Here is a 115,343-nt window from a genome sequence, read left to right as displayed (position 1 = left end):
TATCTCGAGCGCGCGAGCTCGGAATATGCGCTTCCGCAAAACTTGGCGGGGATCGAACGCGCGGTGGGGTCGGTCAGGTCACTCATCCCGCGTTTCATGCCATGCGGCTGAGCCGGAAGGATAGTCTCCCGAAGACGGATCGTCCCCTGCCCGACCGCGAGCGGCCTGAATCGCTTGCCGAGGCATAGACCAAGATTCTGGGCATACGGCCGTTGTCGCGCAGGGTCCTATAGGTGGCCTGAATTGGCGCAAAGCGAAGGCGTGCAGACCTGGCATCCCGCTTAGCTATAGCTTCCGACGGGGGTTCCTTATCGGCCCCGATTTGCGGGCACGCGAGCGTCTGGAGTCTCGGCGACGGCCTAAGTTCATGTCCGCTTGAATCTGCAAAAATGCTTGGCGCAGACCGTGCAACTGGTCGACGAGATGGAGTATGATATCGACGCCATCGTCATTCACACCGAAATCACGCTTGAGATCATGAATGAGGCGTGCGCGGGCCGCGTCCATTTCGGAGAGGAAGATCGTTGTGGAGCGCCGCTCGACAAACAGCCACTCGCGTTCGATCCACTGCTCGAGTGATCGAAACTCGATCCCAGAGCGGGTAAGGAAGTCTTCCAGATCTATCATCGCGATGCCTCCCGAGGGTTGAAGGTCTTTCCTGCTTCCCAGCTCGATACGAAGCGCTCGAGTTCGGCATCACTCCCCTTGGCCAGGGTGATCTTCAGCTTTACAAACTGGTCCCCGCGACCGCCGCCGGTCCGGGGTGCCCCCATGCCTTTCAGACGTAGCGCGCTTCCACTGTTCGAACCGGCCGGCACTGTCATCGACACCGTCCCGGTTGGTGTGGGCACACGGATCTTTCCGCCAAGGACGGCTTCGGTCAGCGAGATGGGAATCTCGATCGTGATATCGTCACCCTCGCGGGTGAACCTCGGGTCGGGACGCACCTCGATCTCGATTAGCGCGTCGCCGGCTCCGCCTTTGCCAGCGCCGGGGGCACCCTTGCCTTTGAGCCGCAGCGTCTGACCATCGATGATGCCAGCCGGAAGAGTTACGTCAAGTGCGCCGCCCGTCGGCAGCGTGACGCGTTGGGCACCGCCAACAATCGCGTCTGCAAAGCTGACGGCAAGCCGATAGTGCAGATCCTGCCCTCGACGATTGGCCCGCGCTTGCGCACTCTGGCGGAACAGTTCGGCGAACGGATCGCTTCCTTCCGCGAAATCGGCAAATCCGGCATCGCTTGAGTAGCGACCAAAGCCCGACCCGGCGTAGTCACGATAATATTGCTGCTGCGGTCGCTCCGCGCCGGTCTCATCGATCTCGCCGGCGTCGTAGCGCTTGCGCTTCTCCGGGTTGCTCAGCAGATCATAGGCACCTGCAACTTCCTTGAACTTCTCCTCAGCGGATTTGTCGCCGGGGTTAAGGTCGGGATGCAGCTTTTTCGCGAGCTTGCGATACGCTTTCTGGATGTCGTCCGCAGAGGCGGATGGCGCGATGCCGAGGACTTCGTACGGATTGCTCACATGTTAAGCCTTCGCGCCGCGCCGCAGTCTGAGCCGGGACATTGCCCAGAATCCATCTCAATCAACCTTCAGCGAGAGCGCGTCGTCACCCTCGTCAATATGGACCATCGCTCCGTCTCTAATCTCGCCCCGGAGAATCAAATCGGCGAGAGGGTCTTGCAGAAAACGCTGCACGGCGCGCTTCAATGGTCGTGCGCCATAGACCGGATCATAGCCGACGCGGCCAAGCCAAGTGCGCGCGGCATCGCTAAGATCGAGTCTGATTTTGCGATCTTTGAGCAGCTTGCCGACGCGGGCAACCTGAATGTCGACGATTGGCGCCATATGGTCAGCGGCGAGCCGGTGAAACAATATGATCTCATCAAGCCGGTTGAGGAACTCCGGCCGGAAATGGCCGCGGACGATCTCCATCACCTGATCCTCGACCTTCTCGACCGGTTCATTGTCGGCAAGGCCGGCGATATACTGGCTGCCCAGATTGCTGGTCAGCACGATGATCGTATTGGTGAAGTCGACCGTTCGGCCCTGGCCGTCGGTCAGTCGTCCGTCGTCGAGCACCTGGAGGAGTATGTTGAACACGTCGCCATGGGCCTTTTCGACCTCATCGAAGAGGACGACCTGATAGGGCCGGCGGCGGACGGCCTCGGTCAGGACGCCCCCTTCCTCATAGCCGACATAGCCTGGAGGCGCGCCGATCAGACGGGCGACCGAATGCTTCTCCATGAACTCGCTCATGTCGATGCGGACCATCGCGTTGTCGTCGTCGAACAGGAAGCCGGCAAGCGCCTTGGTGAGCTCGGTCTTGCCGACGCCCGTGGGGCCAAGAAAGAGAAAGCTGCCCAGCGGCCGATTGGGATCCTGCAAGCCAGCGCGGGCACGGCGCACCGCCGTCGATACGGCGCGGACGGCATCGGCCTGGCCGATGACACGCTTGCCAATCGTCTCTTCCATGCCGAGCAGCTTCTCGCGCTCGCCAGTCATCATCCGTTCGACGGGGATGCCGGTCCAGCGCGCAACGACGCCGGCAATATCCTCACTGGTCACTTCCTCGCGCAGCATCGCGCCCTCGGCCGCTCCCGCGGCATCGGAGAGTTGCTTTTCTAGGACAGGGATTGTGCCGTATTGGAGCTCGCCAGCCTTGGCGAGATCGCCCGAACGCTGGGCCTGTTCGAGTTCGATGCGCGCGGCGTCGAGTTGCTCCTTGATACGGCTTTCGCCCGCGATTTTCTCCTTCTCCGCCTGCCAGCGCGAGGTCAATTCGCTCGACTGCTGCTCGAGATTGGCGAGGTCCTGCTCCAGCGTTGCCAGCCGGTCTCTTGAGGCCTTGTCGGTCTCCTTCTTCAGCGCCTCCCGCTCGATCTTCAACTGGATGATGCGCCGGTCGAGATTCTCGATCTCCTCGGGCTTGGATTCGACCTCCATGCGCAAGCGCGAGGCCGCCTCGTCCATGAGGTCGATCGCCTTGTCGGGTAGGAAGCGGTCGGTGATGTAACGATGGGAGAGCGTCGCGGCTGAAACCAGGGCGCCGTCGGTGATTCTGACCCCGTGGTGCAGTTCGTATTTTTCCTTGAGCCCGCGCAGGATCGAGATAGTGTCTTCGACCGTCGGCTCGCCGACGAAGACGGGCTGGAACCGTCGCTGGAGCGCCGGATCCTTTTCGACATGCTTGCGATATTCGTCGAGCGTGGTCGCGCCGATGCAATGCAGTTCGCCGCGCGCGAGCGCGGGCTTGAGCAGGTTGGAGGCATCCATTGCGCCTTCCGATTTTCCCGCGCCGATGAGCGTGTGCATCTCGTCGATGAACAGCACGATATGACCCTCGGCGGCCTTCACCTCGTCGAGCACGCCTTTCAGCCGTTCTTCGAACTCGCCGCGATACTTCGCGCCGGCAATCAGACTGCCCATGTCGAGTGCCATCAAAGCGCGATCCTTGAGCGTGTCGGGCACGTCGCCATTGGCGATGCGCAGAGCGAGCCCTTCCGCAATTGCTGTCTTGCCGACGCCGGGTTCGCCGATGAGGACGGGGTTGTTTTTGGTGCGCCGAGCCAGGATCTGGATGGTGCGTCGAATTTCCTCGTCGCGGCCAATGACGGGGTCGAGCTTGCCGTCGCGCGCCGCTTCGGTGAGGTCACGCGCAAATTTCTTGAGCGCATCATAGCGGTCCTCCGCCGACGCGGTGTCCGCGGTCTTGCCTTTGCGCAACTCGTTGATTGCCGCATTCAGCGTGTCGGGCTTGAGGCCTGCTGCAGCCAGGGCCTTGCCGGCTGTCGTGGTCGGCGCCAGCGCCAGCGCCAGCAACATGCGCTCGACGGTGACATAGGTATCGCCTGATTTCTGCGCGACCTGTTCGGCCTGGTCGAGAACGCGCACCGCATCATTGTCGAGGCTCGGTGTTGCCTGCGCGCCGCTGCCTGAGACGGCCGGCACCTTGGCGAGCGCAATGTCGGTCTCGCGCGTCGCCACGGCGGGATTCCCGCCGGCCGCGCGGATAAGGCCGCTCGCCATGCCTTGCCCATCCTCGAGCAACGCCTTCAACAGATGTTCCGGACTAATCCGTTGATGGCTCATGCGGATCGCGACAGTCTGTGCGCTCTGCAGGAAGCCCTTGGCGCGATCGGTGAATTTCTCGAGATTCATGGCATTCCTCGTATGTCGTTTAGCCCAGGTTCCGGTTGGTGCTCAGTCCTTTGTCCATGCGCCGTCGGCGCGAGGCACGCGACGAACTGGGTTGTTCGGTTCGTGGCCATTGTGTGCAGGATCGGACGCACCTGCCGCAGAGCCGAGAAGCGAAATGCAAGGATGGAGAGGGCTGCGGATCATGCCTTGTCATCCGCAATCGCGGGCTTCGCCACTATAGGGGTTTGTACGAAGCTTGGCCGCTGCCGCCCATAGACGCGATCACAGGTGGTGCATCGCCTGCGCACTTGATTGATTAAGAGCTCAGATCGGTAGTCAGACGGTCATCTCTGACTTTCTGTCCGGGGGCAGGCCATTCACGCGCGAGACCGGGAGACTACGTATGCCCCTCGGGGGCAGACAGGCACATTGTCGCGCGGCGAAAAGGGCGCCGTTTCGATCTTGGCTCGACTTGGGCATTTCGGTGGCGTTCGGCGGTAATCGTTCGCCCGAGCGAAGAGGGAACAAGCCACGTGATGACCGACAGTTCGCTGACCGATCTTCCGCAATTTCTAGCTAAGCCTACCCGTTTCATGTTCTTCACGGGCAAAGGAGGCGTGGGCAAGACTTCGATTGCCGGCGCGGCCGCCCTTTCGCTCGCGGATCACGGTAAATCGGTCCTTCTCGTCAGCACAGATCCCGCCTCCAATCTCGATGAGATTCTGGACGTTCCGTTGACCAATCAGCCAGTCGCAGTCCCGAACGCTGCCGGGCTGAGTGTCCTTAACATTGATCCGACTGCGCAGCGGACGCCTATCGCATGCGCGTGCTGGATCAGATGGACCCTCGCGCCAGTCCGGGTGAGCGCGATAGGGTGCGTGAACAGCTATCGGGCTCTTGTACGACTGAGATCGCGGCATTCGACGAATTTGTAGGCCGGCTTACGGATGGTGACGAGGTCTATGATCATGTCCTGTTCGATACGGCGCCAACGGGACATACGCTTCGTTTGCTGAGCCTGCCCAAGGCGTGGAGTGGCTTTCTGGCGGAGAATGATCAGGGTGCGTCGTGCCTGGGACCGCATTCGGGCCTGACGTCGCAGGAAGAACGCTTCAGGAAAGCCATGGCAGCCTTGGGCGATCCGAAGGCCACGACCGTCATTCTCGTGACGCGCCCGGAGCAAGCCGCGATAGCCGAGGCGGGTCGAACCTCGACCGAATTGCGAGTGCTCGGTCTTGGCAATCAGCATCTCGTCGTGAATGGCCTGTTCCACGCCAGCGACCCAACCGATGCGACGGCGGCGTCACTGGAAGCGCAGGGACAGCAGGCGCTCGCAGCCATGCCGGCCGCGCTCCGAACGCTTCCGCGCGACGACATTGCGCTGCGACCCTTCGAGATGATGGGCTTGGAGAGGTTGCCGTTTTCCACGCCTTCTCGCACATCGTGGCAGAGGCGCGTAGCGCGTTTGTCGTGCTGGACACGGCGCCCACAGGTCACAGTCTTCTGCTAATGGATGCCACCGGTGCCTATCACCGGCAGATGACACGCCAATCGACCTTGCATGACCTTGCCGGTCGGATCACCACGCCGCTGATGCGGCTCCAGGATCCCGACTATACGCGTGTCCTGCTGGTTACCCTCGCCGAGACCACGCCGGTCTCTCAGGCCAGCACATTACAAGATGATCTACGGCGCGCGCAGATCGAGCCCTATGCCTGGATCATCAACAAGAGTTTGCTGGCGGCAGGCTCGAGCAATTTACTTTTGCGCCAGCGACTCAATGGCGAGCAGAAGCAGATTGATCGCGTACGGGCGCTCATGGCGAAGCGCCTATTTTTCGTGCCGTGGCAAACGACGCCTCCGGTGGGTGTCGTCGCGCTCGAGCGGCTAGCCCGTGACCAGTCGATCTCCCCACCGCCAACTGGTGATGCCAAGGAACGCGCTGTGTTATAGGCTGCACGCTGGTCGGTCGGTACGATGATGATCGTTTCCGTTCGCTGCCTATCTTCTGATCGTCGAAGGCGTAGCCCGAAAACCGGCTGGATAAATGCTGCGTGGCATCAGTTGCGAGGAATCTGCTGGTTCGCCCACGCAATGATGGAACGCTGGTCCATCGCGCCCGCACTCCTTGCGATTTCCCGTCCGCCTGAAAACAGGATGAGTGATGGTATCGATCGGATCGCAAATCGCGCGGCGACCGCCTGTTCCGCTTCAGTATCGACCTTTAGCAACCGGATCTTCGGTTCAAGAGCCTTCGCAGCGGCGGCAAAGGCCGGGGCCATCGCCTTGCACGGTCCACACCAGCTTGCCCAGAAATCGACGAGGACAGGCAGCGATCCGGTTGTCACATGGCGATCGAACGCCTGGCCATTTACGGTGATAGGCGCTCCTTGAAACAACAACTGGCCGCAGCGTCCGCATTTCGGGCCTTCCGAGATGCGAGTGGCTGGAACGCGATTTGCCGTTGCGCAGGAGGGACAGATGATGACGGCGGGATCGGCCAACGCAGCATTCATTCCGGCATTCCTTGTAATTGATGCACCTTGTCGACATCCATGGGCACGCCATAAACGCTTCCCGCCTGGGCGCCGGAAGCCATGTGATGCGTCGTTTCGCTAATCTCATGGTTGCGCCCTCAATTTATCGCTTACATTTGTAATGTAACCATGTGTGGAATAATGCCAAGATGCGCGAGACGGAATTTCCCGAGATGGATGAAATGTCGGCCGATATGGGCAGCGTCCCGCGCTACTCAAACGAAAGGCGGCTTCCTGAAGGTGCGTGTTCTTCTATCAGCTTGGGTTCCGGCCGTCCGGCCTGCCTGTGACGGTCAGTCCCGTCCTGCTGCAGTGAGACTGCTTCAAGCGATCGCCTTTCAGGCATCCGATGATCAGTCCTCGACGCGGGCATAGCGGATTTTCACGCGCAGTCCCCCAGGCGCGCCTTGGCCAAAGAACACCTCCGCGTGGTCACGTTCGGCGAGCGCCCTCACGATCGCCAGCCCGAGGCCGGCGCCGCCAGTTTCGCGACTGCGGGAGGGGTCGAAGCGTTGAAAGGGTATGCCGAGGCTGGCCAGCCCGTCGACCGGAACGCCTGGACCGTCGTCTTCGACGACGATATCGACCGTCTCGCCGGTCGCATGGGCCGAGATTGCCACTGCGTTGCCGTGACGGACGCCGTTCGCGATGAAGTTGTCGAGGATGCGGTGCAGCGAGAGCGGCGTGGCGGCGATCGCGAGATCGTCGGGCACGGGCGCCAACGTCACGGCTTCGTCGAGTTCGCGATGCGCGTCGACGATCTCGGCGAGCGCCTGTGCAACTGTCACGCGCTCCGGATGGCTTGGCGGTGCGGAGTCGCGGTCCGCCAGCAGCGTATCGTTGATGAGAGCAGTCATCTCGTCGATATCGCGCACCGCGCGGGCTTGCTGATCGGGATCGTCGATGAACTCCGCGCGAAGGCGGAGCCGCGCCAGATAGGTCCGCAGGTCATGCGCGATCACCGCAAGGACGCGCGTCCTCTCGCCGATCAGCACGCGGATCTGCGCCTTCTTGTCGTTGAAGGCGGAGGCGAGCTCGCGCACTTCGCGTGAGCCTACACCATCAAAGGCATCGACGGGCGAAATCGTGCTTGTCCCCGAGCGAATGCGGGTCTTCCGCCACCTACATCGCCAGCCAACTCTTCCAGAGCATGTAGAGGGCGACGAGAAATATCAGCACCGCGAACACGCTGCTGAGCAGCCCCTTGCGCGCGGACAGGCGCTTGGAAATTCCAGCACCGATGATCCCGCCCACAATGCCACCACCGATGAACACGCCCGCCAAGCTCCAGTCGACGAGGCCCGAGAGCGCATAGTTGAACGCGGTGGTCAGCCCGAAGGCGGCAACGGCGACGAGCGACGATCCGACCGCATTGATCATCGGCATACCGGTGGAAGCCATGAGCCCCGGCACGATCAGGAACCCGCCGCCGATGCCGAAGAAACCCGAGAAGAGTCCGGTGGCGCTGCCATAGCCGATCACCTTGGGCGCGTTCTCACGGCGGCATTGGACATCGGGATTGCCGGGATTGCTGCGGCTACGCAGCATCAGCGCGCCCACGGCCAGCATCAGGAGCGCGAACAGGAACAAAAGGCGCTGGCCATCGATGGCCTTGCCGAGCGTGGATCCGGCATAAGCGCCGATCACGCCGGCAAGCGCATACATGCCCGCGCAGCGCCATTTGATGATCCCTTGCCGCGCATGGGGGATGAGGTTCGCACCGGCATTGGCCGCGACGGCCAGCGCGCTCGTGCCGATCGCGACATGAGGCGACGTCACCCCGACCAAGTAGACCATCAGCGGCACCGCGAGGATCGAGCCGCCGCCGCCGACCAGGCCGAGGGTGAATCCCACCAGCGAGCCCGATCCGGCACCGAGCAGATATTGCGCAGGTTCCAGCATGACGATGCTACAGGCTGTTCAGGGGGAGCTTGAGATAGCGCGTGCCATTCTCCTCCGGCTCGGGAAGGTTGCCGCCGCGCATGTTGACCTGGATCGAAGGCAGAATGAGGCGCGGCATGCCGAGCGTGGCATCGCGATCCCGTCGCATCGTAACGAACGCGTCTTCCTCGACGCCTTCATGGACATGGACATTCGCGTTCCGCTCGTCGCCCACGGTCGTCTCCCAGACGAACGCATCCCGGCCCGGCGCCTTATAGTCATGGCACAGGAACAGGCGCGTCGCGTCGGGAAGCGTCAGCAACCGGCGGATCGATCGGAAGAGGGTCCGCGCGTCCCCGCCGGGGAAATCCGCTCGCGCCGTTCCGTAATCGGGCATGAAGAGCGTATCGCCGATAAAGGCCGCGTCGCCGATCACATAGGCCATGTCGGCCGGCGTGTGCCCAGGAACGTGCAGGGCGACCGCTTCGATCGCGCCGAGCTGGAAGCGATCGCCATCACCGAAGAGATGATCAAATTGCGATCCATCCCGCGCAAAGCGCGTGCCTTCGTTGAAGATCTTGCCGAACACGGCCTGGACGGTGAGAATGTCCTTGCCGATGGCGAGCTTGCCGTCGAGCCGTTCCTTGAGATAGGGCGCGGCTGAAAGATGGTCGGCATGGGCATGGGTCTCGAGCAGCCATTCCACCTCGAGCCCTTCAGCCTTGACATAGGCGATGACGGCATCGGCCGAGGTGCAGGAGGTTCGTCCCGAAGCCGGATCGAAATCGAGCACGCTGTCGATGATCGCCGCCTTGCGGGTCGCCGGATCGGCGACGACGTGGGTCGCCGTGAACGTGTCCTCGTCGAAGAAGGTTTTCACGGTCGGTCTGGTTGCGTGCGCGCCCTCGATGATCTGGGCCGCCGTGGCGATGTGGGGATCAGTCATGGGACAATCACTTTCAGTTTCTCATGGAGGTTGGTGGCGCCGGATTGAGGGAAGCTCCGGATGCCGACGGCGGGTTATCACCGCCGGCATCCGGTGCGCCTCAGAGCGCCTTCTTGCTGAAGTACCAGTCGGTCGTGTCATAGCCCTCGCCGGCGCGTTCCTTGGCCGCCTTGGCGGTCTGGGGAGGCGGAACGATGACCGCTTCGCCAGGCTGCCAGCCTTCCGGGGTCGCGACCTTGTTCGCGTCCGAGGTCTGCAGTGCCTTCAACAGCCGCAGGAACTCGGCGACCGAGCGACCATTGGACATCGGATAGTAGACCATCGCGCGGATGATGCCTTCCGGGTCGATGATGAAGGTCGCGCGCACCGCAGAGGTATCCGACGCGCCGGGATGGATCATCCCGAAGGCCGTTGCGACCTTCATCGACAGATCCTCGATGATCGGAAAGGGAATTTCGACGCCGAACTTCTCCTCGATCGCCCGCATCCAGGCGATGTGAGCGTAATGCGAGTCGATCGACAGGCCGAGCAACTCGCAGTCGAGTGCCTTGAACTCGTCGGCGGCGCGGGCGAACGCCATGAACTCGGTCGTGCAAACCGGCGTGAAGTCCGCCGGATGGGAGAAGAGCACGAGCCACTTGCCGCGATAGTCGGAAAGCGAGCGCATTCCGTCCGTCGTTTTCGCGGTGAAATCGGGGGCAGGTTCGTTGATCCTAGGCATGGGTACCAGAAGTGTGTTCAGATCGGTCATGACGTTTCCTTGCTTGAGGGACGATGACATTCATATACACGATTATTGGAATTGATTGAATATCATTCTCTGAATGACAGAGATCACTCCTGCAATCCGTGCAGGAGCACCTGAATCGGTTGCAGACTGAGTTATCAATTACGATTAAACCGTAATCGATGCGCGCGCGGACGCCGACTGCCAGCCCCGCCGAAGCCTCCTCAAGAAGGAGCGGAGGCTTTGGCCAGGCCCTGCCGCCGCGCTGCCTTCGAATCCGTCAGCCAGAGATGGGCGGTGTCCGTTCAGCGACCCGATCAGGGCTGGCGAAATTGCTTATGCGATTGCCGTGACCAGCCAGGCCTTGCCCGGGGCAGCGATGCCAGCGGGCGTTTCAAAGGGCTTGTAAAGAGCAATCAGCTCCGCCCGGATCGCACGGAGCGTTTCAGGCGGAACGGACTCCTCGTCGTCCGCGAAGGGGAATGTCGCCAGCAGGAAGTCCACTGCAGTCTCGGCGCTACTCTGCTCGCCACCAACCATCACCGACCCTGCCCATGGCGTGAGCGTGATGTCGCAAAAGCCGGCCTGCTCGAGCAAGGCCGTGAAGCGCTTCGGGTCCGCCAGGGAAAAGGGCCCGGGTGCGAGCGGGTCTGGCGGGGGCATGGAGATATGCTTCGCAACGATTGCGAGCACGCCGCCGACCCAGACATTGTCCTGTGGCGGAGCCCAGACCGCCATATCCGCGGTCCCGCCCTTGGCCATCAGGCCGTGGAGGTTCTGGAATGCGGCGGCTGGATCGCCAAAGAACATGATGCCAAGGCGCGACATCAGGCGGTCGAACGGTGCCCCTTCCGGCTTGAGTGCGGCAGCATCGCCTGCCTCGAACCGCACGTTGCGCACGCCGGCATCGGTGGCGCGCCGCGCCGCTTCCTTCACTAGCGCTGCGGAAATATCGACGCCGCATACGCGCCCGCCGATCCCGACTTGAAGCGCCGCCTCCCGAGAGGTCCAACCGCCGCCGCAACCAACGTCCAGGACATTTTGCCCCGTTTGCAGCTTTGCATGGTCGAGCAGGGCAAGCCCAAGCGGCCGAAGCATCTGTTCGAAGCGGTCGACCTGGGCCAGCCAGCGATCCCCCATCTCTCCAGCCCAGTCTTCACCGCCGGGATTATGTGCGTCCGTCATCTCGTCCTCTCCTCCAGGCCAGGCAACCAGGGTCATTGCCCCGGTGTTTCGCCGCCAGCTTGAGCGGCGAACTGGTCGAACGCTTCCACGGCCTGCGCTGCATACATCAGGCTCGGGCCCGCGCCCATGTAAAGCGCCATGCCCATGGTCTCCAGGATTTCGTCGCGGGTCGCACCCTGCTTGACCGCGGCCTGCGAATGGAAAGCGACGCATCCGTCGCAACGGATCGCAACCGAGATGGCGAGCGCGATCAGTTCCTTCGTCTTGGTATCGAGCACGCCCGCCTGCGTGGCGGCGCGCGCCATCGCCGAGAAGGCCTTCGTCACCTCCGGGCTGCCCAGGCGCACTTCCTTGATCGCCCCGGTCAGTTCGGCCGCCATGGCTGGCCAATCCTTGTGCATTACGCTTGTCCTTCTGGTTTCAGGAACGGCCGAGTAACGCCGCGAGCCGATAGGCAGCCACGATGCGGTCGGTGCCGGCGCGAATGGATCCAGCCTCGGCGGCGATCGCCTCGCGCTCGGCGTCGAGCAGGTCGAGCTGGGGCTTGATGCCGACCCGCACCTCATGACGGACGCTCTCGAGCGCCTGCGCGGCCGAGGCGGCCTGTTCGGTCGCGGCCTGCTCGACGAGCTGCGCCGTCCGCACCTCCTGGAAGGCCGATACGACCTGCTCCTCGACCTGCATGCTGGCGGCGCGCATCCGCGCGTCGGCAGCGCGGACTTCACTGCTCGCTTCGGCAACCTTGCCCGACACGCGACCGCCACTGAACAGCTCCCAGCGAGCCCGGACACCGACGGTCGCGCTGTCCGCGCGATAATCGGGAAAAAACTGGTCGCGCACTGTTCCGGCTTCGGCAAAAGCCCCGACAGTGGGCAATCGTTCGGCGCGCGCGCCACGGGACGCCGCCTGCGCCGCGCGCAGGCGGGTCTGGGCCTGGACGACCAGGGGGTTGCTGCGCATCGCCTCCTCCATCGCCTCGTCGAGCGTCGCGGGCAGCGGCGGATTGGCGGGCAAGGGCTGCAAATCGGTGGGCTCAAGGCCGGTCAGGTTGGTGAAATGCGCGCGAGCCGAGACCTGCATGCCCTGCGCCCGGGCCAGACCCGCGCGCGCTTCGGCCAAGCGCGCACCAGCCTGCGCGACGTCCGTGCTGGGACTTTCACCGGCTCGATAGCGCAGTCGCGCCTGGCGCTCGATCTCGGTCGTCTCGGCGAGCAGCCGCTCATAAAGAGTCACCATGTGCGCCGCTGTCAGGACGTCGCCATAAGCCTGGGTCACCGCCGTGGCGAGTTGCGCGCGCGCACCGCTTTGCCCGGCCTCGGCGCCTGCAATCCCTGCGCGCGCCCGATCGATGCCCGCGCCGACCCGTCCGCCGGTGAAGAGCGGCTGCTCGACCGTCACCTGGGCCGCGCGCGGGGTTACATTGGCGGCGCCCAGCCCGAAAAAGCTCTGGGGATCGAGGCGACCATAACCGATCGTCCCGCTCAGCGTTGCGGTCGGAAGCTGTCCCGACCGCGCCTGATCGAGACGCGCCTTGGCCGCGTCGGTCTCCGCATCCGCGACCACGATCTCGGGCGCATGGCGCATCGCCGCCGCAATCGCTTCATCAAGCGTCGTGGCGTTGGCCGCCGTGTTCGCCAGCAGCGAAGCGGCAAACCACAGCGTCAGGCGAGCGACCCGGCGGGATCGGTTCATTTGAAGGCGGTCCCCGGTCGGACGCCCATCGCCTTGAAGACGGTCGCGGCGGGGCAGAAACCAGTGAAGCCAGCCTGGATCATGTTGAGGCCGGCAAAAGCGGTCAGCGCAATCCACCAGGGATGAACCAGATAGGCCAGAACGACGCCCAGAAGGACGACACATCCGGCGAAGATCATGACGGCGCGATCGAGAGTCATTGTCGCATTCCTTTCCTTGTCGAGAGTGGCCGTCACATCCGCAGCTTGCGGATGCCCATGACGTGGAGCGCCAACTTCTCGTAGAAGGGCTCGCTCTCGCCCTTGCGCACCTTGCGCAGGAAATATTTCTCGAAGCCGATCTTGGCGAGATGGACCCATGTGCCGCTCGCCGCCCAGTTGACGTTGCGTGGCGGGATCTGCGGCTGCGCGACGAAGGCGACACCGCCGTCGCCGAAATCGGCCAGGCAGACGGCGTTCCAGGTCGCTTCGGCGGTCGGCTCCTTGCCGTCCAGGATCATGGTGAGGTTCGCGGCAATCGCGGTCACCATGCTTTCGATCATGAAGCCGGTCTTGGGCACGCCGACCGGCACCGGCGTCGGGCCGGTAGGCGGGATGGCCACGCAAACGCCGAGCGCGAAGATTTCGGGAAAGGCCGGGTTGCGCTGGTGCTTGTCGACCAGGATGAACCCGCGCGGATTGGTGAGCCCGGCAATGTCGCGAACGGCCGGCACGCCCCGGAACGCGGGGAGCATCATCGAGAAACTGAACGGCAGATCGTGGGTTCTGGCGACCGCGCCGACCTCGGCGATCTCCTCGACATGCATCACGCCGGCATCGACCTTGGCGACGCGCGCATTGGTGATCCACTTGATGTGCCGCTCGCGCATCTCGCTTTCGAGCAAGGACTTGGTGTCGCCGACGCCATCGAGGCCGAGATGGCCGATATAGGGCTCGGCGGTGACGAACGTCATCGGCACCTTGTCGCGAATTTTGCGGCGGCGCAGCTCAGTGTCGAGGATCAGGGCAAACTCATAGGCCGGGCCATAGCAGGAGGCGCCCTGGACGGCGCCTACCACGATGGGCCCGGGGTTTTCGACGAAGTGATCGAAGGCTTCTGCCGCAGCGGACGCATGAGCCGTCTGGCAGATCGAAACAGTATGACCGCCGTGCGGCCCCAGCCCTTCAATTTCATCGAACGCTAAATCAGGCCCGGTTGAAATTACAAGATAATCGTAATTGATTGATGTGCCGTCATTAAGCTCCAGCCGCTTTTCCGAAGCATGGAGACGCTTCGCGCCGACCGCCGTGAAGCCGATCTTCTTCTTCGCGAAGATGGGCGGAAGATGCACCTGGATCGCCTCGGGCTCGCGCCAACGCACGGCGACCCAGGGGTTGGATGGCACGAAGGAGTAGGTTTCCGAGTCGGAGACCATCATCACTTCGGCGCGCGCCTTTGCTGCCGCGTTGATTTCATAGGCGGCGATGGTTCCGCCCAGCCCGGCGCCCAGCACCACGATCTTCGGCTTGTCCATGACTTCCTCTCGCATCTCTCAAGAACTGGCTTGACGGAATATAATGATTACACGATATATGCAATAAGCAAATTAAGGGAGACTCTCATGTTTGGTTTGGGAAAGTCAAAATCGCATCGTGAGTTGCAGCCCCTGGAGCTCAAGAGCATGCTCGCGGACGGTTCCGCGCTGCTCATCGACGTGCGCGAGCCGGACGAATTCGCAGCGGGCCACATCGCTGGCGCAGTGAACATCCCTTTGTCGACCTTTTCACCGCGTAATGTTCCGGATGCAGCCGGACGAACGGTCGTGCTTCAATGCGCGGGTGGCAAACGCTCCGGCATGGCGCTGGACCGTTGCGCGCAGGCGCAGACGGCGATCGACACGCATCTGGGCGGCGGCATCGGCGCATGGAAAAACGCCGGTCTGCCGATCGTCAGCGGCAAATAAGAGCGAAAGGGTCGGGGATGCGCAGGATGACAAAATGGGTCTGGCTTACGGGCGCGTCGCTCGCCTTGGCTTCCTGCGGCGGCAAGGAAACGGCCGAACAGCCTTCCGCGACGCTCCCCGCTGGTGAATCGCTGAAGCTCGCGGCGACCGACATCGCCGACATGAAGGCGGTCGCCGCCGAGATCACCACGCGCGACTCCGCCGAAGCGCTTGCCCGGATACCGGGCACGCTTGTCAGCCTTTCGGTCCGCGAAGGCGAGATGGTCGAAAAAGGCCAGCGCATCGGCACGGTCGTCGATGCGCGCCTCGGCTATGAGACCAGCGCCTATGGCGCGCAGGTCGCCGCCGCGCAGGCCGAGGCGGCGCGCGCGCGCGGCGACCTTGCCCGCGTCCAGGATCTCTACAACAACAAGGTCTATGCCAAGGCGCGCCTTGACCAGGCGGTCGCCCTATCGCGCGCCGCTGACGCCCAGGTCGCAGCCGCACGCGCGCAGCAAGGCGCAAGCGCCAGCGTCGCCGGGCAAGGCGCGATCCTTGCGCCGGCCACCGGCCGGGTGCTGCGTGCCGACATCCCGGCCGGATCGGTCGTCGCGCCGGGCATGTCGGTGGCGACGATCACCGCCGGTCCGCCGCTGCTGCGGCTCGAGCTGCCGGAATCGCTTGCCGGGCAGGTGCGCAACGGCGCGCAAATCCTGGTGGCTGAAGGCGATCTGCCCGAGGGGTCGCGTCAGGGCCGAGTGACGCAGGTTTATCCCGCCGTCACCGGGGGCCGGGTACGGGTCGATGCGACCGTGCCCGGCCTTTCGACGCAGCTTGTGGGGCGGCGCGTCGGTGTCTCGATCGAAGTGGGTAGGCGCGGTGCCCTCGTGGTGCCGCGCCGCTTCGTCTCGACGCGCTACGGCATCGACCAGGTCGATGTCGTGACGGCCAACCGCCGGGTGAGCGCCGTGCCCGTGCAGGTTGCGCCCACCGCCGACCCCGACAGGATCGAGATTCTGAGCGGCGTCGCGGCCGGGGACACGCTCTTCCTGGCGGGCGCGCGCAAATGAACCTCGGCATCTCCGGTCGCCTGACCCGCGCCACCATCATGTCGCCGCTGACGCCGCTATTTCTGATGGCGGCGATCGCGGTCGGGCTGCTCGCGCTTTTCTCGATCCCCCGCGAGGAGGAGCCGCAGATCAGCGTGCCGATGGTCGACATCCAGGTGATGGCGCCCGGTCTCGCCGCAGCCGATGCCGTCGAGCTGGTCGGCATTCCGCTCGAGACCATCGTCAAGAGCGTCGATGGCGTGGAGCATGTCTATACCCAGGCCGAAGATGATGGCGTGATGGTGACGGCGCGCTTCCTGGTAGGATCGGACCCAGAGGACGCCGCGACCCGCATCGACGAGAAGCTGCGCGCCAATTGGGATCGGATCCCGGTGGGCATTCCCGACCCCAAGGTCACGGTGCGCGGGATCAACGACGTCCCCGCGATCGTCCTGACCCTCTCGCCCAAGCCCGGCGCGGCCGGTCAATGGAGCGATCAGACGCTCCACGATCTCGCCACCAAACTGCGCACCGAGATCGCCAAGATCGACAATGTCGGCCTGACTTTCCTGACGGGCGGCCGCCCCGACGAAATACGGATCGCGCCGGATCCGGCCAAGCTCAACCAATATGGCGTGCCGCTCGGCAGCGTCATCGAAGCGGCCGGCCAGGCCAATCGCAGTTTTCCGGCCGGCAGCATTCGCGAGGGCGGCAAGGCGGTTTCCGTCACCGCCGGCCGCACTTTGTCCTCCGCGCAGGAAGTGGGTATGCTCACCGTCCGCTCGGCGCGCGGCGCGCCGGTCTATCTGCGCGACGTTGCCGCCGTCACCCAGGGACCACGCGAGGACCAGTCCCGCGCCTGGCGCTGGGCGCGAATGGGCAACCAATGGTCGAGCGCGCCTGCTGTCAGCATCGCCATCGCCAAGCGGTCGGGCGCCAATGCGGTTGTCGTCTCCGACGCCGTGCTGTCCAGGATCGAAAGTCTCAAGGGCAAGCTCATCCCCGCCGGGGTCGATGTCGCGGTCACGCGCAATTATGGCGCGACGGCGGACGAGAAGGCCAATGAGTTGCTGTTCCATCTGGCGCTGGCGACCATCTCGATTGTCGTCCTGATCGGCTTTGCGGTCGGCTGGCGCGAGGCTGGCGTGACCGCTGTCGTCATCCCCACGACGATCCTGCTCACCATGTTCGCCTCGAACCTCATGGGCTACACGATCAACCGGGTCAGCCTGTTCGCGCTAATCTTCTCGATCGGTATCCTGGTCGATGACGCCATCGTCATGATCGAGAATATCGCGCGCCACTGGGCGATGCCGGATGATCGGACCCGGACGCAGGCCGCGATCGAGGCCGTGGCCGAGGTCGGCAACCCGACCGTGGTCGCAACCCTCACCGTGGTCGCCGCGCTGCTGCCGATGCTGTTCGTCTCGGGCCTGATGGGTCCCTACATGGCGCCGATCCCGGTCAACGCCTCCGCAGCCATGGTCTTTTCCTTCTTCGTCGCGGTCGTGATCGCGCCCTGGCTGATGGTCCGCTTCGCGCGCAAGGCGCTGGCGGACGGAACGACGCATGCCGGCCACGCGCATGACGAGAGCGGTGGAAAGCTCGGCCGGCTCTATGCCCGCGTCGCCCACCGTGTGATCGACAGCCGCGCCTCTGCGCGCAATTTCCTGATCGCGGTCGGCATCGCCACGCTGCTTGCCTGCTCGATGTTCTATTTCAAGGCCGTGACCGTGAAGCTGCTGCCCTTCGACAACAAGTCGGAACTCCAGGTGGTGGTCGACATGCCCGAAGGCACCAGCCTGGAGGCGACCGGCCGGACGCTCGAGGATGTGGCGACCGTGGCGCGCAGGCTGCCCGAGGCGACCGCGATGGAAGCCTATGTGGGCACGTCCGCGCCGTTCAACTTCAACGGCCTCGTTCGCCACTATTTTCTGCGCAACAAACCGGAGATGGGCGACGTGATGGTCGCCTTGTTGCCCAAGGGCGAGCGCGACCGGTCAAGCCACCAGATCGCGCTTGTCCTGCGCCAGCAACTCAAGGCGCTGAAACTGCCCGATGGGGCCTCGATCAAGGTCGTCGAGACGCCACCCGGGCCGCCCGTGCTCGCGACGCTGCTGGCCGAGATCTATGGTCCCGATGCGCAGACCCGGCAGCGCACCGCGACCGAACTGGAAAAGATCTTCCGTTCGGTCCCCTATATCGTCGATGTCGATAACAGCTTCGGCCAGCCTCGACCCAGATTGCGCCTGATCCCGCAGCGCGACCGCATCGATTATTATGGGCTCTCGGAACGTCAAGTGGCTGACAGCATCGGCGCGCTGATGGGCAGCCAGACGGTTGGCTATGCGCCGCGTGGACAGGGCCGCACGCCATTGCCGATCACTATTGCCCTGCCGCAATCGGCACGGGGATGGTCGCAGACGCTCGCCAGCACGCCGGTCGCGGCAACGCCGGGCGGCGCGCTGATCGAGCTGGGCGCAATCGTGGATGCGCGCAACGAACAGGGCAGCCTGGCGATCTTTCGGCGCGACGGCCGCTTCGCCGACATGGTCACGGCCGAACTCGCCGGCGACTATGAGGCGCCGATTTATGGCATGCTCGCTGTCGACAAGGCAGTCGATGCCTATGACTGGGCATCCAAGGGCCTCGCCAGGCCGACCATACGCCTCAACGGCCAGCCCGAAGATGAAGCCGTTACCTCGCTGCTATGGGACGGCGAATGGGAAATCACCTGGGTCACCTTCCGCGACATGGGCGCGGCGTTCATGGTCGCGCTGCTCGGCATCTACATCCTGGTCGTGGCGCAGTTCCGCAACTTCAAGCTGCCCCTGGTGATTCTGACGCCCGTTCCGCTGACGCTGGTCGGCATCGTCATCGGGCACATGCTGTTCTCGGCGCCGTTCACGGCGACGTCGATGATCGGCTTCATCGCGCTCGCCGGCATCATCGTGCGCAACTCGATCCTGCTGGTCGATTTCATCCGGCACACCGTGACCCCCGGCAAGCCGCTGCGCGATGTGCTGATCGAGGCCGGCACGATCCGGTTCAAGCCGATCGTACTGACGGCTGCGGCGGCGATGATCGGCGCAGCCGTCATCCTGACTGATCCGATCTTCCAGGGCCTCGCCATTTCGCTCTTGTTCGGCCTCGCCTCCTCGACCTTGCTCACCGTGCTGGTTATCCCGGCCATCTATGTGGTGCTGCGTGATGACGGAATAACGGCAAGCAAATGAAGATGACGGACGATGCGGTGGACATGCTGTGCGAGCGCGCGACCGAGGTCGCCGCGTTCCTCAAGGTCGTCGCCAATGAACAGCGGCTGCGTTTGCTCTGCCGTCTGCGCGATGGCGAGGCTTCGGTCGGCGAGCTGGTCGAGTTGTGCGGCCTGTCGCAGTCGAGCGTGTCGCAGCATCTGGCGCGCATGCGCGAGGGCGGCCTGGTCCAGACCCGGCGCGAGAACACCACAATATTCTATCGAATCTGCGACGCCAATGTGCAGGCGCTGATGACTTTCCTGTGTGATCAGTTCGCCCAATAATCCGAACATGAACGGCAGGCGCGGCGATACGACACGCGGGGCCTCGCCATGGTCGTACCTGTGCGCCACCGCCCATATGATGCGGTCATCTACGTATAGGTGAAAACATGGTCCGTGGGGTTGATGGTGCCAACTATGCAGGAGACGTGTGATGCCCGATCAAAAGGACGCAACTGGATCGACGATGAGCACGGGCGCCCCGGCGCCCTCCGACCGAAACTCGCTGACGGTTGGTCCGGACGGTCCTATTCTCCTCCATGATGTGCATTTTCTGGAGCAGATGGCGCATTTCAATCGAGAGAAAGTCCCGGAGCGTCAACCCCATGCGAAAGGTTCGGGCGCTTTCGGCATATTCGAGACGACCGAGGATGTAACTGCCTACACCAAGGCGGCGCTGTTTCAGAAAGGCGTGTCGACCGACATGCTGGCGCGCTTTTCAACTGTCGCAGGCGAGGCGGGCAGCCCGGACACCTGGCGCGACGTGCGCGGTTTCTCGTTGAAGTTCTACACCAGCGACGGAAATTATGACCTGGTCGGCAACAACACGCCGGTGTTCTTCATCCGTGATACGATGAAATTCCCGCATTTCATTCGCAGCCAGAAGCGGCTGCCGGATTGCGGCCTGCGTGACAATCACATGCAATGGGACTTCTGGACGCTCAATCCCGAGTCCGCGCATCAGGTCACTTATCTCATGGGAGACCGCGGCTTACCGCGCACCTGGCGCAACATGAACGGCTACGGCTCCCATACCTATATGTGGACCAACGCCGTGGGAGAGAAGTTCTGGGTCAAGTACCACTTCCACACCAATCAGGGCCTGGACCAATTCACCAATGCAGAAGCGGCCGCAATGGCCGGCGCCGACGCCGATTTTCATCGCCGCGACCTGTTCGAGGCGATCAAGCGCGGCGAGCATCCGAGCTGGACCATGTTTGTTCAGGTGATGCCGTATGTCGACGCCAAGACCTATCAGATCAACCCTTTCGACCTGACCAAGACCTGGTCGCACAGGGATTATCCGCTGATCAAGGTCGGCACGATGATGCTGAATCGCAATCCGGAGAACTTTTTCGCGCAAATCGAGCAGGCGGCTTTTTCCCCCGGCAACACAGTCCCAGGCATTGGCCTGTCTCCCGACAAGATGTTGCTCGGCCGCGCCTTCGCGTACAATGATGCGCAACGGAACCGCATCGGCGTGAACTTCCATCAATTGCCGGTCAATCAGCCAAAAGTGCCGGTCAACAGCTATATGTTCGACGGGCACATGACCTATCATCATAGCGGCAGCGCACCAGTCTATGCGCCGAACAGCGGCGGCCGGTCCTGGGCGGACCAAACAGGCCCCGTCGCCGATGGCTGGGAGGCGGACGGCGACATGGTGCGCAGTGCCTATACCCTGCGTCCCAACGACGATGATTTCACGCAACCCGGAATCCTTGTGCGTGAGGTCTTTGACGAAGCACAGAGGGACAGACTGGTCGAAACAGTCGCCGGCAGTCTCCTCGGGGGCGTGCGCTCACCAGTTCTTGAACGAGCCTTTGACTACTGGAAGAGCATTGATCCCGAAGTGGGCGCGCGCATCGAAGCCTGCGTTCGCGTCGGCAACGCGCCGGCGCCCGCTCAGGGGATGGGCGAGGGCTCGGAACCGCGCGCCGAACTGACGGCTCCGTAAGGCGCGCGGCGAGATGATGGCTGGAAAGGAGGACTACGGTTCGTCCCTTCCAGCCGCCTGTCAATCTTCCAGCAGGGCACGCAGCATCCACGCCGACTGCTCATGCACGCCGATCCGCTGGGTCAGGAGGTCGGCCGTGGGTTCGTCGCTTGCGGCATCGACGACAGGATAGAGGCCGCGCGCGGTTCGCGCGGTTGCTTCATGGCCCTGCGCCAGGATGGCGACCATCTCGAGCGCCTTGGGGGGCGAAGCCGGAGCGTCGGGAAGCGAGCTCAGCTTGGCATATTGGCTGTAGGATCCGGGGGCGGGATGACCGAGCGACCGAATGCGCTCGGCAATGGGATCCACCGCATTCCACAACTCGGTATATTGGGCCATGAACATCGCGTGGAGGCTGTTGAACATCGGCCCGGTGACGTTCCAGTGGAAATTATGCGTGGTCAGATACAGCGTATAGGTGTCCGCGAGCAGGTGGCTGAGGCCATCGCTGATCGAGGCACGATCCGTATCGCTGATGCCGATGTTGAGGCTCATGGCTGTCTTTCCAATCTTCACTAGGGATGTCTCATTCGTCATTTTCGCCCGCGCATTACAGCGTCATGTCTTCGTCCGGGTCGGAATGAAATTCATGCCAGAGCCCGTTGAGGATGCCGAAGGCGACGGCCAGGCCAAGTCCCAATACCCAAGTAAAATACCACATGGTCGATGTCCTCGAGATCAGTAGAAGTCCGGGTTGGTGCCGACGTCGTTGAGCGTGATGCGTCCGAACAGCACCTTGTAGACCCAGGCGGTGTAAAGCAGCACGATCGGCAGGAAGACCAGCGTGACAAGCAGCATGACGAACAGGGTCAAATGACTGGAGGATGCGTTCCAGACGGTCAGGCTGGAGGCCGGGTCGATCGAACTGGGCAGGATGAAGGGGAACATCGATAGGCCCACCGTGGCGATGATGCCGAGCGTGCCGAGCGACGAGCCGCCGAACGCCAGCGCTTCGCGGCCAGTCCGGATCCCCGCCAGCGCAATCAGTGGGCCTGCAAAACCGAGCACCGGCGCGACCAGCATCCAGGGATAGAGCGCATAATTGCTCATCCACGCACCCGGCGCGGCAATCATCGCCATGAAATGCGGATTGGACGGTCCCATCGGATTGACGACACCCGTCATGCGGAACCCCATACCGCCGCGCGCCACCATCAGGCCGCCGATGGCGAAGAGCAGGATGGAAAGGACCGCCCCAATCTGCCCGAAACGCCGGGCGCGATCATGGACTGCGCCGCGCTCGATCTTGATTGCCAGCCAGCTCGCGCCGTGCAGGACCAGCATCGCGACCGACAGCAGGCCGGCCAGCAGCGAGAAGGGATGGAACAGACCGAGCAGGCTGCCCTCGTAAAAGGAGCGCAGGTCGCCATCCAGGCGGAAGGGAATGCCGGTCAGCACATTGCCGACGGCCACGCCGAAGACCAAAGCCGGTACGAACCCGCCGACGAACAACGCCCAGTCCCAGCCGCTGCGCCAGGCGGGATCGGGCTTTTTGGAGCGGTATTTGAAACCAACGGGGCGCAGGATCAGTGCCGCGAGCACGAGGAACATGGCGAGATAGAAGCCGGAGAAGCTCACCGCATAGACGAAAGGCCAGGCCGCAAAGATCGCGCCGCCGCCCAGGATGAACCAGACCTGGTTTCCTTCCCAGGTGGCGCCGATCGAATTGATCACCATGCGCCGCTCGGCGTCGGTTTTGGCGACGAAGGGCAGCAGGGCAGCGACGCCCAGATCGAACCCGTCGGTCAGCGCGAACCCGATCAGCAATATGCCCATCAGGCCCCACCAGATCAGGCGAAGGGTCTCATAGTCGATGGGAGGCACCATGATCGCTCTCCTTATTCGGCGGGCAGCGGCGTATAGCCGTGCCCCGCTACAACAGCATCTGATGGCTCATCGATATGTTCCAGCGGCCCCTTGCGGATCGCCGCCAGCATGAGCCGCACCTCGATCACCGCCAGCGTGCCATAGAGCAACGTGAATCCGATGATCGTCGTCCAGAGTTGACCGACCGTCAGGCTGGAAGCGCCCAAGAAGGTCGGCAGCACACCCTCGATCGCCCAGGGCTGGCGTCCGATCTCTGCAAGCACCCAGCCGAACTCGGCGGCGAGCCAGGGAAGCGGAATGATCCAGACCGCAGCCCGCATGAACAGGCGGCAGAAGCCGTTGACGCATCCAAAGCGCCGGATCGAGGCCATGTAGAAGGCGGCGCCGAAGAAGGCGATGAAGAAGAAACCAAGGCCGGCCATCACCCGGAACACCCAGAACATGACGGGCACGTTTGGCACCGTGGACCATGCGGCCTGGACGACCTGATCCGGCGTGGCTTTGCGCGGATCGGCGACAAAGCGCTTGAGCAGCATGGCATAGCCCAGATCGAGCTTGTGTCGCTCGAACTGCTCGCGCGCGACCATATCGGTGCGATTGACCTTCAGCTTCTCGACCGCGTCATAGGCCTGGATGCCATTTTCGATCCGACCCTGCGCCTTGGCGACGAGTTCGGTGATGCCCTCAACCTGGCCCGTCAGGCTGCGTGTCGAGATCAGGCCCAGCACATAGGGGATCTTGATCTCATAGCGCGTATCACGCACTTCGAGACTGGGGATGCCGAAGATGGCGATGCCTGCGGGCGCGGGTTCGGTGTGCCACATGGCCTCCAGCGAGGCCAATTTCATTTTCTGATTGTCTGTAAGTGCATAGCCGGATTCATCGCCCAGCACGACGACCGAGAGCGACGACGCAAGACCGAAAGCTGCGGCGACGGTGAAGGAGCGCTTGGCGACCGCCACCCATTTGCCCTTGAGCAGATACCAGGCCGAGACGCCGAGCACGAAGACCGAGGCGGTCACATAGCCGGCGCTGACGGTGTGAACGAACTTCGCCTGCGCGACCGGATTGAACAGCACCGCCATGAAATCGGTGACTTCCATCCGCATCGTATCCGGATTGAAGCGCGACCCCACGGGATGTTGCATCCAGCCATTGGCGACAAGAATCCACAGCGCGGAAAGGTTCGAACCGAGCGCCACCATGAAGGTGGTGAAGAGATGCTGGCGCTTCGAGAGCTTGTCCCAGCCGAAGAACATGAGGCCGACGAAGGTCGCTTCGAGGAAGAAGGCCATCAGCCCTTCGATGGCCAGTGGCGCGCCGAAGATGTCGCCGACATAATGCGAGAAATAGGACCAGTTCGTGCCGAACTCGAATTCCATGGTGAGGCCCGTGGCCACGCCGAGCACGAAGTTGATCGCGAACAGTTTTGCCCAGAAGCGGGTGACCGTCCGCCAGATCGGTCGGCCGGTCATCACATAGATGCTCTCCATGATGACGAGCATGAACGACAGGCCTAGCGTGAGCGGCACGAACAGGAAGTGATAGAGCGCCGTCAACGCAAACTGGAGGCGCGAGAGCTCGATTACAGCCATATCCATCTTGGCAACACCTCCGGACGGCAACTGGCGGCTCGATCGGACGGTCGAGTCGATTTCGTTTAACCAATAGAAGTAATTATGTATATGAGCAAGCAGCCTTTGACCAAATGATGCGCGCGACACCCCCTTCCCTCCTCTGGCTTGCCGATGGCGCCGGGGCCATTGCGATGGCCGCCGCCCTCGCCTGCGCCGCGCATTTTGGCCTCGCTGCGTCCAGCCGCGAGGGATTGCTGACGTCTCTGGCGGGGCTGATCATCGCAGCGGCGTTACGTGCGAGTGTTCAGGTGGCGGCGACAGGGTCGGGCCAGAAGACGGCGGTGGCAGCCAAGCATGGCTGGCGGCTGCGGGCTTTCGGAGCGGTCCTGACGGCCTCTGCTGGTTCGCGGACCATGCTCGGCGAACAGGTCGCCGACGCCACGGATCGGATCGAGGATCTGGATGGCTATCATGCCCGCTTCCTGCCGCTGCGACTTGCCGCGGGGGCGACGCCGCTCCTGATCGCGGCGGCGGCAGCGGCAGCGAGTTGGGTGGCGGCTGCGATCCTGCTTGCGACGCTCGTGCCCTTTGCTTTGGGGATGATCCTGGCGGGCACGGCAGCGAGCCGAGTTGCTGCCCGCCAGCTCGACATACTCGGCCGTCTGTCCGGTCTGTTCATCGATCGGGTCAAGGCGCTGCCGGTCATCATCAGCTTCGAGGCGCAGGAAAGGATCAGCCGGCACCTGGCCGGGGCGACGCAGGAGGTTGCAAAGCGCACATTGGCTGTCCTGCGCGTCGCTTTCCTGTCGAGCGCTGTCCTCGAGTTCTTTGCGGCCCTCTCGGTTGCGCTAGTGGCGGTGTATTGCGGCTTCAACCTGCTCGGACTCCTCCCCTTCCCATCTCCCGAGAAGCTCGACCTTGGCCGGGCATTGTTCGTGCTGGTCCTCGCGCCCGAATTCTACCTGCCCATGCGGCGGCTGGCGGCGGCCTATCACGACAAGCAGATCGGCGAGGCGGCGATGGCGCGGCTCACCGATCTGCCGCCCGCCCCGATACCCGACGATTCCTCGCCCGCGACCTTGCGCCACCCCCCGGTGATCGCGATCGCGGGACTGGTCGTCGACTATGGCGAGCGGCAGGTCGGGCCGTTCACGCTGGACATTCCCGCCGGCTGCATGACCGTGCTGTCCGGACCCAGCGGCAGCGGCAAGTCCAGCTTGCTGAACGCGCTGCTGCGTCTCGCGCCCACATCGGCGGGCGCCATTCGGGTCGACGGCCAGCCGATCGGCGACCTGCAAGGACAGGTGAGCTGGGCCGGCCAGACCACCACGCTGCTACCCGGCACGATCGCCGACAATATCCGGCTTGCGCGCCTCGGCGCACCGGATGCGGACGTCGTGGATGCCGCTCGCCGCGCGGGGCTGCTCACCTTGGTCGCAGGACGCGTTGATGGCCTCGCCACGCGGCTTGATACACGGGGCTCGGGCCTGTCTGGCGGAGAGCGCCGCCGGATCGGCATCGCCCGCGCACTGTTGCGCGATGCCCCGCTGTGGCTGCTCGACGAACCGACGGCCGATCTGGATCGCGAGTCTGCCGATGCGATCATGCACGAAATCCGTGAAGCGGCTGCGGGGCGCACCGTGCTGCTCGTGACCCATGATCCACGCATTGCCGCCCTCGCCGACCAGCATGTGAGCCTTGCATGACTGGGACTGGCCTCCAGGCATTGCTGTCGAGCGCGAGCCGCGCGCAGCGCAGCTCAATGCGCCTCGCTATCCTCTATGCGATCATCGCTGCCGTCAGCGCTGTCGCGCTGCTGGGACTGTCGGGCTGGTTCATCACCGGCGCTGCGCTGGCGGGCCTTGCGGGCATCGCCGCGGTCCAGGCATTCAACTATCTGCTGCCGAGCGCCGCCATCCGCCTGCTCGCGATCGTCCGGACCCTCTCGCGCTATGGCGAGCGCCTTCAAGGCCACAAGACCGCGCTCCAGACGCTCGCCACCGTGCGGGCGGATCTCTTTCAACGCTTCGTCGAAGCGCCTGACCTCGCCCGCGCCTCTGGCGATCTGGCTGCGACGCTGCTGCAGGATGTCGAGGCGCTCGAAGACCGCTTCATCCGCACACCCGGCATGCTGGGGGCACTCGCGGGCGCAGGTGCCGCGCTCCTCCTCTGCGCAGCGGCGGGCTGGGCCGCCGCAGTGGCGCTCCTTGCCATCATGATCGCGGCCCTGGGGTCATCGTGGCTGCTGGCCAGGCGGCTTCTCCCCGTTCCGGCCCACCAGATCCAGGAGGCGATTGCGCGGCTCAAGCATGATGTCGTGGAATATGGGGCCTGCTCGGCGGAGATCGTCGCCTACGCGATGCGCGAGACGGTTGAAGGCGAGTTGCAAAGTCGCGCCGCAGACCTTGATCGGGCGCGGCTCGCATTTGCGCGCGGCGAAGCGCTGCTGGCGGCCGTCGTCACCCTGACGGGCGGTATCGCAATGGCCGCCGTCATCGGTCTGTCCGATGCCTCTCTTCCCATGACGATGCTGGCCGGACTCGCGGCGGCCGGCGCGATCGAAGCAGTGGGCGCGGCAGTGCGCTCCATCGGGCGCGAGGCGACGGTCGCTGCAGGGCTCCAGAGGCTTGCTGGGCTGGTCGCCAAAACGCACGAGCCATCCCTGGAGGCATCAGGCCTGTTGGGGATGCGGATCACGATCGGAACAGATGCCGACGCGATCACGATGCACCCAGGCGACAGGCTGGCGATCACCGGTCCTTCCGGCTGCGGAAAGACCAGCCTCCTGACCTGCCTCGCCGGCCTGCGTGACAGTTGTGGGTTACCGGTCGCGATCGACGACCGACCGCTGGGGGATTGCCCAGCTTCGGGTCGCCGGTCGCTGTTCGCGCTGTCGCCGCAGGACGCGCAGATGATCGCAGGAACCATCGCCGACAATCTCCGGCTCGCGCGTCCCGGCCTCTCCGAGGCAGCGCTCTGGGATGCCCTCGCGACAGCCTGCCTTGCCGACGAGGTTCGTGTCATGCCGCAGGGGATGACGACCTGGATTGGAGATGGCGGGACGCGGCTTTCCGGCGGCCAGCGCAAGCGGCTTTCGCTTGCCCGGGCATTGCTCGCCGGGCGTCCGTGGCTGCTGTTGGACGAACCCAGCGAGGGTCTGGACGTGGCGACCGAGCAGCAGTTGAAGGATAATCTCGACGCCTGGCTGGACAGGACGCAGTCCGGGCTGATCGTCGTCACGCATCGCCTGGCCATGCTCGCGCTCGCTGGCCGGCAGTTGACGATGATCGGCTAAGCGGGCCTCGGCGCTTGTCCTGCCCGTGCTAGAGAATCTTGGCGAACATTGCCGCGGACCCACGCGCAGGGCGAGGAGCCGGACGCTTGGTGCCGGTGCCAGCTTCTCCCGGTGACAGATTGGCCAACCCGCCCAAAAAGCGCGCGACTGTTTCCAGCGCCTCCGCGGCAACACTGTAATAGACCTGTTTGGCGGCGCGCCGTGTCGTGACAAGCTCTGCCTTGCGCAGGATGGCCAGCTGTTGCGAGAGGCCGGGTTGACCGATGCCGGTCAGCGCCTCCAGTTCGCCGACCGATTTCTCGCCTTCCGAATGGATCGTATCGACCAGACGCAGCCGGGTCTCGTGTCCAAGCGCGCGCATTGCCTCTGCGATCGCCTCGATCTGCTCGTAGGACAGACGTTCTGGCATGGGATTAATCCGCCTTTCGATCGGGCTGGGTCCTGTGGAACCAGCGAGGATCATCTATACCCTTGAGGAGCGCAGCCTGATCCTGATGCGGCGGCAAGAGGACGTCATCGCCCGGATGCCAGCCTTCGGGCGTCACGACATTGTCGGCATCCACCCGTTGCAATGCGGCGAGCACCCGTAGCATTTCCTCGACCGAGCGGCCGATGGTGGCGGGATAGCAGATCATCGCCCGGATGATCCCTTCGGGATCGATGAAATAGGTCGAACGCATCGTCGCCGCGTCCGGCGACCGGTCGGAGATCATGCCATAGGCACGCCCGATGATGAGCGACGGATCTTCGACGATCGGGAAGCTGACAGTCACATCGAAGGCGTCGCGGATGGCCTTGATCCAGCCCAGATGGGAATAGAGGCTGTCGACGGACACGGCCAACAACGCGCAATCCAGCGCCTTGAAACGATCAGAGGCCCGTGACAGCGCGACGAACTCGCTGGTGCATACTGGCGTGAAATCCGCAGGATGCGAAAACAGGACAAGCCAGCGCCCGCGAAAGTCCGAAAGGTTGATCACGCCCATCGTGGTGCGTGCCTGGAAATTGGGCGCAGGATCCCCGATCTGGAGCATCTCGTTGCCGGCGGCGGGTGCCGTCATGTCATTCATTGCGATCTTTCTGTCAGCGCGCGGACCCTGGCTGGTTACGCTACACGATTACATAAGAAATGTAATCAACATATTGATGAGAGTAAAGTCCATATTCTGGCACGACGGGCAGGGGACAGGTAGCAGCCTGCCGGTCGGGCAGCGGACGACGCCCCTCTCTCCGCAAGGCTCGGACAGGACTTTAAGCCGGGGGCTTATAAGCCACACCTTCAACGATAGGCAGATAGGCCGCGAGGGGAAACGATGGCTCAATCTGTTGGTTCACCGGATCGAGAATGAAGCCCGCCGCGCGAATGGCTGCGACGGTGTCCCGGTTCAGATTGCAGCCAACCCCGACCACCTGTTGCACCGGGTTCAAACGATCCTGCCATTTCCGTCGGGCCGGATCGTCGCTGGCAACATGCTCAAGGAACCTGAGGGCACCGCCGGGCCGAAGGACGCGCCAGACCTCCTTCAACACCTGAGCTGGATTGGTGACCGTACACAGGGTCAGGCTTGAAACAACGCAATCGAAGCTGTTGTCCTCATAGGGAAGATATTCACCGGCCAATGCATCGAGCCTGACCTTCCATCCTGACTGTTCGATGCGCGCCCTGGCATGCCTGTTCATCCCGGCCGACGGCTCGACGACCGACAATGAGCGCACACGTGTTCGATCGTAAAAGGGAAGCGTCGCGCCCGTTCCAAAGCCGATCTCGAGCACATCGCCTGACGCGTTCCCGACCAATCGCGCTCGCCGTTCATCAATCGCCGGCTTGTCGAGCGCGCGATCGACGAGCCAGGGGAATATGCGTTCGGAATATATCCCCATCAGTTCCCCCACAGAATTCGAATTGCGTTTTACCGGAAACCGAAAGGGAGCGAAAATTCCATGTCGGCCCCCTGCAATTCGGGCGGCGGCACAGGAAATGGCGCGGCGGCTCGCACCGTCCGCAACGCCAAGCGGTCCAGCATTGTATTGCCGCTGGATCGCGCCAGCGACAGGGCTTTCAAGGAACCGTCGGATGTCATTGCGAATGTCACGATCGCAGTTCCCGGAATATGTGTTCCACTTGGCCTGCGCGCCGCGATGTGGCGCCACAGCCGCTGGGCATAAAGCGCCCTGACTTTATCATCTGGAGCCTTTTGAGGGGCGGCCTCGATGACCGCGGGTTCGGCCTCGCCTCTGATGGCAGCTTGCGGGCTTAGGCTCGTGTCCTTGTCCGTTTCAAGCGGCCGTTGGCTTGATGCCGTTCCACCGGAAACTATGTCCAACGGCTTTTCAGTCGCAGGATGTGGGGACTCGACGGCCCGTGCAGGAGACCGCTCGGCCGGATCGTCTGCATCTGCTTTGGAACCGGCGGGCTCTTCCGTCTCGTCGCGAAGATTGAACGACTTAATGGATGATCCGAGGTCGGCGTGGGCCAAGCGACGGACCTCGAACGCCTGGAGCAGGACTCCCAACAGCAGGATATGGAGCAGGCTGGCGGCACCGATCGCCACCAGCCTTTCGGCGCCCGTCTTCAGAAACCCAGGACTGCGCGCGATCTCCACGTCAGAATGTGACGCCCAGGCCCAGATTGACCGATCGGCCCCGACCGGGAACCGGCCGCGCGAAACCCGTTGCCTTCAGGTCACCGAGCGACATGCCTCCAAGCGGCAGGGAATAGCCCTTGTCCAGGAGATTTTCGATATCGAGGCTGACCCGAAACCGGCTCCAGACATAGGCCGTGCGCAGATTCAGCAAGGCATAGCTCCCTGAGCGCGGCTCGTTGCGGATCGTGTCTACCCGATTCTTCTCCGTCACCCATTCCAGATCAATGGCGCTCTCGAGACCCCCCAGACGATGTTCCAGAGCGACCTTCAGATTGAAGGGCATCTGATGATAGAGTGGCCGTCCGTCGGTCAAATTGTCCCCATGCACCCAGCTGGCGGCAGCCGTCAGCTTGCCCCTGCCCGCTCCCGCGCTATCCCAGAGCGGCGCGGCGGCGCTCACGTCGACGCCGTAGAATTCCGCCTTCCGGTTGGCGAACCGCAACTGCGCGAAGCCAGTAGGCATGCCCATCATGTCGGTGAAACTGGCCAGCTTGACGACGTCGATATAGTCATCGACATGCGTGTAATAGGGCGCGATCGTGACGGTCACAGGCTCCGCGCCGGCGCCGGCCCATGTGAACGACGCGCTGACCGTGTCGGCCCGTTCAGGCTTCAGGTCGATATTGCCGACATAGCCGTTGCCATCGCCGAACCAGCCGATCATGCGGCTCGCCATGCTGCCGCGCCCCCAGCTGTACCGCTCATAGAGATTGGGTGAGCGCAACTTGTGCGCATATCCCAGCTCAAGTTTGACGCCTTGTGCCGGTGTGTAGCGCACCAGGGCCGTGCCGCTCCAGTTGCTGTCCGAACGCGCATGGCCGATGGCGTTGAAGGACGCGGCTGCGGCCGCATCCGCCATGTTCATCATGTTGGTCGCGTAGGGCTGCACATCGCCCGTATCCATCCACACCATGTCATGACGCACCCCGGCCAGGGTCGTCACCGCATCGTTCCAACGCCTCTCCCACTCCAGGAAGGTGCCGAGCCGGTCGCGCTTGCCGGCATTGATGTTCACGAATGTGTTGGGGCCCATCATCATGCTGCCGGCAACCGGTGGCCAATAGTCGTCGAGCCACTGATGATGAAACTCATTGCCGACCCGGATCTTGTCCTTGCTCGAGGCGAGGATTTCGGCCTTGATCGCATAGCTCGCGGTATGGACCTTGGTATTCATGGGCATCCCGCCATCGGCGGTGCCGCCCTTGTCTTCCAGGAAGTTCATTGCGTGGTCTGTATCGCGATATTGGGCTCGCACATCGAGGTCGCCCCAGTCGAACGCGGTTTTGTAGTGCGCATTGAGGAACCATGACCGATTGGAAGTCATGTCCATATATTGGTTGGCAAAACCCTCATAAGGCGAGAAATGGTAGCCGCCCTTGAGTTCCAGAAGACCCGCAGCGGTCTGCATCGCCAGAGCAAGTGCGTGGTCGGTCTTCGCATATTCGGTTGAGCGAACAACGCCGAGATCACCGCCGCCCCGGTAATTCCCGGCCTGTGTGTAGGAGCCATTGTAGGTCAGGCTGAACCGATCCGACGCGGCGGTGAGCGTCACAGCGCCGCCAAAGGCATCGTCATTGCTCCTGAAGAAGCTGGATGCCTCCCCCTTGAACAACGTGTTTCCCGAGGTGGAGAAAACGGGCGGGGCCGTTTCAACGGTAATGGCTCCGCCGATGCTGTCGCCGCCCATGCTGACTGGCGTCACCCCGGTGATGACGGTGATCGCGTCGATGGTCTGGGGATCTGTATAGGAAAGCGGTGGATTCATGTCGTTGGGGCATGCCGGGTCGATCACGAATCCATCGACCAGGATATTGAGCCGCTGCTCGTTCAGGCCACGCAACGCAGGCATTGTGGAAAACCCGCCACCGCTGTTGCCGCTCACGCCGGGTAGGCTTTGCAGGATGCGCGCGGTATCGCTGGTGCGAGATTGCCGCACCCTGACCTCTGTTCTCGACAAGATGGTCGCGGAGACCGAAGGCAGCGACGAGCCATCAACGGGTGAATCGACGTCGATCTGCGGAAGCGCCACACTCTCCTGCGCAACGGCGGGCGTGAATGGGGCAAGACAGGTTGCGGAGATCAGCAGCATGCTGCGGCCCGCGAGGGACCGAGGGAAAATCGAATGATGAATCATGGAATCAGCTCTTGATCAGATGACCGACAAAGCGGCCCTGCCGTCCTTGCGGGCGGCCTGAAGATCAAGGCGCCCACGCTGCGGCAAGGCAGGAACCCCGCCCGCCGCATTCAAGGCGCCCGTTAAAATATCAGAGCTGGGATACTGGGGGACCTCGCGAGGGCGGCGGCGGCGCGGCCATGCCGCGTCCGGGCGTCAGACCGAGCGCGGCCGGGGTATGCTTGTCAGTATCGACCCCTGCCGGGGGCCATTCGACAGGATAGGCCTGGGCCAGGGTCGAAGCGGCCGCATGCCCGGAATAGGGGCAAACGGAATCATGTTTTGGTCGGCCATCCTCAGCGGGAAGGTCCTTCACATGGCCGTCGATCGTCAGGATTTTCGTCACCGCGCCATAGCCGGTGCACATCACGATCCGAGTGCCACCCGACGCATCGGTTGTCGCCATGAAGCCCGGCGGAACGATGATCTTGATGGCAAGCGCAAGGAAGGCCAGAGCCGCGAAAAGCAGTCCCCGTCCGTTCCGTGATGATGCGCCCCTGCTTCTCACGGCCGCTGACCTAACCATGCGATCGAAGAGAGGCAATGCGCAAAACCACGACGTTATTTATTGCGCATTCTCGTCGGGCGCCCAGATGCTGTGCGAGTCTATCTGCAGCTTCAGCAAGGCGCGGGCCGCTTCGGAGCGCGCCTCGATTTCCGAGCGTCGGCTGTCCTTGGCCTGCCGGCGGGCATAGAGCATGTCGGCCAGATCAATCTCGCCGAGTTGGTAACCCCGCTCGGTCCTTCCGGCCGCCTGCGCCGCGCTTTGCGCCGATTCCTGTGCGCTTTGCCACGCCTCCAGCCGGGTGCGCGCGTTGGACAAGTCAGCATCGGCGATGGCGGCGACCGCTCGCTGGACATTGGCAAGTTCGAGGCTGGCAGCGCTCGCCTGGGCTGAGGCCTGATCGGCCGCGGCACGTCGATAACCGCCGCCCAACGGGATGGAAGCGACCACACCGGCGCCTTGCTCCATGCCACTGCGCTCGCTGAACAAACGGAACCCAAAGGATGGATCGGCAACCCGGTCCGCCCGAACCCGCCTCGCGACGACAGCGAGCCGCTGCGCCTCGCCGTCGGCGGCCCGGATCTCATGGCTGCGCTCGATCACCAGCCCCCGCATGGCTTCGAGATCCTGCTGCGGCAGTTCCGGCAAGGCCAGCTCGGGCGGCTCGGGCGGGAGCGGTATCTCCGGAAATGTGGCCGCGAGTGTCACGCGCGCCTGCTCGCGGGCCGAGCGCGATGCAGCGGCCTGCGCCCTCGCCTGGGCGAGGGCCGCCGACGCCTGATCGAGATCGAGCGCCGAGGCATCGCGCAGCTGGACGCGGCGTTGCAGCGCGGCCAGCGCCGCCTCGAGCGAGCGCGCCGTATCGAGGTCGTTGCGGTGAAGGCTGCCGGCGGTGAGCCAGTCATGCCAGAGGCCGGAGAACATCAAGGCCGCCTGGTGGCGGGCATCCTCCATCTGGTTCTCCGCCACCTCGACGCCGAGCGCTCCCGACTTGCGGTCGAGCGCCGCCTTGCCGGGCAAGCGAAACGGACGTGAGATGGTTGCGTCGAACTCGTCATAACCGCCCTCGCGGTCAACGCTGCGGCGAATATAGCTGCTGGTGACCAGAACCTCATGGGTGCCCTTGCGCAGCATGTCGCCCTGCGCCCGAGCGGCTGCGACTCTCGCTGCTGCGGCGGCAACAGTCGGATGGTTGTCGAGCGCTTCATTGATCTTCTCGACCGGTGGAAGGTCGGCGCGTTGGGCGTGCAGCGGGCCAGGGGCCAGCGACAGGAGCACGGCCAAGGCAAGGACGGATGGCCTCATGCGATCCTCCCCCGGTGGACCACCGACAGGGCGCGCCATCGCACCGGCTGCTCGTGCCGAGAGTCCGTTACCGCCCGGACCACCTCGTCCAGGGTGGCATCGGCGACTATGAGCTCGATCGCGCTGCGCCGGAGATTGCCCGTCACCTGCTCGGCCGTTCGCGCATCGCTGAAATCCCGCCCGCGCACCGCTTCTTCGCGAATATGGATCGGCGCCTGCGCGATGGAGCGGAGCGCCTCCACGACCGCCTCCACGTCCCGGATCGCGCAATGGAAGGTCAGAAGCAGGTCAGGCATTTTCGGTTTCCCTGGCACTTTCGCCAAAGCGCTCGAACAGGATCGGCAGCAGGACGAGCGTCAGCAGCGTGGAGGTGATGAGCCCACCGATGACGACGATCGCGAGCGGGCGCTGGATCTCCGAACCGGGGCCACTGGCGAACAGCAGGGGCACGAGGCCGAAGGCGGTGATGCTGGCGGTCATCAGCACCGGGCGCAGCCTGCGCTCCGCGCCCTGCCGTACTGCCTCGGCCATGTCGTAGCCCTCCGCGAGGAGCTGGCGGAAATAAGCCACGAGCACGAGCCCGTTCAGCACCGCGATGCCAAGCAGGGCGATGAAGCCGACCGACGCGGGCACCGAAAGATATTCGCCCGACGCCCAGAGCGACACGACGCCACCCACCATCGCGAAGGGGATGTTGAGCAGGATGAGAATCGCGGCGCGCAGTGACCGGAGCGTCGCCAGCAGCACGCAGAAGATGAGCAGCAGCGCCATCGGGATGACGAGCATCAGCCGGGCCGAGGCGCGCTGCTGGTTCTCGAACTGACCGCCCCAGACGATGCGATATCCGGCCGGCAGCTTGACCTTTGCCGCCACCGCCGCCTTGGCCTCGTCGACATAGCCCACCAGGTCGCGGCCCGAGACGAAGGCCTGCACCAGCGCGAAGCGGGAGCCGTTCTCATGGTCGAGCTTGACCGGCCCTTCGGTCCTCTCGACGCGGGCCATGTCGCTCACACGCGCCAGCACGCCATCGGGTGTCTTCAGTTGCAGATCGGCGAAGCGGACGGGATCGGCGCGCAGGCTCTCATCCCCCCGGATGACGATGGGCACGCGCTTCTGCCCCTCGGCCACGATGCCGGCCCGGACGCCTTCCACCTGCGCGCGCAGGGCATCCTGCAACTGATCGACCGGCATGCCGAACCGCCCCGCGGCGGTGCGGTCGATGTCGAGCTGGAGATAATCGACGCTGTCATTGGCGACGGTCAGCACCTCAGAGGCGCCGCGAATGCCCTGGAGCGCGTGCTGGACCTGTCCGGCGAGATCCCCCAGCGTCGCAAGGTCAGGGCCGAAGATCTTGACCGCGAGGTCGCCGCGCGCGCCGGTCAACATTTCGGAGACGCGCATCTCGATCGGCTGGGTGAAGCTCGGCTGGATGCCGGGCAGTCCCTCGATCGCCTTGCGCATCTCGCCGACGACGAAGTCCTTGTCGCCGCGCCATTCGGACTGCGGCTTCAGGCGCACGAAGCTGTCGGTCTCGTTCGGACCCATCGGATCGAGGCCGATCTCGTCCGCGCCGACGCGGGCAATCACGTCCTGCACTTCGGGCACGGCGCGCAGCAGGCGCTGCACCGCCAGATCGCCCTTCACCGACTGGTCGAGGCTGATCGAAGGCAGCTTGGTCAGCTGGACGATCACCGAGCCCTCGTCCATCGTTGGCATGAAGGTCTTGCCGACCGCGCCATAGGCCATACCGGCAATCACCAGACCCGCGGCCGCCAGTCCATAGACCACCCGCTTGTGCGCAAACGCAGTCTCCAGCAGCGCATGGTAACGCGGCGAGAGCTGGCGCATGATCCAGGGCTCGCCATGATGACCGTTCTTAAGCCCAAATGACGAGAGCACCGGAACCAGCGTCAGCGCCAGCAGCAGCGATCCGGCGAGCGCGAAGACGATGGTCAGCGCGACCGGGGCGAACAGCTTGCCCTCGAGACCCTGAAGCGCAAGTAGCGGCAAAAAGACCAGCGCGATGATGAGGATGCCGGCCGAGACCGGCACGATGACCTCGCTTGACGCCTGGAAGATCAGGTTGAGGCGTGGATGGCCTTCTTCATGCGCCCGCCCCAGCCGCTCGACGATATTCTCGACCACCACCACCGCGCCATCGACCAGCATGCCGATCGCGATGGCGAGGCCGCCCAGACTCATCAGGTTCGCCGACAGGCCCATGCCGCGCATGAACAGGAAGGTGATGAGCGCCGCCATCGGCAATGTCGCGGCGACGATCGCGGCGGCGCGCCAGTCGCCCAGGAACAGGATGAGCAGGATAATCACTAGGATCGTGGCTTCGAGCAGCGCTTCCTCGACCGTGCCGACGGCGCGGCCGATGAGATCGGACCGATCGTAGAAGACATCGATACGAGTACCGGCCGGCAGAGTCTTCTGAAGCTCGGCAAGCCGGGCGCGCACGCCCTCGACAACCTGGCGGGCATCCGCGCCGCGCAAGGCGATCACCAGCCCTTCGACCGCCTCGCCCTCGCCATTCTTGGTGACCGCACCGTAGCGAGTGAGACTGCCGGTCCCGACGGAGGCGACATCGCCCAGCCGGACGACGCGACCGTCTCGGCTGGCGATCACCAGCGATTGGAGATCCTCGACCGTGCGGATCGCGCCGACCGCGCGCACGATCAGCGCTTCCTCGCCAGTCGTAAGGCGTCCCGCGCCGTCGTTGCGGTTACCGCTCTCGATCGCACCTCGCAGGTCGGCGATCGAAAGCTTCGCGCTCGCGAGCGCCACCGGATCTGGCCTCACCTCGAACGTCCGCACATAGCCGCCGAGCGCGTTGACGTCGGCGACACCGGGCACGGTCCTGAGCGCGGGCCGGATCGTCCAGTCGAGCAGCTCGCGCTTTTGCTGAAGGTTGAGCGGCCCCTCGATCGTGAACATGTAGACGTCGGAGAGCGGCGTCGAGATTGGGGCGAGGCCGCCGCCGACCGACGCGGGCAGATCGGCCATCACGCCGGACAGGCGCTCGGCAACCTGCTGGCGGGCCCAATAGATGTCGGTGCCGTCGGTGAAGTCGATCGTGATGTCGGCAATCGCATATTTGGCGGTCGAGCGCAGGATTGCCTGGTTGGGGATGCCCAACATCTCCATTTCGATCGGCGCGATGACGCGGCTCTCCACCTCCTCGGGCGTCATGCCTGGCGCCTTGAGGATCATCTTGACCTGCGTCTGGGCGATATTGGGATAGGCATCGACGGGCAGGTTCACGAACGCCCATGCGCCGAGGCCTGCAACGGTCAGGGCGAGAGCAAGGACGAGCAGGCGATAGGACAGCGCCGTCGCGACCAGTGAGCGCAGCATTGGCCGGTTACCGCGACAAGGCGAGCGCTTTGAGCGCGCTCGTGCCGGCGATGACCACCTGCTCGCCGGGCTTCACGCCCGACAACAAGACCGCCCGGCTTCCATTCGCCCCGCCGCTCTTCACCTCGCGCACCGCAAAGCCGCCCCTGGTGGCGACGAAGACGACAGTCCGGCCACCCATCGTTGCGACAGCGGCTGCAGGCACGCCTACCGCGCCCGCAGGCGCCGGGCCGGAAATCAGCAGATTGGTCGCCCTTCCCGCCACGATGCCCGGACCGGCGGCAATCTCGGCCTTTACGCTGGCAGAACGGGTCGCCGGATCGATCGTGGATCCCACAGCGGTCACGCGGCCCTGTATGTCCGGATCGATCCGCACCACCATGCCCGGGTGGACCAGTCCCACCAGGCGCTCGGGCAACTGGCCAAGCACTTCGTAGCGGTTCGCTGCATCGATCACATAAGGCGCGGTCGTGCCATCCACCGAATTTCCGGTCTGGATGCTGGCCGTGGTGATGCGGCCCGCGATTGGCGCCGTCAGCGTATAGTTGCCGCTTGCACCATGGCCGTTGACCATGCGCAGGATACGCGCCTTCTCGGAAACGTCGGCGCTGGTTTCCACGGCCATCGCACGAGCCTCATCGGCGCGCGCACCGGCAATGATGCCCTCCCGGCTGAGTTGCGAGAGCCGCGCGGCATTCGACCGGGCGACACCCAGCCGTGCGTTCGCGCGGGTCAGGTCCGCGCCCATCATCAGAACCTCGCGGCTCGAAATGATCGCCAGTGGCTGTCCCTGCCGCACCGTGTCGCCTTCGACCACCAGCGTGCGCATCACCACGCCCGGAAAGGTCGCGGCCACCGCCACGCGCGCATTGGCGGGCGGCTGGATCACCGCCGGCACCATCGCGAGCGGGGCATCCTGCGCAGCGACCGCGGGAGCGAGGCGGATGCCAAGCTGGGCGATCCGCTTGCTGTCGACCTTGAGGTCTCCGGAAACGCTCCCCGCATTTCCTGGCACCGCCTCCGGCCGCGCCGCAGGGGGGGCTGGCGCGTTCGGGTTCGCCGTGATCCACCAAAGGCCGGACACGATGCCGACCAGCGCCACGGCGCCAATGGAAAGATAGGCTCGGCTGTTCATGCCTCTCCGCTAGAGGAACAAGCTGACCGCTCCCTGACGGCGAGAAGATTTAGCTGTTGTCCGGGAAGCGCAGCGACAATTCGCGCACTTCGGGATCGGTCGTCAGCGTGCCGCCATGCGCGGCCATGATCCGCTCGACGATCGCGAGACCCAGCCCCGCGCCATCCTTGCTGGCATGGTCGGCGCGGCTGTGACGGCGGACCAGGTCATGCAGGCGGTCAGGGGAAAGGCCAGGTCCTTCGTCCCTCACCCGGATCGAGGGACCGGGACCGACATGGACCTGGACGACGCCACCGACCGGCGTCGCGCGGACTGCATTTTCGATGAGATTGCGCAGCGCCGCCGCAATCGCCTCGCGCCGGCCGCGCACGACCGGAGCCTCCGTGTCGGCCTCCAGCATGATCGTCCGACCAGCCGCAATCACGCCGAGCGCCAACAGGCTGACGACGTCCCTCGCCACGTCAGCGAGCGGCACTGTCTCGGGCGCTATTTGCGCCGCTGTGGCGGCATCGATCTGAGCGAGCAGCATCAACTGGTCGATCAGCCGCCGCATCGCCGCCACATCGCTCTTCAGGCGGCTGGCGTCGGCATTATCGAGCCGGTCCAGCTCAAGCGAGAGGACAGCGAGCGGCGTGCGCAGTTCGTGGGCCACGTCGGCGGCAAATGCCTCCTGCCGGGCGGCCGCGTCATCGAGGCGCGCGAGGAGATCGTTGACGGCACCCGTGAACGGCAAGGCCTCCGCAGGAATCTGCGACGTATCGATCCGAAAGCCGCGTTCATGTCCGCGGGCCGCTTCGATCTGCTCGGCGGCTTCCGCCATGGGCACGAATGCCTGGCGAATGACCCGGAGGCTGACGAACGCCATGGGCACCATCAGCACCAGCAGCGGCAGCGCGACATGCTCCAGCATCTCGCGAATCGCACGGATCGTGGCATCCCTGGCGCTGAGATCGGCGAAGGATAGGCGATAGAAGAAGGCAACCGCGCCAAGCAGCAATACAGCGCCGACCAGGCTGACGACCCCCAATCCGCGGATCAATCTTCGGGCAACGGATCGGCGGCGAGTCATATCGCGGTTTCCCGCAGCATGTAGCCGACGCCTCGGATCGTGTGCAGGCTGTCGCTCGCTCCGGCGTCGTCGAGCTTGCGCCGCAATCGCGACATCGCTGCCTCCACGGCATTGGGCGTCACCGGCTCGTTAAAGCTGTAGAGGGCCTCCTCGATGGCGCCGCGCGACACCACGGTCCCGGCCCGGCGCATCAGCAACTCCAGCAAGTCCGCCTCGCGCCGGGACAGCTCGATCGCCCTGCCGCAATAGCGCGCGCTACGCCTGGCAGCATCGAACGTCAGGTCACCGACCTCCAATACGGACTGCATGCGAGGGCCGGGCCGTCGCAGCAACGCGCGAATCCGCGCGGCAAGTTCATCGATCTCGACCGGCTTGACCACATAGTCGTCCGCGCCGGCATCCAGGCCGGTCACGCGGTCCTCCAGGGCGCCGCGCGCGGTCTGGATGATGGCTGGCGGAACCTGGCCGCACCGGCGCCTGGTGGCCAGCCAGTCGATCCCGTCGCCGTCGGGCAGGCCCAGGTCCAACACGATGGCGTCATAAGCCGCGCCGTCCATGGCGTTGTCGGCGCTGGCCAGGCTGCCGGCAATATCGCACGAGAAGCCCCGGCGTTGCAGACCTTCGGCGATCAGTATCGCCAGCCGGTCATTGTCCTCGACGATAAGCACACGCACGACGCATCATTCTCCTGGGTCCGGCTGCTGTGCTCGACACGCTATGTGCACCGCGAACGCCGGCCCCTGCGGCAGTCGTCGCGAGGATCGAGCATGAATGCAATGTTTCAATCCTTGTCGGTGCCTTCCGCAGACTCACTGGACTGATGATCGCCGCCGTACCGTTCGCCTCGCTCGGTCTCCAGCCTCGGCCCGAAAGCAGCAGCGTCGAACCGGAGGATCGCGACGACCGTCGCGGCGATCACTGCGCCGCCAGCCAGCAATGCCATCGGGCCGGGCGCGCGGGCATCACGGGCGCCGGCATGGAGGGCGGTGCGCTTGCGGCCTGTGATCATCGCCCGCACGAGATTCTCGCGCGTCACCATCGACATCGCGATGACGGCCACCACATGGATGCCGATCAGCGCCAGGAGCCCGTAGGCCAGTGCTTCGTGGAGATCTTCGCTTCCCCTGCCCGCATCGAGCTGGATGCCCGTCCATAAGACGGCAGCGACACCCGCGAGCAGGGCGAGAACCGCTAGCGCACCGAGCGGATTGTGGCCGACCGAATGTTCCGGATCGCGAGACAGGAGGGAGCGAATATGGCCAGCAACAAGGGATGGCCGAACGAAATTAACGAAGCGGGCATGCTCGCCGCCGACGCCCCCCCAAACCAGGCGAAAGACAATGAGCACCGCAGCCATCCAACCGGCCGCAATGTGCCATGCGGCGATAGGACTGTCGCCCTCCGAGGAAAGGAATGCGATCGCAATTGCCGCAACAAGGAACCAGTGGAACAGTCTGAGCGGCACGTCCCAGACCTTCAGCGCATTCTCGCGAACGAGTTTCCCGGTGACCATCGCCTTCTCCTTCAACAGGAGATTAGCGGCGACGACTGACGGCAGCCTGACGGCGATGGGAATACGTCAGCCGAGCGATGTTCCGACAATTGCGCCCGCTCCATAGGTAATCCCGGCCGCAGCGAGACCGATGAGGAGCTGTCGCACAGCCGAGAACAAGGCGCTCCGTCCGGTGAACAGGCTCGTCCCCGCGCCGATCAGCGCCAGCGCGAAGCCGCTCGCGGCAAAGCTGCCGATGAGAGCGGTACGCCCGGAGAGAAACAGGAACGGCGCGACCGGAACGATGGCTCCTGCCGAAAAAAGCAGGAAGGACCAAATCGCGGCGGTCCACGCGGAACCCCCGAGCTGATCAGGATCGATCCCCAGTTCCTCGCGCGCCAGTGTATCCAGCGCGGTGTCTTCATTGCTCAGCAGCTTGTCCGCTAGGGCTCGGGCCTGCAGTTCATCGATGCCCTTGGCCTGGTAGATGAGGACCAATTCCTCGCGCTCCTCGTCGGGCACCTCGCGCAGTTCCTCCGCCTCGGTTGCGATCTGGCTCTGGTAGAGCTCGCGCGAACTGGTGACCGACAGCCATTCGCCCATCGCCATCGAACAGGCACCGGCGACCAAGCCGGCAAAGCCGATGAGTAGCAGTGTCTGTTCGGCGACCGCCGCACCCGCGACGCCCATGACGAGGCTCATGTTCGAGACGAGCCCGTCATTGGCGCCGAGCACGGCGGCGCGTAGCGTGTTGCCGCCACCACGATGCCGGCCTTCCAGCAGCGCCAGTGTGGGACCGGAGAGGCCGCCCTTGCCGGCGGCCGCGCGCATGAGCAGCGCGTGCGAGCGCTCGTCTGCCGGCAGGCCCGCGCCCCGCGCTTCCGGCTGGTTGTCATAGGCGGCGCTATCGCGCGTCTCGTTCGCGGCCAGCGTCGGCAGCACGAAAGCGGGGCCGAATCGCCGCGCGAGCCGCGCGAGTATGCGTGCTCGTGCAGAAGGCGTTGGACGGAACTGCGCGCCTTTCGCCTCGATCCGTTTGCGCCAGAAATCGCCATGCGCCTCCTCGACGGCGGCAAGCCGCCGGAACACTTCGGCGAGCTTGGGATCGGCCTCGCTCTCTGCAAGCGCTGCATAGATCGCCGCGCCGTCAACCTCGCCCTGAAGATTGGAACGATAGCGCGGAAGGGCGTCGGGTTCGGCCATGGTCGATATGCCTCGATTTTCGGTCTGGAAGAACATAAGCCTAACACAGGCGCGCGGAAGCTCCGCAGTTTGCCGCCATGGGCCACTGGCATCATTTACCCGAGCCCCTGAAGCTCGACTTACGTAGCAATACGAACTGCCTGACGGCCCATGGCGCTGCATGTATCGTGAGGGCTCAATGCGCCGGGCCGGGAGAAGCAGGCGATACTGCTCTGGAGTGACGTGTGCGATGCGATTGACCCGGCTGAAACTTCTTCCTGTTGCCCTCGCTCTGATTCTCGTCGTTGCCTGGCTGCTAAGCCTGCGCACCGGGGCCTTGACGGGCGGTTTCTGGGCGGTCCGCCACGAACTCATCTACCTCACCGGCATTCTCGCCATCGGCTTCATGGCGGCGGGCGTGGTGCTGGCGGCGCGGCCAGTGCAGATCGAAGGCGCGCTTGGCGGCCTCGACAAATTCTACCGTCTCCATAAATGGTTTGGCGTAGCTGGCCTGCTTCTCGCGCTGGCCCATTGGCTGCTCGAGATCATCCCACGCTGGATGGTGGGTCAGGGCTGGCTGGTTCGTCCAAGCCGACCAAGGGGAAGCGGCCCGGCCGCTGGCGCCAATCTTCTGGACGGTTTGCGCGGCGCCGCCACCGAGCTGGGCGAGATCGCGCTCTACATCCTGATCGTGCTCGTCCTGCTCGCGCTCTGGAAGAAGTTCCCGTATCACTGGTTCTTCAAGGCGCATCGCCTGACTGCGCCGATCTTCCTCGTGCTCGTGTTCCATGCCGTGGTTTTGATGGACCGCACCTACTGGACCGCGCCTCTGGGGCTGCTGATGATCGTCCTGCTCGCGGCGGGCACGGTTGCCGCCACAACAGCCCTGTTCCGGCGCATTGGCTATTCGCGCCGGGCGGCCGGGGTGATCACGCGGCTCGTGATCTATCCCGGCAATGCCGTTCTCGACGTGGCAGTCGATGTCGGGACGGCGTGGCCGGGCCATCAAGCCGGGCAGTTCGCCTTCCTCAAGACCGACGATCGTGAAGGCGCCCATCCCTTCACCCTCTCCTCGGCATGGCATAATGACGGCCATCTGGCCTTCAGCATCAAGGGCCTAGGCGACTATACGCGCAAGCTCCCGGACCTGCTCCATGTAGGCCAGCCCGTGACGATCGAAGGCCCCTATGGGTGCTTCGATTTCCAGGGCAACCGCGCCCGACAGATCTGGATCGCGGGCGGCGTTGGCATCACCCCCTTCATCGCACGCCTCCAGGCACTTGCCGGGACCGGTCAGGGAGGCGGTATCGACCTTTTCTATTCGACCGCGGCGCCCGACGATGGTTTTGTCGGGCAAGTTCGCGATCTCGCCGAGAAAGCGGGCGTCCGCTTCCACCTGTTTGTCACGCCCCGTGACGGCTTTTTGACATTGGATCGATTGGCCGACCTGGTGCCTGACTGGATCGAGGCAGACATCTGGTTTTGCGGTCCGGCTGCTTTTGGAAAGAGCCTGTGTGCCGCAATGACGTCGCGGGGTCTGACAGGATCGCAGTTCAATCAGGAGCTTTTCGAGATGCGCTAGGCGGCGAGCGCCCGCGCCGCACAAAGTCTTCGCGCGACAGAAAATGCATCGTTCGGGACTTTGGTAGCGATTCATCGCCAGTGCGTCGCCCATAGTCCGGAACGAGATCGATAGCGTTGTCCTTTACCCGGAATCGCCAGGGCTACGTATTGTGACCGTTGGCCGCGAGTGTCGCATAGCGGATGATTTCCCGGAGGCTCGACTTCCCGGCCAGCGGGACGCGTAGGTGTCGCGCATAGTCCTCATAGTCGGCCATCGATCCCACCGACGATCTCCACGCAACCGCGCCCGATCCGGCGAGTACGACCGCACCACCGATTCCGACAAGAAAGGTCCGCCTGTTCATGGCGCCCTCAAGCGGTCCGGCCATCGGCGGGATCGGGCGGGCGGCGGAGGAATTCGTCGATCGTCCTGCGCACCTCGTCGCCGCGCGACACCATGAGGTGTCCACCCGTCTCGAAGACCTTCAACCGAGCGCCAGGAACATGCGCTGCCGTGAACCGGGCGCCCGGCAGGGTCTTGAAGAGGTCATCCGCCGCCGAGATGATGAGCGTAGGAACCACGATCTTCTCCAACGGCCACGGCACGATCTTGTTCTCGCCATCGTTCTGGAGGCCGGCAGCGCGTCTCGACAACGGAAGTATGCCGCGCATGATCGCGGTGATACGCGCGCTCTTCGCGCGGCGCATTGGTCTCGACCTCGGGCGGAACGCCGAGGAACCGCACGACGGACGCCCGCGCGACCCTGATCGCCAGCCAGAAGGCAAAATCTGCGCTGATGGGATTCAGTGCGTCGTACAGGAGCTTCGCACGCGCATCGGGCAAGCCCTGCTCGATCAACTCCGGCGAAACTGATTGCGGAGTTTCGCGCCCAGGCAGAAGCGCTGGGTCACTGCCATCAGCAGGAAAGCCGCCGTTGCGATCGTTCTGTTCTGGATAGCCGTCATGGCCGCCATTTTCTGGATTTTCTGGCCTGCGCCGTCCATTGAACCGGGGCGTGCGTAATGACGCCTCATCCGGGGCTTTACGTAACGCATCGCATAGGAGCGCCCGCTATCGGAAACGATGCAATATCTCCTCTCCGAACGGAACAACATGAGGTACCCGAACATCGCTTCGGATTCAGGACAGCCGAAGATCCTGCTTGCAGGAGACGATCCTGCCGTCAGGCGATCGCTTCAGCTGGTCTTGCGGGCGCGGGGCTACGACGTCAGGGCGCACGCGAGCGGAAAGACACTGCTCGACGATCCGTTTTGCACAAGCGCTGCCTGCCTGGTGGCGGACTATCGGTTCCGCGAACTCGACGGCTTCGAGATTTTGTCGTGCCTGCGTTCGCGGGATTGGAATGGACCCGCCATATTGATTACCGCCTACTCCACCCCGGACCTTCAGGAGCGAGCTGCCAGACTCGGCTTTGGAGCGGTGATCGAGACGCCGTTTCGCGAAGGAGCCGTCGGCGACACGATCGACCGTCTCTTGCATGCGCACCGTCGGTCAGGCGGAGCGCATTACGATGGTCAGTGAAAGGGAACCAATCACCAACCGCCTGTTGCTCGCGCTGCCTCCGGCGACGCTCGCACGGCTGACACCCGAGATGGAGCTTATCCAGACGGAGTCGGGGGCGGTCATCGATCATGTTAACGGGTTGATCCAACATCTCTATTTCGTAAACCGCGGCATCGTCTCGATGGTCAAGGTGATGCGTGATGGCCGCTCCGTCGAAGTGGGCGCGATCGGTGTCGAGGGCATCACCGATTCCAATGCACTGTTCGGCGTCGATGTGGCGATCACCGAGACGATGGTGCAGGTGCCGGGCAGCGCGCTCAAGATCAGCCGAACTTTCCTTTCGCGCGAGCTCGAGCGAGACCGCGATCTGAGGCGGATGATGGAGCGGTACTGGCGCTTCGCCTTTGGCCAGCTCGCACAAACTGCGGCCTGTAACCGACTGCATACGCTCGAGGAGCGCTGCTGTCGTTGGTTGCTGACGAGCCATGACAGCGCCCTTGCCGACACCTTTCCCCTCACCCACGAGTTCCTCGCGACGATGCTTGGAACGACCCGCTCCAGCGTCTCGCTGACCGCCAAGGTGCTCCATCGGGCAGGATACATCGATTATGTGCGCGGGATCATTACGATCGTCGACCGGCCGGGTCTCGAGGAGACGTCGTGCGAGTGTTACGCCGAGACCACCACAGAGATGAATCGGTTGTTTGGCCCGGAAACGCAGCCGGGCGGCTGACTTTTCGGGAAAGATTCAGAACCGCTGCTGCTATGTTCGACATCGAACAGACACGCGCGCGAACGGTCATCACTCTGTGCACTCCGACACGCTGAGGCGATAGGATCGCCGCCAGCGGCGCTCCGCTCGCCCGTAGGCAGGTCGCTAGCGGGAGCATTGCAAATGGCGTGTGATGGCGGGAGCGGTCGGAGCGACTTCGAGAAGCGATCCTGGGCGCACAACGAGAATATCCTGCGCTTCCAGGCGCTTCTCCACAATGCCGCCCATCGCGACAGACATAATGAAATCCGCAAACTCCTTCACGATGAGCAAGAGAAGCTGCGGTCGCTTGAGAAAGATAGGTGACTTCAAAAAGGCAGACTGGCCTTCCCGCTTTGTCGAAGGAGATTGCCCGCGTCCATTCCGTCCCATGCCGCCGTCAGCACGCAGCTGAACGCGATCTTCGTGTCGCTCGAGTTGAGCCGTTCCACTTGGCTGGTGACGTCGCTGGCGCCGGGTGGCTGCGGGCGCATTTCACGCCATCAGGGGAAGGCCAGCGACGTGCCGGCACTGCTGGAGCGGTTCGCGCAGTTGCAGGCGAAGGCGCGGGAGCGGACGGGCGAGCAGTATCCGCTGGTCGTCATCCAGGAGGCGGGGCTGGACGGCTTCTGGATTCACCGCTGCCTCGTGCGCGAAGGCATCGAGAGCCATGTCGTCGATGCCGCCTCGATCGCGGCCTCGTGGCGCAGCCAGCGCGCGAAGACGGACAAGCTCGACGGCGAGGCGCTGGTCCGCACGCTGCTTGCCTACAAGCGCGGCGAGCCGCGGGTCTGTGCCATGGTGACAGTGCCGAGCGCAGAGGACGAAGACCGCCGGCGCGTCTGCCGCGAGCGGCGCTCGCTGGTCGTCGAACGCATCCGGCACGTCAACCGCATCAAGGGCCTGCTGTTCGCGCGAGAGGTCGGCGATTACGAACCACTGCGCACGAACCGGCGCGCGCGGCTGGAGGAACTAGTCACCGGTGACGGTCGGCCGCTGCCTTGCCATGTGAAGCGCGAGATCGAGCGCGAGTTGGACCGGCTGGAGCTGGTCATGCGCCAGATCAAGGAGGTGGAGCGCGGGCGCGACGCGATGCTGGAGGCGGCGACGGACGAGGCAGCTGAGCCGGCGAGCGCCCGGCTGCTCCAGCTGCGCGGCATCGGTCCCGAGTTTGCCGGCGTGCTGCATGCCGAGGCGTTCTTCCGCAGCTTCAGCAACCGGCGGCAGGTCGCCTGCTATGGGCCGCCGTCATGTCACTCGTTAGCGCTATCGGCTCTGCCTTGACCATCGTAGTGACCGGTCCGGTGAGCCGGTAGCCCCGCTTGGCCTTGGTCTGTACACTCAGCCGGACGGGCGCGACCGCATCGATGCGCCGGGCAAGCGTGAACAATGCGGCCGGATCGCCGGCCTTCAACTCCAGCTCGATCTCGCTGATCGGCGATGTTCGGTCCCCCACCGCCGCCTCGCCGCGGTCCAGAACCATTTCGATCGCCGCGCCGTCCTGCCTCAGGATCCACGTGCGCCGCGCGATCCGCACCTCGAAGACCGAAGCGACGGTATCGACCGCGCCGCCAATCATGGCCCGGACCGGCGTGGTATCATCGAGGTTGGGCTTGTCGTCCTTGACCGCACGTCCCCATTCGGAGCGCACGAACAGGCCCGCGGCACTGGCACCATCCGCCTTCACGGTCTGCGTGCGCTTCCTCCCCGAACGGCGGATGCGCAGCGAAAACCCCTTCTTCGCCAGAGCATGATCCGGAGTATCAAAATAGATCGACCGCTGCTCGATCTTTTCAGGATTGACGGGCAGCAAAGCGGAAGCTTCGAACGCATCGGCGGCGTCCGGCGTCAGTTCGAGCTTCAGTTCGACTTCGTCCGCCATGCTTGCCTTCTCTCACCGTTTCGTGATGTCATCTAGGAGCGATCTGAACGCTAGGCCGCCCGCGTAGATTTGGCCGATGGGCCGTCGGCAGCTGCGTCGAGCCATTCGACGAGGCGTTCGGCCTGCGCCTTGTGCCAATGCGGCGGGTTGGGGACGGATGCCGCAGGCAGGAAGCAGGCAAAGGCGAGAAGCAGGAATTTCTTCATAGCTTTTCCTCTCGAAAGCCGGGGCGTGACAACATAGGGAACAATACGGAGCCCTGTCCGCGCCGAAGCCAACTCGATAGCTGCACAGCGGTATGGCGGTGATAGAGCCGTCGCGGCGGCCATAGTAGTCAAGCGAGCCGAATTGGGGAGCATCTCGGGACATATACTTATTCCGACGCCAAGGCTCGCGATGATAACCTCCCGGACATGAAGAGAATTGCGACCCTTACGGTAAACCCGGCCAAAGATGTGGCCTATGAGGCGGATCGCGTCTTTCACACTCACAAGATCCGGGCCCACCAGGAACATTATGACCCGGATGGCGGCATCAATATGGCGCGTGCCATCGCCCGGCTGGGCGGCCCGGCGCGCGCGCACTATCTCGTGGGTGGCGCCACCGGTGCGACGCTCGATAGCCTTCTCGATATGCATCAGATGGTTCGCTCCAGCATCCCGATCCAAGGCAACACCCCCGTAAGCACGGCGGTCTACGAGCGGGAAACGGCCAAGGAATTCCGGTTCGGGCCGCGTGGCCCGGCGTCACCGAGCGGGATAGCAAGCATGTCTCGACCATCTCGGCGGCATGGAATGAGATTATCTCGTCGCGAGCGGATCGCTGCTGCGGGCGCGCCAGAGATCGTCAACAAGGACCCGGCCAAATATATGGCTGTGACCATGGGCCTGCGGCCTTTCACTTGAATTGAAACTGGACCACGGCACCGAAGACGCCAACTATCGCCGCGCATCACGCTGCGAATGACGCAGGAAGCGCTTGTCAGGGGTTCGTGCCCCTTTTCGGGGAATGACCACATGTGCTTTTCAGCCAGCTCCAGCTTTATCGCTAGCGCCGTGATTGGATCGATCGGCGTGGCGACATTGCGGCATGTCCGCGAGCCGCGAGCCCTGCTGTTCGCTTCCGTGCCGATGCTGTTCGCAGTTCACCAATTCTCCGAAGGGTTCGTCTGGCTCGGCCTTGAAGGGCATATCGGCCAGCTTGCGCTTGATCATGTCGCATTCCTGTTCATGCTCTATGCGCAGGGGATACTACCCCTGCTGATGCCGGCCGCTGTCGCGCTGATGGAACCGCCCGGCTGGCGCAGAAAGGTCATTCTCAGCCTGACCGCCGTCGGCGCGTTCGTATGTGCATGGGACGTCTACGGGTTGATATTCTTTCCGAACCAGGTCTTTATCGAGCAGAACTCGATCGCCTACCGTAACCCGCTGACCGGCGATTTCTGGGTGTCCTGCCTGTATATTATAGCGACGTGCGGTGCTCTGCTGCTGTCCACCCATCGCGTCGTCAAAGCCTACGGCGTGGTGAACGTCATTGCGCTGACGGTCGCAGAGATCGTCAAGGAATACGCATTTGCTTCTGTCTGGTGTTTTTACGCCGCGGTCATGAGCGTGATGATCTATTGGCAATTCAAGCGTCTGAACATTGATATCGAGACGCCCAACGGTGCTTCACCAAACCTCAGGCCGTTCCTGCTCGCCTGGCTGCGTCCTGGCAGGTCAGCCCGTGTGGGCACGGATTGAACGCCCAATTCTGGTTAGGAGAGTCCCGCGCTTCCAAGACGACCCGTCGCAAGCGTCTGTGCCTTCACAATCGCAGGAGGGGCGCAGCGCCAGCGTTTGACGGTCGGAGGCCCCCATGATGACGCAAGCGCCACTCGACTCGGCATATGGCAACATAGGTCAAACGACCCGGACGGGTCGGGGCGGCGTTCCAGATGGGCGACACGCGTGAAGGAATTCATTACCCAGACCGATATCGAGCGGTTCGAGGCCCTGCTGGCGAGCGAGACCGACGCCGGAAAATGAACACACTTCGCGGATTGCTGGCGGGCGAGATCAGCCATCGCGGCGACGATACTGCGCAGTGTCCGAAGGGCCGTTGTTCGATCTGACGATGCTAGGGGAACGGTTTCCCAAGATCTCTGAGGTGCCGGGCACCAGCTTGAGTGAGCCACGAAGTGCTGCCCGAAGCGAGAATCTTGGGCAGCGGCTCGTCACGCGCGCGACGTCGGACACCGAGCTTGTGGGACCAGAATTCGGCCCGAGCCGCTCGAATGCGGCCATTGTGATACGTTGCGGTCCTTGCCAGGACTGCATTGCGTGGTTTCATAGGCCGAGGAGACAGGGAAGGCGATGATCCGAAACCGACAGCCGCATGGTCAGATTTTTGCTGCGTAGATCATTCGGCCGGGGCCGAGTTGGCCGAGAACTTCCATTATGGCGGTTTGGGCAACGGCAAAACATCCCTGGCTTCGCCCGAGCTTGCCGGTCGTCCGAACGATGTCGTCCGATACATAGGACGCCGCATGGATCACGATAGCGCGCTTTTCGGCATTGCTGTTCTCGGGGTCAAGACCGATCAGGCGCTGCGAGCGACCATGCTTGCCTGAATAACCGCTGCCGACCAGATAAGCGCCCGCTGAAGATGCCGCCGACCCCGGTGAATTGGAGAAGCGCTCGACCCAACCGCTATGATCCGGATCGGACCCGCGCCCGTGCGCGACCAGCAGACTTTGGCTCCGCCCGCTCATCACATCGACGATATGGAACCGGGGAGTGCGCGATGCCTGGCTGAAATCCACGATACCGATCACGTCGCGTTGCTTTATCGTCGCGCCGTGGCGATCCAGCGCACTCAATGCGCGTTGAAGCAGAACCGGGCGCGGAGGAACTGGTCCTGGCAGGGCGGCGCGTCCGTTCGTCTGTTGTAACATGCCCAGAGCGACGGCACCGCCACCCAAAAGCAGGCGGCGCCTGGAAATGAATGTCACGCTTGTCTCGAACCACTATCTGTTTGCTGATCAAGACCATGATAAGAATGATATGCGCCACTTCACAGATAAGTACTAAACCTTACGGCCGTCCTGCCGTTTGCCGCTCGGCCGGCTTATCACGATCGGCGGACCGGAGTGGCCGCCGCTTGAGCGCCGAGCGCATCGTTATCAGACCGGGCAGCAACGGCAGCCACAATGTCAGGATTCTCAATAGCATCGTGGCGGCAAAGGCAGTCTCTATCGGCACGCCCAGGAGACCGAGCGTTGCGATTGAGGTTGCCTCGAAGCTGCCGAGACCGAGCGGGATCGGGCCTAGCGTGACGATGATCGATGCCATGATAAGCGCGATGAATCCGGTCCCGAACGCCGCAGGTTCTCCCAGGGCGTTCAGGGAAGCCCAGAGTGTCGCCGCATCGGCCAGGAAGACCGCCCCGTTGAAGCCGGTCACGCGAACCAGAAGCTGGCGGTCGCCGATTAGATCCGTCGGGGCCTGACCGACGATCTCAAGCAGGTTGCGGACTACGCCTACGCGTTCGAGCCGAGGCGACAAGGGTTGGCTGCCGCGGTGCCTGAGCCAGAGCGCGAGTGACGGAATCGCAAGCGCGACCAGCAGAAAGGTGGTGACCGCGCCGGCCATCAGCGGCGTCGCCTTGTCGTGGAGCCACAGCAGAACCAGCATGACGATCGCGAAAAATGCGAAGGCGGCATAATAGCCGATCATCGACACGAGCAGGGCCGCGACCGCCGTCCCGCGCGGCACGCGTAACCGCACGAGTTGGTCGACGAGCAGGACATTGCCCCCCATTCCCGCGCTCGGCACTGCCTGGTCGGCGAATAATTTGGTGAGCGCGATTCGCATCAATCTGGGGAGCGGACGCGGCGTTCCCGCACAGCGCAGCACCACCGCCCAGCCCGCCGCCACGCTGGCATAGGTCGAAAGCTGGAATAGGACGGCAAGAGCCAACCAGAAGAGATTGGCGCGAGCGACCAGCCGGCCAAAGTTCTCTATCTCGCCGAAATGCAGCACCGCCCCGACCAGCGCCGCCACAAGGATGATGCCGAGAAACCAGGGCCGCCATGCGCCCGACGGCTTTGTTGCGGTCGGCTCGTCAGCTTTCGAGGACATAGCTGCCCGGCGCGTTCCCGAGCGCCCCGGCGTTCACGCCGGAACCGCCGAGCGGCGGCGGTAGGCCTGGAGGACTTGAATGAAGGTCGAGCCAGGCGGCCCATGCCGGCCACCACGAACCTGCGCCTGACGATGTCCGGGCCAGCCAGGTTTCAGGATCGACGCAGTCCGCCTCTGCCGGTCGCGCGAGCAACCGAATGCCTCGCCGAGCGACGACGGCGCGAGCCCGCCTGCAAGGGTCGCAACGGCTACTCTCATGGCGCGAAGGAACAGTTCAGCCAATGCGCCGTCTGGATAACCAGCACATTTTGTCGCCATTCTGTCGGGCGTCGATAGCGAAACCACTGCCTGCTCCTCGTTGCCTGTCAGCGGCTCATAGGAACTTCTGCAGCACGACGAATTAGGTAAGCCTACGGACCCCGCCCGCCTGTCAGCTTACGTAGCTTTGCGGATTGGTCGCCGCGACGTGCCGACACAGGGTAGAGGTCTAGCTCTTACCCAAGGCGAGGACCTTCGCATGCTCCACCGAAGCAATGAATTTGAGTGGCCGGCATCCGGCAATTCGAACGGCGGGTATCGGGGGGGTGGCGCCTATATGAGCGCGGTCTATCTCCACATGGCCGGCGGTGTGATCCTATCGGCAGCGTTCGCCCTTCTGGTCGCCTACAGCCGGTCGCTCGCCGACGCGCTGTTCACAGCGGGCGGGCTCACCATCGTTGGATGGATCGTGACGCTGGCGCCCCTCGGGCTCGTGATCCTGCTCGGCGCCAGCATTGACCGGCTCTCGGCCTCGATGGCCAGGGCGATCTTCATCCTCTACGCCGCGCTCGTCGGACTGTCGCTCGGCAGCGTGCTGCTCACCTACAGCAGCGGCAGCGTCGCCTACACCTTCGTTGCCGCTGCTGCCGGATTTGCCGTACTCGCTCTGGTGGGCACTGTCACGCACAAGGATCTGTCCGGCCTGAGCGCCTTTTTCGCGATCGCGCTCGTCGGGCTCATCGTGACGATGCTGCTTAATCTGTTCGTGCGCTCAGGCACTCTCGATCTGCTCACCTCGGGCATCGGCATCCTGCTGTTCGCAGGGCTCACCGCATTCGATGCCCAGCGGCTGAAGCGTCAATATGAGGAGGGCGCCGCGGATGGGCGCAATGGCGCTGCGGTAATGGGTGCGCTGACGCTCTACCTCGACTTCCTGAACCTGTTCCTGTCCTTGCTGCGGTTCAGCGGACGGGAGCCGCGGTGACCGAGCCGAAGGCGTTCTGGCAAGCTACGCCCGACGATTCTCTCCGCACGCTCGCCGCGACCCGCGACGGGCTGTCGTCGAATGAGGCTGCCTTGCGCCTCGACCGTGACGGACCGAACGAGATATCCGCGGCGAAGCAGCGGCATCTCCTGCTCGACCTCCTGCGCCGCCTCGGCAATCCTCTGATCGCCATCCTGCTCGTGGCCGCCGGCATAGCCGGGGCGACCGGCGACATGGCGAGCTTTGCGATCATCTTCATCGTCGTCGTGCTGTCTACCGCCCTCGATCTCGTCCAGGAGCACAGGGCCGAAGCGACGGCGGAAGCCCTCAAGCAGGCGATCGCCCTTCATGCGACCGTGCTGCGCGATGGCAAGCCGATCGAGTTGCCCGTGCGCGAGCTGGTGGCTGGCGATATCGTCATGCTTGCGGCGGGCGATCTCGTCCCTGCCGATGGCATAGTCCTGGCGGCAAACGGCGCGCAGGTGAACGAGGCGCTGCTGACCGGCGAGCCTTATCCGGTCGAGAAGCAGATCGAGCCCGTCATGACCGCCGAGACGCCGGCCGACGCGCGCAACGCGCTGTTCCACGGGACATCGCTCATTGGCGGCACGGCGACGATGCTCGTCGTCCAGACCGGTTTGCGCACGCGCTTCGGCGCGATTGCGCGTTCGCTCGCCGGCAAGCAGCCGGCGACCGCGTTCGAGCATGGCATCCACAAACTTGGCACATTGATCGTGCGGCTCACGATCTTCCTCGTATTGTTCGTGCTGCTCGCCCATCTGGCCCTCGGCCGGCCGCCACTACAGTCCTTCCTGTTCGCGATGGCGCTCGCGGTGGGCCTGACGCCCGAGCTTTTGCCGATGATCATGACCGTCGCGCTCGGGCGCGGCGCTCAGCGGATGGCGAAAGCCAAAGTGGTGGTGAAGCGGCTGTCCGCGATCCACGACCTCGGCCAGATGGACATATTGTGCACCGACAAGACTGGCACACTCACCGAGGCGCGGATCACGCTCGTCGGCCACCCAGGCATCGACGGCGAGGATGACGAGCGGGTGGCGGAGCTGGCGGCGGTCAACGCCCGCTTCGAGACCGGCCTGAAAAGTCCGCTTGACCAGGCGCTGGTGCTCCACATGACTGGCCGCTCGCTCGAGGACTGGCGCAAGCTGGACGAACGGCCGTTCGATTTCGAGCGGCGACGCGTGGCGGTCCTGGCCGAGCAAGGAAGCGAGCGGATCGAGATCGTCAAGGGCGCGCCCGAGACACTGCTTGCCCTGTGCACGAGAGCGCAGGACCGGTCGGGGGCACTTCTGCCACTTGACGATGGATTGCGCGCGCGGCTGTGCGCATTGCGGGACGATCGGGCTGCACAGGGGCTCAGACTGCTCGCCATCGCATGGAAGCCGGCCGCCGGACAGGAGCGCATCGACGCACACGGCGAAGACGAACTCGTCTTCGCTGGCTATTGCGTGTTCGTCGACCCGCCCAAGCCCAGCGCCACAACCGCAGTCGCCCGGCTCGAAGCGGCGGGCATCCGCATCAAGGTGATTTCGGGTGACGCTGCGCCGGTGATCCAGCATCTCGTGGCGGCGCTCGCCCTGCCGGTCGAAGGTATTTTGACCGGCGAAGAGATCGCGAAGCTGAATGATTCAGCACTCGCTGCCCGCGTGGAACAGGTCGACCTTTTCGCCCGCGTCACGCCCGACCAGAAGACACGGATCGTGCGGGCGCTCCGTGCGCGCGGCCACACGGTGGGCTTCATCGGCGACGGCATCAACGACGCGCCGGCGATCCGCGCCGCGGATGTCGGCCTGTCGGTCGACGGCGCCACCGACGTTGCGCGCGAGGCAGCCGACATGATCCTGCTCGCGCCCGATCTCGGCGTGCTCGCCGACGGTGTCGCCGAGGGCCGGCGAACCTATGCCAACATCATGAAATATGTTCGGATGGGAACGAGCTCCAACTTCGGCAACATGCTGACGATGGCGGTCGCGTCGCTGTTCCTGCCGTTCCTGCCGCTCACACCGGTGCAGGTCCTGCTGAACAACCTTCTTTACGACTTGTCCGAGATCGGCATCCCGTTCGACAGCGCCGATAGCGACGATCTGGCGCGTCCGCAGGGATGGGACATAAGGGGGCTGGTGCGCTTCACCGCGATCATGGGACCGCTGTCATCGCTCTTCGACTTGGCGACCTTTGCGCTTCTGCTCGGCGTCTTCCACGTCGGCATCCCGGAGTTTCGCACGGCCTGGTTCATGGAATCGATGCTGACGCAGATCCTGGTGGTGTTCGTGATCCGCACATCCCGCCCGGCCTGGTCGAGCCGGCCGCACATCGTGCTGACCGTCACGGCGCTGGCCGGCCTTGCGGCGGCGCTGCTGCTGCCGCTGCTACCCTCGGCCGGTCTGCTCGGCTTCGCGATGCCAGGCGCAACCATATTCGGCGCCATCGCACTGCTGGTGGTCGGCTATCTGGTAAGCGCGGAGTGCCTCAAGCGATTCGCTTTGCGGCCGGTGAAGTCCGCGCATCGATGACGAGGCCGCCGTGGCTGCATGACCGCGTCCCTCGATCTTATCGGGATGGTTTGAAATGCCGGCAATTGGCATCGCGGCGGAGCGATAGGCCGGGGCCGTAGGCGCCCATGCGGACGCACGGCGCTGGCGCACGGGCCCGGTATCATGAATGCTTGCAGGCAGTTTGAACACGATCGGAGATTCGGGACGGTGAAGGAACGACGTATTGGTTACGAAGCGCTGCGGTCGAAGCTGATGAGCGCGCAGGATGCCGCGCGGTTGATCGCACCCGGCACCACAGTGGGCATGAGCGGCTTTACTGGTTCGGGCTATCCCAAGGCGGTCCCGCTCGCCCTTGCCGAGCGGATCGAGGCCGAGCATGCCGCAGGCAACCCCTTCTCGCTCCGCGTCTGGACCGGCGCGTCGACAGGTCCGGAACTCGACGGGGCGCTGGCCAAGGCAGACGGCATCGAATTCCGCCTGCCCTATAACTCCGACCCGATCGCCCGCGACAAGATCAACCGCGGCGAGATGGAATATTTCGACATGCATCTGAGCCAGGTCGCGCCGATGGCGTGGCAGGGCTTCCTGGGTCCGCTGGACACGGCGCTAGTGGAGATCAGTGGCATCCGGCCGGACGGCTCGCTGATCCCGTCGTCGTCGGTCGGCAACAACAAGACGTGGCTGGACAGGGCGAGCCAGGTCATCCTCGAGGTGAACAGCTGGCAGAACCCGGCGCTCGAGGGCATGCACGACATCTATTATGGCACCGCCCTGCCCCCGCACCGCGTGCCGATCCCGCTCGTGCGGCCGGACGACAGGATCGGCGAGACCGGATTCCGGTGCGACCCCGCCAAGATCATCGCTATCGTCGAAACGGACGCGCCCGACCGCAATCTGCCGTTCAAAGCGCCCGACGAGGACGCGCTGACCATAGCCGGTCACCTGCTGGATTTCTTCCGCCATGAGGTCGCACAGGGCCGATTGCCCGCGTCCCTGCTGCCGATCCAGTCGGGGGTAGGCAACATCGCCAACGCCGTGCTGACCGGCCTTGTCGACAGCCCTTTCGAGGACATGACCGCCTATACCGAGGTGATCCAGGACGGGATGCTGGACCTGCTTGCCGCCGGCAAGCTGCGGATGGCATCCGCGACGGCCTTCTCGCTCAGTCCCGAGGCCGCCGCCGGGCTCAATGCCGACATGGAGCGTTTTCGGGGCAAGATGGTGCTGCGTCCGCAGGAGATCAGCAACCATCCCGAGCTGATCCGGCGGCTGGGCTGCATTGCGATGAACGGGCTGATCGAAGCCGACATCTACGGCAACGTCAATTCCACCCATGTCATGGGCTCGCGCATCCAGAACGGCATCGGCGGATCGGGCGATTTCGCCCGCAACGCCTATGTGTCGATCTTCATGACGCCCTCGCTCGCCAAGGGTGGCGCGATTTCCGCCATCGTGCCGCAAGTGAGCCATGTCGACCACATCAACCAGGACGTCCAGATACTCGTGACCGAGCAGGGCCTGGCCGATCTGCGCGGTCTCTCGCCCAAGCAGCGCGCGCGACTGATCATCGAGAAATGCGCTCACCCTCGCTACCGGCCGGCGCTGTCCGATTATTTCGAGCGGGCCTTGCGGTCATCCTACGGGAAGCACTCGCCGTCCCTGCTGGCCGAAGCCCTGTCATGGCATCAGCGCTTCGTGGAGACAGGCACGATGATGGCCTGAGCCAGCGGCGAGTCCCTGGGATCATCGTCTCTCAACGCCGCCGAGCAGCGCGCCGGTCGCTGACCTTCTTGTCGCTTTCCAGGACCGCCCGCATATCGTAGATCGTCCACTGGCGGATCTTGGCATCCTGTATTTCCGCCAGTTGGCGTTTCAGGCCGGCGGCGAAATCAGCGTAGCTGTTCTGCCAGTCGCGACCCACGACCCGCCGAAGCTTCGGGTCTCCGGTCTTGACCCGGGGCTGCAGGCGTTCCGCCGTGCAGCGGGAACACCTCGCCCATCTCCCGCACGATGATGGAGGCGCTCAGCCGAGCGAAACGCCCACGATTGCACCCGCGCCATAGGTGACCACGGCGGCGGCAATCCCGATGGCGAGTTGGCGGACCGCCGAGAACAGCCCGGAGCGGCCGGTAAATAGACTTGTGCCGGCACCGATCAGCGCGAGAGCAAGGCCGCTGGCGGCCAGGCTGACAATCAGCGCCGGTCGCCCGGAGAGCAGCAGGAACGGCGCCACGGGGATGATGGCGCCGCCCGCAAAGAGCAGGAACGACCAGCTCGCCGCCATCCATGCGGACCCGCCGAGTTCGTCCGGATCGATCCCCAGTTCCTCGCGCGCCAGCGTGTCGAGCGCTGTTCCTTCATTGCTCAGCAGCCGCTCCGCCAGCGCGCGCGCCTGCGGTTCGGCAATGCCCTTGGCCTGATAGATGAGGATCAGTTCCTCCTTCTCCTCCTCAGGAACCTCGCGCAGTTCCTCTGCTTCGGTCGCGATCTGGCTCTGGTAGAGTTCGCGCGAGCTTGTGACCGACAGCCATTCGCCCATCGCCATCGAGCAGGCGCCCGCGACAAGACCGGCAAGCCCCGTGAGCAACAGCGTATTGTCCGCCGCGGCGGCGCCGGCCACACCCATCACGAGGCTGAGATTGGAGACGAGGCCGTCATTGGCTCCGAGCACGGCGGCGCGCAATGTGTTGCCACCGCCGCGGTGGCGTCCCTCGAGGAGGGCGATCGTCGGTCCTGAAAGACCTCCTTTACCGGCGGCGGCCCGCATCAGCACGGCATGCGATCGCTCATCGGCCGGTAGCCCGGCGGCCTTCGCATCGGGCTGTGCGTCATAGGCCGTGCTGCCACGCGCCTCGCTGGCCGCGATCGCCGGTAGGACGAAAGCCGGTCCCAATCGCTTCGCCAGCCAGGAGAGGATGCGTGCGCTTGCGGAGGGAGCAGGCGAAAAATGGTCGCCGCCGGCTTCGATCCGCTTCCGCCAGAACTCGCCATGGGCCTGCTCGACCGCGGCGAGCCGGTGGAAGACCTCGGCCAGTTTCGGATCGGCTTCGCTCTCGGCCAGCGCCGCATAGATCGCCGCGCCGTCGACCTCGCCCTGGAGATTGGAGCGATAGCGCGGCAGGGCGCCAGGGTCGGTCCCGGTGGTCAAGCTTCTATGATCACTTTCAGCGCCTGGGTCGCCGCGGCGCGGCCGAAGGTGTCATAGGCGTCAAGAATGTCCGCCAGCGCGAAACGATGCGTGATCAGCAGCTTGGGATCGATTTTCTTTGATTGGACCGTCTTGAGCAGCATCGGCGTCGTCGCGGTGTCGACCAGCCGCGTCGTGATCGAGATGTTTTGCGACCAGAGCCGCTCAAGATGGAGATCGACCTTGGAGCCGTGGACGCCGATATTGGCGATCACGCCGCCAGGCGCCACGATGTCCTGGCACAGCAGGAAGGTGGCGGGAATGCCCACAGCCTCGATCGCGGCGTCGACGCCGCGTCCCTCGGTCAGCGCCTTCACCGCGTCCGCCGCTTTCCTGTCGGCGCTGTTGACGACATGCGTCGCGCCGAAACGGCGGGCGACTTCCAGTCGGTTGTCGTCGAGATCGATCATGATGATTTGAGCGGGAGAATAGAATTGCGCCGTCAGCAACGTCGCCAGCCCGATCGGACCCGCGCCGACGATGGCGACGCTGCCCCCCGGCGCGACCTTTCCGTTGAGCACGCCGCACTCGAAGCCGGTCGGCAAGATGTCGCTCAACATCACCAGCGCCTCCTCATCAGCGCCTTCGGGGATCGGGTAAAGGCTGGTATCGGCATGGGGGATGCGGACATATTCGGCCTGGGTGCCGTCGATCTCGTTGCCGAGGATCCAGCCGCCGGTGGTGCAATGCGAATACATGCCGCGCCGACAATAGTCGCACCGGCCGCAGGCGGTGACGCACGAAATGAGCACGCGGTCGCCCGGCTTGAAGACGGAGACCCCCGCGCCGATCGCCTCGACCACGCCCACGCCTTCATGACCCAGGATGCGGCCCGGTGCGCAGGTCGCGACGTCGCCCTTCAGGATGTGCAGGTCCGTCCCGCAGATCGTCGTCCGAGTGATGCGAACGACCGCATCGCCGGCGTCGCGGATTTCGGGCTTGGGCCGGTCCTCGAGCGCCTTGGCGCCTGGACCCTGATAAACGAGCGCTTTCATGGACAAACCTTTCTGTGACCGAATATTGGACATGTGCCTCGACGCGGCCCTTCAGGACCGGTGATCAAGACCAGCGATGTGAACCCGGGCTCGCGTCGAACCTATCCGTAGATTAACGGATCGAACCCTGTCGGCGTCTCGTGACCTCCGCGACAGGGTTCGGCTTCCCCGTGGGGCTGGCTAGATGACGAGTCCAAGGACAGCGCCGAACAGGATATCCGACGGCTGCTCGGTGTGATCGGCGTGGCGCCGCTGCACATAACCAACGTCCGGCTCGCCCGCGCCGTCGAAGCCGCCACCCACGAGATGAAGCTTCTCGAAATTGGTGATGTCGTGGCCCTGACATTCGCATCGCGGACCAGAAACCACTGTTGCCAAGGACATCGTCCCGCTGCCTACCTGGAGGCTGTGGCTGGTCGCATATGGCTATGGGTCATGGGTCGGATATCTTACCGGGTGTGACTTCTGGCGGCTCCTGCGACAGTACGAGAACCTGGTTTGAATGTTGCGCTGAACTGAACGGTTGGGGGGCGGCGCCAATCCGTAGATAAACGGAATGTGCTGGAGATCGCGGGAGTCTAGCAAGCGGTCGTTGGGCGTTGGACCGTAGAGGCATAGGAGTCGAACATCATGATCTACACGCAAGGATCGCGCTTCGGCGGCAGCCCGGCTTCGCTCGAGCAGCGCGGCGCATGGGGCTGGTTCGTGGCGCTCGGCATGGCGCTCGTTCTGTTGGGCGCCTCTGCGTCCGCAAACCTGTTTATCACGACCGTTGCGGCGACTTTCTACGTCGGGGCCGTCATGCTGGTCGCTGGCGCGTTCCAGATTATCCATGCCTTCGGCGTCAGAAAAAGGACGCGATTCACATTTTGGGCTCTCAGCGGATTACTTTATCTTGCGGCCGCTGCCGCGATGTTCCTCGATCCCGTGTTCGCGGCCACCCTACTGACCCTGTTCCTCGCCGTCTCGCTCGGACTCTCCGGCGTTCTGCGTCTCTTCATCGCGCTTACAACGCGCTCGCTCTCCCGTTGGGGGTGGATGGCCGTCTCGGCCGTTGCGAGCATCGCCGCCGCGCTGGTGATTGCGCTTGGCTGGCCGGTTAATTCGATCTGGGTTCTCGGGATGGTGCTGTCCATCGACCTGCTGTTCCAGGGGATCGCCCTCCTCTTGATCGGCCTGTCCCTGCGTAACGCCACGTTCGGCACGCGCGCTTCGGGCTGACGCTAGGGCGCAACGGGCAATCGGATCGATCCTAGGCACGATCGCCCATGATGGGTGAGCCAGACTTCGCAGAGCTGTTCACGGCCAAGCTCATCACGGTGCAGCGCGAAGGCTACGGCTTTTCCGCGCTTAAGGAAGATGCGGTGGCCGCGCTGACGTTCGCGGTCGTCGCCCTACCGCTTTCGATGGCGATCGCGATCGCCTCGGATGATGCCGGATCGGGGCCCCGCCGGGTCAAGGGCGTTGGCGTACCCGACGCCCAGCAATCAGCAATGGCGCTGGATATTCGCCAGCCTCGGAAGGGCCGCTGGTTCGTCACAGAGTCGCTGCACATCGGCCGGAATGCTTGCCCTCGTCGTCTGCTATCGAACTTCGTCGAGGTGATGTGCATGTCCGCTTCGCACACCGGCTCAGGCCAGCAACATCCCATCGGATCGAAGGCGGCGATAAGCATCTGCCGCTTGGAAAGCATTGTCGGCCCAAGACGAGTGCCATGCAGTTCGGGAAGGGCAATTTCAACATGGACCACGAGAACAGACTGATCGCCGCCCTCGATGATCACAACAAGATCCTTCCCCATACCGGCCTCTCAGGCAGGTTGATATAAGTAGGGGATGCCGCGTCGAATCCGCGACCAACCTGGTAAGTTTACTTAGCGCGATGCCCGGAAAGCCGTGCGAGACTGATAGTACCGCCAATGATAGGATCGTGACATGGGCCAGATGCATGCCATGCAGCTCGACGGACCCGGCAAGCCGCTGCGCATGGTCGCGCGGCCGTTGCCCGTTGCCGGTCCGGCGGATCTCCTGATCAAGGTGGCGGCCTGTGGTGTCTGCCGCACCGACCTCCATGTGCTCGACGGGGAAATCCCCGCCCATTACCCGATCATCCCGGGTCACGAGATCGTCGGCCGGGTGCTTGCCGTGGGCGAAGAAACCGCAGGTTTCGCGATCGGCCAACGCGTTGGCGTTCCGTGGCTCGGCTACACCTGCGGCGTCTGCGGCTATTGCAGGAGTGGGCACGAAAATCTCTGCGATCAGCCACAGTTTACCGGCTGTACCCGCGATGGGGGTTATGCCAGTCATGTCGTCGCGGACGCACGCTATTGCTTCGCGTTGCCGGACCGCTTTACCGACGTCGAGGCAGCGCCGCTATTGTGCGCGGGGCTGATCGGCTGGCGCGCACTGCGTCTTGCCGGCGACGCCCGGCGGATCGGGCTGTACGGTTTTGGCGCGGCCGCGCACATCCTCACCCAGGTCGCGACATGGCAGGGGCGTGAGGTCTATGCCTTCACTAAGCCGGGCGACGAAGACGGACAGGCGTTTGCTCGGTCGCTTGGCGGCATTTGGGCCGGGTCGTCCGAGGCCGCGCCTCCGGTTCAGCTCGATGCCGCGCTGATCTTTGCGCCCGTAGGGGCGCTGGTACCGGCCGCGCTGAAGGTCGTGCGCAAGGGTGGACGCGTTGTCTGCGCGGGCATTCATATGAGTGACATTCCTGCCTTCCCCTATGCCGATCTCTGGGGCGAGCGCTCGATCCTCTCGGTCGCCAACCTGACGCGCGAGGATGGCACTTCCTTCTTCGAGATGGTTGAAAAGGCGGGGATCAGGACCGTGACCGAACGGTTTACGCTGGAGCATGCGAACGAGGCATTGCAACGGTTGCGCGAGGGTCGGTTGATAGGTGCTGCGGTAATCTGTCCCGATCCGGAGAAATTTCGTTCCTGAGAAGCTTACGCGCGTGCGTGACGGAAATCGCCGGCACCGCGTTCTTCGACGATTTCAACGCCTGCAAGAACACTATCATCGCGCCGGTTGCATCGTGCATCTTTGGGCCTGCGAGCACATCGACAAATCGCGGGGGCGCCAGCGCGGCGCGACGGCGTTGCCGAGGTGTGCCGGGCATGGGCACTGGATTTGAGGTGAAAGTCCTTTACGGGGCGAGTTGGTAGCAACCGTAAGTCGAAGGCAACTGCACGCAGCGTGCCCGTCGGGAGACGGCAATGCGCTGATGCCGCGAGGTCGTGTGGGGAAGAAGTCTTAGGCGAACCGCAGCACCGAACGCGAGTAAACCCTTGGACAGGCCGATCCGGTCGGGTGAGCGTGCCTCATAACGCGACGCCCAAAATCCAACCGAGACCGGGGCGGTAATGAGGGCGGCGGCGGCGGGACATTCAGTGTTCTTACCCCGGGAGATCTGTTGGGGTCCGCGTGAGCGGTAAGCGGGCAGGAGGAAACGACGACCGCTGACGCCCCTGCAGAAGTCGGATCTCTCCGTAGGAGCGATGAAGCCGGTGAAAGTCGGCTGAGCAAAGGGAGAGATGGGTTGAGAAGGAAAGGGCATCATCAATTGGGCTTCGTGTTCGCCGACAGCCCGCGAGGGGGTGGCGATGAAGGAGGCTCGGGCGAACCCGAGCATCGTTCATGGCTACTGCACACAGCGAAGCACAAAACCATGGCAAGTTCTTTCACCCGGGCAGCCGATTCGGATCGGCTGCTGGAAGCGGTGGCATCCGAGGCAAATCTCGCCCGGGCGCTGCTGTCTGTTGTACGCAATAAGGGTGCACCGGGAATTGACGGCCAGACGGTTGAGGAGGCCGAAGCGAAAGCTCCGCGTCTACTGGCCGACCTGCGTCGTGAACTGTTGGCGGAACGCTTTTACCCAGGGGATATTCGTCGGGTCTGGATTTCCAAGCCCGGAGGAGGTCAGCGCGGTCTTGGCATTCCCAATGTGAGAACGAGGGTGGTTCAACAAGCGGTCCTCCAGATTCTGGAGCCAATATTTGAGCCAACCTTCCATCCCGGCAGTCACGGGTTCCCTCATAATCGCGGTGCTCACACGGCAATTGGTGAAGCAACCGGATATTTGGAAGAGGGCTTCCGGACGGTGGTCGATCTGGATCTGGCGCAATTTTTTGACCGGGTTCATCACCAACGCCTGCTGGATCGAATGAGCCAGCGAGTGGCCGACCGGCGGATCCTCAACCTGATACGACGAATGCTGAAGTCAGCCGTGGTGATGCCGGATGGCACACGTATCGAAGTTGTTGAAGGAACCCCGCAAGGCGGTCCGCTTTCGCCATTTTTGTCGAATATCGTCCTCGACGAGTTCGATCAGGAAATGGCGCGGCGTGGGTTGCGTTTTGTTCGCTACGCTGATGACGCCAACGTCTTCGTGCGCAGCGAGAGAGCCGGGATCCGGGTCATGTCATCTCTTCGGCGATTTCTGGAGGAGCGTTTGCGCCTTCAGGTCAATGAGGAGAAAAGCGCGGTCCGGAAACCGGAGCAGGTCCACTTCCTCGGCTTTTGCTTTCGCTGTACGGAGGGCGTGTCCTCGATCGAGGTCGCGTTATCCAGCAAGACGAAGCGTCGGTTGATGACGACCATACGGGAAATGACTCCACCCAATTGGGGGAGATCAATCATGACCTGCATGGCCGAACTCAGTCGATACCTGAACGGATGGTCGGCATATTACCGCCTCTGCACCGCAGAGGTCCCGTCGGAACTGGGGGTCATCGACGCCCACGTTCGCCGCCGGCTCAGGGCGATCATCGTACGTCAAAAGAAGCGTCCGCGCTTCTTGTTCCGGTACCTGTTGTCACGCGGGGTCAGTCGTCAAGCGGCGGCTGGAACCGCTTTTTGCGGCAAGGGGAGCTGGGCGAAGTCAAATCGTCCGGGGATTGTGAAGGCTTATCCTCCTTCATGGTTCCACGAACGGCTGATCTCGCTCAAAACTCGATGGCACGAGTTAAACCCCCCACGGGTCAATGACCAGTTTGTACTGGCGCTCTGATATCAACCCAAAGAGCCGGATGCGTGGTCCGCATGTCCGGTTCTGAGAGAGCCGCGGTGGAGTAATCCGCCGCGGCTACTCGACGGCCGGCGGACGGCCCGGCCCGCCTGGGCCAGTGCCCACATATCGCCCTGACCCTGACTGCGCTGGCCGGACTTGCCGCGGCGCTCGTCGTGCCGTTCCTGCCTTGGCCGGGGTCGCTCAGCTTCGCCGCCCCAACAGCAGCGGTGATTGGGGCCATCGCGTTAATGGCAATGTCTATCTCGCGAGCGCCGAACGGCTCAGGCGGTTTGCGCTGCGCAGCGCGGCCTGACAGCCGCGCCGGCGCTCGGTGCCCCGGCTAAGTAACATTCCGCATAGGGACAAACGCGCCGAAGGCTCATCAAGCGTGACGGGAGGGCGCTCCGCATCGCTGCGGGGCATAAGATGACTTCGTCGAGGGCGGACCACACCCGATCCAGTGGTCCCTCCACACGAAAAGAAGGACAGCACGATGACCTATGCCACCACCAATCCCTATTCCGGCGAGGTCCTGAAGACATTCCCGGACGCGACCGATGACGCCGTCCTGTTCGCGATCGGGAGGGCCGACCACGCTTTCCAGTCGTGGCGGCATAGTGCGTTTGCGCGGCGTGCGACGGTGATGCGTGGCGCCGCAGCCATTCTGCGCAAGGACGTGGAGCGCTATGCTCGATTGCTGACGCTGGAGATGGGCAAATTGCTGGCCGAGGCAAAGGGCGAGGTGGAGCTGTCGGCTGCGATCTTCGACTATTATGCCGACAACGCCGAGCGCCTGCTTGCGTCACAGACGCTCCCGGTTGCCGACCCGGCCGAAGGCGAAGCGACACTGGTCCACGAACCGCTCGGCGTGCTGCTCGCGATCGAACCCTGGAACTTCCCCTATTATCAGATCGCGCGGATCATCGCGCCACAGCTCTCGGCGGGCAACACCATGTTGCTCAAACATGCCGCCAATGTCCCGCAGAGCGCGGCGGCATTCGAGGCGCTGATGCTGGAGGCTGGCTTGCCCGAAGGCGCGTTCCAGAACCTTTATGCCACCCGCGAGCAGATCGAATTGATCATCAACGATCCGCGCGTCCACGGCGTCGCCCTGACAGGCTCGGAAGCCGCCGGGGCGGTGGTGGCAGCGCAGGCCGGCAAGGCGCTCAAGAAATCGACGATGGAGCTGGGCGGCGCCGATGCCTTTGTCGTCCTCAAGGACGCCGACCTCGAGAAGACCGTCAGATGGGCGGTGTTCGGCCGGCACTGGAACGGGGGTCAGGTCTGTGTCTCGTCGAAACGCATGATCATCGTCGATGAGGTTTATGACGATTTTCTCGATCGCTATACCAAGGGTGTTGCCGCGCTGCGGATGGGCGACCCGTTCGATCCTGAGACGACGCTCGCGCCGCTTTCGTCCCAGAAGGCAGCGGACGATCTCAAGGACATGATCGCGCGTGCGGTCGAGCATGGCGCCAGGGCAATGCCGGTTGGACCCGACGCGCCCAATCAGGGTGCCTTCGTGCGGCCGACCATCCTCACCGATATCGGCGAGGACAATCCGGCGCGCTATTGGGAATTCTTCGGCCCCGTCTCGATGTTGTTTCGCGCGAAGGACGAGGACGATGCGGTCCGGATCGCCAATGATTCACCGTTCGGGCTGGGCGGCTCGGTGTTTACGTCGGACACGAAGCATGGCGCCGAAGTGGCGCGGCGCATCTCGACCGGCATGGTGTTCGTGAACCACCCGACGATGGTGAAGGCGGACCTTCCGTTCGGCGGCGTCCGCCGCTCCGGCTATGGCCGAGAGTTGCTCGGGCTCGGCATCAAGGAGTTCGTCAACCACAAGTTAATCGACGTCGTCGACATCGACGCCCCCTTTTGAACCTGCTCGTCCGCAGCCTGCCTCACCCCCAGGAGACAGGCCGCGGGCACCCCCTACCCCAATTTCGAGGCACGATCATGGAAAAGACAATGAAGGCGGCCGTAGTCCGCGAATTCGGCAAGCCGCTGGTCATCGAGGAAGTGGCGGTGCGCATGCCCGGCCCCGGCCAGATTCTCGTCAAGATCGCCGCGACCGGCGTCTGCCATACCGATCTCCATGCCGCCGAGGGCGACTGGCCGGTCAAGCCCAACCCGCCCTTCATCCCGGGCCACGAGGGTGTGGGCCATGTCGTCGCGGTCGGCTCCGGCGTCACCCATGTGAAGGAAGGCGACCGCGTCGGCGTTCCCTGGCTCTATACCGCCTGCGGGCATTGCGTGCACTGCCTGGGCGGCTGGGAGACCCTGTGCGAGGACCAGCAGAACACCGGCTATTCGGTCAATGGCAGCTTCGCCGAATATGTCCTCGCCGATCCCAATTATGTCGGCCACCTCCCCGCCAATATCGGCTTCGTCGAAATCGCTCCGATCCTATGCGCGGGCGTGACGGTCTATAAGGGGCTCAAGGTCACCGACACCAAGCCAGGCGACTGGGTGGCGATCTCCGGCATCGGCGGACTCGGCCATATGGCGGTCCAATATGCCAAGGCGATGGGGCTTAACGTCGTCGCGGTCGATATCGACGATGCCAAGCTGAAGCTCGCCGAGGAGCTGGGCGCGACGCTGACGGTCAACGCGCTGAGCACCGATCCCGCGGCGTTCATCAAGAAGGAAATCGGCGGCGCGCAGGGCGTGCTGGTGACCGCGGTCTCGCCCAAGGCCTTCCAGCAGGCGATGGGCATGGTGCGGCGCGGCGGCACCGTATCGCTCAACGGCCTGCCGCCCGGCGATTTCCCGCTGTCGATCTTCGACACTGTGCTGAACGGCATCACGGTGCGCGGGTCGATCGTCGGCACCCGCCTCGACCTTCAGGAAGCGCTGGACTTCGCCGCCGACGGCAAAGTTCATGCGACCGTTGCGACCGACACGCTCGAGAACATCAACGACATCTTCGGCCGCATGCATCGCGGCGAGATCGAGGGCCGCATCGTCATCGATTTCGAGAAGGCATAGGCGATCGCCGGATGAACAGACGGCAGATGGTGATCGGCGGCGGCGTGCTGGCCGTAGGGGGCGCTGCCGCGTTCGGCTTCTCGGACACCGGCTCGATGACCGACTATGCAGCAAGGATGGCGGCGCAGCGCGCCGTCCTTGCGGAGCATCCGCAGCTGGTGGACCTGGTCCGCTATGCGACGCTGGCCGCCAGCGGCCACAACACCCAACCCTGGCGTTTCCACCTCGAACGCCGCCGCATCACGATCCTGCCCGATTTCGAGCGGCGCACGCCGGTCGTCGATCCCGATGATCACCATCTCTTCGTCAGCTTGGGCTGCGCCGCCGAGAATCTCGCGCTCGCCGCCGCCGCTCGGGGCCATGGGGGCGAACTGCGGTTAGACTCCGACGGAGAAGGCGCCGTGCATTTTGACTTCGACACTGCGTCACCGGTGCGATCGTCGCTCTTCGAGGCGATCCCGAAACGCCAGTCGACACGCGCCGATTATGACGGCCGGTCGGTCGCCGCCGCTGATCTGGCTATGCTCGCCGCCGCCGCACAGGTTCCAGGCGTCGATCTGATCTTGCTGTCGGAGCGTTCACGAGTTGAACAGGTGCTCGATCTCGTCCTCGCCGGCAATCGCGCCCAGATAGCCGATCCCGCGTTCGTGCATGAGTTGAAGCGTTGGATTCGGTTCAATCCCCGGCAAGCGCTCGAATGGGGCGACGGGCTGTTCAGCGCCACGACCGGCAATCCGACCGCCCCGGCCTGGTTGGGCAAGTTGCTGTTCGATCTGGCGTTCCGCGTCGCTTCGGAGAATGATCGATACACCAGTCAGATTCGCTCGTCGGCGGGAATCGCCGTTTTCGTGTCGGAGCGCAACGACAAGGCCCATTGGGTGCAGGTTGGGCGCGCATGCCAGCGCTTCGCGCTGCAGGCGACTGCGTTGGGGCTCAAGCACGCCTTCATCAATCAGCCTGTCGAGGTGGTCGCCTTGCAGCCTGAGCTTGCGCGGCTCGTCGGCCTGCCCGGCCGGCGACCCGACGTCGTTCTACGCTTCGGATACGGGATTGAGATGCCTTTCTCCGCGCGCAGACCGGTGAATGCAGTGGTATCGCCGCTATCGGCGCGGTCCGAATAAAGCCCGCGGCTTGCCTTATCATCTCGCCGGCCCTTGGCGCGGCTGGCGGAATCGGGCCCTGCAGCGATATTTACTGGTCGGCGCACTTCGGCGAGGATCGGCTCGTTGCAGCGCACGTTGAGCGGTGTAGGGGCCTTGCCGGGATTGCTCTATCCCGTGCCGGCGAGGCCGATACTGTGCGCCACACCGGAGAGTTGGGTGGCCCGAGCATATGGCGAGGCGGCACTAAGTAAGCGATCGGCGCCGGATGCTTAGCTGACGTGAAGTTTCGATTCGTCCGGGGTTACGGTGAACCGTGTCAGGGTGCTCAGCTTTCCGTCCGGTGACTGCACCTGATCCATGACCTTGACGTCGGTGCGCCACTCTTTGGGCGTCACGTCGAAAGTCTGATAGCCACGCTGCTGATTGACCAAGGCGAAATGGGGGTTGTTGGCCATCAGCGCCCTGCTCGTCGCAGTTTCTCGCGCGCCATCGCCGCCGGATGTAATCGATGTGCCGAGGAACTCGGTGGCAGCCGCAGGGCCGTCCAATTCATCGTCGCGCAGTGGCACCACGCCGACGTTGTGAATATGAGAATCTCCAGTGGCGATCACCACGTTGGTCAGCTTGCGATCTGTGATGGCTTGCACCAGCCGGGCCCGCGCGGCCGGATAACCACTCCAGGTATCAGTGGCCGCCGGTGCGGGCGAGCCATCGGCTGCCCGCCTGACCATCGGCATCACGCGCACCTGCTGGGCGATGAGATTCCAGCGGGCATCATTGCGCAACCCCTCGCCGAGCCAGGTTTCCTGGGCCGAGCCCATGATGGTCGAGTCTGGCGCGTCATGGATCCGGCAGGCGCGCTCGCCCTGCCTCTCGCAGAGTTGATCGCTGCGGTAGCTGCGGGTGTCGAGCACATGCATGCGGAACAGCCGACCATAATCGAGCCGACGATACATGGTCAGGCCGTTGGGACGTGGAAACTGGGCCTTGCGCACCGGCATGTGCTCGTACCATGCCTGCATTGCGGCGTAGCGGCGCAAAAGGAACGCCTCGGGCGGCGTGCCGTCCTGGTCGAACGCCGATGCCCAGTTGTTATCCACCTCATGATCGTCGAATGAGACAATGAAAGCCAACGCATGGTGGGCGGCCTGCAGGTCTGCATCGGCCTTGTACTGCGCGTAGCGGTTTCGATAATCGTCCAGGCTGTAGATTTCATCGCTGGAATGCGTGCGGTCGACGATTTTGCCGGTGCCGTCCGTGATGACGATGCTACTATGACGCCCATTCTCATAGATATAATCGCCATAGTGGAAAATCGCGTCGAGATCCGGCTCCCGGCTCAAATGCCGATAAGCGCCGTACCAGCCTTGAGGGTAGGACTGACAACCGGCGAGCCCGAGACGAACGCGATCCGGCAAGGTGCCGGCCGCAGGCGCCGTGCGGGCCACACCAACCGGGCTCGGCTCGGCACCTTCGACCAGGAAACGATACCAGTAAGGCCGCCTGGATTGCAGCCCTTCCACCTCGATATGGACGCTATGAGCGAGTTCGGGACGTGCGATCGCTTCACCGAAGCGGACGATCCGGGCAAAATGCTCGTCCTCGGCCACTTCCCAGCGGACCGGAACGCCCAGCATCGGCATGCCGCCATGCTGCTCCACCGGGCTGGGGGCAAGGCGCGTCCAGATCACGAAGCCGTCTGGCCAGGGATCGCCCGAAGCGACGCCCAGAGAGAAGGGATAGTCGGCGAATTTCGGGCTGCCCCAAGCGCTCTCGATCGGGCTCAACCCCGCGAACAGGACCAGGCCTCCCGCCCTCACCAGCAGCTTGCGACGATCGAGGTTGTACTGTGCCATCGGGTCGTTCCATTCGGTTGGAGGTCGTTCAGAAAGTCGCGCGCACCCCAACCGTGCCGCTGACGCCAGCATTGTTGTAATTGGCGTCGTGGTCGGGAGCGACGCCGGCCAAATTCGCAACCCCCGGCGCCATGCGATAGGCTGGCTTGCTGAGCAGGTTGCGCACCGCGAAAAAGGTCTGAAAGCCACGCTTGATCTGATAGCTGCCAGACAGATTGACGTCCCAGCGAGCCCGGTCGTAGGTGCCGGTCGAGATCGTGCCCGCCCGATCATCCGTCCAGACCGCGTTGAGGTAAAGCCTCACCGGACCCGTCTTATAGGCCAGCGCCGCGGTCACCATGTTTTTGGGGGTCAGCGAGATCGGTTCGTTCGGCTTGGTATAGGTATAGGAACCGCGAAGCGTCAGCCCCTTGAATGGAGACGGCAGCAGGCGCTCGAGCGAATAGTTGAGTTCGAGCTCGACGCCCTCGATATCGATCGTCCCGTCGCCGACCGTGGTCGTGGTGCGGAAGAGATAGTCGGCAAATTCGGTGCCGGTGTAGCCGAATTCCCGAGCGGTTAGCTCTTGGGTCTGAAAGGCCCCCTTGAGCTTGTTGCGGAAATAATTGACCGCGATCAGGCCGACCGGTTCGAAATATTGGGCCAGCCTGACCGAGAAATTATCGGAAATCTCAGGCGTCAGACCAGGGTTCGGAGCGGTCACGGTCTGGGCCGTCTCATTGACCGTCCAGACGCCCGCCAGGACGCTGACTTCGGGTCGACGGATGGTGCGGCTGTAGCCGAGCTGCAGGTCGGTGTTGCGGAAGATCGAGAATTTAGCCGAGGCGCTGGGGAAGAAATAGTCATAGCTGCCCTTGCGAGCGACCCTGCCGCGCGATTCATATTGATGCTTGATGCCGTCGACCGTGGTCGCCTGCCCCGTCGAGGCGGATACAGCATAGCCAGCGGCCGTCATTTCGGCCGCACTCAGCGGATCGGGCTCGAGCGATCGTGTCTTGGTCTGTTCCCACCGCAAGCCGGCGCGCACGCTCAACCAGTCGGCGGGCTGTGACGTCGCCATGGAATAGGCCGCGTTGGTGTCTTCCTCAAAGTGTCGGCTGTTGGCGATGAAGGCGTTGTAATAATTGGTCGCCGTCATCGTGTGGACGAACTGATCGGGGTGGTCGAGAAAGAGCCGTCCAAGCAGATAGTTGCTCGGCATGTACAGGTCGGGAGACCCGGAAAGCGAGGTATAGCTGAAGCCGGAGTTGTTGAAGGTCAGCGGCGTACTGCTTTGGATCTGAGACAGGAATTCGGCAGTGCTGAGCGGCCCCGTATATTGATAGCGGTAAGCTTCGCGCTGGTTTTCATATTCATAGGTACTGCGCTGGATTTTCGCACCCGTCTTAAACGTCACCGGCGCAAAGCCGAAGGGGACGTCTACCGTGAGGTTCAGCCCGCCACCCATGCGCTCGACGTACGCCGATCGTCCGTCCTGGGTATTAAGGATGGTCGAGGACATGGTGTAGCTCGACGGATTGCTCCAGTCGGCGCCGCTCACCTGATGCACGGCCCAGTCTGCTGCGAGATAGTCTTTGCTGCGCTGTGCCGAGAAATTGCCGCCGACGGTCGGCGCGTTGGCAAGGTTGAAGACCGCGCCTTCCTTGCCCAGCGGATCATAGCTGCTGCGCGAGTTGGTATAGGCAAAGTTGCCATCGAGTGTGAGCCGGTTTTGCCGGAACTCGAAGCTGGGAACCAGTGTCAGGCCACTGCCCTTCTTGGCAATCGTGATCGAGCCGGCCGTCACTGTGTTCGCCGTGGCGAGCTGCTGCGTCGTGAAATCGAAAGCCGGGTCGCCGACCAGCCCACGTGCGCGGGCGCCGCTGGTGAAGGTGAAGGTTCGCTGGTCCGAGAGATTATAGGACCGGTTGTACATCGACATGAGCGAAAGCGTCAGGCTGTCGCTCGCCTTGAAATCGACCGTGACGTTGGTGGAGAAGCGCGAGACTTCCTGGGCGGTCACGCGGCTCGTGAGCGTGGCCGCCGCGAGGGGAAACGGGCTTGCGGCTGTGGGCGCATAGTTCCATCCATTCTGGACTGTCTCGAATTCCGTATGTGTGCGCGACAGACTGGCGCTCGCCAGGACTCCGAGGCGCCCGTCGAGAAACACGTCCGAATATTCGATCGAGCCACCTGGCCGGAAACGCCCATTGCCGCTCTTTTCGGTCGGCCCTGCGCGCCGGTTGTCCCACAGGTCCGATTGCGTGGTGGCATTCAAGGACGCGACGATCCGCCTCCCCTTGCGGTCAAAGGCGCGTTTGGTTCGCAGGTTGATGGTGCCGGCGGGAGCATTGGCATCGACATCGGCGCTGATCGTCTTGGAAATCTCGATAGAGTCGATGCTGCTGAGCGACGCCTGCTCGAAGCTGAAAGCCCGCGAACTGTTTGCGCCTTCGTTTGCATCCGCTCCCGCGACGCTGATTCCGTTGATGGTCACGGACGTGTATTCGGGCGGCAGGCCGCGCAGCCCGACATACCGCACCGTATCGTCGGCTCCGCCCTGGTTCTGCGTGACAACGCCGGGCATGAATTTCAGGAACTCGCCGACATTGCCTTCGGACACTTCTCCAAACGATTCCGACGACAGGTTGTTGGTGATGTTCATCGAGCGGCGCTGGCTCATGATTGCGCGCGCGTCGCCTTCCCGCACGCCGGTCACGACAATCTCTGGCCCCCTCGCCTCCTCCCCGGGCGCCAGGAGCGCGAAATCCAGCGTCACCGTCTTGCCGGCGATCACCTGGACGGCGGACGCCTGGTCCGCGTAGCCGGTAAAGCTGACCGTGACTTTAGCCGAGCCGGCCGGCACGTCCAGGATCCGAAACTCACCGCCTTCGTTCGAGGCGACGGTTTGGCGCTCGCCGGCAGCCGTGATAAGGCGAATGATCGCATCGCGCTTATACTCACCGGTCGCCGGATCGATCACCCGACCGACAATGACACCAACCTCAACCCGTTCTCCCGCCTTCTTGCGCAGCGCCGCGCCTTTGCCCGCCGAGCGAAGTGTAATGATCTGGCCATCATCGGTATCGATGCGAAGCGGCGTTCCGGCGATCAGTCTTCGCAGCGCAGTCCGGACGTCCATGCGCCCTTTGACGGCAGGTGTACGAATGCCTTCGAGATCCCTGGCAGGAGCGACGATTTGCACTTGAGCCTGGCGGGCCAGTTCCGGAATCGCGCGAACCGCCGGCTGAGCGGGAATGTCGAAGCTTCTCTCCTGGGCGAAGGCCGGGCAGCTCATAGCGAGCGCGACGAAGGCGGCCCCGGACGACAGGACGGAACGGCGAAGATTCATTGTTGCTTGCCCCTACTGGCTGCGCGTATCGCAATGCTTGCGGCTGAGAGACTTCAGCGAGCCGGTTCCGCCATCGGGGTTTGAAATTTTTACGGCGCTGCTGCGCTCCGCGTCAGGATGATAGTGTCTCCACTCTGCCTGACCTGCGCATCGAACACGCGGGCAATCGCTCGGCTAAAGCCGGCCGGATCGTTCGCCGCGAACAGGCCAGTGACGGGTTCCCGCGCAAGGGCCGGATCGCGGATCATGATCCTGGTGTCGCTGTAGCGGGCGAAGGCATTCGCGGCCTCCTTCAGCGTCTCGCCTTCAAAGGCGATCTTGCCCTCGCGCCAAGCCAGCTCGCGGGAAACAAAATCCGACGTGACGCTCTGTGCATGTTCGGGGAGAGTTGACCCACCGGAACCCGGGCGAGCCAGGATCAGCCGCGTGTTCGCTGCAAGGACCAGTGGAGACGTGAGCGATTGCGATGGGGAAGCCATATCGACTTGTCCATGATCGACCAGGACATCGATTGGATCGTTGTCGAGCTTGCGAACCCGGAAAGCTGCACGGGACGTGCTCAGATGACGGTCGCCTACATCGACACGGAACGGGCGCTTCGGATCGTTGGTAACGGCGAAATAGGCCTCGCCTTCGATCAATGTCACCACGCGCTCGGAATTGTCGTAGCGCACCCGGATTCTGGTTTCGGTGTTCAGCAAGACCGTCGAACCGTCTTCGAGCGGGACCAGCCGAATCTCGCCCCGGCCGGTCGTGATCGCGCCCCATGCCGGGACGCTGATGCCGACCGCGATCATCGACGCTACCGCCACCGCACCGCCTCCCCAGGCGAGCGCCTGACGCCTCGAGACACGCGACCCCACCGGCGCTTTCGGTGCCTCGAAGGGCGCGGGGTCGAAATGCGGTCCCAGAGCCTGTGCAGACTCGCTCATCATGGATACGGCCTGAGCGCGCAGGAACGCGCCCCGCCTGCGCGGATCTCCACTCAACCAGGCTTCAAACGCCTTCTCTTCCGCGGGAGCCAGCGCGCCGCGATCCAGCCGCGCGGTCCAATCGGAGGCTGCCTGGTCAATGCTGTGACTTGTTTCTCGCTCGGCCATCTAACGAGGCAATCTCCGAATCCGTATCCCTAGAGGTTTGAGAACGGGTCTTTCCGCCATGACCAAGCCAATCAATCAAGAACCGGACACCGCGCGATATATGTTTTTCGACCGTATTCTCGGAGATTCTCATCTGAGCAGCTATTTCACGCTGAGAAAAGCCTTCGACACGCCGCAGGATGAAGGCTTCACGCGTTTTGAGTGGCATCGCCGCGATCGCTACCGCCAACCGTCCCAACTCGTCGCGGCCGATAGCGCATTGTTCTGGAGATGGAGCATCGTCGGGATAGTCGAGCCTCTCCAGATCGTCGACGGCCTGGATCGACACGATCTGCGCGCGCCGGATGTGACGTACGATCAGCGAGCGGGCAATCTGGAACAAATAGGCCTTGGGAAAGCGGATCGCATCGACCGAGTCCATTTCTGCGAGGACCGTGTAGGATTCCTGGATGATGTCATCGATATCGATGCCGACCACAGCGCGTCTGACAAGCCAGCCGCGCAGCGCCGCCTCATGCGGCAGAATATGCCGCAGGAACCAGCGCGTTCGCTCCCTATCTAGACTGTGCATCCATTATCCGGAGAAGAGTGGAACTTGGGCTTCTGCGGGAATGCCTGATGCCGGTGGAGGCCCTGACAGCGCCGCTTCGATTCGCGCCGTAGTAGAATTGAATTGTGACAGTCAGGCTTGTCTCCGCCATCCAACAATCGACATTTGAAGACCTGGACCGGGTTCATCCACGCATGAAGATGCTGTCGGGTGACGACACAAGGGACAGTCACCGCAAACCGCAGATGGTCACGCGGCGTCGTGCGCTCGGCGTGCTCGCCGTCCCACAGCAGGGGCGGGAACAAAATAGGCATTCTTGCGCGACCTCGCTCATGCGAAACGTCGCCTGGAGGGCATGGTAGTGCTGGGACCCCAACACCGTTCGGTGCGCTCGAACATGCCGAATGCGGCCTCAGCACGCCGATGGTGATGATTCATGGCATCGGGGGATCCCACCGGAGCCTGCGCTTTTCGAGTGGGATATCGCAAGCGGACTCCGGATAATCGCCCGTCCTCTGCGCCCACCTGCGCAGCGACTTCCCCCGCCGATATCTCATCGGAGCGCCAAGTTGACGTTTTGCCGCCCCAACGCTTCGTCGGCTGGAACGGACAGCATCTTCTCGGATGACAACTTGGCCTGGACCGACCACGTAGGCGGCGCATGGTTCAGTTCGGCCAGCCCTGATAACCGGCCATTCCAGGTCGGTGTTGAGCCAGCGTCAGTTGCTCCGTCATTCAGCCAGTTTGCCGCAAGACTGGGCGGTGGCTCATAGCGCGTCCGCGTGACTTCAGCGCCCGAGCACGAGTGGCAGCCTGCAGCTCTCGAGCAGACGCCGTGTGACGCCGCCGAACAAAGTCTCGGCGAGCCGTCCATGGCTATACGCACCCATCAGGCAATAGGCGGCGCCGGACGCCTCGCATGCCTCCGCGATCAGCGTGTCCGCCTTGCGATCCAGTCCGTCGACACGCTCGATCGACGCGTGGATATCGTGACGGGACAGATAGGTGGCGGCCTCCTCCGCCGGGACCGCTTCCGAGCCGTCATCCACCGTGAAGAGGCGCACGGAGGCGGCGAGTTTCAGCAACGGGACGCAGGCCTGCATCGTCCTCATTACGGGCGCCGACCCATCCCAGGCGATCAGTGCCGTCCCCGCGGTATCGAAGGCGCGGCTATCGTCCGGAACGGCAACCAGCGGCTTGCGGGACCGTATGGCGATGGTCCCGGTGATGCCGCGCATGTCGGGCGTCGCAAAGGCGTCGAGTTTGCGATTGACCACGATCAGATCGGCGAGACCCGAGGCACGGGTGATGCATTCCGCCATGTCACCAACGGCATTGATCCAATCCCATTGTATCGCCTCGCGCGCGAGGCGCTCCTCCAGCCTCGTGCGGTTCTGAGCTTCGCGCTCGCGCTCGTCGGCAAGCAGCATCGTCGCGCCGGTTGCATCATAATCCCCCGCGAGCATCGGCATCAACGCCACATCGACGCAGTTGAGATGGCCTTGCAGGGCCCGGGTGATGTCGAGCGCCGCCTGAAGCCGCGCCTCCTGACCGGCATCGTCATGCACAAGCAGCAGAATGTTCTTCATGGGGTTGCTCCAGAATGTGAACGCTGCGGCGCGGCGTCGAAAGATAGCCTAAATGGCCACATGCGTGACCGACATGCGGGATTTTCCGGATGGAGCGGTCACAGCCTCACATGGTTGAGCCGCAGCGCATTTGCGACCACGCTAACCGAGGACAGCGCCATGGCGGCCGCCGCGATCATCGGCGACAGCAGGATACCGAAGAGCGGATAGAGCAGCCCCGCCGCGACCGGGATCCCCGCTGCATTGTAGATGAACGCGAAGACGAGATTCTGGCGGATATTGGACATGGTCGCCTGGCTGAGCCGACGCGCACGTACGATCCCCATCAGGTCGCCCCTGAGGAGCGTGATGCCCGCGCTCTCGATCGCCACGTCCGTACCCGACGCCATCGCGATCCCCACCTCGGCGGCCGCGAGCGCGGGCGCATCGTTGACGCCATCGCCGGCCATCGCCACCGTGCGGCCTTCGTGCTTCAGGCGCTCCACCACCGCGCTCTTGCGGTCGGGGAGCACATCGGCCTCGACCTCGTCGATGCCGAGCGCCCGCGCAACGGCTTCGGCCGTCGTGCGATTGTCGCCGGTCAGCATGACGACGCGGATCCCCTCGGCCCGCAACGCACTGAGCGCCTCGGGCGTCGTCGTCTTGATCGGGTCGGCAATCGCAAACACACCCGCCACAATGCCGTCGAGACCCGCGAAGATGGCCGTAGCGCCTTCACGCCGCAGGGCGTCGGCCTGTGCGGCCAGCGGTGCGGTATCGATACCATGTTCTTTCAGAAAGTCGGCATTGCCCAACAGCACACGCCTGCCCTCGACGGTGCCGAGCGCGCCCTTGCCGGTTGGGGAGTCGAAGTCGGACACCTCGGGAATGACGATCAGGCGACTGCCTGCAGCCTCGACGATCGCGCGCGCCAGCGGATGCTCGGACGCACGCTCCACACCGGCGGCCAGCCGCAGTAACTCGTCCTCCCCAAGGCCCTCGGCAGCTATGACCTTCGTTACCGAAGGATGCCCTTCAGTCAGCGTTCCGGTCTTGTCGACGACCAGCGTGTCGACCTTTTCCATCCGTTCGAGCGCCTCGGCATTCTTGATCAGCACGCCGAGGCCTGCGCCGCGGCCGACGCCGACCATGATCGACATCGGCGTTGCGAGGCCCAGCGCGCATGGGCAGGCGATGATGAGCACCGCCACAGCCGCAACCAGACCATAGGCAAAGCGCGGCTCCGGTCCCCAGATTGCCCAGCCGGCGAAGGCGAGCACCGCAATCGCCAGCACAGCAGGCACGAACCAGCCGGCAACCTGGTCGGCCATGCGTTGGATCGGCGCGCGCGAGCGCTGTGCCGCCGCGACCATCTGGACGATCCGCGCCAGCATCGTGTCGCGTCCCACCTTGTCGGCCCGGACGATGAGAGCGCCGGTCTGGTTGAGCGTGCCGCCGATCACCTTGTCGCCAATGACCTTTGTTACGGGCATCGACTCACCGGTGACCATTGCCTCGTCGAGCGAGGAACGACCATCTTCGACCACGCCATCTACCGGGACCTTTTCCCCAGGCCGCACGCGCAGCCGATCGCCGACGGAAACCTGGTCGAGGTCGATCTCTTCCTCATCACCGTTTGCAGCGATGCGTCGCGCAATCTTGGGCGTGAGGTTGAGCAGCGCCTTGATCGCGCCTGAAGTGCGTTCGCGAGCGCGCAGCTCGAGCATCTGCCCGAGCAGCACCAGCACCGTGATGACCACGGCCGCCTCGAAATAGATGGCGACCGTCCCATCCGGTGATCGAAACGCCAACGGAAAGGCGCCGGGCGCAAGCGTTGCGACAATGCTGTAGGCCCAGGAGATCCCCGTCCCCATCGCGATCAGGGTGGACATGTTGAGGTTGCCGGTCCGAAGCGACGCCCAGCCGCGCTCGAAGAACGGCCAGCCGGCCCACAACACCACCGGGGTCGCCAGCACGAGCTGGATCCATGCCGAGATCCGCATCGGCACCAGATGATGCAGCTCGGGAAAGATATGGCCGCCCATTTCGAGGACGAACACCGGCAACGTCAGCGCAAGCGCGATCCAGAAGCGCCGCGTCATGTTGGCGAGTTCAGGACTTGGTCCCGTATCCGGCGTTACCAAAGCTGGCTCGAGCGTCATCCCGCAGATCGGACAATTGCCAGGATGATCCTGCCGGATTTCCGGGTGCATCGGGCATGTCCAGATCGTACTCGGCGCGGCATCGTGAGCGGTGGACGCTGCCCGGGCCGCATAATGGTCGGGATCGGCCACGAACTTGCTTCGGCAAGTCGCGCTGCAGAAGTGCCAGATCTTGCCAGCATGATGGACGTGGTGGGCGGTCTGTTCCGGATCGACCGTCATCCCGCAGACTGGGTCTTTAGGCAGTGCATGATCCGCCTGCGGTTGCTCATGATTATAAAGGTCGTGCTGCATCAAGCTGCTCCTGTGGCAACGCCGCTGCATATGAGGTTTGATACCATGTCTGGGTCAAACGCTGCCGGCGGCAGGCATCCGACCGATGACAAGGCCATAACAACCGGAAGAACCCGCCGATCTGCGTTACATTACCTATAGAAGGGGGCGGGACGTCGGGAGGCCAAGCAGACAACATCCAGGATTCGTTTCATCCCATCCGGCCTCAAGATCCTGTCTCTTCTCTGTGCGGCATTGATCAGTATGCCGGCTCTCGGCCAGACCGATCCCGATGTCGGACATCAACCGCGAGTCGGGCCGCCCGCAGCGGCACCGACCGCCGACAGGACCAAGACCGATGGGACATCCGGCGGCACAATGACCTCGACGCCGCCGAAGGGAGGCTCCGAGCAGGTGCAGGGTCGCAGGACGATGATGGACAAGTGCATGGAGGGAGAACATCGACCCGCCAAGGGTACGGCAATATCCCCGGCGGCGCCGTCCCAATAGCGATCCGAGCCAGGAGTGATGTTCGACTGCGCCAACAGGTGGTCCACAACATGGGCGATTACCGGTACTTCGGGCTAGTGCTCCTGGTGGCCGTTGGTTCGGCAGTCTTCTTCAATTTCGGGGAGCTTTGGGGACACATCTACGGCGTCCTCCCTATGCACTGTTCCTTACAGGTCCGCTGATACACCTGTTCATGCGCCATAACCATCATCACCGACACGGTGCAGCAGCGGTGGCCGAGGCTGGGTTTAGCGATACGCAGCTGAAGCCCTGGGCCGGAAACGCCCAGGAGCCGAACGATCGAGGCGATCATCCACACGAGATCGCCGCATTCGAATAATCCTGATCGAAGGTCCCCAAGGACGGCCAACGGCTCAATCCGCGCAGGCGGTTTTCGCAGGTCAACAATGCGGCCGGAAATCCGATTTTCAGTTCAAACGCCGCATACGTCCGCTCAGCATCTCGTCAATAGAATTGGACGCCGTGGGGAGCGTCTGCTGTGCCTGGGCGCCACCGGATAATCTCACGGCTTGGCTAATGCGCGAGCAGCAGCGGAACGGACGCGTCGGACAGGAGGTCGCGGGTCACTCCGCCGAGCACCGTCTCACGCAGCCGAGAATGCCCATAGGCTCCCATAACGAGAGAAGATGCCGCCAGTTCTCGCGCCGCATCCAAAAGCGTCTGCGCGATCGTGCGCCCCTCCTGGGGCCATTCGTGCAGCTGTGAAGCCATACCGTGCCGGGCGAGGTACCGGCTTGCGTCCATCGGTGGAAATTCACTGGCATCGTTCGATATGGTGATGATGTGGACTTCGCTCGCCAGCCGCAAGAAGGAAAGCGTCAGACGCAGGCTGTGCGCGGCTTCGATCGATCCGTTCCAGGCTAAGACGACCGGCCCGTTGGCGTTGAAGCTGGTCGTGCCCGGGGGCACGACCAGCACCGGCGCGCGCGCGTGTATGGCCACGTCGGCGACGATCGGCAGAGGCTCCGGCGTGTCATCCTGGCCCTTGTTCTGACGGCTCAGGATCAGGACGTCGGCTAGGCGCCCGCAGCTCACCAGCGCGTCGGCGGCATTTCCATCGGCATGCTCCCAATCCCAGGAGATATCCTCGCTTTTCAGTCGTTGCTCGATGCGTTCTCGTTCCTCATCGTCGCGCGCTTGAAGGGCATCGAGAAGCTCCGACGATGCATAAAGGCCGCCGAAGGGGTCGCCGACGACATAGCTGTTGAACGGGGTGACCTGGACGCAGGTGATATGTGACTGGTGAGCGCGCGCAAGGTCCAGCGCCACGGCAAGCCGCTCCGCCTGTCCGCAATCGTCATGGATATGCAGAAGTATCGATTTCACCACGCCCTCCTCGTTTTCGCCACGATCCCGTTTGCATCGCACGCTAGAGGTTAGAGCGGCCGGGATAACTAAGGGATAATACCAATCCCGAGACGGTCCCGATCACATCATGATCGCGTGCGACGGGTCCAGATACGGATCGTTGTCCGCAGGATCGACATGACAGGATATCGAGGATCAAATGCGATGCGTCCGGTCGGCACATATGCCTCTGCTACGCGAGCCATGCCGTGTTTGAACTTGGCGATATACCCGATTTGGCGAACCTCGACGCGTTTGGGTCGCAGCATGGGGATGGCCATGATGTCGGCATTGCTCCTTGGCATGCCGTTCGGGCCGCTGTCCGCGCAGCAACCGACGCTGGATACGAGTTCAATCCTTGAGACGGTCGAGCGCCTGAAGCCCGGGGAATATATCTGGGCGCCTGATATTGCTCCCGCCGGCCCCGTGCTGATCATCGTCAGCCTCGCCAACCAGCGGGCCGTCACCTACCGAAACGGCGTGCCGATCGGCGTCTCCACGGTCTCGACCGGAAAGCCCGGACATGAGACGCCAACGGGGTTGTTCACGATCCTGCAGAAGGACATCGATCACAAGTCCAACCTCTACGACGATGCGCCGATGCCCTATATGCAGCGCCTGACATGGGGCGGCGTAGCTCTTCACGGCGGTAATCTGCCTGGGTATCCTGCGTCGCATGGCTGCATCCGCCTGCCGCCGGGCTTCGCCAAGCTTCTCTACAGCGTCACTCGCCTCGGCTTGACGGTCGTCATCACGAAAGAGGCGGCAGTGCCCCGTGTCGCGCCGGTACCCGATCCCCTGCGGCCGACAGCATCCGACATCGACGACGCTTCGCCTTCCGGGCCGCTCACATGGCGTCCCGAACTGTCGCCCTCGGGACCTGTATCCATCGTGATCAGCACCGCAGATCGACGAATGATCGTGCTCCGCGACGGCCGCCAGATCGGATCAGCGCCCGTAGCACGGGACACCAGCATCGACCATACGACAGCCTATACGCTACGCTCGATCGACGGAGCCGGATTTCACTGGCTGCGCATCCCGTTATCCGGCGAGGCCTCAACAGCCGAGCAGGCACCGTCAGCCGAGCAGACAGTGCCGTCCGAGAATCGGAACCGATTGCGCGTCGCCGAGGACTTCCGTCGCTCCGTCGCAGCAATTCTGACCGAGGGCGCAACGGTGCTGGTTACCAACGACAGTCTCGCAAGGAGTCAAACCGGCCGGTCGCTCACAGTCATAACCGGGGAAGACGAATAGCGGGCGCGGACAAAGCCCGAGTTCAACATGCGTATCGGCATGAGGTGAGGCGTTTCGTCAGCGCAGTCCCAGCTTGGCGCGCGCCACCGCAGCCAACTTGTCCAGCGATCCGTCCGCCTGGACCCTAAGCCACGCGCCGAGATCGCCGATTTCTAATTGTGATTGGGCTTGCGCGACCGAAACATCGGCATCCGATGCGTCGGCGCCGCGAATCCCCACCCGGCTGAGCCGCGCGGTTGCCGCCGCCTCTAACCAGAGACCGTCGAACGGGACGCCAGCCGTCCGCCCGACCGCTGCGATCCTCTCGCGCTCGACGGGCAGCGCGAACACCGCGTCGGCCACGACGGATTGGCCGAGCGCAAGCGCCGATGCCGCCATCCGGCCCATTGCCTCGTAGACCTCGACGGCGGCCCGCGCCGAATAGCTGTCGCGGGGGAGCCTGGCCTCAGGAGCCAGCCCCGCGAGGTGTTTGCGCAGCACGTCAGTCCGAAAGATCCTGGCGCCGGGCACGCGCCCGGTCGCGCCGCCGAGCCGGCGCGCAAGGCTGGACTTGCCCGTCCCCGAAAGTCCGCCGATCGCTACCAGCCGCGGAGGAACGGGCGCCAGCATCGCGAGCGCAAGGTCGAGATAGGATCGTGCGCCCAGCGCGAGCGCTCTGTCTTCTCCGGCACGCAGGCTCTGGGCCGCCAGCACATGCGCGCGAACCGCCGCGCGAACGGACAGGAACAGAGGCAATAGCCCGATCCCGCCCTCATCGTCCGGCGACAGATCAAGATAGCGGTTGAAGATGATGTTCGCCTCGGTACGGAGATTGCGATGCCATAGATCCATCAGGAGAAAGGCAAGATCATAGAGCACATCGATCGTGGCCAGCTCGACGCTGAACTCGAGGCAGTCGAACAAGGTCGGTTCACCGTCGATCAGCGCGATGTTGGCGAGATGTAGGTCGCCATGCCCATGTCTGACCCGGCCTTTCCGCGCTCGGGCATCGAGCAGCGATGTCATGCCATCGGTTATCTGGAGCAGCCTTTCGCCCAGATGCTTTGCCTTGTCCGGGTCGAGAATAGCGGGAACGGCCGCCATGCTGGCGATATTGCCTTCGACGACGCGGCGGAACGATGCGCCACCCCCTTGCGCCAGATCAGCTTCCGTCGTCGAATGGAACGCGTTTATGCGATCCGCCAGCCGCATCAGCAGGCGTTCATCGAGTTGGCCGCGATCGGCGAGATGCGTGAGCAGCGCATCATCGGGAAAGCGTCGCATCTCGAGCAACCAGTCGACCACGTCACCGGAACCATCAATCGCCAGCCGCCCGCCGGCGTCCCGCGTGATCGGATGAAGAGCAAGATAGAGATCGGGTGCGGTTCGGCGGTTGAGGTAAAGCTCCGCCTCGAGCGCGGCATGACGTTTGTCGCAGGTCGAGAAATCAAGATAGCCGAACCGGACCGCGCGCTTGAGCTTCCAGGCGCGGTCACCGACAAGAAAAATACTGGCGCAGTGGGTATCGATGCGTGTGGGCCACGTTCGCTTGAAGGCGTGACCCTCCCCGAGGAAGACGACGGCATCGGCCTGGTCGTCCGGCGCGCCGGGGCCAGGCGATGACGTCGCCATTGGCTCAGGCCTTCTCGATCGCGATCTTGCGCGTTCGCGCCGCCGCATTCTCGTCCTTGGCTAGCGTCACCGTCAGGACGCCGTCCTTGAACTGCGCCTTGATACCCTCGGCATCCACATCGGCGGGGAGCGAAATCTGGCGCCGGAAGGAACCATAGCGGCGCTCGCTGAGCAGGAAGCCCTTCTCCTTGCGCTCTTCCTCTTCCTTCTTTTCGCCCGAGATGCTGAGCACGCCATCGGCAACGTTAATCTCCACATCCTTTTCATCGAGTCCGGGAAGCTCCGCGGTAAGACGATAGGCCTTCTCGTCATCGACCAGCTCGAGCGCCGGCACGATTGCCAAGGCGCCGCGCGGAGCGAAGTGGAAAAGGCTGCGGCCGGAGTTGCCGAAATCGTCGAACAGGCGGTCGATCTCCGATCGCAGCCAGCCGACCGGCTCGCTGATCTGGGTTGCCAGATCGCGCAACGATGATGCCGGACGTGTTTTGGTCGCTGGAACATTGGTCACATCGTTCATCTTGCTTCTCCTCAGGTTGAAGATGGTCGATCCCGTAATGAGGGAAAGACCTGCCATCAGGCGAACAGGGCATGTTCGCCTTCAGCCTCGATCGGTTCAGGAACCACGAGTTGGTCATTCTCGTGGTGATGGGCGCGATGATGGGGATGCGGCATATGGGGCCAAAGTGCCTCCATGCCCGCGTTCCACCAACTCGTGTAGAGCGCCAGCGGCAACTGCCACAGGCGTTGGGCGGCAAGCATCGCCGCGGCTGTGTCGGGATCACCGGACGGCCAACTCGCCTGGTTGGTGCTCTCGTCACTCATGATGACCTCCTTCGCCGAGTCTTGGTGAGGATAAAGGCGGCCCATCCGCGCCTATATTGGGGAGTTTACCTAGCTGACCATCTCGGGCGCCGTCCTGCCGCCGTACTCGGCTGAAATTTGTCGCTTGGCCAGGAGTCGAGCCCCGGCTGCAGGGAATGATGGCATACCCTGGTTTCTCCGGGACAATACGGATTCTGTGGCAGTGCCGGGCAACAGACAAGGGACCTTGCAGGGATTCCCCGATGCGGGGTCAAGCCATTAGCGCCCTGCGATGAACTTGCCGACGATCCCCGGTCTGTGACCGTCGATGAGCTGCCGACCCACCTGGGACGGCTATTTTGCGAGCCAAGGAGATTTGAGATGAAGAACGACAGTCAATTGCAGCGTGACGTGATGGCAGAACTGGAATGGGAGCCGAGCATCGATCACGCCGACATCGGTGTGGCGGTGACGGACGGCGTCGTCACCCTTTCCGGCTTCGTCAAAAGCTATCCGCAAAAGCTGGCGGCGGAAAAGGCGGCGCGGCGCGTGGCGGGCGTCAAGGCGCTCGCCGAGGAGATCAAGGTGCGCTTCGCGTCGGATCCCAAGACGGCCGATCATGAGATCGCCAAGCGCATACTCGACATGTTCTCCTGGAACATCTCCATCCCCGGCGACAAGATCGCGGTGAAAGTCGAGCATGGCTGGGTGACGCTCACCGGCACGGTCGACTGGTACTATCAGAGCGAGGAGGCGCGGAAAGTCGCCGGCAAGGTCAACGGCGTCGTCGGTGTCAGCAATCTGATCGAGGTGCGCAAGTTGCCGACATCGGGCGATATCAAGGACCGGATCATGGCAGCGTTCAAGCGCAATGCCGATCTCGATGCGGCATCGGTGACCGTGTTCACCGATGGCGGCAAGGTCACGCTGGGCGGTAAGGTCAAGGCGTGGAACGAGCGACAGATCGCCGAGCGCGCGGCTTGGGCCGCTCCCGGCGTCACCAGGGTCGAGGACAATATCATCATCGCTTTCTGACCCTCGCAGGGAGCAGGCGGCCGCCGGGATGGCCCGGCGGCCGCCTGCTCGCCATCCGATCTTGATCGTGAGGATTGGATCCGCACTTGCGCGACGAACGCAGGCTCTTTACTCTCGGTCGGGCGGCTTGCGGAATGCAATACCTTCGGAAAATTCGCAGGCCACGTTTTCCCATGTTTGCGCGCGATCGACCGTCCCGACTGGCACGACGTGGGGCAACACAGGGCAGCCAAGGACCTCGCGTGTACGATCGACGATGTCTCCCAGATTGCTTATGCAAGCCTGGCGCTGCGGATGTTTATGCTGTTCCAAGGCAAGGTTGCCACTATAAGGTCTCGAAGTGAGACGGACCCTGCAATGATCTTGGGCCGACTCGATGCTGTTTTGGAAGGACAACGGCAGAGTGCGAGGATAGGCTAAGATTTCATGCCAATATGCCTTCCGCTCCGGCAAACAACATTCTCCGATCGGTCAAACTACTAAAACGATAAGCCCTGAATATGAACAGGGCGCAAATGGAGAGGCCTATAAAATCAAGACGGGGTCTTCATGGCAAGCGAAGTGCACGGCAACACATTGCGATCAGTCCGTTCAGCTTGCTTGATCGCCGTCGCGACCGTCCTTGTCGCCATACCCGTCAACCTTCTGCTGCGGGCATGGGGCTTCGATCACGACCTCTATCTCCTGCTCATCCTTTCAACCATCGTGGCAGCTGCCCTCGGCGGGACTGGCGCGGCAACGGCTGCGGCTATTTTCGCAGTCCTCGTGGGGGTCTTTTTTGCGTTATCGCGCCGTGCTGCTGCTTCTGAACCTGTCGATCTGGCGCTTTTGCTGCTCGTTGCCTTAGGCATCGCTCTGCTCGACGCTCGCAACGCCTACAGGGCACGGCGTCGTGCCGCCCTGGACAAGTTTCGTCAAAGCCAACTCTCAGAGATCGCCGATGAACTCAACCTTCTGATCGACGGCGCCCAAGGTTACGCGATCTATATGCTCGATCCCGAGGGTCGCGTTACGATCTGGAACGAGGGCGCCGAACGGCTGAAGGGCTGGAGCGAGCAAGAGGCGATCGGCCAGCACTGCTCGATCTTCTATCCGGCGGATGCGGTCCAGGCCGGCAAACCCGAAGCCGACCTCGAACGCGCCCGCGAGCAGGGCAAGGTCGAGGAAGAGGACTGGCGGCTCCGGAAGGACGGATCGGAGTTCCTGGCGCATATCTCGATCACCGCGCTCCGCGACGGCAGTGGAGCATTGCGCGGCTTCGGCAAGGTGGTCCGCGATGCGACGGACGAGCGCGCCGCCGAAAGCGCGCACAAGGCGAGCGCCAGCCATCTCCGCTCGATCCTCTCGACCGTCCCCGATGCGATGATCGTGATCGACGAGCATGGCATCATCCTGTCGTTCAGCGCCGCGGCCGAACGGCTGTTCGGCTTCTCGGAGGCCGAAATTCGCGGATCGAACGTAAGTATGCTCATGCCCTCGCCCGATCGCGACCGGCATGACGGCTATCTCAAACATTATCTTGAAACCGGCGAGCGAAGGATCATCGGGATCGGGCGCGTCGTCATTGGCGCACGGCGCGACGGCTCGACCTTCCCGATGGAGTTGTCGGTGGGCGAAGCCATCGGCGAGACCCAGCGTGTCTTCACCGGCTTCATCCGGGATCTGACCGAACGGCAGGAGACGCAGGAGCGCCTCGACGAGCTGCAATCCAAGCTGATCCATGTCGCCCGGGTCAGCGCGATGGGCACGATGGCCTCGACACTGGCCCATGAGCTCAACCAGCCGATCACCGCCGTCGCCAATTATGTCGAAGCGGTGCGGGATCTGCTCGCCGAAGCCAATCCCGAAGATCTGCCGATGATCCGCGAAGCGCTGGACGATTCGGTGCGAGAGGCCCTGCGCGCAGGCCAGATCGTCCGGCGGCTGCGCGATTTCGTGGCGCGCGGGGAAGTCGAGAAAACCGTCGAGGATCTCCCCACGCTCATCGGCGAGGCGGCGGCGCTCGGGCTGATAGGCGCTCGGGAGAAGGGTGTCGATACCCAGTTCGATCTCGCTCCCGACGCTTCGAAAGTGCTCCTCGACAAGGTGCAGATCCAGCAGGTGCTGATCAATCTCCTTCGCAATGCTGTGGAGGCGATGGCAGGATCATCCGAACGGCACCTGTGGATCACCTCCCGCCACGAGAAAGCAGGCGTCATCCGGGTCACCGTGGCCGATTCCGGGCCTGGCGTGTCGCCGGAAGTCGCGGAGCAGCTTTTCACTGCCTTCGTCAGCACGAAGAGCGAGGGCATGGGTCTGGGGCTTTCGATCTGCCGTACCATCGTGGAGGCGAATGGCGGCCGGATATGGCTGGAGCCGCGCCCTGGCGGCGGGTCGCAATTCCACTTTACGCTCATTGAAGCCGAGCCGGAGAATGCAGAATGACGGAAAGACGCATGATTCATATCGTTGACGACGAGGAAGCGATCCGGCGATCTGCCGGATTCATGCTCAAAACCTCCGGATTCACGGTGGCAAGCTACGCATCAGGCGTTTCGTTTCTCCGCGAAGTGCGCCACGCCGAGCCTGGCTGCATCCTGCTCGATGTCCGCATGCCCGACATGGATGGTCTTGAGGTGCAGCAGGCACTCCTCGAACGGGGCATCGCGATGCCCGTCATCATCCTCACCGGCAATGGCGACATCTCGATCGCGGTGCGTGCCATGAAGGCGGGCGCGGTCGAGTTCATCGAAAAGCCCTTCGAGAAGGCCGTCTTGCTCGACGCGATCGCCGCCGCCTTCGAGCGGCTGGACAACAGTGGCAAACGCGCGACAAGAGCGGCCGACGCGAGCGTGTTGATCGCGGCGCTGACCGGACGCGAGCAGGATGTGCTCAAGGGTCTGGCCGAAGGCCTACCCAACAAGACGATCGCCTATGATCTGGGCATATCGCCCCGGACCGTCGAGGTGCATCGTGCGAACCTGATGACGAAATTAGGTGTGCGTAGCCTGTCCGATGCTCTGCGTATCGCGTTCGCCGCCAATCTCGGAAACGACGAGTCGTAGGACCTCTACGTAACGACTCCCCCGCGATCTTGCTGCAATTGCTTGCGTCCGGTCGACGTTCAAAGCCGGTCAGCGCGAGGCGAACATGAATGGCAATATTGCAGCTCTTCCGGCGGAGCGACCGAAGATTCTTTTGGTGGAGGACGAACCGAGCGTACGCCGCTCGTTCCAGCTTCTCCTCCACGCCCAAGGCTATGATATCCGCTCCTATGCATCGAGCGCGGCACTCGTCGCCGATCCGCTCGTGAATGAGGCCGTCTGCCTGGTCACCGACTATCGCATGCCCGAGATGGATGGTTTTGCGGTCCTGCGCTCGCTTCGAGCGCGCGGATGGCAACGACCGGCTATCCTCGTCACCGCCTATGGCTCACCCGATCTTGTCGAGCGGGCGATGAAGGAAGGCTTCAGCGTCGTCCTCGAGAAGCCGCTGCGCGAGCATGCGCTCGCTGAGGCTGTCGCGCGTTTGACAGCTCCGCTCCCCCCCGCCCCATCTTCGTGAATTGATAAACAGCGGTTCGGGCGTCGTCGACGCTTCAGCGCCTCGGCGGCGATGGATCGCTAACAAGAATGTCCCGGAGCAGCCGGCGGACTTGCACAATGCACCGCCTCCGCGATACCATTTGCTGCAAATGCGAAGGCGCGATTCTTTTCCTGGCCGGATCACGCATTCGCTCAAAATACATGAAATTACGGGCGAAGTAATGCCGGCGGAATGCTGCAGGGGCAGCCGGCATGGGGCATTTACGTAATGCGCTTGCACGCGTGGAGCTGCAGTAGAAACGGGATTTTTCAGGAGCTTCAAGATGGCAGCAACGCATTCACGCCAGGACGCGTCCGATCCGCTCGACGGCATAGCCGAAACCCTCGACCGGGCCGCTATCGCCGGGATCGCGCAATTGACCAGCGGGCTTTCGCCGGCGACCATCGTGCAGGCCTTCTCCGACTGGGGCATGCATCTTGCCAGCTCGCCGGGCAAGCAACTTCAGCTGGCGGCCAAGACGGCACGCAAATTCGTGCGGCTCGGCGACTATGCCGTGCGCAGCATCGGCGACCATGACGCTGCTCCCGCGATCGAGCCGCTGCCGCAGGATCGACGCTTTACCGATCCGGCATGGAAGGAGGCACCCTACAACGTCATCGCCCAGGCTTTCCTCCTCAACCAGCAATGGTGGCATGCCGCCACGACCGGCGTGATGGGTGTCACGAGGCATCATGAGGACATGGTCGCCTTCGGAATGCGGCAAATCCTCGACACGATGGCGCCGACCAACTTCATCGCCACCAACCCGGTCCTCCAGAAGCGGATATTCGAGACCGGCGGGCAGTGCCTCATCGAAGGTGCCAGGCAATTGCTGGAGGACATGCAGCGCACCATGCGCGGCGAACCACCGATAGGCACCGAAGCGTTCGAGGTCGGGAAGGGCATCGCCGTCACGCCCGGCAAAGTCGTCTATCGAAACGCGCTGATCGAGCTGATCGAATATGCGCCCACCACCGACAAGGTGCGGCCGGAGCCCATCCTGATCGTGCCGGCCTGGATCATGAAATATTATATTCTCGACCTTTCGCCGGAGAACTCGCTGGTCCGCTGGCTCACCGCGCAGGGATATACGGTCTTCATCATCTCCTGGCACAATCCGGTCAGCGCCGACCGCGACCTCGACATGGAGGCCTACCGGCGGCTGGGTCCGATGGCCGCGCTCGACGCCGTGACCGCGATCACGGGATCGTCGGCCGTTCACGCCGTCGGCTATTGTATCGGCGGCACGCTGCTGTCGATCGCGGCGGCGGCGATGGCGCGCGAGGGCGACGACCGGTTCGCCACGGTGACGTTGTTCGCCGCGCAGACCGAGTTCAGCGAGCCAGGCGAGCTTGGCCTGTTCATCGACGAGGCGCAGCTCAGCGTGCTCGACAACATGATGTGGAGTAAGGGCTATCTCGACGGCACACAGATGGGCGGCGCCTTCCAGATCCTGCGCTCGAACGATCTGGTCTGGTCGCGGATCCTCAATACTTACCTGATGGGCGAGCGCGAGCCGATGTCGGACCTGATGGCCTGGAACGCCGATGCCACGCGGATGCCCTACGTCATGCACAGCCAATATCTGCGCCGCCTGTTCCTCGACGATGATCTCGCCGAGGGCCGCTACAAAGTCGATGGCCGGACGATCAGCCTGTCGGCGCTGCGCCAGCCGATGTTCGTCGTCGGCACCGAGCGCGACCATGTCGCGCCCTGGCGCTCGGTCCACAAGATCCACATGCTGAGCAGCGCGGAGATCACCTTCGCACTGACCAGCGGCGGGCACAATGCCGGGATCGTCTCCGAGCCCGGACACAAGGGGCGGCGCTATCATATCCTCACCCGCGAAACGGATGGCGCCGCGCTCGATCCGGACGAGTGGATGGCACTTGCGCCGGTGCGGGAGGGATCCTGGTGGGTCGGCTGGGAGGAGTGGCTGCGCGCGCATTCGGGCGAGCCGATCGCGCCGCCCCCGCTAGGCGCGCCCGACAAGGGCTATCCGATTCTGGAGGACGCCCCGGGGCGCTATGTGCTGGAGCATTGAGCGGTGGTTTTGACCGACATGATCGAGAACCGCACCTTCGACGAAATCGCCATCGGCGATACGGCGAGCATTACCCGCACGCTGCGCGAGCAGGATATCCAGCTCTTCGCGCTCGTCTCGGGCGACGCATATCCTGCGCATCTCGACGCCGATCATGCGGGGACCGACCTGTCGCACCGTATGATCGCCCACGGCATGTGGGGCGGAGGCTTGATCTCAGCTGTTCTCGACACCGAGCTGCCCGGACCGGGCGCAAGCTACCTGAGCCAGTCATTGCGCTTCGTCCGGCCGGTGGGTCTGGGCGACGCCATCACAACTTCGGTGAAGGTAACCGAGAAACGATCCGAGCATCATGTGCTTTTGCTCGATTGTCGCTGCGTCAACCAGAACGGCGACGAGATCATCACGGGCCAGGCCGAGGTCAGGGCGCCAACCGAGAAGATCCGCCTTCCGCGAATGGCGCTCCCCGACGTTCGCATCTCCGGTCATGACAGCTATCGCAAACTGATCGAACGGACCAAAGCGGACGTGGCGCCGCAGACCGCCGTCGCCCATCCCTGCAGCGCCGCGGCGATGACCGCGGTGGTCGACGCTGCCGAGGCCGGTCTGATCACACCGATTCTGGTCGGGCCGGAAGCCCGGATCCGCGCGGCGGCGCATGAGGCGGAGAAAGACATCTCCGCATATCGTGTCGTGCCCGCCGCGCACAGCCACGCCGCTGCGGCAGCGGCGGTCGCGCTTGTCCATTCGGGCGAAGCGAAGCTGCTCATGAAGGGATCGCTCCACACCGATGAACTGATGAGCGCGGTGGTCTCCTCCTCGACAGGCCTGCGGACGGAGCGGCGCATCAGCCACGCCTATCTGATGGACGTGCCCGGCCATCCCACGCCGCTCATCATCACCGACGCTGCGATCAACATCGAACCGAGTCTCGAGGAAAAAGCCGACATCATCCGCAACGCCATCGATCTCGCGCATGTGATCGGGATCGAAAGTCCCAGGGTCGCGATCCTCTCGGCGGTAGAGACGGTCAATCCGTCGATGCGATCGACGCTCGACGCCGCCGCGCTCTGCAAGATGGCCGATCGCGGCCAGATCTCAGGCGGTGTGCTCGATGGCCCGCTGGCGTTCGACAATGCGATCAGCGAGGCGGCGGCGAAGGAAAAGGGCATTGTCTCGCCCGTCGCAGGCAAGGCGGAAATCCTGGTCGTGCCCACCCTCGAGGCCGGAAACATGCTCGCCAAGCAACTCACCTTCCTGGGTGGGGCGGACGCCGCCGGGGTGGTGCTGGGCGCCCGCGTGCCGATCATCCTCACCAGCCGCGCGGATTCCCTGCGCACCCGTCTCGCCTCCTGCGCAGTCGCGGTGCTGCTCGCGCGCGCCGCCACCATGGCGGCGCCGGGCCTGCCCGAAGGCAAGCCGCTGGCATGAGCCGCGCCATTGTCAGCCTCAACGCCGGATCGTCGAGCATCAAGTTCGCGCTGTTCACGCTGGACGCCGACGGCCCGCGTCATGCCGCGGCCGGCAAGCTGGAAGGGATCGGCATAGCGCCGCGGCTCGTGGCGCGCGACGCCGAGGGCACCGTCCTGGTCGACCGCAACTGGACAAATGGCGCGGGGCTGACCCACGAGGTCCTGCTGCATGACCTGTTCACCTGGGCAGGAGATCACCTGCCCGAGCATGAGATCATCGCCATCGGCCATCGCGTCGTCCATGGCGGAATGTGGTTTGCGCGGCCGCTTCTGGTCGACGACGCCCTGCTCGCGGCACTGGACGCGCTGTGCCCCTTGGCGCCGCTCCACCAGCCCCACAATCTCGCCGCGATCCGGGCCATCCGCGCGCTGGCGCCCGCCCTTCCCCAGGTCGCCTGCTTCGATACCGCCTTCCATCACGACCGCGCGGACACCGCCACGCGTTTCGCCCTGCCTCGCGCGCTGCACGACAAGGGTATCCGGCGTTACGGTTTCCACGGCCTTTCCTATGAATATATCGCGCGGACACTGCAGGAAATCGACCCGGAGCTGGCGGGCGGGCGAGTGATCGTCGCCCACCTGGGAAACGGCGCGAGCCTGTGCGCGATGCATGACGGAAAGAGCGTCGATACGACGATGGGCTTCACCGCGCTCGACGGGCTGATGATGGGAACGCGCTGCGGCGCGATCGATCCCGGCGTTGTGCTTCACCTGCAGACCCAGGAAGGGATGAGCGCAGTGGACGTCGAGGCACTGCTCTACAACCGGTCGGGATTGCTCGGCGTTTCCGGAGTTTCCAGCGACATGCGGGCGCTTCACAAGAGCGATGACCCTTGCGCCGCCGAAGCGATCGACCTCTTCACCTGGCGCGCGGCGCGGGAAGCTGCGGCGCTGGTTGGCGCGCTGGGCGGCCTCGACGGACTGGTTTTCACCGCGGGCATTGGCGAAAACGATCCCACCGTCCGCGCGGTAATCTGCGAGCGACTGGGCTGGCTGGGCATCGCCATCGACCCGTCGGCGAACGCATGCGACGCGCCAATCATCAGCACTGCGGACAGCCGGATCACCGTTCGCGTCATTCCGACCGACGAGGAACGCATGATCGCCATCCATACCATCGGCGCCTTGCCTACGGCGGGAGGTGGTCAGTGAGACCTGTTGCCGCCTGGGCCGCCGGAGCTCGGTTCGCTGCCAGCACGGAAAGCGATATCGCTGGTCGGTCGACCCATGGAGTCCCGTGCGCCCGGTACGGCCATAATCTCTTTGGTAATCGTCGACCACCGCCCCGCATTCAACCGGGAGCCGTTCTCCTGCGATGACGAGCGCGGATTGGCATCTCTATGATCGCAACGGCGAGATGACGCTTCACATGACCGGCGACTGGACGGCGCTGGCCCTGGGGAACGCCCTCGACCGATTGTCCGCACACCTCGGAGAGAGAGGCATGGTTCAGCGGGTTGATCTGTCTGACCTGGGGCGGGTCGATACGGCTGGCGCGCTTGCGTTGCTGCAGTTCGTGCCCAAAGAGGTCGACATAGACTGTGGCCCGCGAGAGGATCTGCGCCGGCTGATCGAACTCGTCCGGCCGGCGCTATACACTGAAACGCCGCCCCGGCGGGGTTCCGGGGGGATAGTGGGCTTTTTCGACCGTTTCGGACGCCAGGTGGTCCAGCTCGGCGGCGAAGCTTACGCCATGCTCGAATTCACCGGTCGGCTGATCGCGGCGCTCGGCCGGACGTTTTTTCATCCGCGCCGCCTGCGCGTGACGCCGTTGGTCGCAATGATGCAGGACGCGGGCGTCAACGCCTTGCCGATCGTTTTCGTGATGACCTTCTTCATCGGTGCGGTCATCGCATTGGTCGGCACCAACCTGCTGACGACACTCGGCGTGGAAGTGTTCACGGTCCAGCTGGTCGCGGTGGCGATCCTGCGCGAGTTCGGCGTGGTCATCGCCGCGATCCTGCTGTCGGGCCGCTCCGCATCGTCCTTCGCAGCGCAGATCGGCTCGATGCGCATGAACCAGGAAACCGACGCGATGCAGGTGATGGGCGTCGACCGTTTCGACGCGCTGGTCATCCCCCGCGTCCTGGCCGCGCTGCTGATGATGCCGCTGATGACTTTCTGCGCGGATATCGGCGGCATTGCCGGCGGCTTGCTGGTCAGCTGGGCGACAATCGATATCAGCCCGGTCTTCTTCATCCAGCGCACGCTCGAAACGGTGAATATCAAGCATTTCTGGATCGGCATGAGCAAGGCGCCGTTCCTGGCGATCGTCATCGCCGCCGCTGGCTGCCGGCATGGCCTGATGGTTGGTGGCGACGTCCAAAGCCTCGGCCGCAACGTCACCTCCGCGGTCGTCCAGTCGGTCTTCATGGTCATCATGTTCGACGCGATCTTCGCGGTGCTCTTCATGGTGCTGGACCTGTGAGTGCGCCATCAACCACCGACAGCGACGATGCGCCGATCCGCGTCAGCGGCCTGCGAACGGCGTTCGGCGAAAAGGTCATCCACGAGGATCTTGATCTCGAGGTCCGGCGCGGCGAGATACTCGGCGTCGTGGGCGGCTCCGGTTCGGGCAAATCGGTGCTGCTCAACACCATCCTCGGCCTCAAGCGACCCGATGGCGGGACCGTCGAAATCTTCGGTCGGCACATCGATGATCCGGGCGCGCAGGCCGATATCGAACGGCGCATCGGCGTGATGTTCCAGCAGGGCGCCCTGTTCTCCTTCCTCACCGTGGAGGAGAATGTCGAGACACCGCTCCTCGAGCATGCGCATCTCTCAAGGGACTTTGTACGCGATCTCGCCCGGCTGAAGATCAAGTTGGCGGGTCTGCCCGACGATGCCGGCATCCTGAAGCCCGCCGAGCTGTCCGGCGGCATGCGCAAGCGCGCGGGTGTCGCCCGCGCCATCGCACTCGATCCCGAGATCCTGTTCCTCGACGAGCCGACAGCCGGACTCGATCCGATCGCGGCGAGCGAGTTTGACGATCTCGTCAGGACGCTGCGTGATGCGCTCGGCTTCACCGTCTTCATGATCACCCACGATCTCGATACGCTCTATGCCATCTGCGACCGGGTTGCCGTCGTCGCCGACAGGAAGATTGTCGCCATCGCGCCGGTCGCCGAGCTCGAGCGATCGGACCATCCCTGGATCAGGCGCTATTTTCTGGGGCCGCGCGGCCGTGCCGCCAAGAAGCAGAAGGAAGGCTGATGGAACGCCACGCCAATTATGCGCTGGTGGGCGCTATCTCGATCGTGCTGCTCATCGCCGCGATCGTTTTCGTGGTCTGGTTGGGCGGCTCGCAGTTCAGACGGGAGCACGATCCCTTCCAGGTCGTGTTTCATGGCCCGGTGCGGGGTCTGAGCGTCGGAGCCGAGGTCCAGTTCAATGGCATCAAGGTCGGCGAGATCCAGCGGATCAGGCTCGACGCGCGCGATCCCAACCGCGTGGTCACCGACATCGAGGTCAACCGCGGGACACCAGTGCGCGTGGATTCGATGGCGTCCACTGAAACGCAGGGAATTTCCGGCGTCAGTATCGTGCAGATCAGCGCCGGGACGGCCAGCAAACCGCTGTTGCGCCGCGTCGATCACAGCAGGCGCCCCGTGATTCCCAGCAAGCCCAACGCATTGTCTTCGCTGTTGCAAGGAGGAGGCCAGATGGTGGCAAGCGCCACCGAAGCACTCACTCGCGTGAACAGGCTTCTGTCCGATCGCAACATCGCCAATGTCGGGGCCGCCATCCATGACGTCCGGACGACGACCGCGGAACTTGCGGCGAACCGGACGATGATCGCCAACGCGGCCTCGGCCATGGCCAAACTCGACCGCGCCGCCACCGATATTCAGGAAGCGGCGGCGTCAGTCCGTCAGATCGCCGATGGCAATGGAAAACGCGCGCTTGCGGATGTGTCAGGGGCAGCGGGCGAACTCAAGGCGGCGGTTCACGAGGCGCGCGGCGTCATCGCGAAGCTCGATACGCAAAGCGGCGACCTGGGCACGACTACTCTTCCCAACATCAACGCCACCATGCTCACGCTGCAGGAAACGGCGGAATCGCTGGACGGCCTGATCCGCCAGATCCGCCAAAGTCCTCGTCAGGCGCTTAGCAAGGATAGCGGCAAGGAACTGGAGCTACCGCGATGATTTTTTCTCCAGGCAATCGGACGTTGGTGCTCTTGCTGGGGGCATCGCTGCTGGGCAGCTGCGGCAGCCTGCTGGGTGGCGGCAGACGGGACGATCTCTTTCGCTTCGGCGTAGTCGAGCGTGCTGATGCCCCTTCCGCGCGATACCCGGTTCCGCGCCGGACGCTGACGTTGCTGCGATCGCGGTTCGCGCCCGAGATCGAGGGCGATCGCATCCTGACGACGCGCGGCGAGCGCGCCCTCTACATCAAGGATGCCCGCTGGGTGGCTTCCGTGCCCGACCTGTTCGCCCAGACCCTCGAGCGGCAGTTCGAGACGCGCGCGCCAGGCATCCGGCTGGCAGCGCCGAGGAACGCGGCGGGAGCATCACAGGCCTTGCAGGTCACCGTCGACCGCTTCGAAGCGCGTTACCATGGCGAAGGAGATCAAAAGGCTCCGCCTACGGTCCTCGTCGCCGGTGGCATGACTTTGTTCGACCTCGATGACCGGCAGCCTGTCGCGTCCTGTCGGTTGTCGGTCGAGGAACCCGCTATGACGAACAGCACGACCGGAATAGTAGCCGCGTTCAATCGGGCGGCTGTCCGCTATGCGGCATCCATCGCCGACCGGAGCGCGCAGACGTCATGCACCGACAGCATGGATGCAAAAACTCGGAAAGGTCAGAACGATGAGCGATAACCCAACCTCGCTGGTCACGCGCAGCGGACTCAAGTTGCTGGTGAGACCCGCAGACACACACGACGAGGCGACTTTGAAGCATTTGTTCCACCATGTGAGCCATGAAGATCTGCGCTTCCGGTTCCTGTCTGGATTGAACGAAATCGGGCCGGAGCAACTCCGGGCCCTGACGCCGATCGATGACGGCAACGCAATAAGCTATCTTGCGTTCGATGCCGAGAGCAGCGCCGCAATTGCAAGCGCGATGCTCGTATCCGATGCAGCGGGCGAGCGGGGCGAGATAGCAATCTCGGTTGACGCGGACTATCGGCACAGAGGCGTCGGATGGACACTGCTCTCTTTCATGGCCGATGAGGCCGAAGCGCGAGGGCTATCGACAATCGAGTCAATCGAGAGCCGCGCCAATACCGCTGCAATCGGACTCGAGCGCGACATGGGATTCTCGGTGGAAGAATATCCCGGGGACTCGACCCTGGTCCTGGTCAGGAAGAAGCTGCGCCCCGTTTGACCGCCGGCGCGCGGCGTTCAACAAGCCAGTGCCGCGGCAATCGCATCCTTCAATGGCGTCGTTGCGCCCTGTCCGGCCGCGGCATCCGACTGGGCAAGCATTGCCGCCACCGCCTCGGACAGGCCCGTGCCAACCAGCGCCGCTTTGTCGTCGGCCTCGCTCAGGTTGCGAAATATGACCGTCTTACCGTAAGCGCTAAAACACCCCCACTCGGCGGCATTCAGGCGGCCTGATCGATAATGGCGCTAGCGACGGAGCGACTATCTACCCAGTTGTAGGGGAGTAGATCATTGATCGGATCTGTATCGCCGCGCAGGATGATGCGGGCGAGGACATCGGTGAGGTAAGCCTGGGGGTTAATGCCGCCCAGCTTACAAGTTTCGATGAGGCTGGCGAAGGTCGCCCAGTTTTCGGCCCCCAGGTCATGACCTGTGAACAGGGCATTTTTACGCTGGAGCGTAAGCGGCCTGATTGATCGCTCGACGGTGTTGTTGTCCAGCTCGATCCGCCCATCCTCAAGGAAGCGGACGAGGCCTTTCCAGTGGTTGAGGGTGTAGCGGATGGCTTCGGCCGTGTTGGATCCTCGGGGCAGCTTGGGCAGCATTTCCTCAAGCCAAGGCAGCATGTCCGCGATGATCGAAGCGGATTCAGCTTGGCGGACCGCCAACCTGTGTTCGGGGCTGGAACCTCGGATACGCGCCTCGATTTTGTAGAGGCTGGCGATCCGCCGCAGCGCCTCATCGGCGACCGGAGCGTTGCCACCCTTGGCATCGTCGAAGAAGCCACGCCTGACATGCGCCCAGCAGAAGGCGAGCGTTCCAGGACCACCCTTCCGGTCCGGCACCTCGATATGCTTGTAGGCGCCATAGCCGTCGCACTGAACGATGCCGGTAAAATCCCCGAGCAGCTTTTCCGCCCAGACTTTCCCGCGACCCGGCATGTAGGTGTAGACGACCGCCGGTGGATCGGTGCCGCCATGCGCCCCATCATCACGCGCGATCGCCCAGAGATAGCCCGTCTTCACCTTGCCGGTGCCGGGTGCCAGGACCTTGGCGGTGGTCTCATCAACGAACAGCCTTGCGCTCGTTAGGAGGTCGGCTTTCATCCTGTTGGTCAGGCGGCCGAGCCAGGCGGCGGCTCGACCCGCCCAGTTGCACATGGTTCCCCGGTCGATCTCGATACCCTGACGCCGCAATGCCTGGGCCTGCCGATAGAAGGGCATGTGATCGGCATATTTCTTGACCAGCACATCGGCGACCAGCGCCTCGGTGGGCAGGCCGCCTGGCACCACATGCTTGGCCGCGGGCGCCTGGAACACGCCATCGCTGCACGCCCGGCACGCCATTTTCGGGCGGAACGTCACGATCACGCGATACTGGACCGGGATGACATCGAGCCGGCTCGATATGTCGCTGTCTATGCAGTGCAGCGCGCCTCCGCAGCACGGACATTCCGTTTCGCCTGGAAGGATCACTTCCTCAACGCAGGTCAGGTGCGCCGGCAGCGACGCCCGCGCAGTCCCGCTTTCCCTCCGCGCCCGTTCCTTCTTCTGACCTGCCGCCTGCTCGCCAAGCGCCTCCAGTTCAGCACGGGCGACGTCGAGATCATCGAAGGCAAGCGCCAACTGATCTTCGCTCAGCTTTTCCGACCGTTTCCCGAATGTCGTGCGGGTGATCTGGTCGATGATGTGCTGCATCCGAGCTTCACGCTCGAGGCCGGCCAGGACCATCGCCTTGAGGGTGGCGACATCGTCAGGAAGGTCGGTTGCCGTGGCGGACATGCCCCATTTCTGGCAGTTTGGGAGCGATCCGCAATGGCATTTCGATCAGGGGAATCAGGCGTGCGACCTATCGCGTCGTCACCGGAGCCTGAGTGCGCGGCGTGTGCATTTTCGACCATTGCAGCCCTTCGAACAAGGCTGACGCTTGCGATGCCGACAGCCGCATCACGCCATCGTGCGCCCGGGGCCAATGAAAGCCTCCGATCTGCAAGACCTTGCTCACAAGTACCAGGCCAGTGCCGTCCCAGACCAGCAGCTTGATCCTGTTCGCCCGCTTCGAGCGGAAGATGAAGACCACCCCCGAGAAGGGTTTGAGCCCGAGTTCATGCTCGACCAGCGCCGCCAGGCTGACGGCGCCTTTCCTGAAGTCGACCGGCTTTGTCGCCACCATCACCTTGAGCGGCCCTGGCGGGATAATCATCCCGACCGGCTCACAGCGGCGAGCACCCGAGCGATATGATCCTCGCTCGCGCCCGGCGGCACATGGATCGCGAGGGCGGCCGTGCGGATCACGATCTCATCGCCTCCACCATCAGCCGAGCCGGTGCCGCCAGCATCTTCGATCACCGCCGGGACAAAGCCCAGCTTCTTGCTGGCCAGGCGTTTGCCCGGAATACTGTCATGCCGCCACGCATAAAGCTGCTGTGGCAGCAGTCCATGCGTTCGCGCAATTTCTGCGATGTTGGCGCCGGGCTCAAAACTCGACGCGATGATCCGGGCCTTGGCCTCGGCCGACCAGCGACGCCGCATCGGCCCTGCTGGAATGACGTCCATACGCGAGGGCCGATGGCCCTCCTGCCTTTCGAAACCTGTTTCGAATGTACTTATATCATCGGCCACTACGATACCCCTCAGACGAGGGGCGAAACATAGCCAGATCAGCGCTTACGAAAATGTGGGGAGGTTTTTGCGCTTACGTCTTACCCGCCTGGCGGGAGAGTTCGTCCGCGAATTCGGCGGCCCCGAGGAGCCAGGTGACGAGCGGCAACGGCCTTGGATGAGACCGTCCCTATTCCGGCTTCACAGACGGCGCCAACGCCCGCAATCGACCGATCAATGCGTCCAGCCGCTGTTCGGCTTCTACATGATCGGCCTCGGGATAGGCTGTCGCGACACGGGCGCCCCAATAGCCGAGATCGACCGTCGTGAGGCTGAATTCAAAGCGGACGCCTTCGCGGACGCCACGGAAGCGCCCGCGCCACACGGAATCCTCTGGTACGTCTGGAAGAACGACCTGCCCCTCGGTCAGCGGCGTACTTTCATCGAAATAGCCGCGCACTTGCCCTTTCATGATCGTATAATGCTCCTTCGCCGACATTTGCTCGATGTGAACAAGCGAGATGCGCGCGACGATCGCCGCGCCATGCACTGGCGAGTGATATTCGACGGAAACATACTGGCCGCTGGGATCATATCCTTGCTCCGCCACGCGCGTGAATCCGGCGAGTATATGTGGAAAGCGTGTACCGCTTCCCTCATGCACCAGCGTTCCGTCGGGATCGAGGCGGAAGCCCGCCGGGACGGTCGCTCTGGCGGCGGCGGGTGCCGCCTGGGCGGCGGTGCACGCCGAAAGCCCAAGCAAGGCACTCAGGACAAGCGGTGCGATACATTGAAGACGCGGCTTCCTTTTCATTCAGGAAGCTTCGCCATGATGATGGCGGCGATCGCCATCATCAGACCTGCCGTCAATCCATACAGGAAAATGACATCGATCGACTGACGAATTCTGTCCAGGGCGTGCATGGCAATTCCTCCTATGTGATGAGAAATGTTTCGCGCAGCCGCGTCGACGGGCATATTGGTAGTGTTACTGAGCCGGCCATCCTATGCCCGCTTATGCCATCGTTCCGATCGTCTTGCGGAACCGCGAAAGCGCGATCAGGAAGAACACCGCGCCGATCGCAATGATCGCCAGGAATTGCGGCCAGACCACGTCGAGCCCGGCGCCGCGATAGAGGATCGATTGCGCCATCTTGACGAAGTGGGTGGTGGGCGCGGCGAGCATCACGGTCTGCACGATCTCGGGCATGCTCTCGCGAGGTGTCGTGCCGCCCGAGAGCATCTGGAGCGGCAGTAGCACGAGCATCAGCAGCAGCCCGAACTGCGGCATGGACCGCGCGATCGTACCCATGAAGATGCCCATCGACGTGGTCGCGAACAGGTGAAGCCCAGCCCCGAGGAGAAAGAGCGGGATCGATCCCTCGATGGGAACCTTCAATATCCCTTCGATCACGAAAAGAAGCGCGAAGGCGCAGGCGACAAGCACGACGAGCCCCATCGCCCAGACCTTGCTCGCCATGATTTCGAACGGCGTGACCGGCATCACCAGCAGATGCTCGATCGTGCCATGCTCGCGCTCCCGGATCAGCGCGGCGCCGGTCAGTACGATCGAGAGCATGGTGACGTTGTTGATGATCTCCATTACCGACCCGAACCAACTCTGCGCCAGCGTCGGGTTGAAACGGGCGCGCAGGGCCAGGTCGACGGGCGGTGGTGCTGTCGCCCGCGTACCCCGCATGAACTCCGAGACCTCGCCCTGGACGATCTGCTGGATGTAGCCGCCGCCGGTGAAGGCCTGGCTCATCCGCGTGGCATCGATGTTGAGCTGAACGGTCGGCTGGCGGCCGGCGAGCACGTCGCGCTGGAAATCGGGCGGCAGGTCGAGCGCGAAGGTGTAGCGTCCGGCATCCATGGCCGGATCGACCTCGCCCAGAGGAATCAATGCAGGCTTGGTGAAGTGCGGGGGATAAAAGGCCCCGGTGATCCGGTTCGACAGCGGCGACTGGTCCTCGTCGACGATCGCGATCGGCGCCTTGTGCAAGGTCTCTGGCATGGCGGAAGCCGCCACGTAGATGCCGAGCGAAAAGGCATAGGCGATCAGCACCAGCATCATCGGATCGCGCCACAGGCTGCGCAGTTCCTTGATCCCGAGGCGGAGGATATTGGCCGTGTGCCGCATTCTAGGCCTCCTGCTTCTTGAGGAGCGCGACGGACAGCGCGAGCAGCACCGGCACAGCTACGGCCAATGCCAGCAGCGGCTGGCCGAGATCGCCAAAGCCCAGCCCCTTCGAGAAGACGCCCCGGCAGATGGTGACGAAATAGGTGGTCGGAAAGATCGTGCCGACAAATGCACCGACGCCCTCAAGCGAGGATACCGGGTTGATCAACCCGGAAAATTGAACCGCCGGGAGGATGGTGCCGATCGCGGTCGCGAACAACGCGGCGATCTGGCTGCGCATGAAGATCGAGAAGAGCAGCCCGATCGCGGTCGCGGACATAGTGTAGAACAAGGCCGCCACCGTCATCGCCAGCAGGTTGCCGGTGATCGGCACGCGAAAGACGAGCAACGCCAGGAGCACCAGCAGGACATAGTTGAGCATGGCAAGCGCGACATAGGGCAACTGCTTGCCCAGCAGGAACTCGATCCGCGTGATCGGCGTGACATAGAAGTTGATGATCGAGCCGAGCTCCTTCTCGCGCACGACGCTGAGTGCCGTCAGCATCGCCGGAAACAGCAGCAGCAGGATCGGGATGACCGCCGGAGCGATCGCGACCAGGCTCTTGACGTCGGGATTGTAGCGATAGCGCATCTCGATGTTGATGAGACCGCCCGAGGGCTTCGCCCCCAATTCCTGCGTCGCCATTTCTCCCAGCCATTGGGCGTGCATCGCCTGGATATAGCCCTGCACGGTCTCGGCACGCTGCGGCATGGCGCCGTCGATCCACACGCCGATCTGCACCGGCGTGCCGCGTCTCAGATCGCGCGCGAAGTTGGGTGGGAGCTCGATCGCGACGCTGAGCTCCCCGTCGCGCATGCGCCGGTCGAGCTGCGCATAGTCGGTGATCGGCGGACGTTCGACGAAATAGCGCGACCCGGCGAGGTTGAGCGCATAGTTCTGGCTGGTGGTCGTGCCGTCGCGGTCGAGGACCGCAAAGGGCAGATCCTCCACGTCCATGCTGATCCCATAGCCCATGATGAACATGAGCAATACGCTTCCCAACAGGGCGAGCGTGGCGCGGATCGGATCGCGGCGCAACTCCAGCGCCTCGCGCCGGGAATAGCTCATCATGCGCCGGCGGCTGAAGGTGCGGGTAAAGGACGAACCGGACTGAGCCATGCTCCCGGCGGCCGGCACTGGCGCCGCCGTTCGCGTCCCTACCCTTTCGTCCCTGCCGGCCGCGTCTTCGAGATGGCTGATGAACGCGTCCTCGAGATTCTTGCTGCCGCGCTTTGCGACGATCGCCGCCGGCGTGTCGCTGACGAGCACCTTGCCGGCGTGCATCAGCGAAATCCGGTCGCAACGCTCGGCCTCGTTCATGAAATGCGTGGATATGAAGATCGTCACCTTGTCGCCCCGCGACAGGTCGATCATCATCTGCCAGAACTGGTCGCGCGCGATCGGATCCACGCCTGAGGTCGGTTCGTCGAGGATCAACATCTCGGGCTTATGGATCATCGCCACCGCCAGACTGAGGCGCTGCCGCTGTCCGAGCGGGAGGGCGTCGGGCAGCGCGTTCATGATATCGGCCAGGCCGAACCGCTCGGCCATCTCTTCGATCCGCGCGGGGATCTGGGCGGTGGGCACGTGGAAGAGCTGCGCATGCAGCTCGAGATTCTGCCTGACGGTGAGTTCGGAATAGAGCGAGAAGGCCTGCGACATGTAACCGACCCGCTGGCGCGTCGCCATGTCGTCATTCTCGACCTTGCTCCCGAACAGCCAGGCCTCGCCCTCGCTCGCCTTGAGCAGGCCGGTCAGCATCTTCATCGTCGTCGACTTGCCGCAGCCGTTCGACCCCAGGAAACCGAAGATCTCGCCGCGTTCGATCCGGAAATCGACATGATCGACAGCGGTAAAATCGCCAAAGCGCATGGTGAGTCCACTGGCCTCGATGGCGATCTCGGCCTCGCCCCCGTCGCTGCGCGGCGGGATCGTCACCGGCTTGTGACCGCGCCGCCGTTCCTCGGGCAGCAGAGCGATGAACGCCTGTTCCAGCTGGTCCGTGCCGGTGCGTCGATAGAAGTCCGTGGGCGTGCCGATGGCGAGGATTTGCCCGGCATCCATCGCCACCAGCCAGTCGAACCGCGCGGCCTCCTCCATATAGGCGGTGGCGACCAGCACGCTCATATGCGGCCGGTCGCCCCGGATGCGGTCGATCAGGTCCCAGAACTGCGCGCGTGACAGCGGATCGACGCCCGTGGTCGGCTCATCGAGCAGCAGGAAATCGGGGTCGTGGATGAGGGCACAGCATAGCCCCAGCTTTTGTTTCATTCCGCCCGAAAGCTTGCCGGCAGGACGTTTGCGAAACGGCGCAAGGCCGGTGCTCTCCGTAAGCTCTGTGATCCGCCGCTCGCGTTCCTGTGCATCCTGCCCGAACAGGCGCGCGAAAAATTCCAGATTCTCGTCAACGGACAAAGTCGGATAGAGGTTCTTGCCCAGACCCTGCGGCATATAGGCGATGCGAGGGCAAACCGCTTCGCGATGCGTCCTATCCGCCATGTCGCCGCCGAGCACCTCGATGTTGCCCTGCTGGATCGCGCGCGCGCCGGCGATCAGCGAGAACAGGGTGGACTTGCCCACCCCATCGGGGCCGATCAGCGCCACCATCCTGCCGGCGGGAATCTCGAGCTCGATGCCATCGAGCGCCCGCGTCTTGCCATAATCCAGGCTTACGCCCGAAAGACGGGCTGCCATCGCCGGCACGGCGCTTTCCGGCATGCCGGGCGTGATCATCGCGGCACGTTTACGGTCAGCTTCGCCGGCCACTGGGTGCTGCGGTCGATGCGGACATAGGCCATGCCGGGAAGCCCGGTCTTGACCTGGGTGATGTGGCGATCGAGCAAGGCGGGATCGATCCGCGCCTTCACCCGAAACATCAGCTTCTGCCGCTCGCTTGTCGTCTCCACCGTCTTGGGCGTGAACTGGGCGACATCGGCGACGAACGAGACTTTGGCGGGGATCACGAAGTCGGGCGCGGCATCCAGCACGATCCGCACGTCGCTCCCCAGCGCCACGCGTCCCGCTACCGTCTCAGGCAGGAAGAAGGTCATGTAGACGTCGCCGAGATTGACGAGGTTGAGCACCCTCCCGCCGCCGGCGACGACCTCGCCCGGCTGGGCCACGCGATACTGGACCCTTCCCCCAGCCGGCGCGCGCAGGGCGCTGTCGCGAATATCGGCCTCGATCCGCTCGATCGTCGCGCGCGCCGCGTCGACGTTCGAGCGCGCGCCGATCACCTGGCTGCGCGCGGTGCCGATGGCCGCATCGACCGACGCCATTTGCGCGCGCGCCGCCTCGACCGCCGCGGTCGCTCCTTCGACTTGCGCCTGATCGTCGTCGCGCTCCTGCGCGGCGGTCGCGCCCTCGCGCGCCAGCGTCTCCGAGCGAGCGAACCGCTTGCGCGCGGCATTGAGTTCGGCCTCGCGCTGCCGCACGGCGGCGAGCGCGGCGGCGCGCTCGCTCTGGCGCTGCGACACCTGGCTTTGGGCGACCAGAATCGCGTTGATGGCCTGGGCAAGCTGGGCCTGCGCCTCCGAGCGCTGGGCGTTGAGGACATCGGTGTCCATGTGGGCGACGATCTGTCCCGCCTTCACGAAGTCGCCCTCGTCGGCGACGATGTCGCGGATGCGCCCGGGAGTCTTGGCCGAGACATCGATCTCGATCGCCTCGATCCGGCCGTTGCCGCCGACGATACCGTCGGGCAGGTCGCTCGGCTTGAGCGCCAGCCACAGGATGAAGGCCGCCACGCCAACCGCCGCGGCGATGGCGCCCCTGATAATCCACGTCTTCCAAGGCGTCGTCATTGTGCTGGATTCCCGGTTTCGGCTGCGTTGATGTCGAAGGCTGGATTTTGCAGGAAGCCCCCACCCAGCGCCGCATAGAGTGCAACGGCGCTCGCAAGCTCGGCGCGCCGGAGCTGGACGAGCGTCTGCTCGGTGTCGAACAGGTCCCGCTGCGCGTCGAGGACTTCAAGATAGGCCGAGCGCCCGTTATCGAAGCGCAATTGGGCGAGCCGCGCGCGTTCCTGAAGCGCAGCGAGCATGACGCGCGTCGTTTCGATCTGGAGGCCGAGTTGCCGGCGCCGGACCAGCGCGTCCGAGACATCGCGAAACGCCGCCTGCACCGTCTTTTCGTAGTCGGCAACGGCGATCACCTGCCGGGCCTTCGTCACATCGAGGTTGGCCGCCAGCCGGCCTGCGTTGAACAACGGCAGGCTGATCGTCGGAGAGAAGTTCCAGGAAAGGCTGCCATTCTTGAACAGGCCGTCCAGTTCGCTGCTTGCGGTCCCGAAGGTCCCGGTCAGATTGATGTTCGGAAAGAAGGCGGCGCGGGCGGCGCCGATATTCGCATTGGCGGCGCGCAGCGAATATTCCGCCGCCACGATATCGGGCCGGTTGGCGAGAAGCTCCGACGGCAAGCCCGGAGGAAGTACAACCTCCGGCGCAACTTCGGCGAGGCCGAGCGGCCCCGGCCGCATATCGACCGGACGCCCGACCAGCAGTGCGAGGGCATTGCGATTGACGTCACGGTCCTGATCGAGCGCCTGCAGCGCCGTCTGCGCTTGTGCCAGCAGGGTTTGCGCCTGGGTCATCTCCAGTTTCGAGCCCGAGCCCACTTCGTAGCGCCGCCGCATGATCCGCAGCGATTCCTCGCGCGTGGCGATCGTGCGGACCGCCAATACGGCGCGCTCCTCATATTCGCGCTCGAGCAGATAACCGTTGGCGATCTGGGCGATGAGATCGGTCGCGATCGCGCGCCGCGCTTCCTCCGTCGCCAGATATTGCGCCCGCGCCGCCTCGTTGAGATTGCGCAGCCGGCCCCAGAAGTCGATCTCCCAACCGGCGCTGAGTTGGCCGTAGATCTGGTTGCCTGTAACTGCCTGGCCCGTCATCGACAGATCCGCGGGGGTGCGTGCCCGGGTTCCAGTGGCAACGGCGTCGAGCTGGGGGTAGAGCGCCGATCCCTGGATCCGCCACGCCGCCCGCGCTTCCGCGATGCGCCCCGAGGCAATCCGGATATCGCGGTTGTTCTCGAGCGCTGCGGCGATCAGCGCGCGAAGCTGCTCCTCGCGGAAGAAATCATGCCAGCCGATGCGGGCGATGGACGGCGACCCGGGTGCCGATGCCGCATAGGTTTGTGGAACCGGCTGCGGAGGGCGGACATGCGCCGGCGCGAACGAGCAGCCGGCCAGTAGCATAGACGCAGTGAGACAGGCCGCGCTTATGGCTGGCGACCGGTATCGGGTCCTTGTGATCTCTGGAATGGCCATATCGCCGCGCAATGTTCCTGGTGGAGTTCAGATAGACGGCTCCCGCCCAGAAGGCCGGGCGGGAGCCGTGTTCGCCGTGAGTTGCGGCCCTCAGGCTGTCGCGGACGCTTTTGCAGGCGCGGGCGCCGGCGGCGGCACGTTTGCTTTCTCGGGCTTGGCCACCGGTGCCGAAGGCTGGAACCACGTCCGGAAGCTATCGGTCAGTTCCTGCGGACCGGTCGCCTGCGAGAGCAGGTCTTTCCAGCTCCCCTGCCATGCCTCGACGGCCGCCTTGATCTTGCTCATCGAGGCCTCCCGGCTCTTTTCCATCTCGCCAAGCAGGCTCGTGAAGCCGTCGCTCCGGAAGGCAGGAACGGTTCCTGGCTTCAACTCTTTCAACTGATCGACGAACAGTGTCGTCGCCTTGCTGCCGATCTGCGCATAGTCCTCGCCCCCGGTCCGGGCGATCTCGGCGAATTTGAGGACGAGCTCGCCATTGGCCCTGGCAAGCGCGGTGATCTGATCGAGGGGATAGGTCATGGGTCAGGTCCTTTTAAAATCCAGGTGGGGCAAAAGCAGTTTCGGTCGCGATGCTGCGCTGCGATATGAGGGATTATCCGTATGCGTGACGGCAGATGCGGCTCAGCCGTTGGCGATATATTGCCCGCCGTTGATGGTGAGCACCGAGCCCGTGCAGAAGGCCGCCTTTGGCGAGGCGAGATAGGAGACCGCTTGCGCGATCTCGTCGGGATCGCCGAGACGGCCGACCGGAATGCCGGCGATGATCCCGGCGCGCACCTCCTCCCGAACCGCCGCAACCATGTCCGTGTCGACATAGCCGGGACAGACGGCGTTGACGGTGATGCCGCGGGCGGCATTTTCCTGGGCCAGAGCCTTGGTGAAGCCGATCACGCCCGCTTTCGCCGCGGAATAATTGACCTGCCCCACCTGGCCCTTCTGGCCGTTGATCGACGAGATGTTGATGATCCGGCCGAAACGGCGCTCGCGCATCCCCTCGATGATCGCGCGGGTCATGGTGAACATCGAATCGAGATTGGTCGCCAGCACGGCGCGCCAACTGTCCCAGTTCATCTTGTGGAAGACCCCGTCGCGGGTGATGCCCGCATTGTTGACGAGGATGGACACCGGCCCAAGCCGCTCCTCGACCTGGGCCACGCCGTTCCGGCAGGCATCCTCGTCCGCAACGTCCCACTTGAACACCGCTATGCCAGTGTCCTGCCCGAACCGGGCAGCCGCAGCATCGTCTCCATAGTAGACGGCCGCTACCTCATAGCCTTCCGATTTCAGGGATCTGGCAATGGCCGCGCCGATCCCGCGCGTGCCACCGGTTACGAGTGCGATATGCGTCATGATCGTTAGGTTCCGTTTCGGCTGAAGGTACGCCGCGCCGTTTCCTTCAAAGCTCCTCCCCCGGACAATGCGTAGCTATACTTAGCAGTACTATTGCCGCCCCCCGGGCGATCCCTGGATCAAGTCAAGACCCATGAAGGATCACTGTTCATAGGCCTCGCCAAGGTAAAGTCTGCGCACGGCGGGATTGTGGAGCATGGAGTCGGGCGCACCCTCGAACAGCACCCTCCCCTCATGGATGACATAGGCCCGATCAATCAGTTCGAGCATTTCGTGGACATTATGGTCGGTTATAAGGATGCCGACGCCATGCTCCTTGAGGTCGCGCACCATCAGCTTGATATCGATGATCGACAAGGGGTCGATGCCGGTAAAGGGCTCGTCCAGCAACATGACGGCCGGCTTTGCGGCCATCGCCCGAGCAATCTCGGTGCGGCGGCGTTCCCCGCCTGACAAAGCCGGAGCCGGCGTATCGCGGACATGGGCAATACCGAACTCGGCGAGCAGTTCATCGAGGCGCGCGGCGATCACCACGGGATCGTGCGCGCGGCACTCGAGCACCGCGGTGATATTCTCCGCCACCGTCATTCCCCGAAAGATCGACGGCTCCTGCGGAAGATAGCCCAGGCCTTGTGCCGCGCGCCTGTCCATCGGCAGCGCCGTCACATCCGCTCCGCCAAGCAGGATCATGCCGGCATCGACGCTCGTCAGACCCATGATCGCATAGAAGCAGATGGTCTTTCCGGCGCCGTTGGGACCAAGCAGCCCCACGATCTCCCCCGGTTTAACGTTGAGCGAGACGCCGTGGAGAACCTTTCGGGCGCCGAACGATTTTTCGATCCCGAGAACCGAGAGTCCTTCGGTCACAAGGGCGGAACTCGGCAATTGGCCCGGTCGACCGGGCACCTGATCGCCATCCTTGTGAACAGACGTGCCGCCGTCGGCGGCTTCCCGGTTCCCTTGTGAGAATGGGTCTTTCGAAAAATTCTCGTTGAGCATGAGCGCGCGGCCCCTTGTCGGTCGCAATCGGGCCAGAGCGGCGTCGATCCAAGATCGATCGCCGCCCCAGGTCTCTTCGCTCAGGAGACGGCCTCAAGGGCAAGGGCCACGCCCTGTCCGCCACCGATGCAAAGCGTGACGAGCCCTCGCCTGAGCCCATCCCGCCGCATCGAATGAAGCAGCCGCGTGGTCAGCGCCGCGCCGGTCGCGCCGATCGGATGGCCATGGGCGATCGCCCCGCCTTCGACATTGACGATGTCCTCCGGCAACCCGAGTTCGCGGATGACGGCGATGGCGATCGCGGCGAACGCCTCGTTGATTTCGACCCGTTCGAGGTCCGATACCGACCAACCCGCGCGGGTGAGCGCCTGGCGCACGGCCGGCACCGGACCCAGCCCGAACAGGCCTGGCTCCACTGCGCCCACGCCGAACGCGACCAGACGCCCCAGGGGAGGGACACCATGCTGGTGCGCCCAGCCCTCGCTCGCGACGATCATCGCCGCAGCGCCCGTATTGAGGCCGGGGGCGTTGCCCGCCGTGATGGTGCCTTCCGGACGGAAGGCCGGTTTGAGGTAGGCGAGGCTTTCGAGCGTGGCATCCGGCCGGTTCTGCTCGTCCCGGGAAAAGATGGTCGGCCCCTTTCGTCCTGGAATTTCGACCGCCACGATCTCGCTGTCGAACTTGCCGGCCGCCTGTGCCGTACTGAACCGTTGCTGCGAGCGCACTGCCCAAGCGTCCTGGGCCTCGCGCGAGATCTGGAATTTCGTGACGAGGTCCTCGGTCACCCAGCCCGAATGCTGGTCGACGAACGCATCGTTGAGACCGTCATGGAGCATGCTGTCGAACAGCTTGCCGTCTCCCATCCGGTAGCCCCAGCGGCCCTTCTCGATGAGGTAGGGCGCCTGGTCCATATTCTCCATCCCGCCCGCGACGGCGGCATTCGTCAGGCCCAGCATGATCTCCTGCGCGGCGGTGGCGATCGCCTGGGCTCCGGAGCCGCAGACCCGGTTGACCGTCATCGCCGGCACGGCCTCGGGAATGCCGCCACCGATCGCCGCCTGCCGCGCCGGGTTCATCTTCGCCCCGGCCTGCACCACCTGGCCCATAACGACGGTATCGATCGCATCGCCGGTTACGCCGGCGCGCTTCAATGTCTCCGCGATGGCGATACTCCCGAGTTTCGGCGCGGCCATGTCCTTGAGGGTTCCGCCATAGCTGCCGATGGCGGTGCGCACGGGTGCGCAAAGAACAACATTCGTAGTCATGATCTTTTCCTTCCGTCAGCCTCTTCAGGCCATGTATTTGCCGCCGTTGATCGACAGCGTAGCGCCGGAGACGAAGCCGGCCTCGTCCTCGACCAGGAACAGGACGCCGCGCGCGATCTCGTCGGGCGTGCCGAGGCGCCCGACGGGAACAGCGGCCAGAACGCCTTTCATCGCCTCCGCCGATACCGCGGCGACCATCGCCGTGTCGGTATAGCCCGGCGCAATCACATTGACGGTGACGTTGCGCGCCGCGCTCTCGAGCGCGAGCGCCTTGGTGAAGCCGATCACCCCGGCCTTGGCGGCGGCATAATTGGTCTGGCCGAACTGCCCCGACAGCGCGTTGACTGAACTCACATTGACGATCCGACCGAAGCGCCGCTCGCGCATGCCCTCGATCACTGCGCGGCACATGTTGAAGCAGCCGCCCAGATCGATGTCGATCACGCTGCGCCACTGCTCCTCGCTCATCTTGTGGAGCGTGCCGTCGCGCGTGATGCCGGCGTTGTTGACGAGGATATCGACCGGGCCGACTTCCGCGACGACCTTGGCTACACCGGCCTGGCTCGCGGCGAAATCGCCGACGTTCCAATCATAGACGGGAATGCCCGTATCGTCATGAAAGGCCTGGGCTTCGGCCTCATTGCCGAAATAATTGGCGACGACGGTATAGCCGTGCGCCTTGAGGAGACGTGCGGTCGCGGCGCCGATGCCGCTTACGCCGCCGGTGATGAGCGCTATACGGGACATAGAAATTTCCTTGCTGCTGGTGCTGGTTGAAAGTGGGCGGGAGAGGTGGTCGCTACGCGAGATAGCCGCCATCGACGGGATAGTAGGCGACCGCCATGAAGGAGACGGAATCCGGGGCTCCGATCGCGATCTCGCCTTTGAAGTCGAACATCCGGTATCTCCAGAGCACATGAAAGCCACCGCCCAAACGGGCATCGCCAAGCCCATCCGGCGCCTCTCCCCGGTGTTTTGGATTCCCGATCACGACGGGATATGCAGATCGTGTGCATCGCCGGAGCACCACGCCGCCATCGGGAACTATACTTATGCATATGGATCGGCGCGCGAGCCGATCCTTCTCCCTTACTGGAAAGCGTGAGAATGGGGCCCGACTGGAGCGGCAGGATCGCTCACAAATCGGGTGACGGAGCACAGATCCTTTGTCCGGCAGGCAAAGATCCGCTGATGGCGGGGGTTGCGCCTTATCTCTCCCCTGCGTTACGCTTCTATGTGGTTAACGACTCTGCGGAAATGACATGCGTAGTATAAGAACAAAGTAATAGCTTGATATTCTATGGTATAATGGCGGTAGTTTGGGAGGAGGATGTTGGGCCAGACCGTGTGATTGCGTAGTGCGCATTTCTCGTTGCGAAGCCATGGAAGGGCATGTCCGATTGGAGATGAAAAACATGAACCCATCCACCGCCATCTCGCCTTCAGGCTCGCCGGCCAGCGTTGCAAAGACATTCGATTATCCCGCAGCCCTGGTGGCCGCCCCGTTCGTTTCGGCGCCTTCATGCGCGGCACACTTCCAGATCTTCTCCGACCGGGCACTTCACCTCGCCCTCCCACCGGGCAGGCAACCGCGGCTAGAGGCCGGGATCGCGTGCGAATATACACCGTCGTTCTTTTATCCGGTCCGCAATGCTGGCGGCAGCGGTCGGTACCTGCACGCATGACAGTTCGACCGCTCTCCTGGCTCATGGCGGGCATATCGATCCTCGTCGCCTCGACTGCCCATGCTGCCTCCCCGATCGAAATCCTGATCGGCGATGCCGGCCAACGCGACCCGGACGGCGCCATTCTGGTCGATCTGCGATTGCTCAATGGGGGCAACGTTCCGCAAACGCTATCCTTGCCCGACCGCATCGAAGCACGGATCGGAACGTCAGCGTCTGTCAGGACCGTCTGGATCGAACGCGCCGCGAACATCCCGGCCAGCCTGACCGTGCCGCCTGGCGGATTTATGCGGGCGCGCTATCGTTTTCGCGCCCCTGCCGACCTGGTACCGGACGGCGCGGTGCTTTCCATTCCGGCATGGAGTTCGCAGCAG

General features: G+C 63.7%; 104 protein-coding genes and 1 pseudogene (1 of these 105 cut by a window edge). 41 read left to right on the top strand and 64 right to left on the bottom strand.

Annotated features, from left to right (window positions below):
• Window positions 1-285 precede the first annotated feature (285 nt).
• Genes A7Q26_RS18090 through clpB form a run of 3 tightly spaced genes read right to left on the bottom strand, consistent with a single transcriptional unit; the run spans window position 286 to window position 4,160 of the window.
• Complete coding sequence (locus A7Q26_RS18090) at window positions 286-627, bottom strand: chaperone modulator CbpM (RefSeq protein ID WP_066862335.1); 342 nt, start codon at window positions 625-627, stop codon at window positions 286-288.
• Entirely contained in the window at window positions 624-1,523 is a 900-nt protein-coding gene (locus A7Q26_RS18085) for a DnaJ C-terminal domain-containing protein (protein WP_066862332.1), read from the bottom strand. The genes A7Q26_RS18090 and A7Q26_RS18085 overlap by 4 nt, the downstream gene beginning before the upstream one ends.
• Window positions 1,524-1,580: 57 nt before the next feature.
• Window positions 1,581-4,160, bottom strand: a complete 2,580-nt coding sequence (gene clpB, locus A7Q26_RS18080) for an ATP-dependent chaperone ClpB (protein ID WP_066862328.1) — start codon at window positions 4,158-4,160, stop codon at window positions 1,581-1,583.
• A 515-nt stretch (window positions 4,161-4,675) separates the two neighbouring features.
• On the opposite strand from clpB, the gene A7Q26_RS26365 reads away from it, so the two are divergent.
• Genes A7Q26_RS26365 through A7Q26_RS26060 form a run of 3 tightly spaced genes read left to right on the top strand, consistent with a single transcriptional unit; the run spans window position 4,676 to window position 6,092 of the window.
• Window positions 4,676-5,074 (top strand): ArsA family ATPase, encoded by a 399-nt coding sequence (locus tag A7Q26_RS26365; protein WP_443018170.1) that lies wholly within the window; start codon window positions 4,676-4,678, stop codon window positions 5,072-5,074.
• Window positions 4,960-5,649 carry an ArsA-related P-loop ATPase gene (locus tag A7Q26_RS26065; protein WP_269747270.1) on the top strand — a complete coding sequence of 230 codons (690 nt, stop codon included), beginning with the start codon at window positions 4,960-4,962 and terminating at the stop codon, window positions 5,647-5,649. Before A7Q26_RS26365 ends, A7Q26_RS26065 begins: the two co-directional genes overlap by 115 nt.
• Window positions 5,583-6,092, top strand: coding sequence for an ArsA-related P-loop ATPase (locus A7Q26_RS26060; protein ID WP_232313856.1), 510 nt, complete (start codon window positions 5,583-5,585; stop codon window positions 6,090-6,092). Before A7Q26_RS26065 ends, A7Q26_RS26060 begins: the two co-directional genes overlap by 67 nt.
• A gap of 107 nt (window positions 6,093-6,199) precedes the next feature.
• Here the strand turns inward: A7Q26_RS26060 and trxC are convergent, their stop codons facing one another.
• The 10 genes from trxC to A7Q26_RS18025 form a co-directional block, all read right to left on the bottom strand.
• The gene (gene trxC, locus A7Q26_RS18070; protein ID WP_066862911.1) at window positions 6,200-6,643 is read right to left on the bottom strand and encodes a thioredoxin TrxC; all 444 of its coding nucleotides are present in this window, start codon (window positions 6,641-6,643) and stop codon (window positions 6,200-6,202) included.
• Window positions 6,644-7,029: 386 nt separating this feature from the next.
• Window positions 7,030-7,719, bottom strand: coding sequence for an ATP-binding protein (locus tag A7Q26_RS18065; protein WP_066862325.1), 690 nt, complete (start codon window positions 7,717-7,719; stop codon window positions 7,030-7,032).
• A gap of 79 nt (window positions 7,720-7,798) precedes the next feature.
• Window positions 7,799-8,578: a sulfite exporter TauE/SafE family protein gene (locus tag A7Q26_RS18060; RefSeq protein WP_066862322.1), complete on the bottom strand. Its 780-nt coding sequence runs from the start codon at window positions 8,576-8,578 to the stop codon at window positions 7,799-7,801.
• A 7-nt stretch (window positions 8,579-8,585) separates the two neighbouring features.
• Window positions 8,586-9,503: an MBL fold metallo-hydrolase gene (locus A7Q26_RS18055; protein ID WP_066862319.1), complete on the bottom strand. Its 918-nt coding sequence runs from the start codon at window positions 9,501-9,503 to the stop codon at window positions 8,586-8,588.
• A 100-nt stretch (window positions 9,504-9,603) separates the two neighbouring features.
• Entirely contained in the window at window positions 9,604-10,254 is a 651-nt protein-coding gene (locus A7Q26_RS18050; protein WP_066862315.1) for a peroxiredoxin, read from the bottom strand.
• Between the two features lie 312 nt (window positions 10,255-10,566).
• Window positions 10,567-11,415 carry a class I SAM-dependent methyltransferase gene (locus A7Q26_RS18045; protein ID WP_066862313.1) on the bottom strand — a complete coding sequence of 283 codons (849 nt, stop codon included), beginning with the start codon at window positions 11,413-11,415 and terminating at the stop codon, window positions 10,567-10,569.
• Window positions 11,416-11,447: 32 nt separating this feature from the next.
• Window positions 11,448-11,795, bottom strand: coding sequence for a carboxymuconolactone decarboxylase family protein (locus tag A7Q26_RS18040; RefSeq protein WP_232313855.1), 348 nt, complete (start codon window positions 11,793-11,795; stop codon window positions 11,448-11,450).
• Between the two features lie 40 nt (window positions 11,796-11,835).
• Window positions 11,836-13,107, bottom strand: a complete 1,272-nt coding sequence (locus tag A7Q26_RS18035) for a TolC family outer membrane protein (protein ID WP_066862306.1) — start codon at window positions 13,105-13,107, stop codon at window positions 11,836-11,838.
• Window positions 13,104-13,307: a YgaP family membrane protein gene (locus tag A7Q26_RS18030; protein WP_066862303.1), complete on the bottom strand. Its 204-nt coding sequence runs from the start codon at window positions 13,305-13,307 to the stop codon at window positions 13,104-13,106. The genes A7Q26_RS18035 and A7Q26_RS18030 overlap by 4 nt, the downstream gene beginning before the upstream one ends.
• A gap of 32 nt (window positions 13,308-13,339) precedes the next feature.
• Complete coding sequence (locus A7Q26_RS18025) at window positions 13,340-14,620, bottom strand: NAD(P)/FAD-dependent oxidoreductase (protein ID WP_066862300.1); 1,281 nt, start codon at window positions 14,618-14,620, stop codon at window positions 13,340-13,342.
• 87 nt (window positions 14,621-14,707) lie between these two features.
• Here A7Q26_RS18025 and A7Q26_RS18020 point away from each other — a divergent pair, with 87 nt between their 5' ends.
• From A7Q26_RS18020 to A7Q26_RS18000, 5 genes are all read left to right on the top strand, one after another.
• Window positions 14,708-15,049 (top strand): rhodanese-like domain-containing protein, encoded by a 342-nt coding sequence (locus A7Q26_RS18020; protein ID WP_066862297.1) that lies wholly within the window; start codon window positions 14,708-14,710, stop codon window positions 15,047-15,049.
• Between the two features lie 26 nt (window positions 15,050-15,075).
• The gene (locus tag A7Q26_RS18015; RefSeq protein ID WP_066862294.1) at window positions 15,076-16,098 is read left to right on the top strand and encodes an efflux RND transporter periplasmic adaptor subunit; all 1,023 of its coding nucleotides are present in this window, start codon (window positions 15,076-15,078) and stop codon (window positions 16,096-16,098) included.
• On the top strand, window positions 16,095-19,313 hold the full coding sequence (locus tag A7Q26_RS18010; RefSeq protein WP_066862291.1) for an efflux RND transporter permease subunit: 3,219 nt from the start codon (window positions 16,095-16,097) through the stop codon (window positions 19,311-19,313). Before A7Q26_RS18015 ends, A7Q26_RS18010 begins: the two co-directional genes overlap by 4 nt.
• Window positions 19,310-19,618 carry an ArsR/SmtB family transcription factor gene (locus tag A7Q26_RS18005; RefSeq protein WP_066862288.1) on the top strand — a complete coding sequence of 103 codons (309 nt, stop codon included), beginning with the start codon at window positions 19,310-19,312 and terminating at the stop codon, window positions 19,616-19,618. Before A7Q26_RS18010 ends, A7Q26_RS18005 begins: the two co-directional genes overlap by 4 nt.
• Before the next feature lie 151 nt (window positions 19,619-19,769).
• Window positions 19,770-21,293 (top strand): catalase, encoded by a 1,524-nt coding sequence (locus A7Q26_RS18000; RefSeq protein WP_066862285.1) that lies wholly within the window; start codon window positions 19,770-19,772, stop codon window positions 21,291-21,293.
• A gap of 60 nt (window positions 21,294-21,353) precedes the next feature.
• Here A7Q26_RS18000 and A7Q26_RS17995 read toward each other — a convergent pair whose 3' ends face one another.
• The 4 genes from A7Q26_RS17995 to A7Q26_RS17980 are packed head-to-tail and all read right to left on the bottom strand — an operon-like array spanning window position 21,354 to window position 24,760.
• The gene (locus A7Q26_RS17995) at window positions 21,354-21,827 is read right to left on the bottom strand and encodes a Dps family protein (protein WP_198162972.1); all 474 of its coding nucleotides are present in this window, start codon (window positions 21,825-21,827) and stop codon (window positions 21,354-21,356) included.
• Between the two features lie 55 nt (window positions 21,828-21,882).
• Window positions 21,883-21,993, bottom strand: coding sequence for a cytochrome bd-I oxidase subunit CydX (gene cydX / locus A7Q26_RS17990; RefSeq protein WP_066862277.1), 111 nt, complete (start codon window positions 21,991-21,993; stop codon window positions 21,883-21,885).
• Between the two features lie 17 nt (window positions 21,994-22,010).
• On the bottom strand, window positions 22,011-23,159 hold the full coding sequence (cydB, locus tag A7Q26_RS17985; protein ID WP_066862274.1) for a cytochrome d ubiquinol oxidase subunit II: 1,149 nt from the start codon (window positions 23,157-23,159) through the stop codon (window positions 22,011-22,013).
• An 11-nt stretch (window positions 23,160-23,170) separates the two neighbouring features.
• Window positions 23,171-24,760 (bottom strand): cytochrome ubiquinol oxidase subunit I, encoded by a 1,590-nt coding sequence (locus A7Q26_RS17980; protein ID WP_066862269.1) that lies wholly within the window; start codon window positions 24,758-24,760, stop codon window positions 23,171-23,173.
• 107 nt (window positions 24,761-24,867) lie between these two features.
• On the opposite strand from A7Q26_RS17980, the gene cydD reads away from it, so the two are divergent.
• Window positions 24,868-26,442, top strand: coding sequence for a thiol reductant ABC exporter subunit CydD (cydD, locus tag A7Q26_RS17975; protein ID WP_066862266.1), 1,575 nt, complete (start codon window positions 24,868-24,870; stop codon window positions 26,440-26,442).
• Complete coding sequence (locus A7Q26_RS17970; protein ID WP_066862263.1) at window positions 26,439-28,031, top strand: ATP-binding cassette domain-containing protein; 1,593 nt, start codon at window positions 26,439-26,441, stop codon at window positions 28,029-28,031. Before cydD ends, A7Q26_RS17970 begins: the two co-directional genes overlap by 4 nt.
• Window positions 28,032-28,059: 28 nt before the next feature.
• On the opposite strand, the gene A7Q26_RS17965 is transcribed toward A7Q26_RS17970, so the two are convergent.
• The 14 genes from A7Q26_RS17965 to A7Q26_RS17900 form a co-directional block, all read right to left on the bottom strand.
• Window positions 28,060-28,440, bottom strand: coding sequence for an ArsR/SmtB family transcription factor (locus A7Q26_RS17965; RefSeq protein ID WP_066862261.1), 381 nt, complete (start codon window positions 28,438-28,440; stop codon window positions 28,060-28,062).
• Between the two features lie 4 nt (window positions 28,441-28,444).
• Window positions 28,445-29,101, bottom strand: a complete 657-nt coding sequence (locus tag A7Q26_RS17960; protein WP_066862258.1) for a peroxiredoxin — start codon at window positions 29,099-29,101, stop codon at window positions 28,445-28,447.
• A 181-nt stretch (window positions 29,102-29,282) separates the two neighbouring features.
• Window positions 29,283-29,912 carry a class I SAM-dependent methyltransferase gene (locus A7Q26_RS17955; RefSeq protein WP_066862255.1) on the bottom strand — a complete coding sequence of 210 codons (630 nt, stop codon included), beginning with the start codon at window positions 29,910-29,912 and terminating at the stop codon, window positions 29,283-29,285.
• Window positions 29,913-29,941: 29 nt separating this feature from the next.
• Window positions 29,942-30,634 (bottom strand): energy transducer TonB family protein, encoded by a 693-nt coding sequence (locus A7Q26_RS26055; protein WP_232313854.1) that lies wholly within the window; start codon window positions 30,632-30,634, stop codon window positions 29,942-29,944.
• A gap of 1 nt (window position 30,635) precedes the next feature.
• Window positions 30,636-32,765, bottom strand: coding sequence for a TonB-dependent receptor (locus A7Q26_RS17945; RefSeq protein WP_232313853.1), 2,130 nt, complete (start codon window positions 32,763-32,765; stop codon window positions 30,636-30,638).
• A 175-nt stretch (window positions 32,766-32,940) separates the two neighbouring features.
• Complete coding sequence (locus A7Q26_RS17940) at window positions 32,941-33,375, bottom strand: DUF2946 family protein (RefSeq protein WP_332308778.1); 435 nt, start codon at window positions 33,373-33,375, stop codon at window positions 32,941-32,943.
• 39 nt (window positions 33,376-33,414) lie between these two features.
• Window positions 33,415-34,659 (bottom strand): TolC family protein, encoded by a 1,245-nt coding sequence (locus A7Q26_RS17935; protein WP_066862246.1) that lies wholly within the window; start codon window positions 34,657-34,659, stop codon window positions 33,415-33,417.
• Window positions 34,656-34,955: a DUF3240 family protein gene (locus tag A7Q26_RS17930; RefSeq protein WP_066862243.1), complete on the bottom strand. Its 300-nt coding sequence runs from the start codon at window positions 34,953-34,955 to the stop codon at window positions 34,656-34,658. Before A7Q26_RS17930 ends, A7Q26_RS17935 begins: the two co-directional genes overlap by 4 nt.
• Complete coding sequence (locus A7Q26_RS17925; RefSeq protein ID WP_066862240.1) at window positions 34,948-38,019, bottom strand: efflux RND transporter permease subunit; 3,072 nt, start codon at window positions 38,017-38,019, stop codon at window positions 34,948-34,950. The genes A7Q26_RS17930 and A7Q26_RS17925 overlap by 8 nt, the downstream gene beginning before the upstream one ends.
• Window positions 38,020-38,026: 7 nt before the next feature.
• Entirely contained in the window at window positions 38,027-39,154 is a 1,128-nt protein-coding gene (locus A7Q26_RS17920; RefSeq protein ID WP_066862237.1) for an efflux RND transporter periplasmic adaptor subunit, read from the bottom strand.
• A 49-nt stretch (window positions 39,155-39,203) separates the two neighbouring features.
• Entirely contained in the window at window positions 39,204-40,223 is a 1,020-nt protein-coding gene (locus A7Q26_RS17915) for a sensor histidine kinase (RefSeq protein ID WP_066862234.1), read from the bottom strand.
• Window positions 40,220-40,897 (bottom strand): winged helix-turn-helix domain-containing protein, encoded by a 678-nt coding sequence (locus A7Q26_RS17910; protein ID WP_066862230.1) that lies wholly within the window; start codon window positions 40,895-40,897, stop codon window positions 40,220-40,222. Before A7Q26_RS17910 ends, A7Q26_RS17915 begins: the two co-directional genes overlap by 4 nt.
• Window positions 40,898-41,004: 107 nt before the next feature.
• Window positions 41,005-41,736, bottom strand: a complete 732-nt coding sequence (locus tag A7Q26_RS17905; RefSeq protein ID WP_066862227.1) for a cytochrome b/b6 domain-containing protein — start codon at window positions 41,734-41,736, stop codon at window positions 41,005-41,007.
• 66 nt (window positions 41,737-41,802) lie between these two features.
• Entirely contained in the window at window positions 41,803-42,918 is a 1,116-nt protein-coding gene (locus tag A7Q26_RS17900) for a VIT1/CCC1 transporter family protein (RefSeq protein ID WP_066862905.1), read from the bottom strand.
• A 229-nt stretch (window positions 42,919-43,147) separates the two neighbouring features.
• Here A7Q26_RS17900 and A7Q26_RS17895 point away from each other — a divergent pair, with 229 nt between their 5' ends.
• Entirely contained in the window at window positions 43,148-44,479 is a 1,332-nt protein-coding gene (locus tag A7Q26_RS17895) for a ferredoxin reductase family protein (protein ID WP_066862224.1), read from the top strand.
• 142 nt (window positions 44,480-44,621) lie between these two features.
• Here A7Q26_RS17895 and A7Q26_RS17890 read toward each other — a convergent pair whose 3' ends face one another.
• Entirely contained in the window at window positions 44,622-44,825 is a 204-nt protein-coding gene (locus A7Q26_RS17890) for a hypothetical protein (RefSeq protein WP_157102604.1), read from the bottom strand.
• Between the two features lie 7 nt (window positions 44,826-44,832).
• Window positions 44,833-45,168, bottom strand: a complete 336-nt coding sequence (locus A7Q26_RS17885) for an alpha/beta fold hydrolase (protein ID WP_066862220.1) — start codon at window positions 45,166-45,168, stop codon at window positions 44,833-44,835.
• A gap of 376 nt (window positions 45,169-45,544) precedes the next feature.
• Here A7Q26_RS17885 and A7Q26_RS17875 point away from each other — a divergent pair, with 376 nt between their 5' ends.
• The 3 genes and pseudogenes from A7Q26_RS17875 to A7Q26_RS17860 all read left to right on the top strand — a co-directional run.
• Entirely contained in the window at window positions 45,545-46,003 is a 459-nt protein-coding gene (locus A7Q26_RS17875; RefSeq protein WP_025291865.1) for a response regulator, read from the top strand.
• Window positions 45,960-46,718: a Crp/Fnr family transcriptional regulator gene (locus A7Q26_RS17870; RefSeq protein WP_084439193.1), complete on the top strand. Its 759-nt coding sequence runs from the start codon at window positions 45,960-45,962 to the stop codon at window positions 46,716-46,718. The genes A7Q26_RS17875 and A7Q26_RS17870 overlap by 44 nt, the downstream gene beginning before the upstream one ends.
• A 387-nt stretch (window positions 46,719-47,105) precedes the next feature.
• Window positions 47,106-47,975: pseudogene (locus tag A7Q26_RS17860) on the top strand (IS110 family transposase); the annotation flags it as partial.
• On the opposite strand, the gene A7Q26_RS17855 reads toward A7Q26_RS17860, so the two are convergent.
• Together A7Q26_RS17855 and A7Q26_RS25325 are read right to left on the bottom strand one after the other, a co-directional pair.
• A complete protein-coding gene (locus A7Q26_RS17855; protein ID WP_084439192.1) occupies window positions 47,947-48,618 on the bottom strand; it encodes a CYTH domain-containing protein in 672 nt (223 codons plus the stop codon). The pseudogene A7Q26_RS17860 and the gene A7Q26_RS17855 sit on opposite strands and share 29 nt — an antisense overlap.
• A gap of 50 nt (window positions 48,619-48,668) precedes the next feature.
• Window positions 48,669-48,824 (bottom strand): hypothetical protein, encoded by a 156-nt coding sequence (locus tag A7Q26_RS25325; RefSeq protein ID WP_157102602.1) that lies wholly within the window; start codon window positions 48,822-48,824, stop codon window positions 48,669-48,671.
• 207 nt (window positions 48,825-49,031) lie between these two features.
• Here A7Q26_RS25325 and A7Q26_RS17850 point away from each other — a divergent pair, with 207 nt between their 5' ends.
• Both A7Q26_RS17850 and A7Q26_RS17845 read left to right on the top strand, forming a co-directional pair.
• Window positions 49,032-49,523, top strand: coding sequence for a hypothetical protein (locus A7Q26_RS17850; RefSeq protein ID WP_053000622.1), 492 nt, complete (start codon window positions 49,032-49,034; stop codon window positions 49,521-49,523).
• Between the two features lie 111 nt (window positions 49,524-49,634).
• Window positions 49,635-50,360, top strand: coding sequence for a DUF6629 family protein (locus A7Q26_RS17845; protein ID WP_025291860.1), 726 nt, complete (start codon window positions 49,635-49,637; stop codon window positions 50,358-50,360).
• A gap of 638 nt (window positions 50,361-50,998) precedes the next feature.
• Here A7Q26_RS17845 and A7Q26_RS17840 read toward each other — a convergent pair.
• The gene (locus tag A7Q26_RS17840; RefSeq protein WP_039996501.1) at window positions 50,999-51,610 is read right to left on the bottom strand and encodes a murein L,D-transpeptidase catalytic domain family protein; all 612 of its coding nucleotides are present in this window, start codon (window positions 51,608-51,610) and stop codon (window positions 50,999-51,001) included.
• A gap of 82 nt (window positions 51,611-51,692) precedes the next feature.
• The gene (locus tag A7Q26_RS17835; protein WP_025291858.1) at window positions 51,693-52,739 is read right to left on the bottom strand and encodes a lysylphosphatidylglycerol synthase transmembrane domain-containing protein; all 1,047 of its coding nucleotides are present in this window, start codon (window positions 52,737-52,739) and stop codon (window positions 51,693-51,695) included.
• 595 nt (window positions 52,740-53,334) lie between these two features.
• Here A7Q26_RS17835 and A7Q26_RS17830 point away from each other — a divergent pair.
• The 3 genes from A7Q26_RS17830 to A7Q26_RS17820 all read left to right on the top strand — a co-directional run bounded on the left by A7Q26_RS17830 (window position 53,335) and on the right by A7Q26_RS17820 (window position 58,217).
• Window positions 53,335-53,982, top strand: coding sequence for a Bax inhibitor-1/YccA family protein (locus A7Q26_RS17830; RefSeq protein ID WP_232313852.1), 648 nt, complete (start codon window positions 53,335-53,337; stop codon window positions 53,980-53,982).
• Window positions 53,979-56,513, top strand: coding sequence for a magnesium-translocating P-type ATPase (gene mgtA / locus A7Q26_RS17825; protein ID WP_066862209.1), 2,535 nt, complete (start codon window positions 53,979-53,981; stop codon window positions 56,511-56,513). Before A7Q26_RS17830 ends, mgtA begins: the two co-directional genes overlap by 4 nt.
• Before the next feature lie 189 nt (window positions 56,514-56,702).
• Complete coding sequence (locus A7Q26_RS17820) at window positions 56,703-58,217, top strand: acetyl-CoA hydrolase/transferase family protein (RefSeq protein WP_232313851.1); 1,515 nt, start codon at window positions 56,703-56,705, stop codon at window positions 58,215-58,217.
• A 31-nt stretch (window positions 58,218-58,248) separates the two neighbouring features.
• Here A7Q26_RS17820 and A7Q26_RS25315 read toward each other — a convergent pair whose 3' ends face one another.
• The 4 genes from A7Q26_RS25315 to A7Q26_RS17805 all read right to left on the bottom strand — a co-directional run bounded on the left by A7Q26_RS25315 (window position 58,249) and on the right by A7Q26_RS17805 (window position 61,061).
• Window positions 58,249-58,416, bottom strand: coding sequence for a hypothetical protein (locus tag A7Q26_RS25315; RefSeq protein WP_157102600.1), 168 nt, complete (start codon window positions 58,414-58,416; stop codon window positions 58,249-58,251).
• Between the two features lie 102 nt (window positions 58,417-58,518).
• Window positions 58,519-59,643 carry a VIT1/CCC1 transporter family protein gene (locus tag A7Q26_RS17815; protein ID WP_066862207.1) on the bottom strand — a complete coding sequence of 375 codons (1,125 nt, stop codon included), beginning with the start codon at window positions 59,641-59,643 and terminating at the stop codon, window positions 58,519-58,521.
• A complete protein-coding gene (locus tag A7Q26_RS17810) occupies window positions 59,640-60,677 on the bottom strand; it encodes a zinc-dependent alcohol dehydrogenase family protein (RefSeq protein ID WP_066862204.1) in 1,038 nt (345 codons plus the stop codon). The genes A7Q26_RS17815 and A7Q26_RS17810 overlap by 4 nt, the downstream gene beginning before the upstream one ends.
• A gap of 180 nt (window positions 60,678-60,857) precedes the next feature.
• On the bottom strand, window positions 60,858-61,061 hold the full coding sequence (locus tag A7Q26_RS17805; RefSeq protein WP_157102599.1) for a hypothetical protein: 204 nt from the start codon (window positions 61,059-61,061) through the stop codon (window positions 60,858-60,860).
• 246 nt (window positions 61,062-61,307) lie between these two features.
• Between A7Q26_RS17805 and A7Q26_RS17800 the strand changes: the two genes are divergently transcribed.
• The 7 genes from A7Q26_RS17800 to A7Q26_RS17765 all read left to right on the top strand — a co-directional run bounded on the left by A7Q26_RS17800 (window position 61,308) and on the right by A7Q26_RS17765 (window position 69,805).
• Entirely contained in the window at window positions 61,308-61,898 is a 591-nt protein-coding gene (locus A7Q26_RS17800; RefSeq protein ID WP_084439190.1) for an HdeD family acid-resistance protein, read from the top strand.
• 47 nt (window positions 61,899-61,945) lie between these two features.
• Window positions 61,946-62,440, top strand: coding sequence for a hypothetical protein (locus tag A7Q26_RS25310; protein WP_025291849.1), 495 nt, complete (start codon window positions 61,946-61,948; stop codon window positions 62,438-62,440).
• A 171-nt stretch (window positions 62,441-62,611) separates the two neighbouring features.
• Window positions 62,612-63,622, top strand: coding sequence for a zinc-dependent alcohol dehydrogenase family protein (locus tag A7Q26_RS17790; protein ID WP_025291848.1), 1,011 nt, complete (start codon window positions 62,612-62,614; stop codon window positions 63,620-63,622).
• Window positions 63,623-64,253: 631 nt separating this feature from the next.
• Window positions 64,254-65,690 (top strand): group II intron reverse transcriptase/maturase, encoded by a 1,437-nt coding sequence (gene ltrA, locus A7Q26_RS24810; RefSeq protein WP_232313873.1) that lies wholly within the window; start codon window positions 64,254-64,256, stop codon window positions 65,688-65,690.
• A gap of 493 nt (window positions 65,691-66,183) precedes the next feature.
• Window positions 66,184-67,575, top strand: a complete 1,392-nt coding sequence (locus tag A7Q26_RS17775) for an NAD-dependent succinate-semialdehyde dehydrogenase (RefSeq protein WP_025291846.1) — start codon at window positions 66,184-66,186, stop codon at window positions 67,573-67,575.
• Window positions 67,576-67,652: 77 nt separating this feature from the next.
• A complete protein-coding gene (gene adhP, locus A7Q26_RS17770) occupies window positions 67,653-68,684 on the top strand; it encodes an alcohol dehydrogenase AdhP (protein WP_025291845.1) in 1,032 nt (343 codons plus the stop codon).
• Window positions 68,685-68,710: 26 nt separating this feature from the next.
• Window positions 68,711-69,805, top strand: coding sequence for an Acg family FMN-binding oxidoreductase (locus A7Q26_RS17765; protein WP_232313850.1), 1,095 nt, complete (start codon window positions 68,711-68,713; stop codon window positions 69,803-69,805).
• A gap of 251 nt (window positions 69,806-70,056) precedes the next feature.
• On the opposite strand, the gene A7Q26_RS17760 is transcribed toward A7Q26_RS17765, so the two are convergent.
• The 6 genes from A7Q26_RS17760 to A7Q26_RS17735 form a co-directional block, all read right to left on the bottom strand.
• A complete protein-coding gene (locus A7Q26_RS17760) occupies window positions 70,057-71,643 on the bottom strand; it encodes an alkaline phosphatase D family protein (RefSeq protein WP_066862187.1) in 1,587 nt (528 codons plus the stop codon).
• Window positions 71,644-71,671: 28 nt separating this feature from the next.
• Entirely contained in the window at window positions 71,672-74,974 is a 3,303-nt protein-coding gene (locus A7Q26_RS17755) for a TonB-dependent receptor (protein WP_066862183.1), read from the bottom strand.
• Between the two features lie 89 nt (window positions 74,975-75,063).
• The gene (locus A7Q26_RS17750; protein ID WP_025291840.1) at window positions 75,064-76,074 is read right to left on the bottom strand and encodes a FecR family protein; all 1,011 of its coding nucleotides are present in this window, start codon (window positions 76,072-76,074) and stop codon (window positions 75,064-75,066) included.
• A complete protein-coding gene (locus A7Q26_RS24805) occupies window positions 76,043-76,645 on the bottom strand; it encodes an RNA polymerase sigma factor (RefSeq protein WP_084439188.1) in 603 nt (200 codons plus the stop codon). The genes A7Q26_RS17750 and A7Q26_RS24805 overlap by 32 nt, the downstream gene beginning before the upstream one ends.
• 767 nt (window positions 76,646-77,412) lie before the next feature.
• Window positions 77,413-78,213 (bottom strand): universal stress protein, encoded by an 801-nt coding sequence (locus tag A7Q26_RS17740; protein WP_025291838.1) that lies wholly within the window; start codon window positions 78,211-78,213, stop codon window positions 77,413-77,415.
• Between the two features lie 98 nt (window positions 78,214-78,311).
• Entirely contained in the window at window positions 78,312-80,648 is a 2,337-nt protein-coding gene (locus A7Q26_RS17735; RefSeq protein ID WP_066862180.1) for a heavy metal translocating P-type ATPase, read from the bottom strand.
• 616 nt (window positions 80,649-81,264) lie between these two features.
• Between A7Q26_RS17735 and A7Q26_RS26360 the strand changes: the two genes are divergently transcribed.
• Window positions 81,265-81,477, top strand: coding sequence for a DUF2933 domain-containing protein (locus A7Q26_RS26360; RefSeq protein WP_084439187.1), 213 nt, complete (start codon window positions 81,265-81,267; stop codon window positions 81,475-81,477).
• 194 nt (window positions 81,478-81,671) lie between these two features.
• Here the strand turns inward: A7Q26_RS26360 and A7Q26_RS17730 are convergent, their stop codons facing one another.
• Entirely contained in the window at window positions 81,672-82,427 is a 756-nt protein-coding gene (locus A7Q26_RS17730; protein WP_232313849.1) for a universal stress protein, read from the bottom strand.
• A 357-nt stretch (window positions 82,428-82,784) separates the two neighbouring features.
• On the opposite strand from A7Q26_RS17730, the gene A7Q26_RS17720 reads away from it, so the two are divergent.
• A complete protein-coding gene (locus tag A7Q26_RS17720; RefSeq protein ID WP_232313848.1) occupies window positions 82,785-83,762 on the top strand; it encodes a L,D-transpeptidase in 978 nt (325 codons plus the stop codon).
• A gap of 57 nt (window positions 83,763-83,819) precedes the next feature.
• On the opposite strand, the gene A7Q26_RS17715 is transcribed toward A7Q26_RS17720, so the two are convergent.
• Genes A7Q26_RS17715 through A7Q26_RS17705 form a run of 3 tightly spaced genes read right to left on the bottom strand, consistent with a single transcriptional unit; the run spans window position 83,820 to window position 86,195 of the window.
• Window positions 83,820-85,373 (bottom strand): bifunctional aminoglycoside phosphotransferase/ATP-binding protein, encoded by a 1,554-nt coding sequence (locus A7Q26_RS17715; protein WP_066862174.1) that lies wholly within the window; start codon window positions 85,371-85,373, stop codon window positions 83,820-83,822.
• Between the two features lie 4 nt (window positions 85,374-85,377).
• Entirely contained in the window at window positions 85,378-85,890 is a 513-nt protein-coding gene (locus A7Q26_RS17710; protein WP_025291833.1) for an Hsp20/alpha crystallin family protein, read from the bottom strand.
• Window positions 85,891-85,946: 56 nt separating this feature from the next.
• Window positions 85,947-86,195 carry a hypothetical protein gene (locus tag A7Q26_RS17705; protein ID WP_157102598.1) on the bottom strand — a complete coding sequence of 83 codons (249 nt, stop codon included), beginning with the start codon at window positions 86,193-86,195 and terminating at the stop codon, window positions 85,947-85,949.
• A 360-nt stretch (window positions 86,196-86,555) separates the two neighbouring features.
• Between A7Q26_RS17705 and A7Q26_RS17700 the strand changes: the two genes are divergently transcribed.
• From A7Q26_RS17700 to A7Q26_RS17640, 12 genes are all read left to right on the top strand, one after another.
• Window positions 86,556-87,209: a BON domain-containing protein gene (locus A7Q26_RS17700; protein WP_025291831.1), complete on the top strand. Its 654-nt coding sequence runs from the start codon at window positions 86,556-86,558 to the stop codon at window positions 87,207-87,209.
• A 549-nt stretch (window positions 87,210-87,758) separates the two neighbouring features.
• Window positions 87,759-89,633 carry a PAS domain-containing sensor histidine kinase gene (locus tag A7Q26_RS17690; protein WP_066862171.1) on the top strand — a complete coding sequence of 625 codons (1,875 nt, stop codon included), beginning with the start codon at window positions 87,759-87,761 and terminating at the stop codon, window positions 89,631-89,633.
• On the top strand, window positions 89,630-90,253 hold the full coding sequence (locus tag A7Q26_RS17685; protein WP_066862168.1) for a response regulator transcription factor: 624 nt from the start codon (window positions 89,630-89,632) through the stop codon (window positions 90,251-90,253). The genes A7Q26_RS17690 and A7Q26_RS17685 overlap by 4 nt, the downstream gene beginning before the upstream one ends.
• 85 nt (window positions 90,254-90,338) lie before the next feature.
• Window positions 90,339-90,752, top strand: coding sequence for a response regulator transcription factor (locus A7Q26_RS17680; RefSeq protein ID WP_025291827.1), 414 nt, complete (start codon window positions 90,339-90,341; stop codon window positions 90,750-90,752).
• A gap of 304 nt (window positions 90,753-91,056) precedes the next feature.
• The gene (locus tag A7Q26_RS17675; RefSeq protein WP_025291826.1) at window positions 91,057-92,817 is read left to right on the top strand and encodes a PHA/PHB synthase family protein; all 1,761 of its coding nucleotides are present in this window, start codon (window positions 91,057-91,059) and stop codon (window positions 92,815-92,817) included.
• An 18-nt stretch (window positions 92,818-92,835) separates the two neighbouring features.
• The gene (locus A7Q26_RS17670; protein WP_157102615.1) at window positions 92,836-94,248 is read left to right on the top strand and encodes a bifunctional enoyl-CoA hydratase/phosphate acetyltransferase; all 1,413 of its coding nucleotides are present in this window, start codon (window positions 92,836-92,838) and stop codon (window positions 94,246-94,248) included.
• Complete coding sequence (locus tag A7Q26_RS17665; protein WP_025291824.1) at window positions 94,245-95,441, top strand: acetate/propionate family kinase; 1,197 nt, start codon at window positions 94,245-94,247, stop codon at window positions 95,439-95,441. The genes A7Q26_RS17670 and A7Q26_RS17665 overlap by 4 nt, the downstream gene beginning before the upstream one ends.
• A gap of 163 nt (window positions 95,442-95,604) precedes the next feature.
• On the top strand, window positions 95,605-96,717 hold the full coding sequence (locus A7Q26_RS17660; RefSeq protein ID WP_066862165.1) for an ABC transporter permease: 1,113 nt from the start codon (window positions 95,605-95,607) through the stop codon (window positions 96,715-96,717).
• Complete coding sequence (locus A7Q26_RS17655) at window positions 96,714-97,502, top strand: ABC transporter ATP-binding protein (protein ID WP_025291822.1); 789 nt, start codon at window positions 96,714-96,716, stop codon at window positions 97,500-97,502. Before A7Q26_RS17660 ends, A7Q26_RS17655 begins: the two co-directional genes overlap by 4 nt.
• Window positions 97,502-98,437: an MlaD family protein gene (locus A7Q26_RS17650; protein WP_066862162.1), complete on the top strand. Its 936-nt coding sequence runs from the start codon at window positions 97,502-97,504 to the stop codon at window positions 98,435-98,437. The genes A7Q26_RS17655 and A7Q26_RS17650 overlap by 1 nt, the downstream gene beginning before the upstream one ends.
• Entirely contained in the window at window positions 98,434-99,114 is a 681-nt protein-coding gene (locus tag A7Q26_RS17645) for an ABC-type transport auxiliary lipoprotein family protein (protein WP_066862159.1), read from the top strand. The genes A7Q26_RS17650 and A7Q26_RS17645 overlap by 4 nt, the downstream gene beginning before the upstream one ends.
• On the top strand, window positions 99,104-99,622 hold the full coding sequence (locus tag A7Q26_RS17640; RefSeq protein WP_066862156.1) for a GNAT family N-acetyltransferase: 519 nt from the start codon (window positions 99,104-99,106) through the stop codon (window positions 99,620-99,622). Before A7Q26_RS17645 ends, A7Q26_RS17640 begins: the two co-directional genes overlap by 11 nt.
• Window positions 99,623-99,842: 220 nt before the next feature.
• On the opposite strand, the gene tnpC is transcribed toward A7Q26_RS17640, so the two are convergent.
• From tnpC to phbB (A7Q26_RS17575), 13 genes are all read right to left on the bottom strand, one after another.
• The gene (tnpC, locus tag A7Q26_RS17635; RefSeq protein WP_066862154.1) at window positions 99,843-101,402 is read right to left on the bottom strand and encodes an IS66 family transposase; all 1,560 of its coding nucleotides are present in this window, start codon (window positions 101,400-101,402) and stop codon (window positions 99,843-99,845) included.
• 67 nt (window positions 101,403-101,469) lie between these two features.
• Window positions 101,470-101,823 carry an IS66 family insertion sequence element accessory protein TnpB gene (gene tnpB, locus A7Q26_RS17630; RefSeq protein ID WP_066862151.1) on the bottom strand — a complete coding sequence of 118 codons (354 nt, stop codon included), beginning with the start codon at window positions 101,821-101,823 and terminating at the stop codon, window positions 101,470-101,472.
• Window positions 101,820-102,176: an IS66-like element accessory protein TnpA gene (gene tnpA / locus A7Q26_RS17625; protein WP_066862148.1), complete on the bottom strand. Its 357-nt coding sequence runs from the start codon at window positions 102,174-102,176 to the stop codon at window positions 101,820-101,822. The genes tnpB and tnpA overlap by 4 nt, the downstream gene beginning before the upstream one ends.
• A gap of 235 nt (window positions 102,177-102,411) precedes the next feature.
• The gene (locus tag A7Q26_RS17620) at window positions 102,412-102,984 is read right to left on the bottom strand and encodes a hypothetical protein (protein WP_157102597.1); all 573 of its coding nucleotides are present in this window, start codon (window positions 102,982-102,984) and stop codon (window positions 102,412-102,414) included.
• Window positions 102,985-103,236: 252 nt separating this feature from the next.
• The gene (locus A7Q26_RS17615; RefSeq protein WP_025291816.1) at window positions 103,237-104,361 is read right to left on the bottom strand and encodes an ABC transporter permease; all 1,125 of its coding nucleotides are present in this window, start codon (window positions 104,359-104,361) and stop codon (window positions 103,237-103,239) included.
• Between the two features lies 1 nt (window position 104,362).
• Entirely contained in the window at window positions 104,363-107,134 is a 2,772-nt protein-coding gene (gene rbbA, locus A7Q26_RS17610; RefSeq protein WP_025291815.1) for a ribosome-associated ATPase/putative transporter RbbA, read from the bottom strand.
• Entirely contained in the window at window positions 107,131-108,204 is a 1,074-nt protein-coding gene (locus A7Q26_RS17605; protein WP_066862145.1) for an HlyD family secretion protein, read from the bottom strand. Before A7Q26_RS17605 ends, rbbA begins: the two co-directional genes overlap by 4 nt.
• Window positions 108,201-109,598, bottom strand: coding sequence for an efflux transporter outer membrane subunit (locus A7Q26_RS17600; RefSeq protein ID WP_025291813.1), 1,398 nt, complete (start codon window positions 109,596-109,598; stop codon window positions 108,201-108,203). Before A7Q26_RS17600 ends, A7Q26_RS17605 begins: the two co-directional genes overlap by 4 nt.
• A 162-nt stretch (window positions 109,599-109,760) precedes the next feature.
• Entirely contained in the window at window positions 109,761-110,189 is a 429-nt protein-coding gene (locus tag A7Q26_RS17595; protein WP_025291812.1) for a hypothetical protein, read from the bottom strand.
• A gap of 102 nt (window positions 110,190-110,291) precedes the next feature.
• Window positions 110,292-111,020: an acetoacetyl-CoA reductase gene (phbB, locus tag A7Q26_RS17590; RefSeq protein ID WP_025291811.1), complete on the bottom strand. Its 729-nt coding sequence runs from the start codon at window positions 111,018-111,020 to the stop codon at window positions 110,292-110,294.
• Between the two features lie 141 nt (window positions 111,021-111,161).
• Window positions 111,162-112,019 carry an LPS export ABC transporter ATP-binding protein gene (lptB, locus tag A7Q26_RS17585; protein ID WP_084439186.1) on the bottom strand — a complete coding sequence of 286 codons (858 nt, stop codon included), beginning with the start codon at window positions 112,017-112,019 and terminating at the stop codon, window positions 111,162-111,164.
• A gap of 80 nt (window positions 112,020-112,099) precedes the next feature.
• Window positions 112,100-113,284: an acetyl-CoA C-acetyltransferase gene (locus A7Q26_RS17580; RefSeq protein WP_025291809.1), complete on the bottom strand. Its 1,185-nt coding sequence runs from the start codon at window positions 113,282-113,284 to the stop codon at window positions 112,100-112,102.
• 24 nt (window positions 113,285-113,308) lie between these two features.
• Complete coding sequence (gene phbB, locus A7Q26_RS17575; protein ID WP_025291808.1) at window positions 113,309-114,031, bottom strand: acetoacetyl-CoA reductase; 723 nt, start codon at window positions 114,029-114,031, stop codon at window positions 113,309-113,311.
• A 934-nt stretch (window positions 114,032-114,965) separates the two neighbouring features.
• On the opposite strand from phbB (A7Q26_RS17575), the gene A7Q26_RS17570 reads away from it, so the two are divergent.
• A protein-coding gene (locus A7Q26_RS17570; protein WP_066862141.1) for a phospholipase A crosses the window boundary here: on the top strand, window positions 114,966-115,343 show its start. The gene runs 837 nt beyond the window's last position; the window shows 378 of its 1,215 coding nt (coding positions 1-378); it begins with the start codon at window positions 114,966-114,968; its stop codon lies beyond the right edge, outside the window.

This window comes from Sphingobium sp. TCM1, assembly GCF_001650725.1.
Lineage (GTDB): Bacteria > Pseudomonadota > Alphaproteobacteria > Sphingomonadales > Sphingomonadaceae > Sphingobium.
The sequence above is the reverse complement of the archived record's forward strand: the minus strand, read 5'-3'. Positions and strand labels throughout refer to the sequence as shown.

Bases quoted from the DNA above. Each gene is read 5' to 3' on its own strand.
- A7Q26_RS18090 (WP_066862335.1), bottom strand. From the start codon at position 627: ATGATAGATCTGGAAGACTTCCTTACCCGCTCTGGGATCGAGTTTCGA.
- clpB (WP_066862328.1), bottom strand. From the start codon at position 4,160: ATGAATCTCGAGAAATTCACCGATCGCGCCAAGGGCTTCCTGCAGAGC.
- A7Q26_RS26365 (WP_443018170.1), top strand. From the start codon at position 4,676: ATGACCGACAGTTCGCTGACCGATCTTCCGCAATTTCTAGCTAAGCCT.
- A7Q26_RS26065 (WP_269747270.1), top strand. From the start codon at position 4,960: ATGCGCGTGCTGGATCAGATGGACCCTCGCGCCAGTCCGGGTGAGCGC.
- A7Q26_RS18060 (WP_066862322.1), bottom strand. From the start codon at position 8,578: ATGCTGGAACCTGCGCAATATCTGCTCGGTGCCGGATCGGGCTCGCTG.
- A7Q26_RS18055 (WP_066862319.1), bottom strand. From the start codon at position 9,503: ATGACTGATCCCCACATCGCCACGGCGGCCCAGATCATCGAGGGCGCG.
- A7Q26_RS18050 (WP_066862315.1), bottom strand. From the start codon at position 10,254: ATGACCGATCTGAACACACTTCTGGTACCCATGCCTAGGATCAACGAA.
- A7Q26_RS18045 (WP_066862313.1), bottom strand. From the start codon at position 11,415: ATGACGGACGCACATAATCCCGGCGGTGAAGACTGGGCTGGAGAGATG.
- A7Q26_RS18040 (WP_232313855.1), bottom strand. From the start codon at position 11,795: ATGGCGGCCGAACTGACCGGGGCGATCAAGGAAGTGCGCCTGGGCAGC.
- A7Q26_RS18035 (WP_066862306.1), bottom strand. From the start codon at position 13,107: ATGAACCGATCCCGCCGGGTCGCTCGCCTGACGCTGTGGTTTGCCGCT.
- A7Q26_RS18030 (WP_066862303.1), bottom strand. From the start codon at position 13,307: ATGACTCTCGATCGCGCCGTCATGATCTTCGCCGGATGTGTCGTCCTT.
- A7Q26_RS18025 (WP_066862300.1), bottom strand. From the start codon at position 14,620: ATGGACAAGCCGAAGATCGTGGTGCTGGGCGCCGGGCTGGGCGGAACC.
- A7Q26_RS18020 (WP_066862297.1), top strand. From the start codon at position 14,708: ATGTTTGGTTTGGGAAAGTCAAAATCGCATCGTGAGTTGCAGCCCCTG.
- A7Q26_RS18015 (WP_066862294.1), top strand. From the start codon at position 15,076: ATGACAAAATGGGTCTGGCTTACGGGCGCGTCGCTCGCCTTGGCTTCC.
- A7Q26_RS18010 (WP_066862291.1), top strand. From the start codon at position 16,095: ATGAACCTCGGCATCTCCGGTCGCCTGACCCGCGCCACCATCATGTCG.
- A7Q26_RS18005 (WP_066862288.1), top strand. From the start codon at position 19,310: ATGAAGATGACGGACGATGCGGTGGACATGCTGTGCGAGCGCGCGACC.
- A7Q26_RS18000 (WP_066862285.1), top strand. From the start codon at position 19,770: ATGCCCGATCAAAAGGACGCAACTGGATCGACGATGAGCACGGGCGCC.
- A7Q26_RS17995 (WP_198162972.1), bottom strand. From the start codon at position 21,827: ATGAGCCTCAACATCGGCATCAGCGATACGGATCGTGCCTCGATCAGC.
- cydX (WP_066862277.1), bottom strand. From the start codon at position 21,993: ATGTGGTATTTTACTTGGGTATTGGGACTTGGCCTGGCCGTCGCCTTC.
- cydB (WP_066862274.1), bottom strand. From the start codon at position 23,159: ATGGTGCCTCCCATCGACTATGAGACCCTTCGCCTGATCTGGTGGGGC.
- A7Q26_RS17980 (WP_066862269.1), bottom strand. From the start codon at position 24,760: ATGGATATGGCTGTAATCGAGCTCTCGCGCCTCCAGTTTGCGTTGACG.
- cydD (WP_066862266.1), top strand. From the start codon at position 24,868: ATGATGCGCGCGACACCCCCTTCCCTCCTCTGGCTTGCCGATGGCGCC.
- A7Q26_RS17970 (WP_066862263.1), top strand. From the start codon at position 26,439: ATGACTGGGACTGGCCTCCAGGCATTGCTGTCGAGCGCGAGCCGCGCG.
- A7Q26_RS17965 (WP_066862261.1), bottom strand. From the start codon at position 28,440: ATGCCAGAACGTCTGTCCTACGAGCAGATCGAGGCGATCGCAGAGGCA.
- A7Q26_RS17960 (WP_066862258.1), bottom strand. From the start codon at position 29,101: ATGAATGACATGACGGCACCCGCCGCCGGCAACGAGATGCTCCAGATC.
- A7Q26_RS17955 (WP_066862255.1), bottom strand. From the start codon at position 29,912: ATGGGGATATATTCCGAACGCATATTCCCCTGGCTCGTCGATCGCGCG.
- A7Q26_RS17945 (WP_232313853.1), bottom strand. From the start codon at position 32,765: ATGCTGCTGATCTCCGCAACCTGTCTTGCCCCATTCACGCCCGCCGTT.
- A7Q26_RS17940 (WP_332308778.1), bottom strand. From the start codon at position 33,375: ATGGTTAGGTCAGCGGCCGTGAGAAGCAGGGGCGCATCATCACGGAAC.
- A7Q26_RS17935 (WP_066862246.1), bottom strand. From the start codon at position 34,659: ATGAGGCCATCCGTCCTTGCCTTGGCCGTGCTCCTGTCGCTGGCCCCT.
- A7Q26_RS17930 (WP_066862243.1), bottom strand. From the start codon at position 34,955: ATGCCTGACCTGCTTCTGACCTTCCATTGCGCGATCCGGGACGTGGAG.
- A7Q26_RS17925 (WP_066862240.1), bottom strand. From the start codon at position 38,019: ATGCTGCGCTCACTGGTCGCGACGGCGCTGTCCTATCGCCTGCTCGTC.
- A7Q26_RS17920 (WP_066862237.1), bottom strand. From the start codon at position 39,154: ATGAACAGCCGAGCCTATCTTTCCATTGGCGCCGTGGCGCTGGTCGGC.
- A7Q26_RS17915 (WP_066862234.1), bottom strand. From the start codon at position 40,223: ATGACTCGCCGCCGATCCGTTGCCCGAAGATTGATCCGCGGATTGGGG.
- A7Q26_RS17905 (WP_066862227.1), bottom strand. From the start codon at position 41,736: ATGGTCACCGGGAAACTCGTTCGCGAGAATGCGCTGAAGGTCTGGGAC.
- A7Q26_RS17900 (WP_066862905.1), bottom strand. From the start codon at position 42,918: ATGGCCGAACCCGACGCCCTTCCGCGCTATCGTTCCAATCTTCAGGGC.
- A7Q26_RS17895 (WP_066862224.1), top strand. From the start codon at position 43,148: ATGCGATTGACCCGGCTGAAACTTCTTCCTGTTGCCCTCGCTCTGATT.
- A7Q26_RS17890 (WP_157102604.1), bottom strand. From the start codon at position 44,825: ATGAACAGGCGGACCTTTCTTGTCGGAATCGGTGGTGCGGTCGTACTC.
- A7Q26_RS17885 (WP_066862220.1), bottom strand. From the start codon at position 45,168: ATGCGCCGCGCGAAGAGCGCGCGTATCACCGCGATCATGCGCGGCATA.
- A7Q26_RS17875 (WP_025291865.1), top strand. From the start codon at position 45,545: ATGCAATATCTCCTCTCCGAACGGAACAACATGAGGTACCCGAACATC.
- A7Q26_RS17870 (WP_084439193.1), top strand. From the start codon at position 45,960: ATGCGCACCGTCGGTCAGGCGGAGCGCATTACGATGGTCAGTGAAAGG.
- A7Q26_RS17855 (WP_084439192.1), bottom strand. From the start codon at position 48,618: ATGGCGGACGAAGTCGAACTGAAGCTCGAACTGACGCCGGACGCCGCC.
- A7Q26_RS25325 (WP_157102602.1), bottom strand. From the start codon at position 48,824: ATGAAGAAATTCCTGCTTCTCGCCTTTGCCTGCTTCCTGCCTGCGGCA.
- A7Q26_RS17850 (WP_053000622.1), top strand. From the start codon at position 49,032: ATGAAGAGAATTGCGACCCTTACGGTAAACCCGGCCAAAGATGTGGCC.
- A7Q26_RS17845 (WP_025291860.1), top strand. From the start codon at position 49,635: ATGTGCTTTTCAGCCAGCTCCAGCTTTATCGCTAGCGCCGTGATTGGA.
- A7Q26_RS17835 (WP_025291858.1), bottom strand. From the start codon at position 52,739: ATGTCCTCGAAAGCTGACGAGCCGACCGCAACAAAGCCGTCGGGCGCA.
- A7Q26_RS17830 (WP_232313852.1), top strand. From the start codon at position 53,335: ATGAGCGCGGTCTATCTCCACATGGCCGGCGGTGTGATCCTATCGGCA.
- A7Q26_RS17810 (WP_066862204.1), bottom strand. From the start codon at position 60,677: ATGAAAGCGCTCGTTTATCAGGGTCCAGGCGCCAAGGCGCTCGAGGAC.
- A7Q26_RS17805 (WP_157102599.1), bottom strand. From the start codon at position 61,061: ATGTCCTTGGCAACAGTGGTTTCTGGTCCGCGATGCGAATGTCAGGGC.
- A7Q26_RS17800 (WP_084439190.1), top strand. From the start codon at position 61,308: ATGATCTACACGCAAGGATCGCGCTTCGGCGGCAGCCCGGCTTCGCTC.
- A7Q26_RS25310 (WP_025291849.1), top strand. From the start codon at position 61,946: ATGATGGGTGAGCCAGACTTCGCAGAGCTGTTCACGGCCAAGCTCATC.
- A7Q26_RS17790 (WP_025291848.1), top strand. From the start codon at position 62,612: ATGGGCCAGATGCATGCCATGCAGCTCGACGGACCCGGCAAGCCGCTG.
- A7Q26_RS17775 (WP_025291846.1), top strand. From the start codon at position 66,184: ATGACCTATGCCACCACCAATCCCTATTCCGGCGAGGTCCTGAAGACA.
- adhP (WP_025291845.1), top strand. From the start codon at position 67,653: ATGGAAAAGACAATGAAGGCGGCCGTAGTCCGCGAATTCGGCAAGCCG.
- A7Q26_RS17765 (WP_232313850.1), top strand. From the start codon at position 68,711: ATGGTGATCGGCGGCGGCGTGCTGGCCGTAGGGGGCGCTGCCGCGTTC.
- A7Q26_RS17760 (WP_066862187.1), bottom strand. From the start codon at position 71,643: ATGGCACAGTACAACCTCGATCGTCGCAAGCTGCTGGTGAGGGCGGGA.
- A7Q26_RS17755 (WP_066862183.1), bottom strand. From the start codon at position 74,974: ATGAATCTTCGCCGTTCCGTCCTGTCGTCCGGGGCCGCCTTCGTCGCG.
- A7Q26_RS17750 (WP_025291840.1), bottom strand. From the start codon at position 76,074: ATGGCCGAGCGAGAAACAAGTCACAGCATTGACCAGGCAGCCTCCGAT.
- A7Q26_RS24805 (WP_084439188.1), bottom strand. From the start codon at position 76,645: ATGCACAGTCTAGATAGGGAGCGAACGCGCTGGTTCCTGCGGCATATT.
- A7Q26_RS17740 (WP_025291838.1), bottom strand. From the start codon at position 78,213: ATGAAGAACATTCTGCTGCTTGTGCATGACGATGCCGGTCAGGAGGCG.
- A7Q26_RS17735 (WP_066862180.1), bottom strand. From the start codon at position 80,648: ATGCAGCACGACCTTTATAATCATGAGCAACCGCAGGCGGATCATGCA.
- A7Q26_RS17720 (WP_232313848.1), top strand. From the start codon at position 82,785: ATGATGTCGGCATTGCTCCTTGGCATGCCGTTCGGGCCGCTGTCCGCG.
- A7Q26_RS17715 (WP_066862174.1), bottom strand. From the start codon at position 85,373: ATGGCGACGTCATCGCCTGGCCCCGGCGCGCCGGACGACCAGGCCGAT.
- A7Q26_RS17710 (WP_025291833.1), bottom strand. From the start codon at position 85,890: ATGAACGATGTGACCAATGTTCCAGCGACCAAAACACGTCCGGCATCA.
- A7Q26_RS17705 (WP_157102598.1), bottom strand. From the start codon at position 86,195: ATGAGTGACGAGAGCACCAACCAGGCGAGTTGGCCGTCCGGTGATCCC.
- A7Q26_RS17700 (WP_025291831.1), top strand. From the start codon at position 86,556: ATGAAGAACGACAGTCAATTGCAGCGTGACGTGATGGCAGAACTGGAA.
- A7Q26_RS17690 (WP_066862171.1), top strand. From the start codon at position 87,759: ATGGCAAGCGAAGTGCACGGCAACACATTGCGATCAGTCCGTTCAGCT.
- A7Q26_RS17685 (WP_066862168.1), top strand. From the start codon at position 89,630: ATGACGGAAAGACGCATGATTCATATCGTTGACGACGAGGAAGCGATC.
- A7Q26_RS17680 (WP_025291827.1), top strand. From the start codon at position 90,339: ATGAATGGCAATATTGCAGCTCTTCCGGCGGAGCGACCGAAGATTCTT.
- A7Q26_RS17675 (WP_025291826.1), top strand. From the start codon at position 91,057: ATGGCAGCAACGCATTCACGCCAGGACGCGTCCGATCCGCTCGACGGC.
- A7Q26_RS17670 (WP_157102615.1), top strand. From the start codon at position 92,836: ATGATCGAGAACCGCACCTTCGACGAAATCGCCATCGGCGATACGGCG.
- A7Q26_RS17665 (WP_025291824.1), top strand. From the start codon at position 94,245: ATGAGCCGCGCCATTGTCAGCCTCAACGCCGGATCGTCGAGCATCAAG.
- A7Q26_RS17660 (WP_066862165.1), top strand. From the start codon at position 95,605: ATGACGAGCGCGGATTGGCATCTCTATGATCGCAACGGCGAGATGACG.
- A7Q26_RS17650 (WP_066862162.1), top strand. From the start codon at position 97,502: ATGGAACGCCACGCCAATTATGCGCTGGTGGGCGCTATCTCGATCGTG.
- A7Q26_RS17645 (WP_066862159.1), top strand. From the start codon at position 98,434: ATGATTTTTTCTCCAGGCAATCGGACGTTGGTGCTCTTGCTGGGGGCA.
- A7Q26_RS17640 (WP_066862156.1), top strand. From the start codon at position 99,104: ATGAGCGATAACCCAACCTCGCTGGTCACGCGCAGCGGACTCAAGTTG.
- tnpC (WP_066862154.1), bottom strand. From the start codon at position 101,402: ATGTCCGCCACGGCAACCGACCTTCCTGACGATGTCGCCACCCTCAAG.
- tnpB (WP_066862151.1), bottom strand. From the start codon at position 101,823: ATGATTATCCCGCCAGGGCCGCTCAAGGTGATGGTGGCGACAAAGCCG.
- tnpA (WP_066862148.1), bottom strand. From the start codon at position 102,176: ATGGACGTCATTCCAGCAGGGCCGATGCGGCGTCGCTGGTCGGCCGAG.
- A7Q26_RS17615 (WP_025291816.1), bottom strand. From the start codon at position 104,361: ATGCGGCACACGGCCAATATCCTCCGCCTCGGGATCAAGGAACTGCGC.
- rbbA (WP_025291815.1), bottom strand. From the start codon at position 107,134: ATGATCACGCCCGGCATGCCGGAAAGCGCCGTGCCGGCGATGGCAGCC.
- A7Q26_RS17605 (WP_066862145.1), bottom strand. From the start codon at position 108,204: ATGACGACGCCTTGGAAGACGTGGATTATCAGGGGCGCCATCGCCGCG.
- A7Q26_RS17600 (WP_025291813.1), bottom strand. From the start codon at position 109,598: ATGCTACTGGCCGGCTGCTCGTTCGCGCCGGCGCATGTCCGCCCTCCG.
- A7Q26_RS17595 (WP_025291812.1), bottom strand. From the start codon at position 110,189: ATGACCTATCCCCTCGATCAGATCACCGCGCTTGCCAGGGCCAATGGC.
- phbB (WP_025291811.1), bottom strand. From the start codon at position 111,020: ATGACGCATATCGCACTCGTAACCGGTGGCACGCGCGGGATCGGCGCG.
- lptB (WP_084439186.1), bottom strand. From the start codon at position 112,019: ATGCTCAACGAGAATTTTTCGAAAGACCCATTCTCACAAGGGAACCGG.
- A7Q26_RS17580 (WP_025291809.1), bottom strand. From the start codon at position 113,284: ATGACTACGAATGTTGTTCTTTGCGCACCCGTGCGCACCGCCATCGGC.
- phbB (WP_025291808.1), bottom strand. From the start codon at position 114,031: ATGTCCCGTATAGCGCTCATCACCGGCGGCGTAAGCGGCATCGGCGCC.